Annotated in this window: 75 protein-coding genes; 39 read left to right on the top strand and 36 right to left on the bottom strand. The window is 70.8% G+C overall.

Annotation, left to right across the window (positions count from 1 at the left end):
- Both JHN45_RS06275 and JHN45_RS06270 read right to left on the bottom strand, forming a co-directional pair.
- On the bottom strand, positions 1-1,040 hold a 1,040-nt coding region (locus JHN45_RS06275), incomplete at its 3' end, for a serine/threonine-protein kinase (RefSeq protein ID WP_307783044.1).
- A gap of 95 nt (positions 1,041-1,135) precedes the next feature.
- Positions 1,136-2,440, bottom strand: a complete 1,305-nt coding sequence (locus JHN45_RS06270) for an aldolase/citrate lyase family protein (RefSeq protein WP_201048335.1) — start codon at positions 2,438-2,440, stop codon at positions 1,136-1,138.
- A 184-nt stretch (positions 2,441-2,624) separates the two neighbouring features.
- Between JHN45_RS06270 and JHN45_RS06265 the strand changes: the two genes are divergently transcribed.
- A complete protein-coding gene (locus JHN45_RS06265) occupies positions 2,625-3,518 on the top strand; it encodes an endonuclease/exonuclease/phosphatase family protein (protein WP_201048334.1) in 894 nt (297 codons plus the stop codon).
- A 68-nt stretch (positions 3,519-3,586) separates the two neighbouring features.
- Here the strand turns inward: JHN45_RS06265 and JHN45_RS06260 are convergent, their stop codons facing one another.
- The 5 genes from JHN45_RS06260 to JHN45_RS06245 all read right to left on the bottom strand — a co-directional run bounded on the left by JHN45_RS06260 (position 3,587) and on the right by JHN45_RS06245 (position 6,782).
- Complete coding sequence (locus JHN45_RS06260; protein WP_200711509.1) at positions 3,587-4,549, bottom strand: electron transfer flavoprotein subunit alpha/FixB family protein; 963 nt, start codon at positions 4,547-4,549, stop codon at positions 3,587-3,589.
- 68 nt (positions 4,550-4,617) lie between these two features.
- A complete protein-coding gene (locus JHN45_RS06255) occupies positions 4,618-5,406 on the bottom strand; it encodes an electron transfer flavoprotein subunit beta/FixA family protein (protein WP_201048333.1) in 789 nt (262 codons plus the stop codon).
- Between the two features lie 244 nt (positions 5,407-5,650).
- Entirely contained in the window at positions 5,651-6,160 is a 510-nt protein-coding gene (locus JHN45_RS06250; RefSeq protein WP_201048332.1) for a flavin reductase family protein, read from the bottom strand.
- 44 nt (positions 6,161-6,204) lie between these two features.
- Complete coding sequence (locus tag JHN45_RS54645; protein WP_374195593.1) at positions 6,205-6,285, bottom strand: putative leader peptide; 81 nt, start codon at positions 6,283-6,285, stop codon at positions 6,205-6,207.
- Positions 6,286-6,368: 83 nt separating this feature from the next.
- Positions 6,369-6,782 (bottom strand): thioredoxin family protein, encoded by a 414-nt coding sequence (locus tag JHN45_RS06245; RefSeq protein ID WP_201048331.1) that lies wholly within the window; start codon positions 6,780-6,782, stop codon positions 6,369-6,371.
- A 75-nt stretch (positions 6,783-6,857) separates the two neighbouring features.
- Here JHN45_RS06245 and JHN45_RS06240 point away from each other — a divergent pair, with 75 nt between their 5' ends.
- Positions 6,858-7,274, top strand: a complete 417-nt coding sequence (locus JHN45_RS06240) for a DUF4395 domain-containing protein (RefSeq protein ID WP_200711505.1) — start codon at positions 6,858-6,860, stop codon at positions 7,272-7,274.
- 185 nt (positions 7,275-7,459) lie between these two features.
- Entirely contained in the window at positions 7,460-8,188 is a 729-nt protein-coding gene (locus JHN45_RS06235; protein ID WP_201048330.1) for a 1-acyl-sn-glycerol-3-phosphate acyltransferase, read from the top strand.
- A gap of 4 nt (positions 8,189-8,192) precedes the next feature.
- Here the strand turns inward: JHN45_RS06235 and JHN45_RS06230 are convergent, their stop codons facing one another.
- The 5 genes from JHN45_RS06230 to JHN45_RS06210 form a co-directional block, all read right to left on the bottom strand.
- Positions 8,193-8,885, bottom strand: coding sequence for a B3/4 domain-containing protein (locus JHN45_RS06230; RefSeq protein ID WP_201048329.1), 693 nt, complete (start codon positions 8,883-8,885; stop codon positions 8,193-8,195).
- A gap of 8 nt (positions 8,886-8,893) precedes the next feature.
- Positions 8,894-9,466 (bottom strand): transglutaminase domain-containing protein, encoded by a 573-nt coding sequence (locus JHN45_RS06225; RefSeq protein WP_200711502.1) that lies wholly within the window; start codon positions 9,464-9,466, stop codon positions 8,894-8,896.
- A gap of 86 nt (positions 9,467-9,552) precedes the next feature.
- On the bottom strand, positions 9,553-10,623 hold the full coding sequence (locus JHN45_RS06220) for a low specificity L-threonine aldolase (RefSeq protein ID WP_200711501.1): 1,071 nt from the start codon (positions 10,621-10,623) through the stop codon (positions 9,553-9,555).
- Entirely contained in the window at positions 10,620-11,366 is a 747-nt protein-coding gene (locus tag JHN45_RS06215) for an SDR family NAD(P)-dependent oxidoreductase (RefSeq protein WP_200711513.1), read from the bottom strand. The genes JHN45_RS06220 and JHN45_RS06215 overlap by 4 nt, the downstream gene beginning before the upstream one ends.
- Before the next feature lie 38 nt (positions 11,367-11,404).
- A complete protein-coding gene (locus tag JHN45_RS06210; protein ID WP_200711500.1) occupies positions 11,405-12,802 on the bottom strand; it encodes a DUF6421 family protein in 1,398 nt (465 codons plus the stop codon).
- Positions 12,803-13,205: 403 nt separating this feature from the next.
- Between JHN45_RS06210 and JHN45_RS06205 the strand changes: the two genes are divergently transcribed.
- Positions 13,206-13,889: a glycerophosphodiester phosphodiesterase family protein gene (locus JHN45_RS06205; protein ID WP_201048328.1), complete on the top strand. Its 684-nt coding sequence runs from the start codon at positions 13,206-13,208 to the stop codon at positions 13,887-13,889.
- A 3-nt stretch (positions 13,890-13,892) separates the two neighbouring features.
- Here JHN45_RS06205 and JHN45_RS06200 read toward each other — a convergent pair whose 3' ends face one another.
- Positions 13,893-14,432 (bottom strand): GNAT family N-acetyltransferase, encoded by a 540-nt coding sequence (locus JHN45_RS06200; RefSeq protein WP_200711498.1) that lies wholly within the window; start codon positions 14,430-14,432, stop codon positions 13,893-13,895.
- Positions 14,433-14,650: 218 nt separating this feature from the next.
- On the opposite strand from JHN45_RS06200, the gene JHN45_RS06195 reads away from it, so the two are divergent.
- Entirely contained in the window at positions 14,651-15,043 is a 393-nt protein-coding gene (locus tag JHN45_RS06195; RefSeq protein ID WP_201048327.1) for a VOC family protein, read from the top strand.
- Between the two features lie 96 nt (positions 15,044-15,139).
- Positions 15,140-15,904: a VOC family protein gene (locus tag JHN45_RS06190; RefSeq protein ID WP_200711496.1), complete on the top strand. Its 765-nt coding sequence runs from the start codon at positions 15,140-15,142 to the stop codon at positions 15,902-15,904.
- A gap of 20 nt (positions 15,905-15,924) precedes the next feature.
- Here JHN45_RS06190 and JHN45_RS06185 read toward each other — a convergent pair whose 3' ends face one another.
- The 3 genes from JHN45_RS06185 to JHN45_RS06175 form a co-directional block, all read right to left on the bottom strand.
- Entirely contained in the window at positions 15,925-18,501 is a 2,577-nt protein-coding gene (locus JHN45_RS06185; RefSeq protein WP_201048326.1) for a cellulosome protein, read from the bottom strand.
- Positions 18,502-18,619: 118 nt separating this feature from the next.
- Positions 18,620-19,207, bottom strand: a complete 588-nt coding sequence (locus tag JHN45_RS06180; RefSeq protein ID WP_201048325.1) for a MarR family winged helix-turn-helix transcriptional regulator — start codon at positions 19,205-19,207, stop codon at positions 18,620-18,622.
- Positions 19,204-20,892, bottom strand: coding sequence for an FUSC family protein (locus tag JHN45_RS06175; protein ID WP_201048324.1), 1,689 nt, complete (start codon positions 20,890-20,892; stop codon positions 19,204-19,206). Before JHN45_RS06175 ends, JHN45_RS06180 begins: the two co-directional genes overlap by 4 nt.
- Before the next feature lie 184 nt (positions 20,893-21,076).
- Between JHN45_RS06175 and JHN45_RS06170 the strand changes: the two genes are divergently transcribed.
- The 4 genes from JHN45_RS06170 to JHN45_RS06155 all read left to right on the top strand — a co-directional run bounded on the left by JHN45_RS06170 (position 21,077) and on the right by JHN45_RS06155 (position 24,086).
- The gene (locus tag JHN45_RS06170; RefSeq protein WP_201048323.1) at positions 21,077-21,628 is read left to right on the top strand and encodes a DUF5134 domain-containing protein; all 552 of its coding nucleotides are present in this window, start codon (positions 21,077-21,079) and stop codon (positions 21,626-21,628) included.
- Positions 21,629-21,735: 107 nt separating this feature from the next.
- On the top strand, positions 21,736-22,671 hold the full coding sequence (locus JHN45_RS06165) for a M56 family metallopeptidase (RefSeq protein WP_200711491.1): 936 nt from the start codon (positions 21,736-21,738) through the stop codon (positions 22,669-22,671).
- 49 nt (positions 22,672-22,720) lie between these two features.
- The gene (locus tag JHN45_RS06160) at positions 22,721-23,377 is read left to right on the top strand and encodes a phosphatase PAP2 family protein (protein WP_200711490.1); all 657 of its coding nucleotides are present in this window, start codon (positions 22,721-22,723) and stop codon (positions 23,375-23,377) included.
- Positions 23,378-23,390: 13 nt separating this feature from the next.
- Positions 23,391-24,086 (top strand): HAD family hydrolase, encoded by a 696-nt coding sequence (locus JHN45_RS06155; protein WP_201048322.1) that lies wholly within the window; start codon positions 23,391-23,393, stop codon positions 24,084-24,086.
- A gap of 46 nt (positions 24,087-24,132) precedes the next feature.
- On the opposite strand, the gene JHN45_RS06150 is transcribed toward JHN45_RS06155, so the two are convergent.
- Positions 24,133-24,381, bottom strand: a complete 249-nt coding sequence (locus JHN45_RS06150; RefSeq protein ID WP_093630547.1) for a DUF2630 family protein — start codon at positions 24,379-24,381, stop codon at positions 24,133-24,135.
- 261 nt (positions 24,382-24,642) lie between these two features.
- Between JHN45_RS06150 and JHN45_RS06145 the strand changes: the two genes are divergently transcribed.
- Complete coding sequence (locus tag JHN45_RS06145; protein WP_200711488.1) at positions 24,643-25,338, top strand: TetR/AcrR family transcriptional regulator; 696 nt, start codon at positions 24,643-24,645, stop codon at positions 25,336-25,338.
- A gap of 26 nt (positions 25,339-25,364) precedes the next feature.
- Here the strand turns inward: JHN45_RS06145 and JHN45_RS06140 are convergent, their stop codons facing one another.
- The gene (locus tag JHN45_RS06140) at positions 25,365-25,841 is read right to left on the bottom strand and encodes a DUF6214 family protein (protein ID WP_200711487.1); all 477 of its coding nucleotides are present in this window, start codon (positions 25,839-25,841) and stop codon (positions 25,365-25,367) included.
- Between the two features lie 227 nt (positions 25,842-26,068).
- Here JHN45_RS06140 and JHN45_RS06135 point away from each other — a divergent pair, with 227 nt between their 5' ends.
- The gene (locus JHN45_RS06135; RefSeq protein ID WP_201048321.1) at positions 26,069-27,415 is read left to right on the top strand and encodes an FAD-dependent oxidoreductase; all 1,347 of its coding nucleotides are present in this window, start codon (positions 26,069-26,071) and stop codon (positions 27,413-27,415) included.
- 127 nt (positions 27,416-27,542) lie between these two features.
- A complete protein-coding gene (locus tag JHN45_RS06130) occupies positions 27,543-28,892 on the top strand; it encodes a nucleobase:cation symporter-2 family protein (protein ID WP_201048320.1) in 1,350 nt (449 codons plus the stop codon).
- Here the strand turns inward: JHN45_RS06130 and JHN45_RS06125 are convergent.
- Both JHN45_RS06125 and JHN45_RS06120 read right to left on the bottom strand, forming a co-directional pair.
- Positions 28,889-30,160, bottom strand: a complete 1,272-nt coding sequence (locus tag JHN45_RS06125; protein ID WP_201048319.1) for an SGNH/GDSL hydrolase family protein — start codon at positions 30,158-30,160, stop codon at positions 28,889-28,891. The two genes, JHN45_RS06130 and JHN45_RS06125, sit on opposite strands and share 4 nt — an antisense overlap.
- Before the next feature lie 53 nt (positions 30,161-30,213).
- Entirely contained in the window at positions 30,214-31,542 is a 1,329-nt protein-coding gene (locus JHN45_RS06120; RefSeq protein WP_201048318.1) for a PHB depolymerase family esterase, read from the bottom strand.
- Positions 31,543-31,789: 247 nt separating this feature from the next.
- On the opposite strand from JHN45_RS06120, the gene JHN45_RS06115 reads away from it, so the two are divergent.
- Entirely contained in the window at positions 31,790-32,740 is a 951-nt protein-coding gene (locus tag JHN45_RS06115; RefSeq protein WP_200711482.1) for a polysaccharide lyase family 1 protein, read from the top strand.
- Positions 32,741-32,772: 32 nt separating this feature from the next.
- Positions 32,773-33,567, top strand: coding sequence for a pectate lyase (locus JHN45_RS06110; protein WP_201048317.1), 795 nt, complete (start codon positions 32,773-32,775; stop codon positions 33,565-33,567).
- 39 nt (positions 33,568-33,606) lie between these two features.
- Here the strand turns inward: JHN45_RS06110 and JHN45_RS06105 are convergent, their stop codons facing one another.
- Positions 33,607-34,362: a PaaX family transcriptional regulator C-terminal domain-containing protein gene (locus JHN45_RS06105; RefSeq protein ID WP_200711480.1), complete on the bottom strand. Its 756-nt coding sequence runs from the start codon at positions 34,360-34,362 to the stop codon at positions 33,607-33,609.
- A gap of 74 nt (positions 34,363-34,436) precedes the next feature.
- On the opposite strand from JHN45_RS06105, the gene JHN45_RS06100 reads away from it, so the two are divergent.
- Together JHN45_RS06100 and JHN45_RS06095 are read left to right on the top strand one after the other, a co-directional pair.
- Entirely contained in the window at positions 34,437-36,104 is a 1,668-nt protein-coding gene (locus JHN45_RS06100) for an acyl-CoA dehydrogenase family protein (protein ID WP_201048316.1), read from the top strand.
- Between the two features lie 86 nt (positions 36,105-36,190).
- On the top strand, positions 36,191-38,200 hold the full coding sequence (locus tag JHN45_RS06095) for a HEAT repeat domain-containing protein (RefSeq protein WP_201048315.1): 2,010 nt from the start codon (positions 36,191-36,193) through the stop codon (positions 38,198-38,200).
- Between the two features lie 77 nt (positions 38,201-38,277).
- On the opposite strand, the gene JHN45_RS06090 is transcribed toward JHN45_RS06095, so the two are convergent.
- On the bottom strand, positions 38,278-38,862 hold the full coding sequence (locus JHN45_RS06090) for a hypothetical protein (RefSeq protein WP_200711150.1): 585 nt from the start codon (positions 38,860-38,862) through the stop codon (positions 38,278-38,280).
- A 215-nt stretch (positions 38,863-39,077) separates the two neighbouring features.
- On the opposite strand from JHN45_RS06090, the gene JHN45_RS06085 reads away from it, so the two are divergent.
- The 4 genes from JHN45_RS06085 (at position 39,078) to JHN45_RS06070 (ending at position 43,399) form a co-directional block, all read left to right on the top strand.
- Complete coding sequence (locus tag JHN45_RS06085) at positions 39,078-40,229, top strand: sialidase family protein (RefSeq protein ID WP_200711151.1); 1,152 nt, start codon at positions 39,078-39,080, stop codon at positions 40,227-40,229.
- A gap of 172 nt (positions 40,230-40,401) precedes the next feature.
- Positions 40,402-41,079, top strand: a complete 678-nt coding sequence (locus JHN45_RS06080; RefSeq protein WP_200711152.1) for a uracil-DNA glycosylase — start codon at positions 40,402-40,404, stop codon at positions 41,077-41,079.
- Between the two features lie 338 nt (positions 41,080-41,417).
- Positions 41,418-42,380, top strand: a complete 963-nt coding sequence (locus tag JHN45_RS06075) for an N-acetylglucosamine kinase (protein ID WP_201048314.1) — start codon at positions 41,418-41,420, stop codon at positions 42,378-42,380.
- Positions 42,381-42,475: 95 nt separating this feature from the next.
- Complete coding sequence (locus JHN45_RS06070; RefSeq protein WP_200711154.1) at positions 42,476-43,399, top strand: sirohydrochlorin chelatase; 924 nt, start codon at positions 42,476-42,478, stop codon at positions 43,397-43,399.
- 118 nt (positions 43,400-43,517) lie between these two features.
- Here the strand turns inward: JHN45_RS06070 and JHN45_RS06065 are convergent, their stop codons facing one another.
- Positions 43,518-44,555, bottom strand: coding sequence for a lactonase family protein (locus JHN45_RS06065; RefSeq protein ID WP_201048313.1), 1,038 nt, complete (start codon positions 44,553-44,555; stop codon positions 43,518-43,520).
- A gap of 332 nt (positions 44,556-44,887) precedes the next feature.
- Positions 44,888-46,381: an FUSC family protein gene (locus JHN45_RS06060; protein ID WP_201048312.1), complete on the bottom strand. Its 1,494-nt coding sequence runs from the start codon at positions 46,379-46,381 to the stop codon at positions 44,888-44,890.
- Between the two features lie 170 nt (positions 46,382-46,551).
- Between JHN45_RS06060 and JHN45_RS06055 the strand changes: the two genes are divergently transcribed.
- The 5 genes from JHN45_RS06055 (at position 46,552) to JHN45_RS06035 (ending at position 52,716) form a co-directional block, all read left to right on the top strand.
- Positions 46,552-47,028, top strand: coding sequence for an Lrp/AsnC family transcriptional regulator (locus JHN45_RS06055; protein ID WP_201048311.1), 477 nt, complete (start codon positions 46,552-46,554; stop codon positions 47,026-47,028).
- Between the two features lie 30 nt (positions 47,029-47,058).
- Entirely contained in the window at positions 47,059-47,739 is a 681-nt protein-coding gene (locus JHN45_RS06050) for an HAD family phosphatase (RefSeq protein WP_201048310.1), read from the top strand.
- Between the two features lie 59 nt (positions 47,740-47,798).
- Positions 47,799-49,973: a TerD family protein gene (locus JHN45_RS06045; protein WP_201048309.1), complete on the top strand. Its 2,175-nt coding sequence runs from the start codon at positions 47,799-47,801 to the stop codon at positions 49,971-49,973.
- 196 nt (positions 49,974-50,169) lie between these two features.
- On the top strand, positions 50,170-50,850 hold the full coding sequence (locus JHN45_RS06040; RefSeq protein WP_200711160.1) for a class I SAM-dependent methyltransferase: 681 nt from the start codon (positions 50,170-50,172) through the stop codon (positions 50,848-50,850).
- A gap of 225 nt (positions 50,851-51,075) precedes the next feature.
- Positions 51,076-52,716, top strand: a complete 1,641-nt coding sequence (locus JHN45_RS06035; protein WP_236583418.1) for an ATP-binding SpoIIE family protein phosphatase — start codon at positions 51,076-51,078, stop codon at positions 52,714-52,716.
- 31 nt (positions 52,717-52,747) lie between these two features.
- Here JHN45_RS06035 and JHN45_RS06030 read toward each other — a convergent pair whose 3' ends face one another.
- The gene (locus JHN45_RS06030; protein ID WP_201048339.1) at positions 52,748-54,229 is read right to left on the bottom strand and encodes an MFS transporter; all 1,482 of its coding nucleotides are present in this window, start codon (positions 54,227-54,229) and stop codon (positions 52,748-52,750) included.
- 279 nt (positions 54,230-54,508) lie between these two features.
- On the opposite strand from JHN45_RS06030, the gene JHN45_RS06025 reads away from it, so the two are divergent.
- Entirely contained in the window at positions 54,509-55,408 is a 900-nt protein-coding gene (locus JHN45_RS06025) for an amidohydrolase family protein (RefSeq protein WP_201048307.1), read from the top strand.
- Positions 55,409-55,429: 21 nt separating this feature from the next.
- On the opposite strand, the gene JHN45_RS06020 is transcribed toward JHN45_RS06025, so the two are convergent.
- Positions 55,430-58,846 (bottom strand): BTAD domain-containing putative transcriptional regulator, encoded by a 3,417-nt coding sequence (locus tag JHN45_RS06020; RefSeq protein ID WP_307783043.1) that lies wholly within the window; start codon positions 58,844-58,846, stop codon positions 55,430-55,432.
- Positions 58,847-59,001: 155 nt separating this feature from the next.
- Between JHN45_RS06020 and JHN45_RS06015 the strand changes: the two genes are divergently transcribed.
- Both JHN45_RS06015 and JHN45_RS06010 read left to right on the top strand, forming a co-directional pair.
- Positions 59,002-59,700 (top strand): hemerythrin domain-containing protein, encoded by a 699-nt coding sequence (locus JHN45_RS06015; RefSeq protein WP_200711163.1) that lies wholly within the window; start codon positions 59,002-59,004, stop codon positions 59,698-59,700.
- Entirely contained in the window at positions 59,697-60,614 is a 918-nt protein-coding gene (locus tag JHN45_RS06010) for a pyridoxamine 5'-phosphate oxidase family protein (protein ID WP_200711164.1), read from the top strand. The genes JHN45_RS06015 and JHN45_RS06010 overlap by 4 nt, the downstream gene beginning before the upstream one ends.
- A 7-nt stretch (positions 60,615-60,621) precedes the next feature.
- On the opposite strand, the gene JHN45_RS06005 is transcribed toward JHN45_RS06010, so the two are convergent.
- A complete protein-coding gene (locus tag JHN45_RS06005; protein ID WP_200711165.1) occupies positions 60,622-62,082 on the bottom strand; it encodes a glycoside hydrolase family 76 protein in 1,461 nt (486 codons plus the stop codon).
- 33 nt (positions 62,083-62,115) lie between these two features.
- Positions 62,116-63,729 (bottom strand): ricin-type beta-trefoil lectin domain protein, encoded by a 1,614-nt coding sequence (locus JHN45_RS06000; RefSeq protein ID WP_200711166.1) that lies wholly within the window; start codon positions 63,727-63,729, stop codon positions 62,116-62,118.
- A gap of 204 nt (positions 63,730-63,933) precedes the next feature.
- On the opposite strand from JHN45_RS06000, the gene JHN45_RS05995 reads away from it, so the two are divergent.
- On the top strand, positions 63,934-65,103 hold the full coding sequence (locus tag JHN45_RS05995) for a glycoside hydrolase family 76 protein (RefSeq protein WP_200711167.1): 1,170 nt from the start codon (positions 63,934-63,936) through the stop codon (positions 65,101-65,103).
- 2 nt (positions 65,104-65,105) lie between these two features.
- Here JHN45_RS05995 and JHN45_RS05990 read toward each other — a convergent pair whose 3' ends face one another.
- From JHN45_RS05990 to JHN45_RS05975, 4 genes are all read right to left on the bottom strand, one after another.
- Positions 65,106-66,095: a LacI family DNA-binding transcriptional regulator gene (locus JHN45_RS05990; RefSeq protein ID WP_201048306.1), complete on the bottom strand. Its 990-nt coding sequence runs from the start codon at positions 66,093-66,095 to the stop codon at positions 65,106-65,108.
- A 136-nt stretch (positions 66,096-66,231) separates the two neighbouring features.
- A complete protein-coding gene (locus JHN45_RS05985) occupies positions 66,232-67,530 on the bottom strand; it encodes an ABC transporter substrate-binding protein (protein ID WP_234468129.1) in 1,299 nt (432 codons plus the stop codon).
- 35 nt (positions 67,531-67,565) lie between these two features.
- Entirely contained in the window at positions 67,566-68,477 is a 912-nt protein-coding gene (locus JHN45_RS54325; RefSeq protein ID WP_200711169.1) for a carbohydrate ABC transporter permease, read from the bottom strand.
- Complete coding sequence (locus JHN45_RS05975; protein WP_307783042.1) at positions 68,461-69,423, bottom strand: sugar ABC transporter permease; 963 nt, start codon at positions 69,421-69,423, stop codon at positions 68,461-68,463. Before JHN45_RS05975 ends, JHN45_RS54325 begins: the two co-directional genes overlap by 17 nt.
- Before the next feature lie 229 nt (positions 69,424-69,652).
- Between JHN45_RS05975 and JHN45_RS05970 the strand changes: the two genes are divergently transcribed.
- Positions 69,653-70,996, top strand: coding sequence for a glycoside hydrolase family 125 protein (locus tag JHN45_RS05970; RefSeq protein WP_200711170.1), 1,344 nt, complete (start codon positions 69,653-69,655; stop codon positions 70,994-70,996).
- 408 nt (positions 70,997-71,404) lie between these two features.
- Positions 71,405-71,971 (top strand): dihydrofolate reductase family protein, encoded by a 567-nt coding sequence (locus JHN45_RS05965; protein WP_200711171.1) that lies wholly within the window; start codon positions 71,405-71,407, stop codon positions 71,969-71,971.
- Positions 71,972-71,983: 12 nt separating this feature from the next.
- Here JHN45_RS05965 and JHN45_RS05960 read toward each other — a convergent pair whose 3' ends face one another.
- Entirely contained in the window at positions 71,984-73,624 is a 1,641-nt protein-coding gene (locus tag JHN45_RS05960) for a glycosyl hydrolase family 28 protein (protein ID WP_200711172.1), read from the bottom strand.
- 246 nt (positions 73,625-73,870) lie between these two features.
- Here JHN45_RS05960 and JHN45_RS05955 point away from each other — a divergent pair, with 246 nt between their 5' ends.
- The 6 genes from JHN45_RS05955 (at position 73,871) to JHN45_RS05930 (ending at position 84,390) form a co-directional block, all read left to right on the top strand.
- Complete coding sequence (locus tag JHN45_RS05955) at positions 73,871-75,406, top strand: acyl-CoA carboxylase subunit beta (RefSeq protein WP_200711178.1); 1,536 nt, start codon at positions 73,871-73,873, stop codon at positions 75,404-75,406.
- Between the two features lie 69 nt (positions 75,407-75,475).
- Positions 75,476-77,236: a fatty acyl-AMP ligase gene (locus JHN45_RS05950; protein ID WP_201048305.1), complete on the top strand. Its 1,761-nt coding sequence runs from the start codon at positions 75,476-75,478 to the stop codon at positions 77,234-77,236.
- Entirely contained in the window at positions 77,233-81,237 is a 4,005-nt protein-coding gene (locus JHN45_RS05945) for a type I polyketide synthase (protein ID WP_236583413.1), read from the top strand. The genes JHN45_RS05950 and JHN45_RS05945 overlap by 4 nt, the downstream gene beginning before the upstream one ends.
- A gap of 116 nt (positions 81,238-81,353) precedes the next feature.
- A complete protein-coding gene (locus JHN45_RS05940) occupies positions 81,354-82,277 on the top strand; it encodes an alpha/beta hydrolase family protein (RefSeq protein WP_201048304.1) in 924 nt (307 codons plus the stop codon).
- A 122-nt stretch (positions 82,278-82,399) separates the two neighbouring features.
- A complete protein-coding gene (locus tag JHN45_RS05935) occupies positions 82,400-83,653 on the top strand; it encodes a CdaR family transcriptional regulator (RefSeq protein ID WP_201048303.1) in 1,254 nt (417 codons plus the stop codon).
- Between the two features lie 95 nt (positions 83,654-83,748).
- Complete coding sequence (locus JHN45_RS05930; protein WP_201048302.1) at positions 83,749-84,390, top strand: cutinase family protein; 642 nt, start codon at positions 83,749-83,751, stop codon at positions 84,388-84,390.
- Between the two features lie 58 nt (positions 84,391-84,448).
- Here JHN45_RS05930 and JHN45_RS05925 read toward each other — a convergent pair whose 3' ends face one another.
- Positions 84,449-86,182: a hypothetical protein gene (locus tag JHN45_RS05925; RefSeq protein WP_236583411.1), complete on the bottom strand. Its 1,734-nt coding sequence runs from the start codon at positions 86,180-86,182 to the stop codon at positions 84,449-84,451.
- Positions 86,183-86,295: 113 nt separating this feature from the next.
- Positions 86,296-86,730, bottom strand: coding sequence for an OsmC family protein (locus JHN45_RS05920; protein WP_201048301.1), 435 nt, complete (start codon positions 86,728-86,730; stop codon positions 86,296-86,298).
- 301 nt (positions 86,731-87,031) lie between these two features.
- On the opposite strand from JHN45_RS05920, the gene JHN45_RS05915 reads away from it, so the two are divergent.
- Positions 87,032-91,303, top strand: coding sequence for a discoidin domain-containing protein (locus JHN45_RS05915; RefSeq protein WP_201048300.1), 4,272 nt, complete (start codon positions 87,032-87,034; stop codon positions 91,301-91,303).
- Between the two features lie 73 nt (positions 91,304-91,376).
- Here JHN45_RS05915 and JHN45_RS05910 read toward each other — a convergent pair whose 3' ends face one another.
- Entirely contained in the window at positions 91,377-92,717 is a 1,341-nt protein-coding gene (locus JHN45_RS05910; protein ID WP_201048299.1) for a beta-1,3-glucanase family protein, read from the bottom strand.
- Positions 92,718-92,735 lie beyond the last annotated feature (18 nt).

Here is a 92,735-nt window from a genome sequence, read left to right as displayed (position 1 = left end):
GAGGTGGGATCGGGTGTGGGAGCAGGTGTGTGAGCAGGCGCGGAAACGGGCGTGGGATCCGGCGGGAGGGAATCCGCTCCAGTCGGCCGCACCGAAGAACCGGGGACCTGCTCTCCCGCCCCCGACACCGCGGCAGCCCCTCCCCCGGCCCCTCGCAACAGAGTTGTCGGCGAGTCCGTCTCCGGCGCCTGCGCGACCGCTTCCAGCAGTCTGCGTGCCTGGTCGGCGTCGGGGCGGGACTCGGGGCGTTTGTCGAGGAGTTGGCGCAGGACGGGGGTGAGCGGTCCGGCGCGGTGGGGTTCCGGCAGGGGCTCGTCGACGATCGCCGTGAGCGTGGAGTACGTCGAGGTGCGGCGGAACGGTGAGGCGCCCTCGACGGCCGCGTACAGCGTGGCGCCCAGGGCCCAGACGTCGGAGGCCGGGCCGGGGTCGGCGCCCTGCGCGCGTTCGGGGGCCAAGTAGTCCAGGGAGCCGATGAGTTCGCCGCTGCGCGTGAGGTGCGTGGCGGAACCGTCTCCCGGGTCGTCCATGGTCGCTATGCCGAAGTCCGTGAGGACGACCCGGCCCGAGCGCTCCAGCAGGATGTTCCCGGGCTTCACATCGCGGTGCAGCACACCGGCGGCGTGGGCGGCCGCCAGCGCCTCCATCACCTTCGCGCCGATCCCCGCCGCCTCGCGCGGGTCGACGGGGCCGCGCTCCCCCAGCACGTCGTCCAGGGAGGGACCGTCGATCAGCTCCATGACGATCAGCGGGCGGCCGTCGACCTCCGCGATGTCGTGCACGGCGACGACACCGGGATGGCGGACCCGCGCCGCCGCCCGCGCCTCGCGCTGCATCCGCAGCCGCAGATCGGCGAGTTCGGGCGCGTAGTCGTCGGTGAAGGAGCGCAGTTCCTTGACCGCGACCTCACGGCCGAGAACCTCGTCGACGGCGCGCCAGACCACGCCCATGCCGCCGCGCCCGAGCCGGGCCACGACGCGATAGCGCCCGGCCAGCAGTCGGCCGACTCCGTCCACGCGTCCGCTCTCCCCCGAAGACACTGCCGCTCCGTTTCTGTGGCACAACCATGAACGCCGTACAGCCTACGGGGCGGCAGTGACAACAGGAGGGGGCGGCGACAGCTGTGACAGGTCCGCTACTTCGCGGACGCCGTCAGGTCACCCCGGCGGGGCGCGGCGAAGCCCTCCAGGTCCGTCCGGGTCAGCCCGGTCGCACCGGCCACCTCGGCGATGTCGAGCGCGCCGCAGTCCAGGCCGCGCAGCAGATAGCCGCTGAGGGCCTTGGCGGTCGCGGGTTCGTCCATGACGTCGCCGCCGGCCCGGTTGGCGTAGCGGGCGAGACGGGCGGCGGCCTGTTCGAAGCCCTCGCGGTAGAAGGCGAAGACGGCGGCGTAGCGGGTGGGAATGTGGCCGGGGTGCATGTCCCAGCCCTGGTAGTACGCGCGGGCCAGCGCCCGCCGGGTGAGGCCGTAGTGCAGCCGCCAGGCGTCGTGGACCCGGTCCGTCGGACCGACCGGGAGCACATTGGTGGAGCCGTCCGAGACGCGTACGCCCGTCCCGGCCGCCGCGACCTGCATGACGGCCTTCGCGTGGTCGGCGGCGGGGTGGTCGCTGGCCTGGTAGGCGGCGGAGACTCCGAGGCAGGCGCTGTAGTCGAAGGTGCCGTAGTGCAGGCCGGTGGCGCGGCCCTCGGCGGCCTGGATCATGCGGGCGACCGTGGCGGTCCCGTCGGTGGCCAGGATGGACTGGCTGGTCTCGATCTGTATCTCGAAGCCGATCCGGCCGGCGGCGAGCCCGTGTGCCTTCTCGAAGGCCTCCAGGAGTCGCACCATCGCGGTGACCTGCTCGGCGTAGGTCACCTTGGGCAGGGTCAGGACCAGCCCCTCGGGCAGTCCGCCGGCCGCCATCAGTCCCGTGAGGAAGATGTCGAGGGTGCGGATGCCCCGGTCGCGCACCGGCGCCTCCATGCACTTCATCCGGATGCCCATGTACGGCGCCGCCGTGCCCTTCTGGTACGCCTCTGCGATCAGGCGGGCCGCGCGGGCGGCGGCCTCGTCCTCCTCGGCGTCGGGGCGGGGGCCGTAGCCGTCCTCGAAATCGACCCGCAGGTCCTCGATGGGCTCGCGTTCCAATTTGGCCCGCACGCGCGCGTGGACGGGTTCGGCGAGTTCGTCGGAGAGGCCGAGGACGGCGGCGAAGGACGCGGCGTCGGGGGCGTGCTCGTCGAGGGCGGCGAGGGCGCGGTCGCCCCAGGTGCGAATCGTGTCGGCGGCGAAGGCGTCACCGGGGACGTAGACCGTGTGGACGGGCTGGCGGGTGCCGGGGTCGCCGGGGTAGCGGCGCTCCAGTTCGGCGTCGACCGATGCCAGGGAGGCGCTGATCTCCTCGCCGACCGCGCCCGCGAGGCTCGTCGCCACCTTCTCCTGCTCGCCCTGACCCATCCCACAGCCTCCAGGTTTCCGCTCTACGGAATCAACAATCCGTAGAGCGAAGTTATCCGTGGATCTTCCCGCCGGTCAACACCCTGTCCACGGGGTGAACCCACACCGTTCACTCCTGCCCCGAGGCCCTCTTCCGCCCGGCCCTCCGCCCCTTCATCCTGACTCCCAAGGGGAGGGGATGCACATGGCGACTGTCAGGACGGTGACGCGGCGCGCCGGGCTCACCACACTGGTGGCGGCCGCCGTCGCCCTGCCACTCATCGGAACCGCACGCTCCGGAACCGCCCGGAAGGAGACCCGTCTGCTGGACGTCATGACCTTCAACCTGCGCTACGCGAGCAGCGAGGAACCCAACAGCTGGAAGGTCCGCCGCCCGGTGATGCGCGACCTGCTGCTCCGCGCGGCCCCCGACATCATCGGCACCCAGGAGGGCCTCTACGCGCAGCTGCAGAACATCAAGCAGGATCTCGCACCGCACTACGACTGGATCGGCGGCGGCCGCAAGGGCGGCAGCTTCGACGAGGAGACGGCGATCTTCTACGACACCCGCCGGCTCGCCCCCGTCGAGTACGACCAGTTCTGGCTCTCCGACACGCCCTCGGTGATCGGCTCGAACACCTGGGGCGGCGACCACCCGCGCATCGCCACCTGGATCCGCTTCCGCGACCTCGGGGACGGCGGACGGCAGTTCTACGTCCTCAACACCCATCTGGACAACGCGAGTCAGTACGCGCGCGAGCGTGCCGCCACGCTCATCGCCGAGCGCCTCGCCCGTCTCGACCGCTCCCTGCCGCTCGTGGTGACCGGCGACTTCAACACCGCCGCGTACACCACCTCGGTCTACGAGACGATGCTGGGCGCCGGCCTCAAGGACACCTGGGACGCGGCGGCCGGGCGCGGGCCGCTGTACGGCACCTTCCACGGCTATCGCGCGCTGATCCCGAGCGGGAACCGCATCGACTGGATCCTGGTCAGCGAGGGGGTCACCGTGCGCCGTACGGCCATCGATACGTTCTCCGAGAACAGCCAGTTCCCCAGCGACCATCTGCCCGTGCAGTCCACGATCAGCCTGGGATGAGCGGCCCGGGACACGCCAAGGCCCCCACGACCACGCGGGTCGCAGGGGCCTGACGGCGCTTGTGGAGATCAGCCCTTGCGGGTGTTGATCTCCTCCGTGAGCTGCGGGACGACGTCGAAGAGGTCGCCGACCACGCCGTAGTCGACGAGGTCGAAGATCGGGGCCTCGGCGTCCTTGTTGACGGCCACGATCGTCTTCGAGGTCTGCATGCCCGCGCGGTGCTGGATCGCGCCGGAGATGCCGTTGGCGATGTAGAGCTGCGGGGAGACGCTCTTGCCGGTCTGGCCGACCTGGTTGGAGTGCGGGTACCAGCCGGCGTCGACGGCGGCGCGCGAGGCGCCGACGGCCGCGCCGAGGGAGTCGGCGAGGGCCTCGATGATCGAGAAGTTCTCCGAGCCGTTGACGCCACGGCCGCCGGAGACGACGATCGCGGCCTCGGTCAGCTCCGGGCGGCCGGTCGACTCGCGCGGGGTGCGCGCGGTGACCTTGGTGCCGGTGGCCTTGTCCGAGAAGGTGACCGCGAGGGCCTCGACCGTACCGGCGGCCGGGGCGGCCTCCACGGCGGCCGAGTTGGGCTTCACGGTGATGACCGGGGTGCCCTTGGAGACCCGGGTCTTGGTGGTGAAGGAGGCGGCGAACACCGACTGCGTGGCGACCGGGCCCTCGTCACCGGCCTCCAGGTCGGTGGCGTCGGTGATGATGCCGGAGCCGATGCGCACGGCCAGACGGGCGGCGATCTCCTTGCCCTCGGCGGAGGACGGCACCAGGACTGCGGCCGGGGAGACGGCGTCGTAGGCGGCCTGGAGGGCGTCCACCTTCGGTACGACGAGGTAGTCGGCGTACTCGGCGGCGTCGTGCGTGAGCACCTTCACCGCGCCGTGCTCGGCGAGCGCGGCGGCGGTGTTCTCGGCACCGGAGCCGAGGGCGACCGCGACGGGCTCGCCGATACGGCGGGCCAGCGTCAGCAGCTCCAGGGTGGGCTTGCGGACGGCGCCGTCCACGTGGTCGACGTAGACGAGAACTTCAGCCATGGGAATGGTCTCCTGCGTGCTTGCGAAGTCTGAGGGGCGATAAGCGAGTTGGGCCGTGGCCTTTGGGGCTAGATGAACTTCTGGCCCGCGAGGAACTCGGCGAGCTGCTTGCCGCCCTCGCCCTCGTCCTTGACGATCGTGCCGGCGGTGCGCGCGGGGCGCTGGGCCGCGGAGTCGACGGCGGTCCAGGCGCCCTCGAGGCCGACCTCGTCGGTGTCGATCTCCAGGTCGGAGAGGTCCCAGGCCTGAACCGGCTTCTTCTTGGCGGCCATGATGCCCTTGAAGGACGGGTAACGCGCCTCGCCCGACTGGTCGGTGACGGACACGACGGCCGGCAGGGAGGCCTCGAGCTGCTCGGAGGCGCTGTCGCCGTCCCGGCGGCCCTTGACGACGCCGTCCTCGATGGAGACCTCGGAGAGCAGCGTGACCTGGGGGACGCCCAGGCGCTCGGCCAGCAGGGCGGGGATCACACCGGCGGTGCCGTCGGTGGAGGCCATGCCGGAGACGACCAGGTCGAAGCCGGCCTTCTCGATCGCCTTGGCCAGCACCAGGGAGGTGCCGATGACGTCGGTGCCGTGCAGATCGTCGTCCTCGACGTGGATCGCCTTGTCGGCGCCCATGGACAGCGCCTTGCGCAGGGCGTCCTTGGCGTCCTCCGGGCCCACCGTCAGGACGGTGATCTCCACGTCGTCGTCCGAGTTCTCGGAGATCTGCAGCGCCTGCTCGACCGCGTACTCGTCGAGCTCGGAGAGCAGACCGTCCACGTCGTCCCGGTCGACGGTCAGGTCATCGGCGAAGTGCCGGTCGCCAGTGGCGTCGGGCACGTACTTCACAGTGACAACGATCCTCAAGCTCACGCCGGCTCTCCTACTGCATCGTCATTTTTCGGCTGCCTACTTCCAGGCAGCATAGGCGCCTTGAACGGCCGTTCCCGGTGCGGGCGGCCGGTGCTCCGAGCGAAATATTACTCGCCAGTACGCAGCACTACGCTCCCTCAGCAGATGCCCGCTAAGCAAGCGCTTTGAACTGTGACCTGTGCAACGCAGCGTAATCGGAACTCGACGCTTCCGCAGGGTGGCCCGTCACCCACCGGGAGTGGCCTCAGTCACGCAGGCCGTTGAAGCGCCCCTGGTGGTAGAGGAGCGGGCGGCCGGAGCCCGCGTGGTCACCGAGGACGACCTCGGCGATGACGATGCGATGGTCCCCTGCTGGCACGCGCGCGACGACCCTGCACACCAGCCAGGCGAGCACGCCGTCGAGGACCGGCACGCCCTCGGGCCCCTCGTGCCAGACGGTGGGCGCCCCGAACCGGTCGGCGCCGCTGCGGGCGAAGGTGGCGGCCAACTGCTCCTGGTGCTCGCCGAGTATGTGCACGCCGACATGGTCGGCCCCGGATATCGCGGGCCAGCTGGACGCGCCTGTGCTGATCCCGAAGGACAGCATCGGGGGCTGGGCCGAGACGGAGCTGAGGGAGGTGGCGGTGAAGCCGACCGGACCGGTCTCACCGTGCGCGGTGATCACCGCCACACCGGCGGCGTGCTGCCGGAAGACGGAGCGCAGCAGATCGGGAGAGGCGAGCTGAGAGGTGCCGAGATCGGGCGTGGCCGTCATGGGGCTGTCCTTCTTGGGGAGGCGACGAGCGGGACCGTGGCTGCTCAACAGCCCGGACAGCACGCGCTCGCGGTGCGTGCGAGGTCGACGTGCACCCGCCCGAAAAGAAGGAGTTCCGAAGGCATACAGTCAGGCTGACGATAGGTGGTGTGCACAGTCAAGTACGTTCCGGCATATGGGAGATGACTCACCGCTTCCGCCCGGATCGTCAAACCGCCTCCCCCAGGGCCGCGATGACATCCGCCTTGCGGGGGAGGCCGGTGGCGCGCCGCACGACCCGTCCGTCCGCGTCGAGCACCAGCACGGTGGGGGTCTTCAGGATGTCGAGTTCCCGCACGAGGTCCAGATGGTCCTCGGCGTCGATCTCGATGTGACGCACTCCGGGGACCATGCCGGCCACCTCGCCCAGCACCCGGCGCGTGGCCCGGCAGGGCGCGCAGAAGGCGCTGGAGAACTGCACCAGGGTGGCCCTCTCACCGAGGGCGCCGCCCAACTCCGTGGCGCCGAGCCGTTTTCCGCCGTCGCGCCCGCGCACCCGCACTCTCCCGCTCCGCCGCCGATGCAGCACTCCGTAGGCGCTCGCCACCGCGAGCACCGCCACGCACACCACGAGTCCGGTCATCCCCTGCTCCAGCGTTCACGAGACTGCAAAGATTCCCAGCACTACGAATCGTTTCCGCTGCGGAATCCTAGGTTCATGGACATCGATGTGAGAGGGCCGCGCTTCGGGGCGGCCCTGACGACCGCGGTACTGGCGGTCGTGCTGGTCACCGGCAGCTTCTGGCTGCTGGCCTGGCAGACCCTGGCGTTCGCGCTGGGCGCGGCGGGCGGCGTGGGCCGCTCACCGTACGGCTGGCTGTTCCGGAAGGCCGTACGGCCGCGGATCGGGCCGCCGACCGAGTTCGAGTCGCCGGAGCCGCCGCGGTTCGCGCAGGCGGTCGGGCTGGTCTTCGCCGGGGTGGGTCTGGTCGGTTTCGGCCTGGGACCGACCTGGCTGGGGCTCGCGGCGACCGGTGCCGCGCTCGCCGCCGCGTTCCTCAATGCCGCGTTCGGGTACTGCTTGGGGTGCGAGATGTACCTGCTCGTACGCCGGGTGACGGTTCGCGCAGAGTAAAGGAAATTTAAAAGTCCGAGGTGGATCAAGTGATGGACGTGACGAGGATCTCGCCGTTCTCCGGCACGAGGACTGGCCAGTCGTTCGTTCTTCGGGCACGATCTGCGCAATGCCGTAAACCTACGGCTGCGTAACTTTCCCGCCCGGAGAACCCCTTCAGGCAGAGAGAAGGGTCCACCCCGTCCATGGCTGAGCTTGTCTACCGCCCCGTCGTCGGTCTCGCCCAAACGTTGTTCAAGGTCTGGGACCTCAAGATCGACCTCAAGGGATCGGAGAACATTCCGCGCTCGGGCGGCGCTGTGCTGGTCAGCAACCACATCAGCTACCTGGACTTCATCTTCGACGGCCTGGCCGCCCTGCCGCAGAAGCGCCTGGTGCGCTTCATGGCGAAGGAGTCGGTGTTCCGGCACAAGATCTCCGGTCCGCTGATGCGCGGCATGAAGCACATCCCGGTGGACCGCAAGCAGGGCGAGACCGCCTACCAGCACGCGCTGGAGTCGCTGCGGTCCGGTGAGATCGTCGGCGTCTTCCCCGAGGCGACGATCTCGCAGTCCTTCACGCTGAAGAGCTTCAAGTCCGGTGCCGCGCGCATGGCCCAGGAGGCCGGCGTCCCGCTGATCCCGATGGCCCTGTGGGGCACGCAGCGGCTGTGGACCAAGGGCCACCCGAAGAACTTCAAGCGCAGCCACACCCCGATCACCATCCGGGTCGGCGAGCCGCTGGAGGCCCCGCAGGACCAGTACGCGGGCGCGATCACCCGTCGGGTGCGCGAGCGCGTCCAGGAGCTCCTCGAGGCCGCCCAGCGCGCCTATCCGGTGCGCCCCAAGGGTCCGGACGACACCTGGTGGATGCCGGCCCATCTCGGCGGCACCGCACCCACCGCCGAAGAGGTCAAGGCGGCCGAGGCTCGCTGAATCGTCACGCCGGGGCGTGGACGGTGATCCGCGCCCCGGGGCTGAACTTCTGCAGCAGTTCGGCGAGTTCGGCCCCCGCCCGCTCGACCTCGGCGACGGGCATCGGCGCCAGACTCTCCAACAGGAAGACGGCGGACGTCGATTCCTCCGTGAGCCTGGTGCGCGGCCCCTGCCGCCAGTTCCAGCGGCGGCAGGTGACTCCGACCGCGTCGGTCCACACCACCTCGCCCGCGTCGGGGTGTTCGACGACCTCCTCGCCGCCCGCGACGGTCACGAACTCCTCGCCCCCGGTGGCCCGTTGGAGGGTCATGCCGCCCTGGATCCGGTCGACGTCCTCACCACCCACGGGGATCAAGTACGCGACACTGATGGCGTTGTAGAGGTCGACCAGCACATTGATCCGGGGCAGTCCCGCGTCCGTGAGTGCCCTCTTGGCCAGCGCCTCGGCCGAGTTGCGGGTGCGCGACGGCTTCGACCCGAACGCCGTGTACACCTCGCGCCAGGCCGCCATGTGCGGGTCCTCGTGCGGGGCGCGACCGTCCAGCCGTACGGCCAGCCTGCGGGCCGCGTCGTCGAGGAGCGCCGAACTCGCTTCGGTGCTGGGCCCGTTGAATAGTCCGTCCGCCTCGATCACGACATGCGTGAAGCCGGGTGCGAGGGCGCGGACTTCGTCGGTCACGGTCAGGGTGAGCGTCATGAGGTGCCTCAGAGTGCGGTCGGGAGTGTCTGCCACAGGTGCGGCCGGTCGGGGGCGGCCTTCAGGGCGCTCAGGACGACCGGGTGCGGTTCAGCGTACAGGACCGGGTAGTCCAGCTCATTGAACTCCGGATCGGGTACGAAGGCCAGCCGCTCACCGTCGAGGGAGAACTGCGCGTCCACTCCCGGCTTGTTGCCGCGGGGATCCTGCCGGTGCCAGGCCCCGTTGAACCGCACGGCGACCAGCCCGTGCACCACGTCGAACTTCTGGTAGCAGAGCGCCGTAGGGATGTCCTCGGCCCGCAGCAGCGCGGCCAGCGCGTGCGCCTTGGCGTAGCAGATCCCGGTGCCCTGCTCCAGGACGTCGGAGGCCCGCCAGGTGACGCGCGGATCGCCGACGTCCTGCGAGTGGGGAATCTCGTCCCGCACGAACTCGAAGGCCAGCCGTGCATAGCCATACGAGTCCGCCGCACCCGCGGCGAGACGCGCGGCAGTCTCCCGGACGAGAGGATGGTCGTGGTCGATGACCTCGTCAGCTGCCAAGTAGGCGGACAGGTCGGGGGTGTTCTGGATCAGCTCCATGGATGGAGAGCATAGGAAAGCGATCACCCGAGAGTCAATGACTTTTCAGGCGACCGCATACCTATGCATCAATGCGAGAGCGTCGACTACCGCGCCATCTCCTCCTTGAGCGCCGCCACGAACGCGTCCACGTCGTCCTCGGTCGTGTCGAAGCCGCACATCCAGCGGACGTCACCGGCCGCCTCGTCCCAGAAGTAGAACCGGAAGCGCTCCTGAAGGCGCGTGCTCACGTCGTGCGGGAGACGGGCGAAGACTCCGTTGGCCTGCACCGGGTAGAGGATCTCCACACCGTGCACCGCGCGGACGCCCTCGGCGAGACGCTGGGCCATCTCGTTGGCATGGCGGGCGTTGCGCAGCCAAAGATCCTTGGCGAGCAACGCCTCCAACTGCACAGAGACGAAGCGCATCTTGGAGGCCAGCTGCATGGACAGCTTGCGCAGGTGCTTCATATGACTGACGGCGTCCTGGTTGATCACCACGACCGCCTCGCCGAAGATCGCGCCGTTCTTCGTCCCGCCCAGGGAGAGGATGTCGACGCCGACCGCGTTGGTGAACGTCCGCATGGGGACGTCCAACGAGGCCGCCGCGTTGGCTATCCGGGAGCCGTCGAGGTGGACCTTCATGCCACGCGCGTGGGCGTGGTCGCAGATCGCGCGGATCTCGTCGGGCGTGTAGAGGGTGCCGAGTTCGGTGCTCTGGGTGATCGAGACGACCTGCGGCATCGCCCGGTGCTCGTCGTCCCAGCCGAACGCCTGCCGGTCGATCAGTTCGGGCGTGAGCTTGCCGTCGGGCGTGGGCACCGTGAGCAGCTTCAGTCCGCCCATGCGTTCGGGGGCGCCGCCCTCGTCGACGTTGATGTGGGCGCTCTCGGCGCAGATCACCGCGCCCCAGCGGTCGGTGACCGCCTGGAGTGCCACGACGTTGGCGCCGGTGCCGTTGAAGACCGGGAAGGCCTCGGCCGTGGCGCCGAAGTGGCTGCGGATGATGCCCTGGAGGTGGTCGGTGTAGTCGTCCTCTCCGTAGGCGACCTGGTGGCCGCCGTTGGCAAGGGCGAGGGCGGCGAGCACCTCGGGGTGGGCGCCGGCGTAGTTGTCGCTGGCGAAGCCGCGGATCTCCGGGTCGTGGTGGCGCCGTGCGTCGGTCTTCGGAGGGTTCACGGCTTCTCGGTCAGCCACAGACGGTTTCCGTTCACTTCGGCGGCGGGCTTGTCCCAGACGCCGGCGATGGCCTCGGCGAGGTCCTTGACGTCGGTGAAGCCCGCGAACTTCGCGTTGGGGCGTTCGGCGCGCATCGCGTCGTGCACCAGTGCCTTCACCACCATGATGGCGGCGGCGGAGGTGGGCCCGTCCGCGCCCCCCGCCTTGCGGTAGCCGTCGGCCATGGCGAGGGTCCAGGCCTCGGCGGCGGCCTTGGACGCGGAGTAGGCCGCGTTCCCCGCCGTGGGCTTGCTGGCGCCGGCCGCGCTGATCAGCAGGTAACGGCCGCGGTCGCTGCGCTCCAGGCCGTCGTAGAAGGCCAGGGAGGTGTGCTGCACGGTGCGGATGAGCAGCTTCTCCAGCAGGTCCCAGTCGGCGAGGTCGGTCTCGGTGAAGGTGGCGCTGCCGCGCCAGCCGCCGACGAGGTGGACGAGGCCGTCGACGCGGCCGAAGTCCTTCTCGATGTGCGCGGCCCAGTCGCGGGTGGCCTGCGGGTCGAGCAGGTCGACGGTGTCGCCGACGACGGTGGCGCCGCCGTGCGCGTAGCGGGCCGCGTCCACGGCCTCCGCCAGCCTTTCGGGATGCGCGTCCGAGCCGACGACGGTCGCGCCCGCCTCCGCCAGTCGCAGCAGTACGGCGTGGCCGGCCGGCCCGCCCGCTCCGGCCACCGCGATCACCGCGCCGTTGAGCGCCCCGTTCCCCATGGTCCTCGCCTCCTGAGCCACTTCGGTCGTACGGTCGCTCACGCGGCGATCCGCTCGGCACTCTCCGCCGTGATGCCCCGGGTCGAGGCGATCACGTTCTTGAGCTTCTTGGAGAGGGCCTCATAGAACATGCTCAGCGGAAACTCGTCCGGAAGCACGTCATCCACGAGTTTCCGCGGCGGCTGGCTCAGGTCCAGGGCGTCGGGACCCTTGGCCCACTTGGAGCCGGGGTGCGGGGCGAGGTAGGTGGCGACCAGGTCGTAGGCCTTGAACCAGTGGACGAGCTTGGGGCGGTCGATGCCCGCGCGGTAGAGATCCTCGATCTCGGCGCACAGCTGGTTGGTGACCTCGGGGGCGCGCTGCCAGTCGATGTGCAGCTTGTTGTCGGTCCAGCGGACGACGTCGTGCTTGTGGAGGTAGGCGAAGAGGAGCTGGCCGCCGAGTCCGTCGTAGTTGCGGACGCGCTCGCCCGTGACCGGGAAGCGGAACATGCGGTCGCAGAGGACCGCGTACTGCACGTCACGGGCCTGCGGGACGCCGTCGGCCTCCAGCTTCACGGCCTCCTTGAAGGCGGTGAGGTCGCAGCGCAGTTCCTCCAGGCCGTACATCCAGAACGGCTGGCGCTGCTTGATCATGAACGGGTCGAAGGGCAGGTCGCCGTGGCTGTGGGTGCGGTCGTGGACCATGTCCCACAGGACGAAGGCCTCCTCGCAGCGCTTCTGGTCGTCGACCATCGTGGCGATGTCCTCGGGCAGTCGCATGCCGAGGATCTCCACGGCGGCCTCGGTGACCCGGCGGAAGCGGGCGGCCTCGCGGTCGCAGAAGATCCCACCCCAGGAGAATCGTTCCGGCGCCTGGCGCACGGCGATGGTCTCCGGGAAGAGCACGGCCGAGTTGGTGTCGTAGCCGGTCGTGAAGTCCTCGAAGGTGATGCCGCAGAACAGCGGGTTGTCGTAGCGGGTCGCCTCCAGCTCGGCCAGCCAGTCGGGCCAGACCATGCGCAGGACGACCGCTTCGAGGTTGCGGTCCGGGTTGCCGTTCTGCGTGTACATCGGGAAGACGACCAGGTGCTGGAGTCCGTCCCGGCGGTTCGCGGCGGGCTGGAAGGCCAGCAGCGAGTCGAGGAAGTCGGGCACCTGGAAGCCGTCGGCTGCCCACTGCCCCAGGTCCCTGACCAGAGCGGCGTGATACGCGGCATCGTGCGGCAGCAGCGGGGACAGCTCCTCGACGGCACCCGTCACCCGGCGTACGGCGAACTCGACCTCCGCGCGGTCCGGGGCGCCCTCGGCCGCGAAGTCGATCGACCCGTCCTTGGTCTGCCATGGCCGGATCCGCTCCACGGCATCCTTGAGCACGGGCCATGCCGGATGCTCCACCACCCTGGTCACGGGAGGAACCTGCTCCTCCGAACCCACCTGCACAAGAATTTCCGTCATGTCACTTCCTCCACGGGAGAACCCAGCGTATGGAAACCGTATACATATGTGGTTTCTCCCAGCAAGGGGATCATCGGGAAATTATCCTGCCGACCCCTGCTCGTGACCGAACTTTTTCCTGCCGGAAACCGTGAAGGCCGCCGATGAGCCATCGCGCGGCTACCCAGGGAGCGGGGCGTCGAAACCGGCCACTGGTCAATCGCCGAGGGACTCGCCCACCCCGGAGTGACCGTCCCCGCCGGTGCCGCGCAGGTCGGCCGCGCCCGTCTCCCCGATCCTCCGTGTACGCGCGGGTCCAACGCCGGGCCCGGCCGTTAGGCTGCGGCTCTGCCGCGTGGACGCCGATGTCCGGCCGCGCCCACGCGCGCGTGCCGAGCCGCCGTCGACGGAAGCGAGTCGAACCTTGAACTTCCTCACCATCGGTCACCGCGGAGTCATGGGTCTCGAACCCGAGAACACTCTCCGTTCCTTCGTCGCCGCCGAGCAGGGCGGCCTCGATGTCATCGAACTCGATCTGCATCTGAGCAGGGACGGCGCCCTCGTCGTCATGCACGACGCCGACGTGGACCGTACGACCGACGGGACCGGTCCGATCGCCGAGCGGACCCTCGACGAGCTGCGCACCCTGGACGCGGGCCGCGGCGAGCGCGTACCCACCTTCGAGGAGGTGCTGGACGCCGTCCGGTCACCGCTCCAGGCCGAGATCAAGGATCTGGCCGCGGCGCGGGCGCTGGCCGAGGTCATGCACCGGCGGGACCTGGTCGGACGGGTCGAGGTGTCCTCGTTCCACGACGAGGCGATCACCGAGATCGCCCGCCTGGTGCCGGGCGTACGCACCGCGCTGATCGCGAGCCGCTTCGGCCCCGACGTGGTGGAGCGGGCCACCGAGGCCGGTGCCGAAACGGTCTGCCTCAACATCCGCAGGCTGACCCTGGAGGTCGTCGAGGCGGCCCGCAAGGCGGACCTGAAGATCATCGGCTGGGTGGTGAACACCCAGGACCAGCTGCGGCTCGTACGCGCCCTGGGCCTGGACGGCGCGACCACCGACTACCCGGAGATCAAACGCACGGGCCGCTTCACGGCGTGAGGACTACGCCAGTTCCTTGACCAGCAGCTCGAACTGCAGGTCGTCGCGCTGCGGAATGCCGAACCGCTCGTCGCCGTACGGGAACGGGGTCATCCGGCCCGTACGGCGATAGCCGCGACGCTCGTACCAGGCGATGAGGTCGTTCCGTACGGAGATCACGGTCATGTGCATCTCCCCCACCCCCCAGCTCTCCTTGGCGGCGCGCTCGGCCTCCGCGATGATGACCTTGCCGAGGCCGCCGCCCTGGAGCTGCGGGCTGACCGCGAACATCCCGAAGTAGGCGTGGTCGCCGCGGTGTTCGAGCTGGCAGCAGGCGACGACCTGGCCGTCGCGCTCGACCACCAGCAGCCGGCTGTCGGGCGACTTGACGACCGCGAGCACGCCTTCGGGATCGGTCCGCTGCCCTTCCAGGATGTCCGCCTCGGTGGTCCACCCGGCCCGGCTGTCGTCACCCCGGTAGGCCGACTCGATCAGCACGACGAGGGCGTCCACATCGGCGTCGGTGGCGTCGCGGAAGGTCAGTCCGGTAGCGGCGGTGTCCATGGTGCACAACTCCGATCAGGGCGCGGCTCAGGCAGAGACGAGGGTAACCCGCCCCCGACGGCTAGGGCCTGTCCGGCGGAGGAGGGCGCCGACGCGGTGGGGGCACCTCCCGGCCGAAGGCTGGGGGACGTCGGCAACCGACGACAACGCCGCAGATGGGCGTGCCAGACCCCGCGTCTCCGACATGAGCCGCCGGACAGGCCCTAGGCTCCGGCCGCATGGTGCACGTACTGAGCAGCCGTATCCTGCTGCGCCCGACCGATCCCGACCGCTCCCGCGCCTTCTACGGCGAGCAACTCGGGCTGTCCGTCTACAGGGAGTTCGGCACGGGGGTGGAGCGCGGGACCGTCTACTTCCTGGGCGGCGGATTCCTGGAGGTCTCCGGACACTCCACCACCCCACCCTCACCCGCCGTACAACTGTGGCTGCAGGTGGCGGACGCGGGGGCCGCGTACGAGGAGTTGCGGGCGAAGGGGGTCGAGATCGTACGGCCGCCGGTGAAGGAGCCCTGGGGGCTGGTGGAGATGTGGGTGGCGGACCCGGACGGGACGCGGATCGTGCTGGTGGAGGTGCCGGCGGATCATCCCCTGCGGTACCGGCCGGGGATCTAGGCGTACGGCCCCCACGGCGGCCTCCCGTGCCGGTTGGCCGGGGGCGCGGCCCGGGCTTAGCGTGCTGGAAGGGGTACTTCCTGCGGAAGGAACGCCATGAAGCTCGACAGGCCGGTGACCGGCGGACCCTGCTGGGTCGAGCTCGGGACCAGTGACCTAGAGGCGGCCAAAGGGTTCTATGCCGACGTGCTCGGCTGGCGCCCGGAGACCGATCCCCGGCAGGAGGCGGGCGGCTACACGGTCGCGCACGTCGGGGACGCGGCGGTCGCCGGTCTGACGCCCCTGTTCCAGGAGTCGCAGCCGGTGGCGTGGAATGTGTCGTTCGCGGTGGCGGACGCCGACGCGACCGCGGAGCGGGTGCGTACGGCGGGCGGGACGCTGCTGATGGAACCGGCCGACGTGTTCGACATCGGGCGCTTCGCGGTCGCCCTGGACCCGGGCGGAGCCGCGTTCCAGATGTGGCAGGCACGAACCTTCCCCGGCGCCGGGCTGTTCAACTCACCCGGCGCGCTGGGCTGGGTGGAGCTGCTGACGCGGGCGCCCGAGCGGGCCGAGACCTTCTACACGAGCGTGTTCGGCTGGACCGTCCGGCCCTCGGCGCACTACCCGCAGTGGGGCATCGACGGCGCCGACTTCGGCGGCATGATGGCGATGGACGACAAGTTCCCGCCCCAGGTGACTCCGCACTGGCTGCCGTACTTCGCGGTGACCGACGTCCACGCGACCGCCGCCGCGACGACTTCGGCGGGCGGCGCGGTTCTCATGGAGCCCCATTCCGTCGGCGACGTACGACGGATCGCGGTGCTGCGGGATCCTCAGGGGGCGGTGTTCGGGGTGCACGCGGCGAGCGGGGAGGGCTGAACCCGTTCACCCGCCCGCCGTCAGGCCAGCCGTGTCACCGTCACCTGGTCGATCACCGGCGCGTACGCGGAGCGTTGACCGTACGGGTTCCTGGACTTGCCGTCGTGGTCCGGGAGTTCGTCGGCGGTGAAGGTGAGGGTGTTGGCGCCCTCGTCGAGGGTCACGGGGACGGTCAGGTCGTGGAAGTTGTTGAAGTGGAAGGTCGTGGGGAACAGGACGCGCTGCGGGGCGGCCCCGTTGACCGCGATGTCCGCGTGGCGGCAGACCGGGTCCGGGTTGTAGTGGGTGGCGGGCGCCTGCTCGCCGTTGGAGTAGCGGATCGTGATCGCGTACCGGCCGGCCCGCTCCGCCGTCACGGTGAAGGTGAGGGCGTTCGCCGGTCCGGCGCCGATGCCGTCGACCGCCTTGCCGCCGGTGGCGAACGTGTGGGCGCCGGTGACCCGGGCACCGCCGGTCGTGATGCCCTCCTCGGCCGGGTACGTCGCGGCGGGCAGGAGGCCGCGTGACGGCGCCGTCCGCAGGCGGTCCAGGACGAGGTCGTCCGAAGTGGCGGTGACAGTGACCTTGTTGATGCCCGACACGAGGAAGAGGGAACGTGGGGATCGTTCAACAATCCCTACGTTCTCTCCGTTGATCGTCAACTCGCCCTCCCCTGGCCCGATCCGATCGACGGTCACCGTTGCCTCCCCGCCGTCCGCCGCGTGCACCCAGAAGGTGGCGGTGCCACCCCGCGGCAGTACGGCGACACCGGGGCCGGAGGCTCCTCGGATCGTGTGGTCGACGCGGGCGCCATCCCCCAGGGCGGCGAACTCGGCGTCGTACACCGCGGACCCGCTCACCTCGTCGTCGCGGAGGGCGAGGTCGAGCTTGTCGACGACCGCGTCGCCCCGCGTGACACCGAGGTCGGCGTCCTGGGCGGCAAGGGTGATGGTGTGCGCGCCGGCGGTCAGCTCGACCTGGGTGTCGGTGTGGCCCCACACCGCCCACTTGTAGCCGAGCGGAAGGCGGAGTTCGCGCGGGTCGCGGCCGTCGACGCGGAGAAAGACGTTCGTGGGTCCCTGCTCGCGCACCGCGTCGGCCAGGTTGTACGAGTTGGCGAAGACGCTCACGTCGTACGTCCCGTCCTGCGGGACCTCGACAGAGAAGGCGAGCACGCCGTCGGAGCCGGTGCGGAGTCCGCCCACGTGGTAGCCGGTGGACGTGGCGAACTTGTCGACGTCGGACGGCGATCCCTCGGGCCCGTTCAGGGACCGCCCGCCACCGAGGTAGGTCGCGTCCTCGGCCTGGTACGTCCGCCGCCAGCCGACCGAGGGCGGCAGCGCCACGGCCCCCTCGCCGCCCGGGGACAGGATCACCTGGTAAGCCGACATCTCCTCCAGGTCCGTCAGACGCAGCGTCACTTTCCCGTCCACGACGGGGAGTTGACCGTCATAGAGCCGCAACGGCTGCGCGGAGGCGCCGACTTGACCCGTCCAGGGGATCTCCAGGAGCCGCGCGTGAACGGTCGCACCGAAGACCTCGGGGTCGACGTGCTCGAACACGACGTCCGCCGGACCGCCCGCGCCGCCGAACAGCACCCGCGCCTGCCGCTTGTCCGGGTCGAGCACGGCGACGCCCTGGAGCGTGTACTGCACGTTCGGGTGGGGCGCGGTGACCCGGACGGTGTGGCCGGTGAACTGGCCGTAGGCGTTGAACAGCCACCACTGTCCGTTGCCCTTGTCGGCCTCGACCGCCGAGTCGTTGAGGTTGCCGTCGATGTTCCAGTACGCCATGTCGGCGTCGACCTTGGACTCCTCGATGGCGGCGATCCACTGGATCATCTGTCCCGGGACGGACAAGTGGTAGTTGTGGGCGTACTCGTTGATGTTGACGGGGAGCGGGCCGATGCCCAACTCCCGTTCCAGGGCACGGTACTTGGCGACGTTCGTGCGGATCTCGTCCGGCGAGGACAGCTCGTGCCAGGTGACGATGTCGGGGAGTACGCCCTCGGCCTCGGCGAACTCCAGGAAGCCCTTGACCTCGTCGTACAGCTCGCAGGTGTTGGGGCCGGCGATGCGCGCGTCGGGGTCGAGGCTCTTGATCAGGTGGTAGATGTCCCGCCAGGCGGTGAAGTAGGCGCGCGGGTCGGTGCGCCAGGAGGTCCCGTCGTAGCTCCACTCCTCCGTGCCGAACATGTTGCCCTCGGGCTCGTTGAACGGCACGTACACGACATGGGACCGGTACTCGCCGAACGCCAGCACCTGCTCGACGTGCCTGCGGACGCGTGCCGTGAAGTCGGCGAGGCGCTCGGGTCCGGTGGCGCCGGGCCATTCGTAGGGGAAGCCGCGGTAGATGTCGGTCAGGTAGACGTAGACGTCCTTGCCGCCGGCCTCGACGAAGGGGCGCAGTATCTCCAGGGCGTCGGCGCCCGGGTGCTGGGTGCCGTCCTGGGCCTTGGTGGAGACCGTGCGGACGTACATGCCCTCGACGACGTTGCGGCTAGGGACGCCGTCGCCGTAGAGGCCGTAGAGCGTGCCGCTCGCGCCTCCGTGGAAGGGGCCCGTGTCGGTGCCGAGGTCGATCGTGAGTGTCTCCGGGGTGGAGGCTTCGGCTGCCACGGCATCAATCCCTTGTTCGGCATGTCGTACGACAGTCGGCGTCCCGAACCGACCTGGTCGAACGTAGGGAGATCACGCTCCTCACGTCAACGGTCCGCCGCCACCCACCTGCGGCGACTCAGACGCGCAGGACGCCCAGCCGGCCTTCCAGCTGGACCAGCAACTCGCCGAGCAGTGTGGCGAGTTCGCCCTGTCCGGGGGTGTCGAGACCGGCGAGCACGGTGGTCTCGTAGGCGAGCTGCTCGGGCAGGATCGCGTCGACGAGTTCGCGGCCGGTGTCCGTCAGGCGGACATGCGCGACACGGCGGTCGCGGGTGTCGCCGCGGCGCTCGACCAGTCCGCGTTCGGTGAGCTGCTTGAGGCGCTTGGTGACGGCGGCCCCGGAGGAGAAGGTCTCCCTGGTCAGCTCGCTCGGCGTCAGCTCGTGTCCGGTGCGGCGGAGCGCGCCGAGCAGATCGAACTCCGGGCGGCTGAGCCCGGCCCTGCGCAGCGGCGCGTCCTCGGCCTGCTGGAGCAGGGCGGCACACCGGTTGATGCGGCCGATGATCTCCATCGGACCGGTGTCGAGATCGGGGTGCACGGCCTGCCACTGGCCGACGACGGCGGCGACGGTGTCGTGGCGGGGCGCGCTCTGTGAGGGGTCGTGCCGGGCCGTATCCGGAGAGGCACCGTTTCGGTCCGCCGGCCGTCCGTTCATTGACGTCATCCCCGTACGCCCTCCGTCTTCCTGCCCGTGCGCCGATCCGCGGTCGGCCAGGAGCGCGGCCCCCGGCGTCGTACCGTCGCGGCGAGCGTACGGTGTCCGGACTGCTCGGCGAGCACGACCCGCTCCTGGGGCAGGGCGCGCTGCCACCACTCGCCGGACGCGGCGTCGACGGTGGCACGCAGTTCGACCAGCGCGGCGGCGAGCGCGCGGTGCGCGGAATCCAGGGCTCCGGGGGCGGGAACGGGCTCGCCCAGGAGGCGCACGGCCCGCCCTCGCGCCCCTTCGACCGCCGCCAGCGCCTCCTCGATACGGTCGCTCGCGCGCCGGTTGGTGACGACGGCCGCGGCCACGAGGCCGACCAGAGCGCCGACGAGGGTGTCCACGACCCGCTCGGTGATCAGTTCCCCGGGCTGCTGGGTCCGGGCGAACTCGGTGATGAGCAGTGCCATCGGGGTCACACAGACGCTGCCGAGCCAGTAGTTGCGGCCGATCAGCGCCTCGGCACCGAAGTTGAACGCGAGGCAGCAGAGCACGAGGACCGCCGGATGGGAGTGCGCGAGCGGGGCCACCCCGGCGAAGACGAGCACACCCAGGAGGTTGCCGACGACCCGCTGTACTCCCCGGCCCCAGGTGAGGGTGATGTTGGCCTGGTAGAGGGAGGCGGCGGTGACGAGGGCCCAGTAGGGGCGGCCGACGCCGAGGGCCAGGGAGGCGTATCCGGCGAGGGCGCACCCGATCGCCGTGCGCAGCACGAGGGGGCCGAGTGGGCCGAGCCTGGTCCACAACGGGCGTGTGGGGGCGGCGAGTTCGGCGTCCACGCCGATCAGTTCGGCTACGGCATCCACCGGGTCGTCGGCCCCTGGGACCGGTCCCCTGCCGCGCAGTTCGCGGGCCCAGGTGCGCAGCGGCTCCGGGTCGGTGTCCGCAGGCGCGGCGAGGGCGACCTCGGCGCGGACGACGAGACGTTCGAGGGCGCGGCGGGGCCCGGTGCGGGCGCCGGTGGCGAGCAGGGACTGCCAGGCCGCCTGGACGGCCGCCGCCGTGGCGGCACGCGCGCGTGCGTGGCCGTCGCCGGTGCCGTGGGTGGCGGCGTACACGGCGGCGGCGTCCAGCGCCTGGGCCGTGGCACGGCGCTCGGGTCCGTACGGCCGGACCAGGCCGGGGGCCATGCCGACGAGCCACGCCCAGACGCCCGCTACGGCGGCGAGCGCGAGGTGACCGGGGATCTGGGCGAGCGTCTGCGGTGCGAAGAGCGAGGCGGAGCTGATGAAGGTGAGGACGACGTTGCCGGGCGGACCGATCCGGGTCGCGTCGCACAGGCCCTTCTGTACGGCGGCCAGGGCGGCGCCGACCGTGACCAGCACGACGGCGTTCGTGGTGAGCGAGGCGGTGACCAACGCGACCGCGAGACCGCCGATCATCCCGAGCACCACCCACACCAGGGCGCGGGCCCGGGCGGCGTAGGGCTTGTTGTGGGCGTAGAGCGCGCACAAGGAGCCGGCCATCGTGTACATCGCCAGGTCGAGGCGGCCCAGAGCGAGCAGGGTCAGGTTGGGCGGAGCGACCGAGGCGACCACGCTGAGCGCGGGCTTGAACCAGATGTCGGATGGCCTGCCGAGGCGGAGCACACCGGCGAGCGGAAGGCGTCGGACGCGCGGGGTGGGGACGGGGGTCGCACTGCTCATGGAGAACAAGTTTAGCAGGTGTTTTACTCATGAAATAGTTACGCGAACACGCCTCCGACCTGCCGCACTCCGTCGAGTGCTCCCCATGTACACCGTTGCGCTCGATTGCGCCCCGTGCGGCACGGGCAACCTGTGACCGATCGTCTACGAAGAGTGAGAACCGGGGCCGAACGGGGGGATGCGCATGCACGGACCGGCTTCGCCAGGCTGGCTGCTGGTCGCGCTCTGCGCCGCGACCGGGGCCTACTGCCTGCTGCGGATGCGCAGCCCCGTCGAGGAACAGCGACGGGCCGCCGGCGGCGAGGCCCTGATGGGCTTCGGGATGGCCGCGATGGCCGTGCCGGCCGCGGTGTTCGCGCCGCCGCCGTGGGCCTGGCCCGGCTACGCGGCGGTGTTCGGCGCGGCGGCGCTGCGCGCCCTGTGGACCGCGCGCAGGAGCCCGCACCATGTGCACCATCTGCTGGGCACCGCCGCCATGGTCTACATGGCCCTCGTGATGAGCGCCTCCCCCGGTCACCACCATGAGCACGAGGGCTCCGGAGTCCCGCTCGTGACCGGTGTGTTGCTCCTCTACTTCGTGGGATACGTGCTGCTGTCGGGCATACGACTGGTGCCTGTCACCGGCGCGGCCATCGGCGACGGCGGGAGTGTCGGGTGGGGCGACCGGCCGGAGTTGGCCCGGGCGTGCCGGCTGTCCATGGGGATCGCCATGGTCGCGATGCTGCTGACGCTCTGAGGATCCGGGCATCCAGGAATCCGGGGCACTGTACGAAATCGTGGTCTGCGTCACTTTGCCGTGACAAGCCGTACCCCTGATCACCGCGGCGCTCATAGGGTGCTCCCATGATGGTCCCCGCGGCACTGTTGCTGCTCGGCGCCTTGGCCGCCGTCGTCGCCCCACGGCTGCTCGCCCGGGCCGACTGGCCGGACCATGAGCCGGTGCTCGCGCTGTGGGTGTGGCAGTGCGTCGTGGCGGCCGTCCTCCTGTGCTGCGCCCTGTCGATGACACTGAGCGCCGCCGCCGCGTGGCAGGCGGTGCGCGGCCATGTCTTCGCCAACGCCCCGCACGCCGTTCTGGACGCCTATCCCCTTATGACGAACGGGCCTTGGGCCGCGGCGACCGCGGTGGCCCTCGCGTGCGGCGGCGCGTGGACGGTGGCGATGCTGGTCCGCGAGGTCGTACGGGCCCGGTCGCGCCGTCGGCGGCGAAGGGCCGAACTCCTGGTGCGCGCACCGCTGTTGCCCGGCGAGGAGCCGGGTGCCGAGCCGCTGGTCGTGCTGGAGGGCGAGCGGCCGGACGCGTGGTGGATGTCCGGTCCCGCGCCTCAACTGGTCATCACCACAGCCGCGTTGCGCCGGCTGAAGGGGCGGCAGCTGGACTCCCTGCTCGCCCACGAGCAGGGGCACGCGCAGGCCCGGCACGACTGGCTGCTGCACTGTTCGGCCGCGCTGGCGACCGGGTTCCCGCAGGTTCCGGTGTTCGCCGCGTTCCGGGACGAGATGCACCGCTTGGTCGAACTCGCCGCCGACGACATGGCGTCCCGCCGCTTCGGCCGCCTCACGACCGCGCTCGCGCTCGTCGAACTCAACGAGGACCGTGGGGTGTTCGGGCCCTGTCCGACCCCGCACGCCCATGTCCCGCAGCGGGTGCACCGGTTGCTCGCGCCCCAGGACCGGCTCACGCCGACCCGCCGCCTGGGACTGACCGCCACGGCGGCGCTGGTGCCGGTGATTCCGGTGCTGGTGGCGTTCGTACCGGGGCTGCGGGCGCTCGGCTGAGGTCCACGTAGATCGGCATGGAGTGGACTGGATCGGTGAGGATCGTTGCATGCACTGTCCGCCCCGCCCGAGTCGCCTGCACACCACCCTCGCCGCCCTGACCCTTTGCTCTGCGCTGCTCCTCACCCTGGTCGCGGTCGAGTGGCGTCCGCTGATCGACCTCGACGGCCGGATCGCCGTAACGACGCACCGTTGGGCGGTCGAGGACCACGCCGTGACGCGGGTGTGCCGCATCCTGACGGACTGGGTCTGGGACCCCCTCACCCTGCGCCTTGTATGTGCGGCCACCATGGTGTGGCTGGTGTGGCGGCGCTCCGCATGGTGGACGGCACTGTGGCTGGCGGCCACATGTGCGCTCGGCACACTGCTGCAGCAGGCCCTGAAGGCACTGGTCGGCCGGTCCCGCCCGGTGTGGCCGGACCCCGTCGACTCCGCGCACTACGCTGCCTTCCCCTCGGGCCACGCCATGACCGCCACGGTGGTCTGCGGCCTCCTTCTGTGGCTGCTCCACCACCACGGCGCCGGACGTGTTGTGTGGCGTACGGCCATGGCTGTCGCCGTGATCTGCGTGGTGGGCGTGGGACTGACCCGTGTGTGGCTGGGTGTGCACTGGCCGTCGGACGTGTTGGGCGGCTGGGTTCTCGGTGCGCTCGTGGTGACGGTGGCTGTCGGTGTGTACGAGCGGCAGTGGGGTGCGAAGGGCTGAGTAAGATCACCGCATGAACGCCGTGCTCTTCGACTTCTCCGGAACCCTCTTCCGCATCGAGTCCGCCGAGTCCTGGCTGCGTGCCGTACTGCGGGAGAGCGGGATCGCGCTGCCCGAGCCGGAGTTGGTCGAGGCGGCGCGGGCGCTGGAGTCGGCGGGGGCGATGCCGGGTGGGGCGCAGCCGGAGCAACTGCCCGCGGAGTTCGCCGAGATGTGGGCGATCCGGGACCGGAGTGCGGAACTGCACCGGGCCGCGTACACCGGCGTCTCCCGCCAAGTCGCGCTCCCCGAACCGGCGTTGCACGACGCGCTCTACGACCGGCACATGACGCCGGCCGCCTGGACGCCGTACCCGGACGCGGAATTCGTGCTGCGTACCCTGCGCGAGCGTGGCATCGCCGTGGGCGTGGTGAGCAACATCGGCTGGGATCTGCGGCCGGTGTTCCGCGAGCACGGCCTCGACACCTACGTGGACGCGTATGTGCTGTCGTACGAACACGGCATTCAGAAGCCGGACCCGCGGCTGTTCGCGGTCGCCTGCGAGGCGCTCGGGGTCGAGCCGAAGGACGTGCTGATGGTCGGGGACGACCGACGCGCGGACGGCGGAGCGGCGGCCCTGGGGTGCGGGGTGCACTTCGTGGACCACCGCCTGGTGACCGAACGGCCGGACGCCCTGCGCCCCGTGCTTGATCTGGTCGGTCAGCGCTGAGCCGGGGTCGGCTCCAGAAGTCCAGGAGCCGACCCCGCCCGCAGGGTCACCCCTGATACCCCTCCACCTCGGACTCCGGGCGCACCCGCGCCTCGTCCGGGTTCTCGCCGAACTCCACCTTGGCGCGGCGCTGCCTCAACAGGTCCCAGCACTGGTCGAGTTCGCGCTCCAGCTGGCCGAGGCGCTGGTGCTCCGTGGTGCTGTCGATCGCGCCGGAGGCGAGGGCCTCGCGAAGCTTGCGCTCGTCGTCGACCATCTCGTTGATCCGCGCGAAAATCTGCTGGTCCTGGTCCATGCCCGTGCGCCTCCTCGGCTCGTCACCCGTGCCCACTCTAGGGACGGATCACGTGCCGTGCGACAGATGTGCGAGAAGGCGGCGCCGGACGCCGGGCCAAAGGTCGCCCGAGGTAACCATTGGGGTGAAAAGGAGCCGCCCGCCTGAGACGATCCCCCGCGTCGCCCCAGACGGACGGCAGCATTCGACGGGCCCTCGCGACGGGGACCCGTACGTCCTGAGTATAGTTGGCTGATAGCCAGTCAACGCAGGAGTTACAGCATGTCCCCGCGAAGCGCCTCGGTCAATGAAGAGTTGCGACGGCGTTCCCGGGAGCGGCTTCTGCAGGCGGCGGTCGAGCTGGTCGGTGAGCGCGGCTTCGAGGCCACGACCTTGGGTGACATCGCGGACCGGGCCGGCTCGGCGCGCGGACTGGTGTCGTACTACTTCCCCGGAAAACGCCAGCTCGTGCAGTCCGCCGTGCATCGGCTGATGCACCGGACGCTGGAAGAAGCGCTGGAGCGCGAGCCGCGCACCACCGACGAGCGGGAGCGCATGGCGCGGGCCATCGACGCGATCCTGGGCCTCGCGCACGACCGGCCCGTGCTCATGCGCCAGCACATGGCCGGACTGCTCCAGGGCGAGGGCTTCGTGCAGTGCCCGGAGCAGCGGCGCCTGGCCGAACTGCTCGGCGAGACGATCGCGCGGTACAAGTCGGGGAACGACCCGTCCGACTACCCGATGCTGCGGGCCCTCCTCATGGGCGCGGTCTACGCGGCGCTCGTGCCCGGGGTACCGATGCCGATCCCGGTGCTGCGCACCGAGCTGTTCGAACGGTACGGGCTCGACTGGGAGTTGGGGGTCCCACCCGAAACCGGCAGCACACCGGGCGCGGCAGCGGACATGGACCTTTCACGGTTCTTCGCGACGGACGACCGGTCGACGGACCAGCATCCTGCGGAGCCCACCGGCGCATAGCCCAGCCGTCGCCCCAACTCACCGGCTCAACGCCTCGCATGACGAGGCGTCAGATAGCCCGCATCACGCGCCTGGGAGATGAGCCGGAGAGAGCGGCGCCGACTGTGTCCGGTCGCGCACATCACCGCGAGGACCGGATCGACGCCCTCCTCCTGCGCGGCGCGGTACTCCTGGGCGACCAGCCACCGCCCCTCGATGCCACGCGGCCAGGGCGGCCGGGCCCGGCGCGCCACGCCCGACTCGACCCCCTCGTCCCCTTCGTACCCAGGCCCTGACTCCAGGCCACAGGCCTCGAAGAGCGGTCCCTCGATCCAGTCGGCCAGCACCGTCAAGTCGTCGAGGGACAGGGCTGGTTGGGCCCGCACGTCCTCGACGGAGACGCTCTGGTCGGAGACCACGGCGAGCGCGTCGACCCGGGCGCCGTCGGTGAAGGCCAGCCGGACGTGGAACCACGAGGTGGCTCCGTCGTGCTCCTGCACTTCCCACGCGGGCCACACGGACACCGCGCCGTCCTCCGGGCAGCGATCGGAAAGATTAACAAAGGATGCTTCTAGCACACACGCAACGTAACCGCATGATCACATTCCATACGAACGGACACGCGCGCCCCCGTCTCGTACGGGTACGCACGGCACCCTGTCAGCGGAGCCCCGGTGGTGGGACCCTGGAGTTGCCAGCGGTCTGACGATTCAGCGATCTCCTGTGTGCCTGACGGGTGAGGAGTTCCGCAGTGCTGCGTATCGCCGTGGTCGGCTCCGGGCCGAGCGGGGTCTACACCGCCCAGAGTCTGGTCCAGCGGGAGCCCGGGGCGCTGGTCGACGTCCTGGACCGGCTCCCGTGCCCGTACGGCCTGGTGCGCTACGGCGTGGCGCCGGACCACGAGAAGATCAAGTCGCTGCAGAACAACCTGCGGACGGTACTGGAGCACGAGCGGGTGCGGTTCCTCGGCGGGGTACAGGTGGGGCCCGGTGGGCTGACGACCGCACGACTGCGGGAGCTCTACGACGCGGTCGTGTACTGCGTGGGTGCGGCCACCGACCGTCACCTGGGGATTCCCGGCGAGGAGCTGCCGGGCAGCTGGTCGGCGACCGAGTTCGTGTCCTGGTACAGCGCCCATCCGGACTCCACCGCCGACGGTTTCGTGCTCGGCGCACGCTCGGCCGTCGTCATCGGCGTGGGCAATGTCGCGGTGGACGTCACGCGGATACTGGCGCGCGGCACGGCCGAGCTGAGCGGCACCGACATACCGCAGGCGGCGCTCACCGCGCTGGCCGCGAGCGGCGTGACGGACATCCACATGGTCGGCCGGCGCGGCCCTTCACAGGCCCGCTTCACCACCAAGGAGCTGCGCGAACTCGGCGGCCTGCCGGACACCGAAGTGGTTGTGGATCCAGCCGAGTTGGCGCTCGACCCGGACTCCCTGGACCCCGCCGCCCTGCCCGCCGCGCAACGCCGCAACGTGGAGACGCTGCGCGCCTGGGCGGCCCTGCCACCCTCGGGCGCGGCACGCCGTATCCACCTCCGCTTCTTCCTCCGCCCCGTCGAACTCCTCGCGGACGCAGGGCGGGTGGGCGCGGCGCGCTTCGAACGGACCGCGCCGGACGGGCGGGGCGGAGTGCTGGGCAGGGGTCAACTGGTGGACATCGAGGCCCAGTTGGTGCTGCGTTCGGTGGGCTATCGCGGGGTTCCGTTGGACGGGCTGCCGTTCGACGCCGAACTCGGTGTCGTGCCGCACCGGGCGGGCCGCGTCCTGCGTGAGGGAGTGCCCGTACCCGGCGAGTACGTGGCCGGCTGGATCAAGCGGGGCCCGACCGGCGTCATCGGCACCAACCGCCCCGACGCCAAGGAGACGGTGACGTCCCTGCTGGAGGACGCCGCCACGCTCGTACGACATGAGGCGTCCGAAGACCCGCTCACCGCGCTGCGCGCCGAGGGGATCGAGCCGGTCGAGTGGGCCGGGTGGGAGGCCATCGAGCGGGCCGAGGCCGAGCTGGGGGCCTCGCTCGGGCGGGGCGGTGTGGTGAAACTGCCTGGCTGGGAGGCCCTTCGGGAGGCGGTGCGTGCGTCGCGCGCATAACGGATGGGCATGACACACGGCGGCAACACCTCAGAAATCAACAAACTGTTCAAGGCGCTTACGGTCTCGTGCTGTCCACATGTTCCTCCCCTCCCCCTTCTCCCCTCTCCGCCGCTCAGGAGTGCCCATGGCAACGACCACACCCGTGCATCCCGTCGACGAGGTCCCACCCGTACGGCAGTTGGCCGCCTTCGGGCTGCAGCATGTGCTCGCGATGTACGCGGGCGCGGTGGCGGTGCCGCTGATCGTCGGCGGGGCGATGAAGCTGTCGGCCGCCGATCTGGCGTATCTGATCACCGCCGACCTGCTGGTGTGCGGTATCGCGACGCTCATCCAGTGCGTCGGCTTCTGGCGGTTCGGGGTACGGCTGCCGATCATGCAGGGCTGTACGTTCGCGGCCGTGTCGCCGATGGTGCTGATCGGTACGACGGGCGGCGGACTGCCCGCGATCTATGGCTCCGTGATCGTCGCGGGGCTCGCCATCGCGCTGCTGGCACCGGTGTTCGGCAAGCTGCTGCGCTTCTTCCCGCCGCTCGTGACCGGCACGGTGATCCTGATCATCGGTCTGTCGTTGCTGCCCGCGGCGGGCAACTGGGCGGCGGGCGGCCAGGGTTCAAAAGACTTCGGCGAGCCGAAGAACCTCGCTCTCGCGGCCTTCGTCCTCGTGGTCGTCCTGGGTGTGCAGCGGTTCGCGCCCGCGTTCCTGAGCCGGATCGCGGTGCTGATCGGCATGGCCGTGGGGCTGGTGGCCGCGGTGGTGTTCGGGTTCACGGACTTCGGCGGGGTCGGGGACGCCGACTGGGTCGGCATCAGCACCCCGTTTCACTTCGGAACTCCTACCTTCCACGCCTCGGCGATCGTGTCGATGCTGGTGGTGGCGCTGGTGACGATGACCGAGACGACCGGTGACCTGATCGCGGTGGGCGAGATGACCGACCGCGGGATCGAGCCGCGCTCCCTCGCGGACGGCCTGCGCGCCGACGGCCTCTCCACCGTCCTCGGCGGCGTCTTCAACACCTTCCCGTACACGGCGTACGCCCAGAACGTCGGCCTCGTCGGCATGACCCGGGTCCGCAGCCGCTGGGTCGTCGCCGTCGCCGGTGGCATCCTCGTGGCCCTCGGTCTGCTGCCCAAGCTCGGCGCGGTCGTCGCGGCCATACCAGCACCGGTGCTCGGCGGCGCGGGCCTGGTCATGTTCGGCACGGTCGCCGCGAGCGGCATCCGCACCCTGACCCAGGTCGACTTCAAGGACAACCACAACCTCACCGTCGTCGCCGTCTCGGTGGCCGTGGGCATGCTGCCGGTCGGTGTGCCGACCGTGTACGCGCAGTTCCCGGACTGGTTCCAGACGGTGATGAACAGCGGCATCAGCGCGGGCTGCCTGACGGCGATCGTGCTGAACCTGGTCTTCAACCACCTTCCGGTGAAGGGCAGTTCAGCCGCGGCCCCCACCTCCGCGAAGGAGCCGGTCGTCTAACGCAGCAGTCCGGCGGGGACCGTCGCGGCCAGGACGCTGTACCCCGCCGGATTGAGATGCAGCCAGTCGCCCACCTGGAGGGACTCCAACAGGCGCCGCGGGTCGGCCGGATCGCGTACGGCACGGTCGAAGTCGAGCACCGCGTCGAAGTGCCCGCTCGTCCGGATCCACGTGTTGACGGTCCGGCGGGAGAGCTCGCGCTCGCCCGCCGGGTCGTCGTAGGTGTTACCGCCGAAGGGGAGCAGGGTCGCGCCGTAGACGCGGATGCCCTGCGCGTGGGCGCGGACGACGATCTGGTCGTAGGCGGCCAACAGGTCTTCTGTCAACCGGTGTTGGGCTGCGCGGGTCGCGTCCGCGGTGCCGATGTCGTTGACGCCCTCGAAGACGATGAGGCGGGTGACTCCGCTGCGGGAGAGGACGTCGCGGTCGAGGCGGGCGAGGACGTTGGGGCCGAGACCGTCGTTGAGGACCCGGTTTCCGCCCGCCGCCTGGTTCAGGATCGCTACGGCGGCGGTGGCGGGGTGGGCGCGGAGGCGGTCGTAGAGCTGGTCGGGCCAGCGGTCGTTGGCGTTGGTCGTGGAGCCGCGGCCGTCGGTGAGCGAGTCGCCCAGGATCGCCACGGCCGTGGTGGTGCGCGGGGTCAACACCTCGACGTCGCTCAGCAGATACCAGTGGTCGACCGGGGTCGCACCGGGCAGGTCCTCGTCCTGCGTGTGGTCTCCGAGTCGGAGATACGACGTCGTGCGCGAGCCCGGATGCGAGGTGAGCGCGAGTGACGGCTGGCCCGTCGCCAGGTAGGTCGTCACGGTCAGGACGGATGCGGCGGGCAGGTCCAAGTCCAGCGGATCCGAGACCAGTTGGGCACCGACCGGCACGGTCGCCGACCCGCGCCCGGCGAACGTCACCGGCCTGCCGCTGCCGGGCACGATCGCGCTCGCGCCCGCCCTGCCGTCCTTCGGGAGCGCCATCGTCACGGCGGTGAGCGGCAGCGGGGTGTCGCCGTAGGCGTTGGAGAAGCGCAGGCGCAGCGTCCGGCCTCCGGTAGTGACGCGGAGCGTCTGTCGGAGCGTGGTGTCGACCAGGACCGATCCGGTCCCGGTGAACGGCGCGGGCGGCAGGTTGCCGGGCTCGGTGAGCTGGGGCATCGCCGTCCAGGTGTTCACCCAGTGCGAGCCGGTGCGTGTCGAACTCCCCTTGACACGCACCGAGTTGGGGGCGGACAGCGCCGAGGTCGCGGCGCCGATCACGGTCCGTCTCGTGAGGTGCACGGAATCCGCCTTCCTCGGGCAGGAGTTGGGGGCGAAGGGCGCCGGAGTACGGGTCAACCGACCGTGCAGGCGGTCCCGTTGAGGGTGTAGGCGGTGGGCGCGGCGCTGTTGCCGGTGTGGTTCGCCTGGTAGCCGATGGTCACGCTCGCGTTCGGGGCGATCGTGCCGTCGTACGACGCGTTGGTGGCCGTCACCGTGCCGGAGGCCGGGGCATAGGTCGCGCCCCAGCCGTTGGTGATGGTCTGGCCGGTGGGCAGGGTGAAGCCGAGCTGCCAGCCGTTCACCGTGCTGGTACCGGTGTTGGTGAGCGTCACGGAGGCGGTGAGGCCGGTGTTCCAGGCGCTGGTCGTGACCGTCACCCTGCAGGGGCCGGTCGAGGGCGGGGGCGTGGTGCCGCCGCCGGAGAGGCCGAAGAAGGTGAGGACGCGGGCGCCCATGCCATAGGTGTAGAGGTTGTGGGTGACGCCCTGGAGGCTGATCGCCTCGACGGGGGCCTGGTCACCGGTGGCGCCGTAGCGGGTGCGGGTCCAGCCGGTGGCCGGGGAGTCGGTGGCGGCCGGGGTCTGGCCGACGCCCAGCACGTTGGTCCACTGTTTGATCTCCTCGCCGAAGTTGGGGTAGCGCAGGGTGTCGTCGGCGGTGCCGTGCCAGAGCTGCATCCGGGGGCGGGGGCCGGTGTAGCCGGGGTCGGCGCCGCGCACCAAGTCGCCCCACTGCTGCGGGGTTTGGACGACGGTGCCGTTGGCGCAGGCAGTGTTCCACTCGGAGCCGTCGGTGGTGGCGAAGCAGCCGAACGGCACACCCGCGAAGGCGGCGCCGGCCGCGAAGACGTCGGGGTAGTCGCCGAGCAGGACGTTCGTCATCATCGCGCCGGAGGAGATGCCGAGGGCGTAGACGCGGCTCGGGTCGGCGGAGTAGGTGGTCTTCACCCAGTCGACCATGGACTTGATGCCGACCGGGTCGCTGCCGCCGTCGCGGTGCAGCGCCTGGGGTGAGGAGACGTCGAAGCACTTGCTGGCGCGGGTGACCGACGGGTAGACGACGATGAACCCCAACTGGTCGGCCAGCGAGGCGTATTCGGTGCCGGAGTACATCGCGGGGCCCGATCCCCCGCAGTAGTGTACGGCCACGACGACCGCCGGGTGGGCGGTGACGGCGGCCGGGACGTACACGTACATCTGCAGGTTGCTGGGGTTGGTGCCGAAGCCGGTGACCTCGGTGAGGGTCGCGGTGGGGACGGCCTCGGTGCGGGCGGCGGCCGGGGGTGCCAGCAGGGTCAGTGCCGCGAGCAACGGCACCAGCGCTCCGAAGAGAGCGACGAGTACCGAACGCGGCTTCTTCCGGGCGGACTTGAGAGTGTTGTCGGCGGCTGTGGGGCGCACGTCATCGTCCCTTCCTGATCGCGGCTCGTGCGGCTCGTGCGGCGTCGTTCGAGGGAAACCATCGGCATCGTGACATGGACATGAGCCCCATGGAAGCGCTCCCACGCTCCGAATAGTTTCGCGCGGAGCGTTGACTAGAAAGCGCTTGCACCCTACGTTCCGTTCAGAAGTGTGACCGCGCGGTCCTTCATGGCGTACATCGTTCACGTATCCGATCACCCATGCCCTCCCGAAGGGACGCACCCGCATGCGTACTCGAAGATCAGCTCTGGCGGCGGTCGCTCTCGCCGCGACGGCCGCGCTCTCGCTCCCCCACTCCGCCGCCGCGGCCGACACCTCGCCGGTCGGCTTCGGCGCCGGCACGACCGGCGGCGGCAGCGCCACGGCGGTCACGGTGTCGACGCTGGACGCCTTCAAGTCGGCGGTCACCGGGAGCACTTCGAAGGTGGTGAAGGTCAACGGCCTGATCTCGCTGAGCGGTCAGGTGGACATCGGGTCCAACACGACGGTCCTGGGCGTGGGTTCGGCGTCCGGGTTCACCGGTGGCGGGCTGCGCCTGAAGAAGGTGACGAACGTCGTCGTACGCAACCTGAACATCAGCAAGCCGGTCGCGCCCGCCGACGGCATCACCGTGCAGGCCTCGACGAAGGTGTGGATCGACCACAACGCCTTCTCGTCCGACCTCGACCACGGCAAGGACTACTACGACGGCCTGCTCGACATCACGCACGCTTCCGACTACGTCACCGTCTCCTGGAACACCTTCAAGAACCACTACAAGGGCTCGCTCGTGGGCCACAGCGACAACAACGCGAGCGAGGACACCGGGCATCTGCGGGTGACGTACCACCACAACTGGTTCGACCAGGTCAACTCCCGTATCCCCAGCCTGCGTTTCGGCACCGGGCACTTCTACGACAACTACGTCGTCGGCGCCGAGACGGCCGTGCACTCGCGCATGGGCGCCCAGATGTTCGTCCAGAACAACGTCTTCCGCGACACGGAGGTCGCCGTCACGACGAACCGGGACAGCGACGTGGACGGCTACGCCAACCTGAGCGGCAACGACCTCGGCGGAGCCGCCACCGAGATCTCGCAGGTCGGCACGTTCACCAGCCCGCCGTACAGCTACACCGCCGAGCCCGCCTCGACCGTCGTCGCCTCGGTGACGTCCGGCGCGGGCACCGGAAAACTCTGACCACTCCCCCACCTCGGAGAAGGAATCGGGACATGACTTCTTCCCTACGGCCACGCGTGCTGACCGGCGCGGTAACGGCCTTCGGCCTCTCGATTGGCATGATCATGGCATCCGGTGCGCTCTCGCCGGCCAGTGCCGCCACCTGGCCCACCGCGAGCGGCAGCCAGGCCGTCACCTCGACCATCTCGGTCTCGGGCACCAAGGACTACGGGATGCTGCGCCTGTACGGCAGCGGCGACCTGGGCACGGGCAGCCAGGACGAGGACCAGGGGCCCATCCTGGAACTGGCCCCGGGCGCCGTCGTCAAGAACGTCATCATCGGCTCCCCCGCCGCCGACGGCATCCACTGCCTGGGCGCCTGCACGCTGCAGAACGTGTGGTGGGAGGACGTCGGCGAGGACGCGGCGACCTTCCTGGGCTCCTCGTCGTCCAACGTGTACACCGTGAACGGCGGCGGCGCGAAGGAGGCCAGCGACAAGGTGTTCCAGTTCAACGGCGCCGGCACGCTGAACGTCTCCAACTTCGCGGCGCAGACCTTCGGTACGTTCGTGCGCTCCTGCGGCAACTGCAAGACCCAGTACAAGCGCACGATCAACCTCAACACCATCGAGGCGACGTACAAGGGCAGCCGGATCGTCGGCATCAACACCAACTACGGCGACAGCGCGACCCTGAAGGCCATCACGATCGTCGGGGACACCAGCAAGAAGATGATCCCCTGTCAGAAGTACATCGGGAACAACACGGGCGCGGAGCCGACCACCAACGGCACGGGCACGGACGGCACTTACTGCAAGTACGCGGCCTCGGACATCACGTACAAGTGAGCCCACCGCGGTGAAGGCGGCCGTGCCGGGCTCCTCGGGTCATCCCGGGTTTCCGAGCACGGCCGCGATCAACTCCCGCCGGTGGCCGGTGTATTCGGCGCGCAGGGTGGGGCCCGGCCAGTCGGCGGGCAGGAGTTCGGGAGGCAGGACCGGGTCGGCGAGCAAGTGGCGTACGACGGCGGCGAGTACGGTGAAACGGTCGGCCGGACGGTCGGCGGTGGCGGTGATCCGAGTGAGCAGCGCCTCGGCCGTCTTCGCCCAGGCCTCAAGTGGCCACAGGTTCGCGGCGAGTTCGCGGGCGGGCTCCTCGGGGCGGGTGGTGAAGTGCCGGGCCACCGCGCCGAGTTCGTCCGGTCGGGGTCGTAGCAGATTGGCCGGGCGGAGCCAGACGCCCTCGCGGAGTTCCGCGAGCCGCAGTGCGGTCAACTCCCCGCGCAGTTCGGCGCGTTCGGCGGGGCCGCGGCCGGTCGCGGTGACGACGGTCATCTCCCAGTCGCCGTCCCAGGGGCGGGTCTCGGGGTGTACGGCGATGTCCTGGCGGCGCTGGCGTTCCAGCAGACGGTCGCTGAGCCGGTAGACGGCGTCCGTGCTCCGCAGATCTCCGGCCGCGACCATCCGACTGAGCGCGGCCCGCAAGGTGGATCCGGCGACACCGAGCGGCTCGACGGCGCGCAGCAGATCCCGTACAGGCAGCTCGGGCGGATGCGTGCCCAGCAGCAGGCTGAGGACGACCGACCGCGCGGACAACGGGCGCAGATCCACCTCGCCGGGCCCTTCTGTCACGTTCATCCGCATGGCCTCGTACTCTACGGGGCGATCCTCGTGTTACATCATTGATGCGACCGCAGAGATAGTGCAACACTTCCCGTATGGCCCAGACACTCGCGCACACGCCGCCGCAGCCCCGGAACGCCACGCACGACGTCACCAACCAGCCCCCGCCCCTCACCCCGTACGACGCCTCCGAGGACACGGCCCTCCTTGAGGGGCTCCGCCGGGAAGGCGCCGGCTGGGCCGAGGAGGACGTACGGCGGCTCGGCCGGGCGGCGGGCAGTGCAGAAGCACAGGAGTGGGGTGAGCAGGCGAACCGGCACGAGCCGGAACTGCGCACGCACGACCGGTACGGCAACCGGATCGACGAGGTCGAGTTCCACCCGAGCTGGCACCGGCTGATGGGCGTCGCCGTCGCCGAGGGGTTGGCGGGCGCGCCCTGGGCTGACGAGCGCCCCGGTGCCCATGTGGCCCGTACGGCAGGCGGGTTGGTGTGGGGACACACCGAGGCGGGCCATGGATGCCCGACGTCGATGACGTACGCCGCCGTTCCCGCGCTGCGCGCCCAGCCCGAACTGGCCGCGGTCTACGAGCCGTTGCTCACCAGCCGGGTGTACGAACCGGGCCTGCGCGTCCCGACCGAGAAGCGCGGGCTGCTGGCCGGGATGGGGATGACGGAGAAGCAGGGCGGCTCGGACGTCCGCACGAACACCACGACGGCCACCCCGACCGCCGAACCCGGCGTGTACACCCTGCGTGGCCACAAGTGGTTCACGTCGGCGCCGATGTGCGACGTGTTCCTGGTGCTGGCGCAGGCTCCGAGCGGGCTGTCGTGCTTCCTGGTGCCGCGTGTTTTGCCCGACGGCAGCCGCAACGTGTTCCGTATCCAGCGGCTGAAGGACAAGCTGGGCAACCGGTCCAACGCGTCCTCGGAGCCGGAGTTCGACGGAACCGTGGCCTGGCTGGTCGGGCCCGAGGGCCGCGGCGTCAAGACCATCATCGAGATGGTCAACTGCACCCGTCTGGACTGCGTGATGATGTCGGCGACACTGATGCGCAAGACGCTCGTCGAGGCGGGCCACCATGTGCGCCACCGCGGTGCGTTCGGCGCGCGACTGCTCGAACAGCCGCTGATGCGCAATGTGTTGGCCGATCTGGCGCTGGAGTCGGAGGCCGCGACGACCCTCACGCTGCGGCTGGCGGGCGCGGCGGACCGTGCGGTGCGCGGGGACGACGCCGAGTCCGCGTTCCGCCGGATCGCCACCGCCGTGGGCAAGTACTGGGTCACCAAGCGCGGTCCGGCCTTCACGGCGGAGGCCCTGGAGTGCCTCGGCGGCAACGGCTATGTCGAGGACTCGGGCATGCCCCGGCACTATCGCGAGGCTCCTCTCCTCTCCATCTGGGAGGGCTCAGGGAACGTCAACGCCCTGGACGTACTAAGGGCGTTGAGCCGAGACCCCGGCCCGGCGGAGGCCCTGTTCTCCGAACTCGCCCTGGCGCGGGGCGCGGACGCCCGCCTGGACGCGGCGGTGAGCCGGTTGCGGAGCGCGTTGAACGAGGCGACCGAGACCGGCGCACGGCGCCTCGTCGAGCAGATGGCGCTCACCCTCCAGGCGTCCCTCCTCGTACGACACGCCCCGGCCGCGGTCGCCGACGCCTTCTGCGCGACCCGGCTGGGCGGCGACTGGGGACACTCCTTCGGCACACTCCCCGGCTCCGCCGACCTCGGCGCGATCCTCTCCCGCGCCCTGCCCGACGGAGACTGACCCTCGGTCACCTCTCGATTCCGTTTCGTTGTCAGTGGCGTGGTGCAGACTCGCGATCAGTTGGCACTTCGTCTGGGGAGGGCAACGTGTTCACGGGGATCGACGAGGTCGACTGGGCCTCGCTGCGCCATGCGTACGGCAGTGCCGAGGACGTGCCCGAACTGCTCAGGGGACTGGCTTCCACGGACCCCGCCGAGCGGGCGAGCGCGCTCGACGGGATGTACGGCGCGGTGCACCACGAGGGGTCGGTGTACGACTCGACACTCGCCTGCGTTCCGTTTCTGTTCGCGCTCGCCACTGACGAGGAGGTCGCGGAGCGGGGCGAGTTGGTGGAACTCCTGGTCAGCATCGGGCGGGGTCACGGATCGGCCGAGGCTGTCCTCGTGGCGGGGGCCGAGGCCTTCGTCGCGCTAGCCGACGACCGGGATTCCTGCGTACGCCGGGCCGCCGCCGAGGGGCTGGTCCGGTTCCTCGATCAACCCACGCGCGTGCTGGGCCTGTTACGGCAGCGGATCACCGCCGAGCGGGACGACCGGGTGCTGCTCGCCCTCGTCGAGAGCCTCGGTCTGTTCGTACGGCGGTATCCGGCCCACGCCGCCGAGGCGCTGGACACTCTGCTGGCACTCGGCGTTCCGCCGTACGACCCGGGGCTACGGCTCGCCGCACTCGGCCAACTCGCGTGCTGCGCACCGGATCTGCTCCCCGCCGACCTGGTCCCGACGGTCGTGGACCTGCTCGGGGAGCGGTCCGAGCAGCGTCGGTCGGGCCTCCGTGCGCAGGACTACATCGACGGCCCGGACACCCTCGCCGGGCGGTTACGGCGGCTTCGCCCCTCGGACGAGGAGGGCGCCCAGCTCGTGCGCACGCTGCACACCGCGCTCGGCGGGCGGGTGGCCGACCGGATCGCCCTGCTGGAAGGGCAGTTGACCGCTCCGGACCCCACCGACCGGTGCAACGGGGTGTGGATGTCGGCCGGGCTGTTCCGCGAGTGGCGGGGCGACCACTCGGCACTCGTCGCGCTGGTCGGTGAGCAACTGGGCACGGAGGCCTACCGGTTGCGCGATGCCGCGTCGTCGGTGCTGGGAGAACTCTTCCACCTGGCCGCGTCGGCCGCCGATCACCTGCACGCGCTCGTGATCGCGCGCCCCGAACTGTGGACGCAGCGCTGGGAGCGTGGGGCGCCGGCCCTGGGCTGCGCGCTCAAATCCCTTGCCCGCAGCGGCGATCCGCGGGCGACACCGGTACTCGCCGAGGTGCTCGCGGGACCGGTCGTACCCGACGACCTGGGACGGGTGATCGTCCACCTGGGCCGCTCGGCCGCACCGCTGGCCCCGGCGTTGCGGTACCGGCTCGGCCGTGTGCCTCTCGACTCCCCGGAGACGTCCGCCCGTGCCCTGCCACTGCTGTCCGCGCTGACCGCGCTCGCCGACCGGGAGGCCGTACCGGAGGTGCTGCGCCTGGTGCGCGGGATGCCGGACGGGGTGCGGTCCAGGCAGCGGGTCGTGGGGTCGGCGGTCCGGGCGCTCGACGCGTTCGGGGTCGTGGCGGAGGGTGTCGTACCGGTGCTGCGCGGGCTGTTGGAGTCCGAGTGTGCGGGTGTCGCGGCGGGCGCGTTGTGGTCGGTGGAGGGGGATGTGTCGGCCGTACTGCCGTCCCTGTTGCGGGAGTTGGCGGGTTCGGACGGGCAGCGGCGCCGGGTGGCCGCGGAGGTACTGGCGCGGGTCGGGGTGTCCGCCCGGGTCGCGTCGGACGGGCTGGCGCGGATGGTCGAGGCGGATTGCGCGGAGGAGCGGGTCACGGGGGCCCAGGCGCTGTGGCGGGTGACCGGGGATACGGAGAGGGTGCTTCCGGTGCTGCGGTCGGCTTGGACCGGGCATCCGCGTGTGCGGGGCGCTGTCGCCGCGTGCCTGGTCGGGATGGGGGCTGCCGGGGCGCCCCTGCGCGACCTTGCGGAGGCGGAACTCGCCGCTCCGCGACGGCATTTGGCGCGGGCGGGCGGGCACGGGAGCCAGGACGTTCTGGCGGACGAACGGCTGTTGGGGATGTGCCGGGAGGTGGTTGCGGGCGGTTGTGCCGAGGACGGCAGGGAGGGGTGACCGGCATGACGAGGGCCCCTGCGTCGATCCGTGTGCCAGGGGCGCTCATGTCATGCCGGGCGGGCAGCCCGTCTCGCTCAGCCCGTCTTACGGCTCCACAGCGGGCCGAAGCGTGCCCACTCCTCGTCCCACTGGTCCATGCGTCGGCGTTCCAGCCGGATCCGGAGGGCGCGTGCTCCGATGAAGGGGACGGCTGCCGCGCCCATTCCCAGCAGGGTGCCGATCAGTGCGGCCCGCAGCTGGGCCTGGGACACGGAGGCGGGCTTGGTGACCAGATGGCCCTGCGGGTCGGTCCAGATGGTCACCGGAGTGCCGATGCCGCTGCCGGAGGGAACACGGATCTGGCCGGTGTGCGAGGAGCCGTCCACGGCCGTCCAGCGGACCTTCGCCCAGACCAGCTCGCTGTTCGTTCTCCCGGAGTTCGCCGGGGAGGGGCCGGGCGCGTCCTGGGTCACCAGTGCCACCACCGGTTTCCACTCGACGCGCTCCTGGGCCAGTTCATGTTCGACGGACCGGGTGGCCGTCAGACCGACCAGCACGCCTGCCAGAACGGTGATCAACCAGGCACCGAGCACGATCCACGACTCCACCGCATCGGCGCGGCGCTTGAGCGGATTGCGCCGCCACCGCCACAGCCACACCTTCGGACCTCGGAACGCCATCGAAGGCATCCTCCTCATGAACGCACTGATACGCCGAACCGCCCTCCCATACGGGAGACGTCTCCTCGATGCTCACGACGAATACCCCGACTCGACGGTCCCATGGTTGACGAGGTGCGCGCGGGGTTTTCGCGAGAGGTGTTCCCGGGATCTGTCCTTCGGGCTGGGAACAGGGTCCTGACCTGCGGTGACGTCGGTTCCGGGGGTGACTGTCAGTGGTGGGGTGCAGACTGGCTGGTGAGGGGGGCGAAGTGGCCAAAAACGCGGTGGAGGTGATCGTCATGACCGAGGTGCTGCTCGCGGTGGGCACGCGAAAAGGCCTGTTCATCGGGCGCAGGCGGGGTGGAGTCTGGGAGTTCGACGAGAGTCCGTACTTCAACGCGCAGGCGCTGTATTCGGTCGCTGTCGACACGAGGGGCCACATGCCGAGACTGCTGGCCGGTGGTGACAGTGCTCACTGGGGTCCCTCGGTGTTCCACTCCGACGACCTGGGGCGTACCTGGGTCGAGCCGGAGCGACCGGCCGTCAAGTTCCCGAAGGACACGGGGGCTTCACTGGAGCGGGTGTGGCAGCTGCACCCGGCCGCGGCTGAACCCGAGGTGGTGTACGCGGGCACGGAACCGGCCGCGTTGTACCGCTCCGAGGACCGCGGCGAGAGCTTCGACCTCGTCCGTCCCCTCTGGGAGCACCCCACCCGCTCGCGCTGGGTGCCGGGCGGCGGTGGGGAGGGGCTGCACACCGTCCTCACCGACGAGCGCGACCCGAAGGCCGTGACGGTCGCCGTCTCGACCGCCGGAGTCTTCCGCACACGTGACGGGGGCGCGAGCTGGGAGCCGTCCAACTCCGGTGTCTCCGCGGTGTTCCTGCCGGATCCCAACCCGGAGTTCGGGCAGTGCGTGCACAAGATCGCGCAGGACGCGGCGACCCCGGACCGGCTGTATCTGCAGAACCACTGGGGGGTGTACCGGAGCGACGACGCGGGCGCGCACTGGACGGACATCGGCGAGGGGCTGCCGTCCACGTTCGGCTTCGCGGCGGTGGCCCATCCCCATCGCGGCGACACCGCCTATGTGTTCCCGATCAACGCGGACGCGGACCGGGTGCCCGCCGGACACCGCTGCCGGGTCTTCCGTACGGCCGACGCGGGCGGAAGCTGGGAGCCGCTGTCGGCGGGACTGCCGGCCGAGGACCACTACGGCACGGTGTTGCGCGACGCGATGTGCACGGACGGCGCGGACCCGGCGGGCGTGTACTTCGGCAACCGCAACGGCGAGGTGTACGCGTCGGACGACGACGGGGACAGCTGGCGGCAGTTGGCGTCCCATCTCCCCGATGTGCTGTGCGTGCGCGCCGCGGTGATCGCATGAGGACGACAACTCCCCCGCGCACGACGCCGGCGAACTCCGGGACCGGGGCTGCCTTTTGGGCAACTGCCTTATGGGGAGGCTTCGTTCACGCGGGCGCACAGTCCGGTCGTTCTCGGTCGGGCTCGGACGACCGGTTGATCGTCGAGCCGTGTACGGCAGTAGGGTGACGCCCGTGGCACCACGACCGTTGCATGAGATTGTCGAACCGGGCTGGGCGAAAGCCCTGGAACCCGTGGCCGGACGCGTCGCCGAAATGGGGGACTTCCTGCGCGCGGAGATCGCCGCCGGGCGCACCTATCTACCGGCCGGGCCGAATGTCCTGCGGGCCTTCCAGCAGCCCTTCGACGAGGTCCGCGTCCTGATCGTCGGACAGGATCCGTACCCGACCCCGGGGCACGCCGTGGGGCTGTCGTTCTCGGTGGCCCCCGAGGTACGTCCGCTGCCGCCGAGCCTGCTCAACATCTACCGGGAGCTGAACACGGACCTGGGGCTGCCCCAGCCGTCCAACGGTGATCTGACGCCGTGGAGTCAGCAGGGGGTGCTGCTGCTCAACAGGGCGCTGACCACGGCCCCGCGCAGTCCGGCCGCGCATCGCGGCAAGGGCTGGGAGGAGGTCACCGAGCAGGCGATACGGGCGCTGGCCGGGCGCGGCAAGCCGCTGGTGTCGATCCTGTGGGGCCGCGACGCCCGCAATCTGCGCCCCCTCCTCGGCGACCTGCCCGCGGTGGAGTCCTCCCACCCGTCCCCGATGTCGGCCGACCGCGGCTTCTTCGGTTCCCGCCCCTTCAGCCGCGCCAACGACCTGCTGGTCCGGCAGGGAGGACAACCGGTGGACTGGCGCCTGCCGTGACGGGTCCGGGGGACGACGGTTCGGACGGGGCGGCGGCTGCGCCGGGGGCTTCGAGCGGGCCGGACTCCCTTGGCGGGACCGTCGAGGCCAGAGGCAGCAGCGAAGGGACTTCGGGTGGACCGGTGTCCTCCGGAGAATCCGCAGGGGCCAGACCTGGCGCTGAGGCGACCTCGGACGGGCCCTTGCCCTTGGTCAGGGCTGGCGCTCCGGACGCGCCGGTGTCCTCCGGTGGCACCGCGAGGGCTGGCGCCGCGGCCGGGAGTTCGTCAGCTGGACTTCGAGGGCCGGTTCCCTCTGCGACGCCCTCCGCACCGGATGCCGGCGTCGGGTTTCTCGCCGTGGACTCCGGAGGCTCCGGGCTGCGGGTCGTCGTAGGGAAAGTCGGGCGGCCGGTGTCCGTGGCGGTCGCGTCCGGGGAGCCGGTGCGGACCGGTGCGCGGGGTATCGACGCCGGGCATTTCATGGAGCAACTGGTGCCCATGGTGCGGGAGTTGGCCGGTGATGCCGGGCGCGCCGAGTGGGGTACGGCCGTCATCGGGGCCGCCGGGCTCGCCACCCTCGGGGACGGATTGCGGGAGGAGTTGCCGGGGGCGCTGGCGCGGGAGTTCGGGGTGCGGACGCTCGCGCTCGTCGCCGATGCCGTCACCGCCTATGTCGGTGCCCTCGGGGCGCGGCCCGGTGCCGTGGTCGCGGCCGGGACGGGACTCATCGCGGTCGGCACCGACCTCACCGGCTGGCGGCGGGCCGACGGTTGGGGGCATCTGCTGGGCGACTGCGGTGGCGGGGCGTGGATCGGGCGGACCGGGCTGGAGGCGGCGCTGCGGGCGTACGACGGGCGGGACGGCGGTTCCGAGCCTCTGCTGGCCTGCGCCGAGGAGCAGTTCGGGCTGGTGCCGGGACTGCCCGGCAAGCTCTATCCACGGCCGGATCGGCCCGCCGTACTGGCCTCCTTCGCGCCCCGTGTCGCCCAGTGCGCGCCGGACGATCCGGTGGCGGCGGGCATTCTGCGTGCCGCGGCCCGGCACATGGCCGAGTCGGCCGCCGCGGTCTGCCCGACGACCGGCGAGCCTCAGGTCGCCCTCACCGGTGGCCTGTTCCGGTTGGGCGACCCGCTCCTCGTACCGGTGCGCGAGGAGTTGGCGAAACGGCTGCCGCACGCCCGACCGGTCGCGGCGGCGGGCGATCCGCTCGACGGTGCCGTGCGGATCGCGCGCGACCTCGCGGCGGGTGCGCTCACTCTGCCGACCGACGGCGTGATGGTGCACGTGGTGGGCGTGGCGGGGCGAGGTGATCACTTCTGATCCGTGCGTAACTCATCAGACAAAACAGGACGGATACCGCTCACCTGCACCCTCCCCGAACAGGGGAGCCCAAGAAGCCAGTAACATGCCTCGCCATGAGCTCCCCCACTGGGCCCGCGTCCGGCCTGCCAGTACGAATGCCGCGACCTCGCCAGCCCGGGCGGCACCGCCGACCCGAGCCGCTGGCGGCTCCCGAGGGCGCGCCCGCGCTGGTGCTCGCCGTGCCGGGCACGCCCAGCGCCGCCACGCGCAGCCTCGCCGAGGAGGTCGTGAGCATCGCGCGCTCCGAGCTGCCCGGTCTCGACGGGCGCATCGGTTATCTCGACGGGGACGACGCCGAGTTCCCCACGCTGACGGCCGTGCTCGCGCACGCGGCCGAGGAGCGCACCGCCCGCTTCGAGCAGGCCAGGGCCGCCGGTGCCGACGTCAAGGAGCCGGACGGTCCCGTGGCCGTCGTCGTGCCGCTGCTCGCCGGTCCGGACAGCGCGCTGCTGCGCCAGGTCCGCCAGGCCGTCATGGACAGCCGGGTCGCGGCCGATCTGACCGATTCGCTCGGCCCGCACCCGCTGCTCGCCGAAGCGCTGCACGTACGGCTCTCCGAGGCGGGTCTTGCCCGTGCCGACCGGGCCAGGCTGTTCACCGTGGCGACCGCCGCGGACGGCATCATCCTCGCGTCCGTGGGCGGCGAGGAGGCCGTGCAGGCGGCCGGTATCACCGGCATGCTGCTCGCCGCGCGTCTCGCCGTGCCGGTGATGGCGGCGGCGCTGGACCAGGAAGGTTCGATCGCGGCCATCGCGGAGCAGCTGCGCGGGTCCGGATCGCAGCAGCTCGCGCTGGCGCCCTACCTGATCGGCCCCGAGATCGACCCGGGTCTGCTCCAGGCGGCGGCTGCCGAGGCCGGCTGCTCGGCCGCCGAGGCGCTCGGCCCGTACCCGGCGATCGGCAAGCTCGCGCTCTCCAAGTACACGACTGCGCTGGGTATCGCCCCGCCGCAGCAGCAGGGCGCCCCGGTCCGCTGACCCGATCCGGTCCGCACCGGCCTGTCCTGGCCTGGCACGTGTAACGCCGTAGCGCCGAAAGGGCCCCTCCTCACGCGGGAGCGGGCCCTTCGGCATGCCGTGGACACGGCCTGTGGGGTCAGTCGAACACCACGCAGGACGCGGCGGTCACGTCGATCGAGCCGGCGGGGCGCGGGATGCCGGTGGCGGGGTCGACGGCGAACCAGGTCACGTCGCCCGACCGCTCGTTCGCCACGTACAGGTAGCCGCCGGACTCGGTGAGCGCGCGCGGCCAGTGGCCCCCGCAGGGCACCGTCCCGACCAGGCGCAGCCCCTCCCCCTCGACGGCGAGCACGGACAGCACGTCCTCGCCGCGGGTCGCCGTCCAGACGAAGCGGCCGTCCGGCGAGGTCATGATGCCGGAGGGGTAGGCGGCGTCGCCCGCCGGTGCGCCCGGGAGCACCGGGGTCTCGGCCAGCGGCTTCAGTGCGCCGCTCTCGGCGTCCCAGCGGCAGGCGGTGACGGTCGGGGTGAGTTCGTTGAGGACGTAGGCGCGGTCGCCGTCGGGGTGGAAGGCGAGGTGGCGGGGGCCCGAGCCCGGCCTGAGGGCGATCTCACGGTGCAGTACGGGGCGTCCGTCGTCCAGTGTGCACACCAGCACGGAGTCGGTGCCGAGGTCGATACCGACGGCCCAACGGCCGCTGGGGTCGGGCTGGATCTGGTGGGCGTGCGGCCCCTGTTGGCGTCGTTCGTGCGGGCCCGAGCCGGTGTGCCGGAGCTGTCCGGAGGGCCGGTCCGCCAGTGTGCCGTCCGGGCGGACCGGGACGGCGGTGACGCTGCCGGAGCCGTAGTCGGCGGTCAGGACGTGCCCCGCGTACAGGCTGAGGTGGGTCGGTCCCGCGCTGCCGAGGCGCACCGGCGGGCCGAGCGGTTCGGGCTTGTCGCCGTTGACGCGGTACGCGGCCACCGCGCCCTCGTCCGTCTCGCTGACCGCGTAGAGGGTGTTCCCCTCGGGCGCCAGGGCCAGATACGAGGGGTCGGGGACGCCGTCGACACTGCTCAGAACGGTCAGCGCGCCGCTGTGCGCGTCCACGGACGCCGCGACGACACCAGGGCCGCCCGCCGCCGTGAACGACCCGATGAAGGCCCGCCGTTGCCGCCTGCCGCCGTCTGTCACCGCTGTCCCCTCTCGGTTCAGTGCTGTCCGGGGTGACGGTAGCAGTCGATCATGAGCGGTCTAGACCAAAGTGCCGAGTCCGTTCCGACGGGGCACGCCGGAGCGTCCGCGCAAGGGCTCGGCGAGTTCCGCGCGGGGCCGTGCCAGCCGCTACAGATGGGCCTACGCGGGTTGGCCGGACGGACGGGTCGCGCCTCGGCCGCCACCCCCGCCCGGTCGACGTGGCGACGAGCGGCGACATCACACCGCCGGCGAGGGCCTCGACCGCGCTCCCGACGCGGTGACCGGGCAGGCCCGGCGCGCGAGGCCCCCCTCACCGGGCCGAACCCACTTCAGGCCCCCACTAGCCCCGAACCCGACCGCACCCGCAGCGGACCCGCAAGTTCCGCGAGTGCTCGCTCCAGCCCGTGGAGGTGAGCCAGCGCGGGTTCCGCCGGCGGCCCGGCCGCGGTCGTCGTGAGCGGTGACGCCTCGCCGTCGGTGAGCGCCTCGACCGCGGTCTCGACGCGGTGGCAGGCGGCGGCGAGGCGGGTGTCGTGGGAGGCCTGCGGGTCGGCGGCCACCGTGGCCAGGCCGCGGATCTCGTGGGCGCAGTCGTCGAGCAGGGCCAGCACCCGGCGGGCGCGGCGCTTGCGGCCGAGCATCGGGTTCAGCGGGTGGACGAGGGGTGCGACGGAGAGCCGTACCCGGCCGAGGAGTTGTTCGAGTTCGGCGATGCGTGCGGCGGGATCGGCCCGGCCGGAGCCGGCGAGGCGGGCGGCGGCCTCGGCGGTGCAGGTGTGGACGCAGCGCAGGGCGCGTTGGATCCAGGCGTCCGTGGTGGTGTGGGTGGTCACCGGGAGCACCAGCAGGACGGCCAGTACGGCGCCGAGCGCGCCGACGCCGGTCTCCGCGAACCGCAGCGCCAGCAGGCCGGGGGTCAGGACACCGAGGAGGCCGTAGAGCAGCTCTGCCATCAAGGTCACCGAGAGCATCATCCACGTGTAGGAGACGGCTGCCGAGTAGAAGATCCCGAAGACGCAGGCGGCGACCAGGATCGCGGTGGGGACGGGGGCGCCGTGCACCGGTACGGCGATCAGCAGGCCCAGCGCGATGCCCAGGACCGTGCCGAGGACGCGGCGGAAGCCTCGGACCACGGTCTCGCCGCGCGAGGCGGTGTTGACGAAGATCCACCAGGTGGCGCCCACGGCCCAGTACCAGCGCTGGCCTGACACCAACTGGCCCACTACGAGGGCGAATCCGGCGCCCGCCGTCGCCTGGACGGCCTGTCGGGTGGTCACCCGGGCCAGGCCGCGACCGGTCGGCGGGGCGGGTACGGCGGGTGTGGGCAGTCGGCGTTCGTAGCACCAGAGGCCGAAGCGGACCGTCGCCGCGGTGAGCACGGAGAGGGCCACGGAGGCGTAGAGCGCGGGCAGTTGGGCGGTGGTCGCGTGCAGGAACTGGGCCACGAAGAAGGTCATGAACGCGAACACACCGAGGCTGTGGCCGCGCGGTCCCCAGCGGCGGGCGTAGACGCCGGCGCCGACGACGGCGAGGAAGGTGAGGTCGCGGGCGACGGGGTGAGTGTGCAGTTCGGCCGCTGCGGCGAGCACCGGGAGGCCCACGCAGGGCAGGAGCGCGGTGGTGACGGCCTGCCCGCGCACTGTGGCGTCCGTGACCGTGAACAGGGCGAGCAGCGCGGCGAGGCCGCCGGTCACGGCACCCGCGAGAGACTGTCCGGTCAGCCCGCAGACGACCACGGCAAGGCCGATACCGAGCACGGCCCGCGCGGCGAAACGCAACCGCGTCCGCCCCGGATCCGGAGCCACGAACACCCGCTTCAGCACTGCTTCCCCGCCCCTTGCGCACACCCACACGAAAAAGGCGCCGCGGAGGTCCGCAGCGCCATCGACGCACCCATCACAACATCACCCGGCAGGCCGGCTCAAGCGACCTCCGATTCACTGGACCATTGGCACAGCAAATTGCAATTGAGCCATTGGTACAGTCATGTGCCATGAGCGTGGACGAACTCGACACCCGCATCCTGCGACTGCTCCTGGAGCAGCCGCGCACCAGCGTGCGCGAGTACGCCCGTCTCCTCGGCGTCGCCCGGGGAACCCTCCAGGCCCGGCTGGACCGGATGGAGCGGGACGGCGTGATCACCGGTACGGGTCCCTTCCTGTCCCCCGCCGCCCTCGGCCACCCGGTGCTCGCGTTCGTGCACATCGAGGTCACCCAGGGGCGCCTCGACGAGGTGGGGGACGCGCTGGCCGCCGTACCGGAGATCGTGGAGGCGTTCTCGATCACGGGTGGCGGGGATCTGCTCACCCGGGTCGTGGCGCGGGACAACGGTCATCTCGAGGATGTGATCCAGCGGCTGATCAGCCTGCCGGGGGTGGTGCGCACGCGTACCGAGATGGTGTTGCGCGAGCGGGTACCGCACCGCCTGCTGCCGCTGGTGGAGTCGGTCGGCCGCGCGGCCGGCAAGTGACCCCTCGGCATCCCTTGGCATGCTGGTCGCATGAGCAACCTCGGCGGCCTCTCGGTCATCTTCGATCTCGACGGAACACTCGTGGACAGCGAGCCGAACTACTACGAAGCCACCCGGCAGACCCTCGCCGAGCACGGCGTCCCGGACTTCACCTGGGCGCAGCACGAGCGCTTCGTCGGCATCAGCACACAGGAGACCCTCGCCCTCCTCAAAGAGCGCCACGGCCTGAAGACGCCGGTGGGCGAGCTGCTCACGGAGACGAACAGCCGCTATCTGGCGCTGGCCCGGGCCGCCACGCACGCGTATCCGGAGATGCGGAAGTTCGTGGAGCTGCTGGCCGCCGAGGGAGTGCCGATGGCCGTGGCCTCGGGTTCGTCGCCGGAGGCGATCGAGGCGATCCTGTCGGGGACCGGGCTCGACACGGTGCTGCGGACGGTGGTGTCGGCGGACGAGGTCGCCCAGGGCAAGCCCGCGCCGGACGTCTTCCTGGAGGCCGCCCGCAGGCTCGGGGCGGCTCCGGCCGACTGTGTGGTCCTGGAGGACGCGGCTCCGGGCGCGGCGGCGGCGCACGCGGCCGGCATGCGCTGCATCGCGATCCCGTACGTGACCGCGCAGGCCGACGCCCCCGAGTTCGCCACGGCGGGGCTGCTGCTGCGGGGCGGCCAGGCGGAGTTCAGCGCGCGGGCGGCGTACGACTGGCTGGTCGGCTGACCCCCTGAAGACGTAAAACCCGAATGCGCCCGCTTGTTCGGTTCTGGGAGCATGCTGGAATGATCGACCGACTCGAACCGCTGGTCATCCGGCACACGCTCCGCGTCCCCACGCCCACGGGTCCCGTGGGTGAAGGCGCCACCGTCGCGCGGCAGTTCGACGCCGTGCTGCTGTCCGTGGGCTTCAAGCTCTCCCCGGAGCTGCTGGAACGACTGTCGGGGCTGTCCGGGGAGACGGTCGCCCGGATCGCCGGCCGCACCCTGCGGACCGTCCGCCAGATGGTCGGCGACCACGTACAGCACAACACGTACTTCATCAACTTCCCGGCCGACGTGCCCGACACCGTGGACTTCTGGATGGCGTGCGTCGCCGACGCGCTCTACGACGAGGAGACCTCGTCCGCGACGCTCAAGCAGTTGCGGTCCGGAGTGGTGAACCTGCTCGACCTGCCGACCTACGGCCGGTATCAGCACACGTACGCCGAAATGCTGGCCGCCCAGGACCAGTTGATCGCGGCGGCCGGCGACCGGATCACGGTGCTGCACCCGGGCGGCGACCTGGACGGTGAACTCACCGCCCTGTACCTGGCGTTGGCGGGCAGTGTCACACCGCTGAGCGAGGAGCACCTGCACGATCTGCGGGCGCTGGCCGAGCGGTGCGCCGACGGGCCGCAGCCCGAGGCGATCCCGGTCCGGGAGAACCGCGCGGTCGTCAACCAGGCCCGCCTCAAGGTCGGTTCGGGCCTGCTGCTGGACACCGTCACCGATGTGCTGCGGCTGGCCTGCGCGCTCTCGGACGGCGATGTGGCGCTGGCGGAGCCGACCCGCTTCCGGTCGCTGTCCCGGCCGGTGCGACGGGCGCTGCTCGCGGGGCTCGACTCGGTCGTCGCCGCGTCGCCCGCCAAGCTCGCCGACGTGGCCGCGCACCGCGAGGAGTGGAAGCGGCTCGGTGAGCGGCTGCACCCGCACGAGTACCCGCGGTGGCCGCACGCGGCCGACGTGTTCGCGGTCGCGCGGGGTGAGCTGAAGGCGCGGTCGTTCGACGGCCGGGTCGAGGAACTCCTCGCGGAGAACGATGTGTTGGGGGCGGTGAAGCTGCTGAAGTCCGCGCCCGGCAAGCTCTACCGCGCGCTGGACCGGCTGCTGCGCACCGCGCTCACGCAGGAGGAGCGGGACGCCGTGGTGGCCGCCGCCGAGGAGGTCGCGCCCGAGGTGTCCGGCCGGGTGGTGCTGTCGGTGCGCGAGCATCTGCACAACAGGGCCCGGGAGACCGGGGAGTTGCGGGTCTTCGTGAACCGGCGCGGCCGCGCCTGGGTGACCGACGACGAGCGGACGGTCGTGGGGCCGGAGGAGCGGGCGCGGCTGATCGCTGTGCTGGACGACGAGACGCGGCGTCGACTGCCTTCTCCGGAGCGGCTGTTGATCGATCCGGACGTGCTCGACGTGGCGCTGCCGCTGAGCGGGAAGGCGACGGCGGCCGGGCTCGGGGTGCTGCCGCGCGGGTCCGTGTCGCAGGTGGAGGGCGAGTTGCTGCGCTTCTTCGTGTACTGGAAGGAGTCCGAGGAGCGCACCGACTTCGATCTGTCGGCGCTGATGCTCAACGCGGACTACTCGACGAACACCTGGTTGTCGTACACCTCGCTCACCGACGTCGAGGGTGAGCACTCCGGTGACATCACCGAAGCGCCGGACGGGGCCTCGGAGTTCATCAATCTGCGGCTGGGTGCCGTGCGCGGGGCGTTCGTCGTGCCGCAGGTCAACATCTTCGCGGGCGAGGGCTTCGAGGAGGTCGAGGAGTCGTTCTTCGGGTTCATGCTGCGCGAGGGCGAGCAGCAGGGGCGGCCGTTCGAGCCGCGTACCGTGCGGATGAAGTCGGAGCTGCGCGGGACGGGGCGGGTCGCGCTGCCGCTGGTGTTCCTGCGCGGGGAGAACGGCCGTTGGCGGGCGAAGTGGCTGCACCTGTACCTCAAGGGCAGCCCGTCCGCGAACCGGGTGGAGGAGAACCGGTTGACGGTGGCGAACCTGCTGCGCGGCATCGTCGAGCGTGAGCAGCTCACGGTGTGGCATCTCGTCGAGCTGATGACCGGGGAGGCGACCGAGGTGACGCTGTGGGACGGCGGGACGGTGCCGGACGACGGTCCGGTGACCTACATCGGTCTGCGGCGCCCGGACGGGCTACCCGAGGGCTCGCGGATCGTGACCCTGGAAAATCTGCGCGACCTGATCCCCGCCTGACTGGTAGCGTCAGCCGTGGCGAGGCCATGAACGGACTTCCTTCTCATCTTCCTAATGAATTTAGTCCGCTCGCTTTCCTCGCCCTCGACGTCGCGTGAGGGGTGCCCCAGGGCACCCCTCACGGCGTTCTCCCACTTGAAACGCGCTTTCCCCACGTGTGGGACAATCCTCTATGCGCGGATGAAAGGCCACTTCAGTGAGCAGAGCGAACGACGGGGCCGAATACGGCAGCCTGCGGCTCGACCGCTCGGGTCAGGCCGAGGCCTTCGACGCCATCGGGGACCGCTACGACGAGGCCTTCCCGCACAAGGAGGGCCAGATCGCCGCGGGTGACTGGCTGGTCGCGTCCCTGCGTCCGGGCTCCCGGGTGCTGGACCTCGGCAGCGGCACCGGTGTGCCGACCGCCCGGCAGCTGACGGACGCGGGCTTCGAGCTGGTGGGCGTGGACCTGTCCCGGCGGATGGTGGAGCTGGCCCGGAAGTACGTCCCGGCCGGTACGTTCCACCAGCTGGACCTGGCCGACCTGCGTCCGGGCGGCCCGACCGACCTGGGCCGTTTCGACGGCGTCGCCGCGTTCTTCTCCCTGCTGATGCTGCCGCGCGCGGAGATCCCCCTCGCCCTGCGCTCGATCCACCACCTGCTGACCCCGGGCGGGCTGTTCGCCCTGTCGATGGTGGAGGCTCATGTGGACGACTTCGCGATCCCGTTCCTCGGCAACACGATCAGGGTCTCCGGCTATCTCCTCGACGACCTGCACAAGATCCTGGACGACGCGGGCTTCGAGATCGTGAAGGAGACCTCCTACACCTACGCCCCGGCGGTGGCCGACGTCCCGCCCGAGGAACAGGTCTTCCTCTGCTGCCGACGGCGCGACTGAGGCCGTAGCACCGACCCGGCGGCCCAGTGGCCGCACCAGTGGACGGGACGAAGCGTGACGGAGCCACACAGCCCCCGCGAAGGCCCCGCCGGAACCGCCCGGCGAGGCGGTTCGGCGAGCGGCCCGGCGCCGGTTCCGGACTGGGACCGGGCGCCCCTCGCGCCCGCACCGCAGACCGACCGCCTCCAGTACCTCGATGTGGCGACCCGGCGGATCGCCCGGGGCATGGACCTGGACGAGACGCTGCGGGAGCTGCGGTGGGCGGCGGTGCCCGCCTTCGCGGACGCGATCGTCATCCACCTGCACGATCCGCTGCCCGTCGGGGACGAGAAGTCGTCCGCACCCGTCGTCCTGCAGCTGCACAGCATCGACCGGGCACCGGAGTCCAGGAGCGCGCTGCTGATGCCGCACGCCGAGTACGCGGACGTGACCGACCGGGTGCAGCCGGTGCTCGACGGACGGCTCGCGAAGCTGCTGCTGGCCGGGCAGCCGGCCTTCGGCGACGCGGACGACATCGGGCCCGCGGTGGCCGAGCTGCTGGGGCCCGCGGCGAGCGCGCCGGGGACGCTGCCGCAGGGCCGGAGGCTGATCATCGCCCCGCTGCACGGCCGCCACCACGTCATGGGCACCGTCGTGCTGCTGCGCCGCCCCGACCGTTCCGTGTTCACCGGCGACGACCTCCTCGTCGCCTCCCAGCTGGCCACGCACACCGCGATCGGCGTCCAGAAGGCGGTGATGTACGGCCACGAGGCCTCCGTCGCGGACACGCTCCAGCACACGATGCTCCCCTCCTCGCTGCCCGAGCCGACCGGTGTCCAGCTGGCCAGCCGCTATCTGCCCGCGTCGAAGACCGCGCAGGTCGGCGGCGACTGGTACGACGCGATACCGCTGCCCGGCAACCGGGTCGCGCTGATCGTCGGCGACGTCATGGGCCACTCCATGACCTCGGCCGCGATCATGGGCCAGCTGCGCACCATCGTGCAGACCCTCGCCGGTCTCGACCTGCCCCCGCACGAGGTGCTGCACCACCTCGACGAACAGGCCCAGCGGCTCGGCAGCGACCACATCGCGACCTGCCTGTACGCGATCTACGACCCGATCTCGCACCGCCTCCTCATGGCCAACGCCGGCCACCCGCCCGCGGTGCTGCTGCGCCCGAACGGCCACGCCGAAGTCCTGCGGGTCCCGCCCGGCGCCCCGATCGGCGTCGGCGGAGTCGTCTTCGAGTCGGTGGAGATGCCCGCGCCCACCGGTACCACCCTGGTGCTCTACACCGACGGCCTGGTCGAGTCCCGGGCCGTGGACGTGGGGACGGGCGTCGAGGCCCTGCGCACCCACCTCCAGTCCACCCGGCACGGACACCGCCTGTCCTCGCTGGAGCGACTGTGCGACCGCATCCTGGCCGCGCTGGCGCCGGGCCCCCGCGACGACGACATCGCGCTGCTCACCGCCCGCTTCGAGGGCTTCCCGCCGGACAGCGTCGGCTACTGGCACCTCGACCCGCACCCGCTCACCGCGGGCCAGGCCCGCCGGCTGACCCGCCGGGTGCTGCGCCGCTGGGGCCTGGACGCCCTGCTGGACACCACGGAACTCATGGTCAGCGAGGTCGTCACGAACGCCGTGCGGTACGCCTCACGACCGATCTCCCTACGGCTGCTGCGGACCGACGTGCTGCGCTGCGAGGTGACCGACGACTCGCCGCAGGTGCCCCGGATGCGGGAGGCGGGGCCGGGCGACGAGGGCGGTCGGGGACTGTTCCTCGTGGACCGGCTCGCACAGCGCTGGGGGGCGACGCGGCTGAGCACGGGCAAGGTGGTGTGGTTCGAGCAGCGGATCCCGAAAGAGCCGCCGTATCACGGGAGTTGACGAACAGCCGGACGGAGTAGGGGTTTTGCTCTCAGACCGGCCCGACTCCCGTGCCGCCCTTGAGGCGTTCCAGGTCGGAGGGGCGGACCTGGATGACGACGACGGCGATCAGCGCGGCGACGACGGTGAAGATCGCGGCCATGACGAACGCGGCCGCGGCTCCGGCGGTCAGCACGTGATCGCCCCAGATGCCCGGGAGTTGGCCGGTGTGCTGGAAGCGGACGCGCTCGGCCGGGGTCGCCTGGGAGAGGAACGCGGGGATCTGGTCCTTCGCCTCGTTCCTGCTGGCCGTGCCGAACATCGTGACCAGGATGGACAGTCCGAGTGAACCGCCCACCTGCTGCATGGCGTTGAGGAGTCCGGAGGCCGCGCCGGTCTCCTGGACGGGAACGTCGGAGAGCGCCATCAGGGTCAGCGACACGAACTCCATGCCCATGCCGAGGCTGAACACCAGCATCGGGCCGAGCACACTGCCCGCGTAGGTGGAGTGGACGTCCGTCAGCGTCAGCCAGGACAGGCCGCCGGCGGCGAGGATCGCGCCCACCACCATGAACGGCTTGGGCCCGTAGGTCGGCAGGAACCGCGAGGCCAGGCCCGCGCCGACCGCGATCACGGCACTGACCGGCAGGAAGGCGAAGCCGGCCATGAGCGGGCTGAAGCCCAGCACGTCCTGCACGAAGAGGGTGAGGAAGAAGAACATGCCGAAGATCGCCGCGGAGAGGCAGAGCATGATGCCGTACGTCCCGGCCCGGTTGCGGTCGCGGAACATGTGCAGCGGGGTGATCGGCTGCCGGGAGCGCCGCTCGACCAGGACGAACCCGGCGAGGACGACGACGGCCGCGCCGAACGAGGCCAGGGTGAGCCAGTCCCCCCAGCCCTCCTGCGCGGCCCGGATGAAGCCGTAGACCAGCAGCACCATGCCCACGGTGGAGGTCAGCGCGCCGGTGATGTCGAAGTGGCCCGGGTGGCGTTCGGACTCGCGGATCCAGCGCGGGGTGGCGAGGACGATGAGCAGCCCGATGGGCACGTTGACGAAGAGCACCCAGCGCCAGTTCAGCCACTCGACGAGGATCCCGCCCATCAGCAGTCCGATCGCGCCGCCGCCCGCCGAGACACCGGCGAAGACCCCGAACGCCCGGTTGCGCTCCGGTCCTTCGCGGAACGTCGTGCTGATGAGGGCGAGGGAGGTCGGGGAGGCGATGGCGCCGCCGACGCCTTGGAGGGCACGGGCGGCGAGGAGTTCGCCGGAGTTCTGGGACAACCCGCCGAGGAGGGAGGCGACCACGAAGAGCAGCACGCCGAACACGAACACCCGCCGCCGGCCGAGGATGTCACCGGCCCTGCCGCCGAGCAGCAGCAGACCGCCGAAGGTGAGGGTGTAGGCGTTGACGACCCAGGCCAGGCTGGTGGTGGAGAACCCCAGCGCGCTCTGGATGTGCGGGAGCGCGATGTTCACGATGGTGATGTCGAGGACCACCATCAGTTGACAGGAGGCGATCACCAGCAGCGCCATGGTGTTTCCGCCACCGCCCGTGTCCCGGGTGGTGGCGGTCTGCGCTGGGGAGACTTGCCGGGGGCCGCTGCTCATGGTGCTTCGCACTCGCGAGGGGACGGTGGGCGGTCACGCCCACCGGATGCTCACCGTTCGACGGTACGCCCGGCCCCCGCTCCCCACCACTCGATCATCGGCGGCCCAGGGGCTAGGTTCACACATGACAGGACATGGGGAGAGACCAGTCGTGACCGTGGTCGTCGTCGACGGCACACTCAACGCCTTGGCGGGAGAAGCGACATGACCAACGTCGACGTGCACCAGCATCTGTGGACCCCCTCGCTGGTGACGGCTCTGCGTGCCCGCCGCGAACCGCCGTATCTGGACGGCTGGACCCTGTTCCTGGACGGTGAACCGCCCTTCGGGATATCGCCCGGAGACCATGACATCGCCCGGCGCGCGGAACTCGCCGCCGCCGACGGTCTCGACCGGGTGCTCGTCTCGCTGTCGGCCCCGATCGGCGTGGAGTGGCTGCCCGCCGCCGAGGCACGACCGCTGCTCGACGCCTACCACGACGGCGCGGCGGCGCTGCCCGAGCCGTTCGGGGCCTGGGCCGCGGCCTGTGTACGGGACATCGACGCGACGGCGACCGCCAAGGATCTCGACCGCGGCTTCGCCGGTCTCCAGCTCCCCGCCAACTCCCTTGCGGACGCGGCCGGTTACGACCGCTGCGCCCCGCTCCTCGACCTGCTCGAAGAACGCGACCTCCCGCTCCTCGTCCACCCGGGGCCCGCGGTGGGCTCCTCGGCGAACCCCGGCTGGTGGCCCGCGATGGTGCCGTACGTCCAGCAGATGCACGCCGCCTGGTACGCCTTCCACGCCTTCGGCCGGCCGCGCCACCCGCGCCTGCGGGTGTGCTTCGCCCTGCTGGCCGGACTCGCCCCGCTGCACGGGGAGCGGCTGGCCGCCCGGGGCGGCGGACCCGCACGGGCCGACCTCGGGGTGTTCGTCGAGACGTCGTCCTACGGCCCGACCGCCGTCGAGGCGACCGTCCGCGCGCTCGGTGTGAACGCCGTGGTCCAGGGCTCGGACCGGCCGTACGCCGAGCCTCCCCGGCATCCGGGTCATGGGCTGGGCGGAGCGGCGGCGTACGCCTTCCGCATCGCCAATCCGCGCAGGCTGCTGACCGGACAGGGATGACGGGTCGACTCCTCGCCCTTCCTACGTCGCGAACGTCCGGCGCCGCGCGTGCGCGGTCGCCAACGTTGCCATCGCCTCGCGGGCCCGGTCGGCCAGGTGGGTCGAGCCCCAGGCGAGGGCGGTGCGCTCGGCCAGGGTGTAGTTGTCGGCGGCCGGACCGTCCTCGCCCAGGAGTCGGTACAGGTCGGCGAGGGCGTGGGCGAGGGGGCGGGTCGCGTAGGCGGCTCCGGCCGCGCCGGCGAGCTGGTCCCGGACCGGCAGCAGCTGCGGGACCAGTGCCGACGCCAGGTCCAAGTCGCCGTGCAGCACGGCCAGTTGGGCGCGGAAGTCGAGTTCCAGGCCGTACAGGTGGTCCGTCACGGGCTCCGGCGGGCAGCGCACCGCGAGTGACTCGTCGAGTCTGCCGAGGCGGGCCAGGATGAGGGCGAGGGCCACTCCGCAGGGGGCGCCGACGGTCTCGTAGACCCTCCGCATCACCGGTTCGATCTCGGCCACCCGGTCCTGGGCGAGCCGGACGGTGGTCAGTCCCAGGGTGTGCAGGCCGCGGGCGTGGTGCGAGCCGACGCGGCGCAGCAGGACGTCGGCCTCGGCGTATCCGGCCTCCGCCGCGCCGAAGCGGCCGGCGACCGTCGCCAGCATGGCCGAGGTCGCGACGCCCAGGCCCTGCGCCCACACCATGCGGTAGCGGTGGGCGAGTTCGAGTCCCCGCTCGGTGTGCCGGCGTACCGCGGCGGGGTCGTTGAGCGTGCCGGCGGTCATGCCGTCGAGGTGTTCGGGGACCCAACGGTAGGCGGGCAGGTCGTGCGCGTGGGCGAGTCGGCGGAGTTCGGCGACCAGCGGGGTCCGCTCGGCGGCCTGGGTCTCCAGTGGCAGGAGCCTGGCCGAGGTCATCAACGCGGCGGCGAGCAGGCGTGGTTCGCCGTTGGCGCGGGCCAGCGCGAGTTGGGTGCGGGCCGCTTCCAGGGCGCGGGGCGCGTTCTCGACGGCCACCGCCTCGACGTAGACCTGCAACACCCGTGCGCGGGTGGGGTCGTCGAGTCCGGGATCGGCCGCGAGTCGTTCCAGGCGCTCCAGGGTGGTCCGGTCGCCGAAGCCCTCCAGTCTGCTGCGCCAGGGCGCTGGTTCGGTCCAGGCGCCGTAGACCGCTGCCACCAGGTCGCCCCGGTCGGCCTGTTCGGCGAGTTCGACGGCGCGCTGCCGGGTCCGGCGGGCCGCTTCGGTGGAACCGGCCCTGACCTGCGCGCCGAGCAGCCGCACCAACAGGCCTACGGTGTCGTCCAGTTGAGCCGGGCCTTTGGCCGCCGTGTGAGTCTCGATCGCCTGCTGGATGAGGTCCACGGCGACGTCGTGGGCGTAGCGCCGTTCGGCCGCCTCGGCGGCGCGGAGCGCGTAGTCGACGGCGAGGGGTGCGTGCGCGGTGTTGCCGGAGTGGGCGAAGTGGTGGGCCAGGGCGGCGAGTTCGTGCGGCCGGTGGCGGCGGAGCGCCTGCGCGATGCGGGCGTGCAGCCGGGCCCGGCGTACGCCGGACAGGTCGGTGTACACGGTGTCGCGGACCAGCGCGTGCACGAACCGGACCCGTCCGGGCCCGGATTCGGTCAGCAGGTCCGCGGCGAGGGCCGCGTCGAGGCCCTCCAGCACCGTGTCCTCGTCGGTGTCGGCCGCGTCGACGAGGACGGTCGCGTCGCCCTCCAGACCCACGACGGCCGTGAGCCGCAGGGCCTCACGGGCGGTGGCGGGCAGCAGGGCGAGCCGTCTGCGCAGGACGTCGCGTACGCCCTGCGGGACCTCGGAGACGGCGACGAGGGCGCCCTCGCTGGCCAGCAGGCGTGCGCTCTCCAGGACGTAGAAGGGGTTGCCGCCGGTCCGTTCGGCGAGGGCCGTGACCGTCCAGGGGTCCACCGGTTCACCGCACACGGCGTCGACGACGGTGGCGACGTCGTGCGGGCCGAGACCGCTCAGCGCGATGCGGCGCGGTGCGACGGGGGCGAGGTGGGCGAGGGTCTTGCCCAGCCGCTCCCCCGCCTCGGCGGGCCGGTAGCTGGCGACGGTGAGCAGGGGTACGCCGGTGACGCCGGCCGCGGCTTCGAGCAGGGCGAGGGTCTCGCCGTCGGCCCGGTGCAGATCCTCCAGGAGGACGGCGAGGGGGAACTCACCGGCCGCCGCGCGGAGCCAGGCGGCGAAGGCGCGATGCATGCGGAAGCGGCCGGCGGTCGCCTCGTCCCGGGTCGTGACGGCCGCGCTGTCCTGCTCGCGCAGCAGTACGGCGAGTTCGGCGGGGCGGGTGGGCGGCAGTTCGCGGGCGAGCGCGCCGAGCGCCTCCGCCCAGGCCCAGGCGGGCGGCGCGCCCTCGTACTGCGGGCAGCGCCCGACGACCACCGTCCATCCGGCCGACCGCAGTCGTCCTTCGACCCGCCCGAGCAGCGCGGACTTGCCGACCCCGGCCTCACCGGTGACGAGTACGACACCGCCCCGCCGCCGGGCGGCCCGCGCGGCGGTGTCCACCGCGTGGAGTTCACTGTCACGGCCGACGAAGAGGGCGGCTCCGGCGCGTGGTTCACCGCTGTGGCTCGGCACGAGGCCGGTTTCGCCGTCGAACTCGCTGGTCCTGGCCCGGTGTTCGCCGTGCCGGACGGCCAACGCTCGTTGCTCGGCACGCGGTTCACCACGGTGCGGCACCTGCGCTCGCAGCACGTCGAGCCGTCCGCTCAGTACCGCCTGTTCCAGTTCGGCCAGTGCCGGGCCGGGGTCGCAGCCGAGTTCCTCGCGCAGCACCCGGGTCGCGCCCCGTAGCGCGGCGAGGGCGTCGGCCTGTCGTCCGCAGGCCCACTGGGCGAGGGCGAGCAGCCGCCATCCCTCCTCCCGCAACGGGCTTTCCCGTACGAGGAGTTCGGCGGCCGGTACCGCCTCGGCGGGGCGGCCGGTGCGCAGGTCGGCGGCGACGGCGAGTTCGCGGGCCTCGGCGCGCAGTGCGGTCAGGCGGGTCACCTCCGGCTCGGCCCAGGCCTCGTCCGCGTGTTCCGCGAAGGCCGGGCCCTGCCACCAGGCGAGCGCCTCGGCGAGCAGCGCGCGGGCCTCCTCGGGCGGGGCGTGCCGGGCGCGGGCCACCCAGGTCTCGAAGCGCCAGGCGTCCACCGCGTCCTCGGGCAGCCGCAGGGCGTAGCCGGGCGGCGCGGTGACCAGCACGGTCGCCGGGGTGCGCGGCGGCCGACCCGGTTCGAGGGCGCGGCGCAGGTGGGACACATAGGTGTGCAGGGAGACCGTGGCACGGTTCGGCGGTGCCCCGCGCCACAGCGCGTCCGTGATCCGGTCGACGGGCACGACGGTGCCGCGGGCCGCGATCAGCAGCGCCAGCACGGCCCGTTGACGTGGAGCACCGAGCCCTACCGGTCGCCCCTCGTCATCGGCGCCCAACGAACCCAGGACTCGAATACGCAGCACGGCGCGGGAATCTACCCGAGCCCTGTCGCAGCCCGGTCAACGGACGATAAACGCCCTTCCCGCAAGCCTGCGGCCAAGGGCCCCAAGTGAACGCCAAGAAGGCCGCACCACCCTGGGAGGCTGTTGCCGATATCCGATCGTTGGAGCAAGCAAGCGTGTCACCCAGCAGCACGACGGACGAACTTCCCACGGCCGAGCGTCCGTACACGCACGAGATGATCGTGGTCCACCGGGTCTTCCGCCGCGAGTCGGCGTATCTGCCCCGCCTGGTACGAGCCGTCCCCGACGGCGACACCGCCCGCGCGACGAAGGTCGCGGAGCATCTGCGCGAGTACGTGGCGGGACTGCACAGCCACCACTCCGTCGAGGACGACCTCATCTGGCCGCACCTCCAAGACCGGGCCCCGGACGCCCAGTTGGTGGCACGCATGGAGGAGCAGCACCAGCGCATCGACGTGAGTCTGACGGTCGCGACGGAGTGGACGGCCGCGTGGGAGCGGGCCGCGGACACCGTCGCAGGCGAGGAGTTGGCGCTCGCGCTGGAGCAGCACTCGGCCGTGCTGCTCGAACACCTCGACGACGAGGAGCAGTTGGTGCTGCCCCTGGTCTCGGAACACCTGTCGGTCGAGGAATGGGACCTGGTCGGGCGCCGTGGTCTTGAACGGATCCCCAGGAACAGGCTGTTGATCGCGCTCGGCGCGATCCTGGAGGACGCCACTCCCGAGGAGCGGGCGTACTTCCTCGACAGGACCCCACTGGTCGGCCGAGTGCTGTGGAAGGCCGTCGGCCGCCGCCAGTACGCTGCCGCCTGCCGGGCGATACGCGGCCCGCTGGACGGGGAGCAGAACCGATGACCCTTCTCGACTCCGCACCGCTCGACGTCCTGGACGCCTACCGGACCTGCGAGTTCGTCACCCTCGGCCGCGACGGCACACCGCTGGTCTGGCCGACCGCCGTACGGCGGCAGAAGGACGGCACGCTTCTGCTGAGCACGTCGCTGGCCTTCGCGCAGAAGGCGCTGAACATCCGCCGGGACGGCCGCGTCGCCCTCCTCTTCTCCGACCCCACCGGCAGCGGTCTCGACCACGCCCCGCAGATCTTCGTCGGCGGCCGTGCCGAGTGCCCCGACGAGATCATGACGGGCCCTCAGGGAGCCGAGGACTACTGGCGGATGCTCTTCGAACGGCAGCCGCACAGCAGGGCGTATGTCTCCGCTCCCATGCGGCCGTTGACGACCTGGTACTACCTCCGGCTCCTGATCACCGTCACCCCGGACCAGATCGTCGTACGACCGCCGCTCCCCGTGTCGGCCCAACAGGCCCCGGAAGGGGAGCACTTGCTGCCGGGCGCGGCCCAACTCGCCCGTTTCTCCTCGGCGGTGCTCGCCGCGCGCGACGCGTCCGGGGCACCGGTGCTCGCCCGGACGCGGCCCGTACCGGCCGGGGACGGCTTCGCGGTGGAGGTGCCCGCCGACTGCGCGGCGACCGAGGGGCCGGCCTCGCTCCTGGTGCACCGGCACGACGAGCAGCTGAACAATATGCACAACGCCCTGGTCCGGGGCACCCTGAAGGCCGTGGGCGACGGCTGGCTGCTGGTCCCCGCCAAGGTGGTGGAACCCATGGGCACGGGCCGCCCGACCGACGCGATCCGCGTCCTGCGCGACACCCGCCGCGCCACCGCCCGCTATCTGGAGCGACGCGGCCTGACCCGTCCCCGGGTCCGGTGGGACGAGTTCAAGGCCTTGGCCGCATCCGCGAAGCGCAAGTGACGGACCATCAGTTCGCCGCGTTCATCAGGTCGAGCGCGCTCTGTTGCCGGGCCGCGTCGGTGGAGTCCAGCGGCCCGGCCCAGTGCAGCCCGTACGCGTCGAGGGCGTTGCGGTCGTTCGCGTAGGCGGCGGTGGCCTGCCGCGCGATGTACGAGGTGTAAGGGCGGTCGGACAGCCGGGAGTTGAAGGCACTCAGCCCCCGGACGTACGCCCCCTTGAACGACGGCCCGTCACCACCGCAGCCGTTCGCCTCGCACGGTTCCCGCAGAATCCCACCGGAGTTGAGGGCCGTCGACGTGGTCGAGGCGTCGCCGATCTGCCGGCCGGTGGTGAGGAGGGCCGAGTCACCGGTCGCCCGGTACAGCTCCGAGAGACCACCGAGCAGGACGCCCTGGTTGTACGACCATGTCGTGTCGCCGTTGTTGCCGCAGGTCGCCAGGTTGATGCCGTCGTTGACCAGGTGGGAGCCGTTGATCACGCCGGTGCCCTTGAACCACGACCACTCGGCGTTGGCGCGCCCCAGGTACGTCGTGTCGCCCGCGACGCGGTTGTGCAGGGCCGCGTTCAGCTCCAGGTAGAGGGAGTTGGCGATCGCGTTCTTGTAGGTCTTCGCCGTGCTCCACCACACGCCGCCGCCACAGGTCGAGTCCCAGTAGCGGGCCATGTAATCGGCGTCCGCGCGGGCGGTGTTGAGGTAGCGGGAGTCGCCGGTGAGGTCGTACGCGTCGACCCAGGCCAGTCCCCACCAGCCGGTGTCGTCGATGTAGTCGTTGGTGAAGTTGCCGCCCTGGGCGGAGAGGTTGCGGTCGTAGGTGTTGGCGATGGCGTACTTGTAGCTGCCCATGCCGGTGACGCGGATGTTGTCGATGACGGCTGTCAGTGCGTTGGCGGAGTTCCACCAGCCGGTGGTGTCGAAGAGGCCGGTGCCCAGGTTGTAGGACTGCATCAGCGCGGTGGCGGCGGCGGTCGCGCGGCTGCCCGCGTTCCAGGTCGTCCGGGCCCACTGTGTGCAGGCGATCTCGGCCCGGTCACCGGCCTTGCCGCAGGCGCGCAGGGCGCCGACGCCGAGGGCGTTCCAGTCGTCGACGTTGTACATCAGCGTGCGCCAACCACCTTGACCCGCAGGGATGGTGGTGTCGCCGAGCTTGCTGCCCGAGCTCCAGGTACGGCCGCCGTCGAAGGAGCGGTCGAGCCAGACCTCGTCACCGGGGCTGCCGTTGGTGATCGAGGCCCAGCCCATCGCGTCGGTGTCGTCGAAGTGCAGGGTGAGGGTGCGGGAGTAGATGGTGGCCGACACGGGCTGCCGGTCTCCCGGGGACAGGGCGGGGTCGCGGGCGTCGCAGTAGTTGTTGCAGATCGTCGCCTCGGGGGCGGCGGTCGCGACGCCGGTGGAGACCGGCACGAACAGGGCCAGGGCGGCGATCAGACCGGTCCCGACTCGCCTGATCCGTCTAGCAGTTGAATTCATGCCGGCTCCATCGAGGTGGGGGAATGGGAGCGGTCAGCCCAGGCGCCACTGCTGGTTGGCGCCACCGTTGCAGGACCAGAGTTCCAGCGCGATGCCGTTGACGTTGCCCGCGGGCTGGTCGCCGCCGGTGACGTCGAGGCACAGGCCCGACTGGGTGCCGGTGACGGTGCCGTTGGGGTTGAGGCTCCACCTCTGGTTGGCGCCGCCGTTGCAGGTGTAGAGCTGCACCTTGGTGCCGTTGCCGGTCTGGTTGTTGTAGGCGTCAAGGCACTGGGTGCCGCCGTAGAGCCGGAGTTCACCGGCGGCGGTGATGGTCACGGCCTGGTTGGTACCGCCGCCGCAGTCCCAGATCTCGATCTTGGTGCCGGGGGTGGTCTCGCCGTTGTAGGCGTCGAGGCAGCGGTTGGAGGAGGCGCCGATCAGGGGGTGGGTGGTGCCGACGCTGGTGCCGCTGCCCGCGGAGACCCGGTACATGACCGAGCCGTGGCCGGGGACGCTCGCCGAGATGGTGCCGGCGGTGGAGCTGATCACGTGCGACCAGAGGTTGTTGAGCTTGTACGAGGACGCCGAGGGGAGGCCGGCCGCCGTGGCGGAGGTGGTGATGGTGGCGGCGGAGGAGTTCTCGTTGAAGAGGACGACCGAGACGTCGCCGTTGGCGAGGGGCTTGGAAAGGACGTGCAGGCCACCGGAGTTGGAGATCTCGGTGCCCTGCTTGCCCAGGGAGTCCTGGTCGACGGCGATGACGTCCTTGTTGCCGTAGAGGGAGAGCGTGGCGGCGGTGGCCTTGCGCAGGTCGGTGCCGGCGATCAGGGGCGCGGCCATCTCCGACCAGAGGCTGAAGTGGGTGCGGTCCTCGGTGAACGACATGCCGTTGCCGACCTCGAGCATGTCGGGGTCGTTCCAGGCGCCCGGCTTGGCGTACGCGGCGAGTTTGACGTTGGCCTTGTAAATGGACACCACGGTCGAGAAGTTGACGTTGATGTCGTCGGTGGTGCGCCAGCTGTTGCCGACGCCCGCGCCCCAGGTCCACACGTCGGCGAGGCCCCAGTTGCAGAGGCTGTAGACGATCGGGCGGCCGGTCGCCGCGAGGGCGTCGCGCATCGCGGTGTAGCGCTGCTGGTCGGGCACGTTCTGGTGGTTGCAGTTGTCGTACTTGAGGTAGTCCACGCCCCAGGCCGCGAAGCTGTTGGCGTCCGTCTGCTCGTGGCCGAGGCTGCCGGGATAGCCGGCGCAGGTGGCGGTGCCGGCGCTCTCGTAGATGCCGAGCTTGAGGCCCTTGCTGTGGACGTAGGCGGCGGTGCCGCTGATGCCGTCGGGGAACTTGACGGGATCGGGGACGAGTTGACCCGCCGCGTTGCGGGCCGAGGTCATCCAGCAGTCGTCGATGTTGACGTACTGGTACCCGGCGTCCTTCAGCCCGGAGGAGACGAGATAGTCGGCGGTCTGCTCGACGAGCTGCTCCGTGACGTTGCAGCCGAAGGCGTTCCAGTCGTTCCAGCCCATCGGGGGCGTCCGGGCGAGGCCGTTGTCGAGGGCGTGTGCGGGCGGTGCGGCGCGCAGTACCAGCAGGGCCGGGACGAGGGCCAGCAGCAGCGCCATGGTGAGGGCGGCGCTCAGGCGTCTCCTGAAGGGTGCCGGAACGGTCATGTCGAGGTCTCCTGCTTCGCCGTGGGGGGCTGCACGAACTCACCGTTGGAAACGTAACCATCGCGAGGGTTCCACCCGCCGGGTTCGGCCGTCAATGGTCCGGACCAGAATGAACCGGGAGTGAACTGCCCGTGCTGTCAGAGGCGTTGACGGCCTCCTGAGTCGATGGCAACGTTTCCATCACCCGCACCCTTGGAGGCCACCATGTCCCTGCGCCCCTCCCGGCGAGTGATGATCGGCTCCGGTCTGGCCGCACTGACGGCAACGGCCGTCACACCGGCGGACGCGGCCGAACGGCCCAGCTCCGCAAAGGCGTTGTTCCGCGCGAGAGACGCGTACTCCGCGCTGAGAAGACACTTCGACACGACCGACGGCTCCGGGCTCGTCCGCGAGCAGTTCCCGGCGGCGGCCGGCGACAACCCGTACTCGTACGAATGGCCCTTCTCGCAGGCGCACATCGCCGCTCTCGATCTCACCGCCGTGGACGGGGAGTTGGAGCCGGAACTGGCCCGACGGGCGGCGGCGCAGGAGCACTACTGGAAGCCAGGCGGAGGCACCACCGGCCTTCCCGGTTACGCCTCCTACCCCGTCGCGCCGTACGGCTCGGGCGGGGACATGTTCTACGACGACAACGAATGGGTCGGCCTGGCGAAGGTCCAGCGGTATCTGCAGACCGGGGACACCGCCGCGCTGGCCCGCGCGAAGGAGATCTTCGCCCTGGTCAGGTCCGGCTGGGACACCGACAGCGGTCATGCCGCGCCGGGCGGGGTCTTCTGGACGCAGGCCGACTGGAGCCACGACCGCAACACCGTCTCCAACATGCCGGGCGCCCAACTAGCCCTGCGGCTGCACCAGATCACCGGCGAGGCGGACTACCTGGACTGGGCGAAGCGCTTCCACGACTGGACGAACACACATCTCCAGAGCCCAAGTGGCCTGTACTGGGACCATCTTGACCTCCAGGGGACCGTGGAGAAAACCTTCTGGTCCTACAACCAGGGCGTGCCGGTCGGTGTCGCGGTGCTGCTGTACCAGGTGACCCGTGACCGTACCCATCTGCGCGAGGCGGAGCGGGTTGCCGCCGCCGCGTACGCCTACTACGTCACGCAGGGACGGCTGTTCACGCAGCCCGTGTTCTTCAACTCGATCTTCTTCAAGAACCTGCTGCTCCTGGAATCGGTGACCGGGAAGAACACCTATCACCGGGCGATGGCCGACTACGCCGACCAGGTGTGGGACACGATGCGGGACCCCGCCACCGGGCTCGTGCACTTCGACACGGCCGGTGGCACCCAGGCGATCCAGCAGGCGGCCCTGGCGCAGCTCTACGCCGTGCTCGCCTGGCCGCGTGCCAAGTGGCGGACGCTGTACTGACGTTACGGGTGCCCGATCTCCCCCGTGCCGCGCGCGATCAACTCGACCGGGAGGACCGTGCGTCGGGAGGGGGAGTCGTCGCCGTCGATGCGGTCCAGCAGGATATGGGCGGCCCTGCGGCCGAGTTCCTCGGTGTCGGAGGTGACGACGGTGACCGGGGTGGGGAGCATGTCGGCGAGCTTGAAGTCGTCGAACCCCACTACCGCCACCGAGACTTGGAGCTCACGACAGGCGCGCAGCACGCCCTCGGTGAGGAAGCCCGTGGTGGAGAAGACCGCGGTGGGAGGGTGCGCGGAGGTGAGCAGGGTGCGGGTGGCGGACTCGGCCTCCTCCGTGGTGCCGGCGCGCAGGGTGACGACCAGGTCGTTGTCGGGCTCGATGCCGCTGCGGCGCAGCGCCTTGCGGTAGCCGCGCAGCCGTCGGCCGGTGCTGTAGTAGGAGGGCGCGACGAGGATCGCGATCCGGCGGTGGCCCTGGTCGACGAGGTGCTGGGTGGCCTTGCGTCCGCCCTCCTCGTTGTCGACGAGGACGACATCGGCCTCGGCGCCGGTGGCAGGCCGGTCGACGAAGACGATGGGCACGTGGTCGTGGCCGTTGATCTCGTTGAGGAAGGCGTGATCGCCCTGGTCCGGGACGATGATGAGCCCGGCGACCCGGCGTCCGATCAGCTCGCCCACGGCCCGGCGCTCCACCTCCGGGTCCTCGTCGGCGGTGCTCAACAGCACTGCGTAGCCCGCCTCGTTGGCGACCTCGACGGCGGCCTTGGCGAGGGAGGCGTAGAACGGGTTGGTGAGGTCGCCGAGCAGCAGGCCGATGGTCATCGAGTTCTGGCCGGGGCGCAGGGAGCGCGCGATCTCGTTGCGCTGGTAGCCGATGGCGGTGATCGCCGCGTTCACGCGCTCGGCCGTCTCCTCGCGGACCGTGCCGATGCCGTTGACGACGCGGGAGACGGTGACTACGGCGACTCCGGCGCGCTCCGCGACGTCGCGCATCGTGGGCCTGGTGTTCTGGCTGTGCGGGGGACGACTTCTCACGTGAGTTGAAGACCAACCTTCCATCGCGTACCGGGGGGCCGGGACCGCTCCCAGGATACGTTTCGGGTCCCGGCCCGCCGCTCGGCCTGCGGCCCTAACCGTTGCTCTTGATCACATCGTTGATCTTGCCGGTCATCGTCTGGAGGTCGGAGAGCGGCTTCTTGCCGTTGAGGATGTCCGGCCAGTAGGCGGTGATCAAGTCGTTCGACTGACTGGCCCACTGGGTGGTGAAGCGGACGCCGATGGTGGTCGGGGTGTTGAGGCCCGCCTTGACGGTGGACTCGACGGTCGTGAGGCCGGCCTTGTCCAGCGCGCCGTAGTAGGCGCTCTGCGCCGAGAGATAGGCCGGGGCCGCGACCGGGGAGTCGGGCAGCACCTTCGTCCACACGGTGGAGTCGAGGTACTTCAGGACCTTGAAGGTGGCGTCCGCGTTCTGCGTGTACGACGGGGTGCAGATGCCCACCGCGTCGTACAGGGTGGCCGGCTTCGTCTGCTGGGGAAGCGGGGCGAACCCGTACTTGATCTTCGGCTTGTCGGTGAGGAAGCCGGCCGCGAGCCACTGGCCGCTCCACAGCATCGGGATCTGTCCGGCGGCGAACAGCGCCTGCTGGTTGCTGATGTCGTAGCCGGGCGGTGCCATGGCCCCGCTCTTGATCGCCGCCACGACCTTGCCGACGCCTTCGGTGTACGTCGTGTCGATGGTCGTCTTCGTGGGGTGGTGGACGTCGTCGGCGAACGGCGCGCCGCCCGCCGACAGTGAGTACGTGCTGAGCGAGAACGGGCCGTCCGTGGACGTCAACGCATCAGCTACGAGGCCGTACTTGGCGCCCTTCGCATGCAGTTTCGCGGCGTCGGCGAACATCTGGTCCCAGGTCCAGCCGGCCGCGGGGACGGTGAGACCGGCGGCCTTGAAGGCGTCGACGTCGTACCAGATGCCGTAGGTGTTGAGCAGGGACGGGACGCCGCCGATCTTGCCGTCGGCGGTCTTCCAGTTCTTCATGGTGGAGGAGACGAAGCTGCTCGCGCCGAAGTCGGTGGAGCCGGAGAGCCGGGAGGCCCAGTCGGTGAGGAGGCCCTGGCTGGTGTACTGCTGCTCGGTGTCGTTGCCGCACCAGAACAGGTCGGGCAGCTTCTTGGCCTGGGTGAGGGCGGCGAGCTTGTCGCTGTAGTTGCCGTTGGGGGTGTCGACGCGCTTGACCGTGATGTTCGGGTCGTGGAAGCCGGTCAGGGCCTGGTCGATGGCCTTGTTGGTGGTGGCGGACTCCCAGGTCATGAGGGTCACCGTCACCTTGCCGTCCGACTGCTTCCCGGACGAGCCGCCGCAGGCCGCCGTGGCGAGCAGTCCCCCCGCCGTCAGCAGCGCTCCGGCGAGACGGGTCCATCGTTTCATCATGGCCTCCTGGTAACTGGGTCGGAACTGGGCGCGGTTCAGCGCTGGTTGACGGTGCCCAGGGCGCTCAGGCCCTGGATGAAGTAGCGCTGGGCGACGAAGAACACGGCCAGTGGGGGGAGCATGTAGAGCAGGTTGGTGGCCATGTAGAGGTTCCAGTCCGGGGTCTGGCCTGCGAACTGGGTGACGAAGGAGGCCATGCCGACGCTCAGCGGCCACTTCTGGGACGAGTACAGGTAGATCAATGGGTTGAGGTAGTCGTTCCAGGACATCTGGAAGGCCAGGATTGACATCGTTATCCAGGCAGGCTTCGTGATCGGCAGCATCACGCTGAAGAAGATCCGGACGTGCCCCGCGCCGTCGACCTTGGCCGCCTCGTCGATGGAGTGCGGGATCGACAGGAAGTACTGCCGGGCCAGGAAGATGAAGAGCGGATTGCCGCCGAGGAAGGCCGGGACGATCAGCGGCAGCCAGGTGTCGTACCAGCCGATGTCCTTGAAGAGCTGAAACAGCGGGATGATGCCGATCACCGGGGGCAGCAGCATGCTGCCGACGAAGACGTAGAACCACACCTTGCGGCCGGGGAAGCGCAGCCGGGCCAGGGCGTAGCCCGCCATCATCGAGGTCATCACGCCGCCGATCACCGAAAGGCCGGTGATGACAAGGGAGTTGAGCAACAGGCGCGGGAAGTGGATGACCTTCGGCCCGTCGACGAAGTTCCTGAAGTGGAACTCGTGGGGCAGGAGCCGGGGCGGGACCTCGAAGACCGCCGAGGGGCCCTTGAGCGCGACGGTGAGCATCCAGAGGATGGGCACGATCATCACCGAGGCGATCAGCAGCGCGACGGCGTACCAGGACGCCGTGCGTACGGCCCGACCACGCGGCCTGGCCGGGGCGGCCGGCTTCGGCGCCGTCGCCGGCGCCCTCGTGACGTCAGGAGACGTGGTCACTGTAGGTCCAAATCGACGAGAAGCGGGCGGTCGCGGCGATCACGACGACGATGACGAGAAAGAGCACCCACACCTGGGCGGAGGCGTAGCCGAACTGGGAGACCTGACCGAGCTTGGGGAAGCCGTTGTTGTAGATCGACAGCATCAGCGTCCTGGTGCTGAACCCGGGTCCGCCCTGGTTGTCCGGCGAGAGGATCTTCGGCTGGTTGAACGCCTGGAGGGCCGTCACCATCTGCATGACCACCTGGAGCAGCATGATCGGGCTGATCAGCGGCAGGGTGATGCGGAAGAACACTGTGCGGGGCCCTGCGCCGTCGAGTCTGGCCGCCTCGTACAGCTCGGTGGGGACCGCCTGGAGCGCGGCGAGGAAGATGATCATCGTGGAGCCGACGCTCCACAGCATGACGATCACGATCGACGGCATCGCCGAGTTGTCCCCGGACAGCCACTCGCTGGTGGGCAGGTGGAGCCAGTTCAACACCTGGTTGGCCAGGCCGACTTGGGGGTTGAACACGAACTTCCAGAGCGTGATCGTGGCGACCACGGGCAGGACGACCGGCAGGTAGCACAGGGTGCGCAGCAGGCTGACGCCCCGCATCCGCTGGTTGCAGAACACCGCCAGGGCCAGTCCGATGGCCAGCGACAGCGGCACGTACAGGACGACGAGCAGCAGGGTGGCGCGCACCGAGGGCCAGAAGGACGGGTCGGTGGTGAACATCCGGCGGAAGTTGTCGAGGCCGATGAACTTCGGGTCCGACAGGCCGTTGTAGCTGGTCAGCGCGAAGTAGGCGGACCGGAACAGCGGGTAGACGACGAACGCTGTGAAGCCGATGAGCGCCGGGGCCAGGAACACGTACGCGGCCAGGGTGTCCGAGGACCGCCTGCGCCGCCGTCGCCAGGGGCGTCCGAAGCGCCCCGGGCTCCCCCGGTCGGGCGGTCGGTCCACGGGTGGTGCGGTGGTTCTCGTCTCTTGGTGCGGAGCGGCTGTCACACGCGCTCACCTTCTTCCTCCGAGGAGTTGACGAAGACCCGGACCGGGGCCGACCCGACCGTCTGGTGGTCGTCGACCGCCGCAAGGTAACGTTTCCATTCCCTGGCGATCACACCGTGGCGCACGCCACATGAGGGAGTCAAGAGGCGCGATGGTAACGTTTCCCGGGTCAACATCCGGAACAGTGTGGGCAGTTCCGGAGTCGCTGAGCACGCTCGGGCGGCGACTGGCCGACGGGCTGCGGGGCGGTGCGGCGGCGGACATCGTCGAGCGGTGTCTGACCAACACGTGGACGACGTCGATGAGTTGGGGCACTGCGTCGGCGTACGGCCCCGAGGTGTTCGTCAAGACCGGTGACATCCCGGCGATGTGGCTGCGCGACAGCACGGCACAGGTCCGCCCTTACCTCGCGGTGGCCACGGACCCGGCGGTCGGTGACGTCCTGGCCGCCGTCTCGCGCCGGCAGATCCGCTGCGTACTGCTGGACCCGTACGCCAACGCCTTCAACGACGGCCCGACCGGCGCGCACGGCGAACCCTCCGACCAGCCCGCTCCGGGCGACTGGATCTGGGAGCGCAAGTACGAACTCGACTCGCTCTGCGCGCCGTTGCAGCTGGCGTACGCGATCCGGCGGGCGACCGGCCGGGAGGATCACCTCGACGAGGCGTTCCACCGCGCGGCCTGGACGATCGTAAGACTGTGGCGGGCGGAGCAGTCCCACGGACGGGACTCGCCCTACGGGTTCGTCCGCCCGTCCGGCCCGTTCGCCGGTGACAGTCTGCCGCTCAACGGCCGTGGCGCGCCGGTGGGTTGGACCGGTATGACGTGGTCGGGCTTCCGGCCGAGCGACGACGCGTGCGTCCACGGCTATCTGGTGCCTGCCAACGCGCTGGCGTCGGCCAGCCTGCACGGGCTGGCGGAGCTGGCCGCTGCGGTTCTCGACGACACCGAACTGGCCCATGAATCATGGCGGTTGGCGGACGAGATCGACGCCGGGATCCTGGCGCACGCGGTGACCGAGGTCGACAGGTCCGCCGTCCTCGCGTACGAGGTGGACGGCCTCGGGGCGGCACTGCTCTGCGACGACGCGAACCTGCCGAGTCTGCTGAGCCTTCCGCTGAGCGGCTGGTGCGCGCCGGAGGACCCGCTGTACCGGGCGACTCGGAGCTTCGCGCTCTCCGAGGCCAACCCCTCGTACTTCAGCGGCAGTTACGCGTCCGGAATCGGCAGCACGCACACACCCGACCGGCATGTCTGGCCGCTGGCGATCGCCACGGCCGGCCTTACCGGGGACGAGGGCGAGGCGGGTCGGGCCCTGGAGATCCTGGCGGCCACCACCGCCGGTACCGGCTTGATGCACGAGAGCTTCCATGTCGACGCCCCCGGCCGCTTCACCCGGGAGTGGTTCGGCTGGGCCAACGCGATGTTCTGCGAGCTCGCGCTTGAGGTGTGCGGGGAGGGGGTGCGGCAGCTGTTTCCGGTGCATCCACGGGCGCTGCCGGGGGCTCGGGGGCTCCTCTCTCCCTAGAACTGCGAAGGCATCGAGCCCGACCGACGCCTACTCGTCCCCAGCACGGTCGCGTCGCACCAAGTCGGTGACCCGGCCCAGCCACCCTCGGTGACGCGGCCGGTCCTGGACACGACGACCGGTCCCTCCGGCCCTTCGGGGGCCGCGAGCAGTCAGCACGCCGCCGTCCGGTGAGTACGCCGCTGTGTACTCAGCCCCGCTTGTCGTGCCGCCACCGAAATGAACTGCATCTTGGTCGAGGCGGCGTGTCGATCCGCGGATCCCCCGTTCGACGTATGGGTGAAGGCGCGACCCGCGAGGGAATCCGGAGGGGCCGCGGCTCCGTGATCAGCAAGTACTGTCCATTCGTCGACGAGAGGTTCGGGTTGCCGACCGTATGGCCGGCGCCGGACGCCCCGAGGAGAGATCATGCAGATCCACGCCCGTTTGGGCATGAGTGCCGATGGCTATGTGACCACGCCGAACGGGTGGCCCGCCCAGAGCGCCGACCCCGCGTTCGTCTCCGGTCAGAGCCACGGGATCCGGGAGTTCCTCGAAGGCTGCGAGGCGGCGTTGATGGGCCGCACCACCTTCGAGCCCGCGCTCGCCAACAACCGCTGGCCGTGGCCGGACCTCGACGTGTTCGTCCTCGGCTCGCACCGTCCGGACGGCACCCCTGACCATGTCGTCACCGACAGTGACCCGGTGCGGCTGCTGGCGAAGCTCCGCTCGGCGAACCGGGGTGGCGATGTCCACCTCATCGGGGGCCCGCGAACGATCGGGACGTTCCACGCCCTCGGCGCACTCGACACCCTCCAACTGGTCGTGCTGCCGATGCTGTTCGGCGGTGGGATGCAACTGACGCCCATGCTCAGTCCCGACACCGGGCTGGTCTTCGAACGCCAGCGTGCGCTCCCTGGTGGTTCGGTGGAGATCGTCTACTCGTGCAAGGGCAGTCGCGCCGAACTGCCCAGCAAGCCCGCCAGCCAGCGCTGATCCCGGTCGGCCTCACGGCGTGATCGTCAGGCCGTCGTAGTCCGACAGGTCGGTGAGGTTCAGTTGGGCCGGGGTCGTGGCCCCGGTCGTCGTACCCGGCATCACTATGTGGCTCAGGGTGATGCCTGAAATGGGCGCGCCCGGAAGGCCGTTGATGCGGGCCGCGGTCGTACCGGCGTTGCGCACACGGACGTTGGAGATCGTGACGCCGGTGACCGGGCCGATGCCCGCCGTGTTGCCGGTCATCAGCGCGAGCCAGGTGCGGTTGCCGTCGTTGCTGAAGCTGAGCCGTTCGATGTCGATGTCGTCGAACTTGAGGTTCGTCGCGGCCGCCGTGCCGTACTTGTGGTGGACGCCGATGCCGACGGCCGCGTCGTAGACGACGACGTGCTGGAAGGTGACCTTGTTCTGCGGCTCATAGACGCCCTGGCCGACCTTGACGCCGTAGCAATAGGTCCAGGAGACAAGGTCGTTGAAGGTGACGTTGTCGAGGGGGCGGGCGGTGCCGGGGACCGTCTTGTAGATGTCGGCGACGTCGGGCCAGGTCTTGGTGCTGAACGGGTCGTCGAGGCCGATGCCGATGGTGTGGTCGACGGTGACGTTCGTGGACTCCATGACGTCGATGCCGTCGTTCTCGCCCATGTCGAACCTGTTGAACAGCTTGATGTTCCGGAAGGCCAGGTCCGAGGAGCGCAGCGGGATGACCGCCCAACTGCTGGACTCCCGGAAGGTGATGCCGTCGACGGTGAAGCCACTCGTGTAGATCGGGGCGAGGAGGTTCACGCCGAGGTCTGCGGGCGCGAGCGCGGCCTGGCCGTTGCCGTCGATGATGCCGCGGCCGTAGATCTTGATGTTCGTCGAGGAGTACCGGGTGGAGATGAACCAAGTCAGGTCCCGGCCCTGGGAGTTCTTGTGTCCGGTCACCACATAGTGGGCGGCCTCGCCCGTGTAGCGGAGGACCGCGCCGGGTGCGAGGTAGAGCGCGAGGTTGCTGCGCAGGTAGAGGTTGCCGAGGGTGTAGACGCCGGCCGGGACGTACACGATGCCCTGGGTGCCGTTCGTGGAGCCATACGCGGCTGCGTCGTCGAGGGCGGTCTGGAAGGCCGTCGTGGTGTAGGTGCCGGTGTTCGGCTGGGCCGAGTAGGGCGCGCTCTGCACATTGAAGATGCCGGTGCCGCCGGTCGCCGGGCGGTTCCTCTCGGCCGGGTCGGCGGCGATGACCAGGTTGGGGCGGCCGTCCAGCTTGACGATCAGGTACTCGTCGTTCTGGACGGTGAAGGTGAGGGTCGGCCCGCTGACGGTCCCGGTGATGCCGAGCTTCTGCGGGCTGATGCTGTACGCGCCGACGGCCGTGTTGTTGAGCTTGGTGACCGAGATGGTGGCGGTGCCGGTCCCCAGGGCGAGTTGGGCGATGTCGTAGCCCGTGTACTTGGTGACGGGTACGGACGTGCCGTTGACGGTCAACTTGTAGTCGGTGGACGCCGGGTAGACGGACGGGACCGGGTACGCCGACACCGATCCCGCCGCGGCCTGGGCGGGGTGTGGGGTTCCCAGTAGTGCCGCCACGCCTAGCAGGAGTGCGGTGAGTGCGAGGGCGACTCGGCGGTGGAGGGGGCTCTCGGCTCCGGCGATCGGCGTCAGTGGTGATCTCATCCGGTGTCCTCCCGAAGGGCAACGTTTCCATCGCCATGACAACACAATGGTCTGGACCACGGAACCCCCCAGCCCCTGCCGCCCCCTCGCCGATCCGTTGTCACCTCAGGACGAACCTCCGTCGCCCAGGACTCAACTCCCGCAAACAGAACGGCGATCCTCCGGTCCCTCGCCGAATCGCTGCCATATTCGAGAACCACTTCGGAGGTGGCTGTGACGCTAGAGGCGACGACATCCCTGACGGCAGTGACACCCGCGCCGGACCGCACCGCCGGACGGATCGCCGACCTGGAAGAGCGACGGGCGCGGGCCGTGGTCACGGGCGCGCCGAGAAGACACGGGGCGCTCGGTGCGCGGCAGCGGGTCGAACGGCTGCTGGACGCGGGCTCGTTCGCGGAGACCGGTGTGTTCGTACGGGCGAGAGCGGTGGGGGACGGTGCCCAACGGCCGTACGGAGACGGTGTCGTCACCGGGTACGGCACGGTCGACGGACGGCCGGTCTGTGTGTTCGCGCAGGACTCCACGGTCTTCGGCGGCAGCATGGGCGAGGCCTTCGGCGAGAAGACCGTGGCGCTCATGGACCTCGCCCTGAAGACCGGGTGTCCGGTCGTGGGGCTCAACGACTCCGGGGGCGCCCGCATCCAGGAGGGCGTCAACTCCCTCGCGCTGTATGCCGAGTTGGTGCGGCGGAACGTCAAGGCGTCCGGGGTGATTCCGCAGATCTCCGTCGTCCTGGGCCCTTGCGCGGGCGGCGCCGCCTACTCCCCCGCGATCACCGACTTCACCGTGATGGTGGACGGCGCCTCGCACATGTTCGTCACCGGTCCCGACGTCATCGAGGCGGTGACCGGCGAACGCACCACCGCCGAGGAGCTGGGCGGCGCCCGCACCAGCAACTCCGTGAACGGCAACGCCCACTTCCTCGCCGCCGACGAGGGGGACGCGCTCGACACCGTACGCGACCTGCTGTCGTACCTTCCCGCCAACAACCTGGAGCGGCCCCCGGAGTACGCACCCGGAGCCGTCGCCGCCGGGGACCCGCTCGACGAGGTCGTGCCCGACCGGCTCGGTCACGCCTACGACATGCGGGACATCCTGCGCGCGGTCGTCGACGACGGTGAACTCCTTTATGTCCAGGAGCTGTTCGCGCCGAACATCATCTGTGCGCTGGCCCGCGTCGAGGGGGCGAGTGTCGGGGTCGTCGCCAACCAGCCGCTGCACTCTGCGGGGGTCCTCGACATCGACGCCTCCGAGAAGGCGGCGCGGTTCGTGCGGTTCTGCGACGCGTTCGGCATCCCGCTGCTGACCTTCGCCGACGTCCCCGGCTATCTCTCCGGTGTCCACCAGGAGCGGGGCGGCATCATCCGACGTGGCGCCAAACTCCTGTACGCGTACGCCGAGGCGACCGTCCCCAAGGTCACCGTGGTGGTGCGCAAGGCGTACGGCGGCGGGTACGCGGTGATGGGCTCCAAGCATCTCGGCGCCGACCTCAACCTCGCGTGGCCGACCGCGCGGATCGCCGTCATGGGCGCGGAGGGCGCCGTGGGCGTGCTGCACCGGCGTGAACTCGCCGCGGCCGACGACCCGGAGGCGCTGCGGGCCGACCTGGTCGCCACCTACGAGGCCACGCACGGGACTCCGTACCTCGCCGCCGAGCGAGGGTACGTCGACGACGTCATCGCGCCGCGCGACACCCGCGCCCATGTCGGCCGGGCGCTGCGCGCGTTGCGGGGCAAGCGCGCCCCGATGCCGGAGCGGCGGCACGGCAACATCCCGCTCTGACCGCCGAGTTCGCCCCGTGCACGCCCACTCCACCGCCGCTCTCCCTGCTGTTCGTGAGGAGCCCGTCCGATGGACAGTCGCCGCCCGCCGCTCGCGCCCGCGTACCGGACCCTGCCCGAGTACGTACGGCACTGGGTCGAACTCACCCCGCACCGCCGGGCGTTCACCTTCGTCGACCATCCCACCCCCAACTCCCGTGGCGTACACCGCACGTTGACCTGGCAGCGGCTCGATCTGCGCGTACGGGCGCTGGCCGCCCGGCTCGCCGAGCAGGCCGAACCCGGGGCGCGGGTCGCCCTGTTGTGCCCGCAGGGGACGGAGTACATCACCGGGTTCCTGGCGGCGCTGGCCGCCGGGATGGTCGCCGTACCGCTGTATCCGCCCGGTCTGCCGGGGCAGGGCGACCGGCTCGTCGGGGTGTTGGGGAACGCGCGCCCGGCCGTCGTGGTGACCACCGGCCGGGTCCTGGCCGAGGTGACGGACTTCTGCGAGCGCGCGGAGGTGCAAGTCCTCGCGGCGGACCGGGTGCCGGACACCGCCGCCCTCGACTGGCGGGCGCCGGAGCCGGATTCGGACGCGACCGCCTATCTCCAGTACACCTCCGGGTCGACCCGGGCCCCGGCGGGCGTGGAGATCACCCACGCCAACGTCGTCGCCAACGCCCGCCAGGCGCTTGCCGCTTACGGCGCCGACGCGCATCCGGTGACCTGCGTGGGCTGGCTGCCGCTCTACCACGACATGGGGCTGGTGCTCAGCGTCGCGGCCCCCGTCGTGCGCGGGGTGCCGTCGGTCCTCATGGACCCGGCCGCGTTCCTGCACGAACCGGCGCGCTGGCTGAGGCTGTTGGCCGCGCATCCGCGCGCGCTGAGTGCCGCGCCGAACTTCGCCTACGACTACTGCGCCTCCACCGTCACCGAGGCGCAGAAGGAGGGGCTGCGGCTGGACGGGGTCGCCGCGCTGATCAACGGCAGCGAACCCGTCCGGCCCGGCACCGCCGACCGTTTCCACGCCGCGTTCGCCGCCCAGGGGTTGGCGGCGGAGGCGCACTGTCCGTCGTACGGGCTCGCCGAGGCCACCGTGTTCGTCAGCGCCGCCCGGCCCGGCCGGCCGCTCGGCCGGTTCGCCCTCGACCGGGACGCCCTCGCCGCCGGGAAGGCGCTGCCCGCGCGGCCCGAGGATCCACGCGCCGTGCTCCTCGCGGGGTGCGGAACTCCGGTGGGGCAGCGGGTGCGCATCGTCGATCCGGTCGCCCACGCCCTGGTGGCCGAGGGCGAGGTCGGTGAGATCTGGGTGCAGGGCGCCAATGTGGGGCGCGGCTACTGGAACAACTCGGCGGGGACCCGGCGGGTGTTCGGCGCCTCGCTCGGCGCCGACGCGCCGGGCGGTTGGCTGCGCACGGGTGACCTCGGGACCGTCCTGGACGGGCAGTTGATCGTCACCGGCCGGCTCAAGGACCTCATCGTCGTCGACGGCCGCAACCACTATCCGCAGGACGTCGAGGCCACCGCGCAGGACGCGCATCAGGCCGTACGACGGGACCGGCTCGCCGCGTTCGGGGTGCCGGGCGGAACGGGTGGGGTGGGCGGCGCGGGCGAGCGGGTGGTGGTCGTCGCCGAACACACGCGCACCACCAGCCTCGCCGACCTCGACGTACCGGCCCTGACGCGTGCCGTGCGCGCGGCCGTCTCCGCGCGGCACGGGCTGCGGCTCGCCGACGTCGTCCTGGTCGCCCCCGGCACCGTGCCCCGCACCTCCAGCGGCAAGGTGTCACGGGCCCTGACCCGCGCCCGGTATCTGGAGGGCGACTACGCGACGGAGAGCGCGGGATGACGGCCGTCGACGGGAGCGGGACGGGGGAACGGATGACGGCCGCCGCCGAGAACGCGCTGCGGTCCCGGATCGTGGAGCGGGTGGCCGAGTGGTGCGGCACGCCGACGCATGACGTGGCGACGGACCGGCCGCTGGCCGAACTCGGCATGTCCTCGCGTGACGCGGTCGTGCTGGCGGGCGAGTTGTCGCTGCTGACGGGGCACGACCTGCCGGCGACGCTGCTGTGGGAGGCGCCGACCGTGGACGCGTTGGTTGCGCGGGTGTGCGGTACGGACTCCCGCCCTTCCCCGCTGGGCGTTCCCGCACCTGCCGTGCGGGCGGCGCCGGGCGAGCCCGTCGCGGTGATCGGGGTCGGCTGTCGGCTGCCCGGCGGAGTCCACGGACCGGACGGCTACTGGCAGTTGCTGATCGACGGCGTCGACGCGATCAGGCGCGTGCCCGAGGACAGATGGGGCGACTTCACGCCGTTCCCGCCCGCCGAAACCCCCTTGTACGGCGGCTACTTGGACGACATCGCCGGGTTCGACGCCGACTTCTTCCGGATCACCCCGCGTGAGGCCGTGGTCATGGACCCCCAGCAGCGGATCCTCCTGGAGGTCGTCCGCGAGACGCTCGACCACGCCGCCGTCCCGGCCACGGCCCTCGCGGGCACGGCCACCGGGATCTACGTCGGCGTCTCGGCCCCGGAGTACGGCCGTCTCACCGGCGCCGACGCGCACGCCGTCGACCCCTGGGCCCCGGCGGGCGCGGCACTCAGTGTGACGGCGGGCCGACTGGCGTACGTCCTGGACACCCACGGTCCCAACATGGCGGTGGACACGGCCTGTTCGTCCTCTCTGGTCGCCCTGCACCAGGCCTGTGTGAGCCTGCGCGACGGCGAGATCGACACGGCGATCGCCGCCGGGGTCAACGTCCTGCTCTCGCCCGCCGTCGGTGTCGCCTTCGCCCGGGCGGGGGCGCTCGCGCCGGACGGTCGCTGCAAGCCGTTCGCCACGACGGCCGACGGCATCGGGCGCGGTGAGGGTTGTGCGGCGGTGCTGCTGAAACGGCTGTCCGACGCGGAGCGCGACGGTGACCGTGTCCTCGCGGTGATCCGGGCCACCGCGGTCAACTCCGACGGCCGTTCGGGCGGTCTGCTGGCCCCCAACCCGGCCGCGCAGCAAGCCCTGTTGGCCACGGCGTACGGACGGGCCGGACTCGCCCCGGCCCACGTGGACTACGTGGAGGCGCACGGCACCGGTACCCCGCTGGGCGACCCGATCGAGGCGGGCGCGCTCGGCGCGGTGCTGGGCGCGGGCCGTGACCGTGAACAGCCCCTGCTGCTCGGCTCGGTGAAGGGCAACCTCGGCCATCTGGAGTGCGCGGCCGGTCTCGCCGGCCTGGTGAAGACGGTCCTCGCCCTCCACCACGACCTCGTACCGCCGTCGCTGCACGGCACCTCACTCCCCGACGCACGGCTGCGCCTGGTCACCGAGCCCGAACCCTGGCCGCGCTACGGCGGTACGGCCACCGCAGGCGTCTCGGGTTTCGGCTTCGGGGGCACCAACGCCCATGCGGTACTGGAGGAATGGCGGCCGACCGTGCCTCCGGCTCACGGGGCCGGGGAGCCGGCTGCCCGCCTCCATCTCCTCTCCGACCTCGACACCGAGCGGGTCCGCGACAACGCCGCCCGGCTCGCCGCGTGGCTGCGCACGCCCGTGGGAAGCGCGGCCCGCCCCTCCGACGTGGCCCGCACACTCGCGGGACGCACCGGACGCGGGCCGATACGCGCCGCTGTCGTCGCCCGCGACGGACGCGAACTGGCGGACGTACTTGACGCGTTGGCGCAGGGGACCCCGGACCCTCGGGTGGTCACCGACGACCGCGACCGGGTGGGGCGCGGCGGTCCGGTGTGGGTGTTCTCCGGATACGGCACCCAGTGGGCCGGTATGGGACGCCAACTCCTCGCGGAGGAACCGGCCTTCGCCGCCGCCGTGGAGAAACTCGACGCCCAACTCGCCGACGTCTTCGGCTTCTCCCTCCGCGCACACCTGGCCTCCGCCGGTCCGCTCGACCGGCTCAACGTGTCCCAACCAGTCCTGTTCGGAACCCAGTTGGCACTCGCCGAACTGTGGCGGTCCTACGGCGTCGAACCCGCGGCCGTGATCGGCCACTCCCTGGGCGAGGTGGCCGCCGCCGTGTGCGCGGACGCGCTCGACGTGGTGGACGCGGCACGGGTCGTCGCCGTACGGGCCCGGTTGCTCGGTGGGCTGCGCGGGGGCGCGATGGCCGTCGTGGACCTGGAGGACGGTGAACTGCCCGACCTGGAGCAGGAGTTCCCTGGTGTCCACGTCGCCGTGCACTCCTCGCCCCGGCAGAAGGTCGTCACGGGTGACGAGGTGGCGGTCGCCCGGCTGGTGCGGCGACTGGAGGAGCGGGGGCGTGCCGCCCGGGCCATGCGGGTCGTCGGCGCCGGACACTCGCCCCAGGTGGACCCGCTGTTGCCGGAGCTGGTCGAGGCCCTCGCGGACCTCCGGGGACGGTCGCCGCGCATCCCTGTCTATTCCACCGTCCTCGACGACCCGCGCGGCGCCTGCGAGTTCGGCGCCGAGCACTGGGCCGCCAACCTGCGCCGGCCGGTGCGGCTCGACCGGGCTCTCGCGGCTGCTGCGGTGGACGGTCGTACCGCCTTCGTGGAGATCTCGCCGCATCCGGTCCTGGCCAGGGCCATCACCGACACCGTGCCCGACGCGCTCACCGTGGGCACACTGCGCCGCGACGCGGCCGGATCCGCCGCGTTTCTCGGGGAGTTGGGCGCCTTGTACGCGGCGGGGCTGTCGCTGCCGGTACCGGCCGGTCGGGTCGTCGACCTTCCGCTGCCGCGCTGGCGGCACGTCCGATACTGGTGGACGGACGGGCGGGGACGTGCAACAGCTGATCGGTCGCCGGGACCCGCCCCTGTCGTGGAGTCCCCACCCGCTTCAGTGGTGGCCCGAGTCGGTCACCACATCGCCGCCGTCACCGGTCATCCCACGGCCCGCATCACCCCCACGACCGCGTTGGCCGACCTCGGCCTGGACTCCCTGCTGGCCGTCCGGATCCGTACCGCCCTGGACCGTGAGTTCAGGATCGAGCTGCAGCTGCGCGACCTGTTCGACGCCACGACGATCAACGAAGTGGCGGACCGTGTACGGCAGTTGATGGACGAACCGTCCCCGCTCCGCACGCTGCACAGTGGCGGCACGGACACCCCGCTCTTCCTCTTCCACGCCGCCGGCGGCACCACCGACGTCTATCGCGCACTCGCCCAACTCCTGGGCGACGAACGGCCGGTGCACGGTCTCGACCGGATCGAGGACGCCCGTACCGTGTCGGAGAAGGCGCGGCGCTATGCCGACGCGATCAGCGCCGTCCACCCCAACGGACCGTGTGTGCTGGGTGGTTGGTCCTTCGGCGGGTTCCTCGCCCAGGAGACGGCACGCCTCCTCGTCGCCGCCGGGCGGGACGTCGAACTCGTCGCGCTCATCGATTCCGTACGCCCCCTCCACCGGCCCGGCCGTGTCCGCGCCCATCTCACCGGTTTCGCCCGGCACGTCGCCGACACGTATGGCGTCCACCTGTCCTTGCCGTACGACGAGTTGGTGGCCATGGACGACGACAGTGCGCGCATCGACGCCGTGCTGCGCACCCTGCGCGGGGCCGTGCGGGTGTCGCCCGCAGCGCTGGAGCACCAGCGTGCCTCCTACCTGGATCTGCGGATCGGCGAGGCGCACCGCCCGGGCCGGTACGAGGGCCCGGTGGTGCTGTACCGGGCCACGGAACCGGCGCCGCACACCGTGCGCGACCCGGCGTACGAGCGGGACGACGACGCGCTCGGCTGGGACGAGGTGTGCCCGCGCCTGACAGTCGTACCGGTGTCGGGGCATCACCTGTCGCTGCTCGACCCGCCGCACGTCGACGAGATCGCCGCCCATCTGCGGCGGGTGCTGGCCGCGCCGGGCGGAACCGCCGCACCGGCCTGAGGACCCGCCGACCCGACCGAGGAGCCGCCATGCCGCACCACCGCCCCGCCGCCACACCACAGCACCCCTCCGGGATCTCCCCGCGCGCTACCCTCCCGCAGCACCCTCCCAGTGGGATGTCCCGGCGAGCCGCCACGCGGGTCGCCGCGGCCACCGGGCTCGCCGTCCTGTTCGGCGCCACGGCCGGTGTGGGCCGGGCGCGGGCCGCGACGCAGGTCTCGGCGCGGACCTTCGACGTGTCCGTGTCCTCACCCGCGCTGGGCCGCAGCGCGCCGGTGCGGCTGATCCTGCCGTCGGACTTCGCCGCGCAGCCCGCTCGGACGTATCCCGTGCTGTATCTGCTGCACGGGGCGCACGACGACTACACGTCCTGGACCCGGGAGACGGACATAGAGGCCTTCACCGAGGGGCGCGACCTGATTGTGGCGATGCCGGACGCGGGGCCCACCGGTATCCCCAGCGTCTGGCGCGAGGGGCCGGACTACGAGACCTTCCAACTCCTGGAGGTTCCGGCGCTGTTGGCCCGCGACTACCGGGCGTCCGGTGTGCGGGCGGTGGCCGGGGTGTCCACCGGCGGCTACGGCGCGATGGCGCACGCGGCCCGGCACCCGGGCGCGTTCACCGCCGCCGCGTCGTACAGCGGGATCCTCGACACCACGGCGCCCGGAGTGCCCTCCCTGGTGGACGCCATCTTGGCCCGGGAGAGCCTGGCGCCTCGCACGCTGTGGGGCAACCCCCTGTTGAACGGGCTGACTTGGCGGGCCTTCAATCCGCGCGCCCAGGCCGGCGGGCTGCGTGGCACTCCGTTGTACGTGTCCAACGGCAGTGGTGTGGTCGGGGGTTCGGGCGACTGGCTGCCCGAGGCGCTGGAGAGTCTGCTGTGGCCGTCCGCGCACAGTTTCACCGGTGTCCTCGCGCTGCTCGGCATTCCGGTCACCACCCACTTCTATCCGGGGGGAGGGCACAGCTGGGCCTACTGGAAAGGGGAGTTCACCGCCTCGTGGCCGATGCTCGCCGCCGCGCTGGGGCTGCCGGAGTGATGTCGGTGCAGCCGGGGCACGGAACGGAGCGCAGGGGACGACCGTCCAACACGGGACGTCCCCCTCGTCCCACGGGCAACGGTCCGTGGGTGAGCCGCCTCCGGGGGAAAGGAGTGTCCGTCGTGGCCGTCCCCACCCCGCGCGGAGTTCCCGCCGATCCCGCCGCCGCTCCGGTCCCACCCGAGCTGGCCGAGCTGCTGCGCGCCCAACTGCCGCGCGTGGCCGACGAGGTGGAGGAGGAGGTCCGCAGACAGGTGCCCGAGTACGGGCTGCCGTCCGGCGCCGTCTACCGCGAGAATCTGCGGGCCGGTGTGGTGCAGGCGCTCACTCTGTTCATCGACCACATCGCGGACCCGCGCGACCAGCGGTCCGCGATGGCCACGACGTACTACGAGATCGGGCGTGGGGTTGCGCTGGACGGCCGCAGTCTGGACGCGGTGCAGTCCGCGTTACGGGTCGGCGGGCTGCACGCCTGGCGGCTGATGGGGCGGACGGCTGAGGAACTCGGCCTGGACTCGCAAGTCGTGGCCGCGCTGGGCGAGTTGGCGTTCCGTACCGTGCACGAGGTCGCCGAGGCGGCGGCCGCCGGTTACGCGGACGCGCGGTCCGGCAGCGCGGACGAGCTGGAGCGGCGGCGCCGACGGCTGCTCGATCTGCTGCTGGGCGACGGGCCGGTGTCCCCGGAGGAGGTGCACGACCTGGCGCACGGCGCGCGGTGGCGGGTGCCCTCGCGGGTCGCCGTCATCGCGCTGGCGGGGCCCGCGGATCCGCGGGCGGAGGACCGGCCGCCGGCGATGCCCGGCGCGCTGGCCGACATGGAGTCACGGCCGCCGCGCGTGCTGGTACCGGACCCGGAGGGCTACGGCCGGTTCGGCGGGCGGTCGTTCGTGCTCGGCCTGGGCGGCCGTCCGGCGGCGATCGGTCCCACGGTCCCGGTGGCCGAGGCCGCGCGGTCCTTGCGCTGGGCCACGCGGGCGCTGGGGCTGATGGGGCGCGGGGTGCTGCCACGGCAGGGCGTGGTGCTGTGCGCCGACCATCTGTCGACGCTGCTGCTGCACAACGACGAACCGCTGCTCGCCCAGTTGGAGGCCAGGGTCCTGGCACCGCTCGACGCGGCGTCCGAGGGCCAACGCGCCCGGCTGGCCGAGACGTTGCTCGCCTGGCTGCTCAGCGGCAGCAACGTCCCAGACGTCGCCGCGCGGCTCCACATCCACCCGCAGACGGTCCGCTACCGCCTGCGCCAGCTGGAGAAGCTCTTCGGCGAGTCCCTGCACGACCCGGGTACCCGCCTTGACCTGATTCTCGCGTTGCGTTCGGCGGCGTCGCGGGAGAACGAGCGCGACTCACGCGCCGACAAAAACAGGGACGGTTTCTGAATTCCCGTCCATAACACCCGGTGAAACAACGCGAATACCTTCGAGGTGTCCTTTCCACAGGCGCGTCGCACGCGCCCCACCCTCAAAGGATTCTCATGCGTATTCGCTTGTGCCTGGCCGCGCTCTCGCTGCTCGGCGGAGCCGGTCTCGCCACCCTCACCACGCCCACGGCGTCGGCCGCCACCTGCGCGGACCTCGACGTCGTGGCGGCTCGCGGCACCTTCGAGCCGGGGACTCTCGGTCTGATCGTCGGCGACCCGGTGTTCTCCGCGCTCCAGCAGAAAATCACCGGAAAGACCCTCTCCAGCTATGCGGTGAACTATCCCGCCGACCTTTCCCTGACGTCAGCGGCGACGGGAAATCTCGATGTGGTGAACCACGTCAACGCGCAGGTCGCGGCCTGTCCGAATCAGCGTTTCATTCTCGTCGGCTATTCGCAGGGGGCGAATGTCGTCGACAACTCCATAGGAATCAGCAGCGACGGCGCGGTGGTCGGCAGCCCGATCGTGGCGACGATCCCGGCGGCCGTCGAGCCGAGAGTCGCCGCGGTGCTGCTGTTCGGCAACCCGATCCGCGCCCTCGGCAAGAGCGTCACCGGCACCTACCAGAGCCGCACCATCGACTTCTGCGCCACGGGTGACCCCATCTGCCAGAACGGCGGGACGGACGTACTGGCCCACCTCGGCTACACATCCGACGCCGGTGCGGCGGCGACGTTCGCTGCGGGCAAGATCTGAGCCACAACAGCACTGCGGGGCTCGGGAGTTGATCCTCCCGGGCCCCTGTCGCCGTCGGCTACTTGGGTGCCGCGGCGAATCCGGCGAGGCTGCTGGAGACGACCTCGGGTCGGCCGTTGTTCTGCACGGGCGCCGCCGTCAGGACGTCCAAGTGCTGGTATCCGGGGGCGACCACCGGATGCAGGTCTGCTGGGATGCGGCCCGCGAGGAGACCGTCGCCCGCGAGCACGGTGAGTGTCGGGTTGGCCGTCAACCCGCCCGGGTGCACGACGAGTTGCTTCACCTGCGGGGAAGTCGCCAGCTCGATGTCGGTGACCAGCTTGGTCGGGAAGTACTGCTCGGTGAAGTCCAGTGGCTGCTCCCCCATGCTGCGGGCCAGCTCGTGGATGTCGGTGACCTCCTTTGAGGCGTTGGTGAAGGAGGTGCCGTCGGCCGAGCGGTACCCGGGGTCGTCGGCGGCGCCGACCCGGTCGTAGTTCCGCCAGGTGTAGAGCGGGCCGTGCGGCTGCGCCGGAATCGCCTTGTACTCGACGCCGAACAGCTGCGACTGCCCCGAACTCCCGTTGGCGGCGGGGAAGTTCTTGTCGGTGAGCGGTCCGCCGTCGAAGAGGCCCACGCTGCTCTGCAGGAACGCCAGCGGTTCGGAGTTGTCGTCCATGAGCGCGCCGAGCACGGCGTCGTTGGTGAGCCGGAAGTCCTTCACGGCGGGTGATCCGGTGAGGAAGGTTGCGGTGTCCTTGGAGAACAGGAACCGGTTCGTGGCCTCGATGTTGACGTTGGAGGGGAGGTTGGCGGGCAGGTCCGACTCGCCGTCCGGGTCGCGTGCGGCTCCCAGGCCGGCGATGGCGAGCAGGGTCATGGTCTCGGGGTTGAGCAGCACCGGCGCCGACAGGGAACGCGACAGCACCCCGCTGTCGAGCCCCGCCTGCACGACGGCGTAACCGAGCCCGATGTCGGGCAGGTTGGTGTCGTCGGGGATGCTGCCGCTCAGGTCACCGAGCGAGGTGGAGATCGTGGTGTCGAGGGCGAAGTAGCCGGCGCACTGGTTCTGTCCGGCGTCGGCCAGGGTGGCGGGGTTCCCGTCGAAGTCGGCCGCCGCGAAGTACCCGGTGATCACCCCGCCGAGCGAGTGCCCGCCGCACAGCACCTTCCTCTTGCGCGTGCCCTGATCGGGCAACTCGGCGACGAGCAGCTCGTATTCGTCCCGCACGGTCTGCTCGATGCCGAGCTTCGCCATCCAGCCGAGCCGGTCGTTGCCGACGAACCCGGCGAAGGTCCGGCCGCCGACGGCCCTGCCGCGGTAGTAGTAGTCGACGGCCGTGTGCTGGTCGCCGGAGGCGATACCGGTGGGATCCTCAAGGCAGTTGGAGCGCCGGTCCAGGGCCCAGAACTCGAAGTGCCGTCCCTGGGCGGCGGCTTGGGCGACCGTGTCGCGGGCGACGCTGTCGAAGGCTCCGGCTCCTTCCAGGATGCCGGGCTGGGCCACGAGGATCCGGTCGGCGTCGGCCGAGGCGCGCGGCCCGTCGGCGGAGCGGTAGCGCAGATACGACAGCCAGTCGCACGCCGCCGGGCGGGCGCCGAACGACTGCGGTAACGGCACTTTCACCCGCACCACCGACTCGATCACGCCGTCGGCGGGATGCGTCGACGCGACCGTGGTCTCGGTGCGCGCGCTCTCGCCCTGTGCCTGCGGGGCGGCGGCGGTGAGCGTGCCCGCGGTCACCAGTACCGCGAGCGCGGCACCGCGCCATGTCCTCGCCCTTGTCCGTCCTGTGCTGCGACTCGTGTTCATGGCCGGACCGTAGGGCGCTCGTGCCCCGGGGATCAGGCAGTGCTCACAAGAACGCAGCGCACGGCGAAGCGCTTGTCACCGGCCCGCAGAGAACAGGGGGCCTTCCGTGTCCGTCAGACGTCCTTGATCGTCGCGGTGACGGGCGTGCCGGTCTCCACCGTGCGGCTGACCGTGCACAGCCGGTCGTGGGAGACGGTGACCGCCCGGGGCAGGATGGCGCGGGCCCGGTCCCCGGCCTCGCCCTCCGGGAAGGTCACGGAGAAGGTGACCGCGAGGTCGGTCATCCGGTTGCCGAGGTCGTCGCTGACCTTGTTGCCGGTCACCGTGACGGTGAAGCCGTCGGGCTCCGCGTGCCGGGTGGTGGCCACGTCGACGTCGGCCGCGGTGCAGCCCCCGATCGCGGCGAGCAGCAGTTCGACGGGGGTGAACTCGGTGCCGCCGCCGTTCGCGGTGCCGAACTCGACGGTGCCGCCACGGGCGTTGGTGGCGATGAACCGGCCGGGGCCGGTGCGGTCGACGGTGACGAGGCGCTGTGGGTTGTCGCTCATGGTGGCGATCCTCCCAGAGAAGCGGATCACCCGGCGGAGGGCGTGGGGCCGTACGGGACGCGTACGACGGACACAGAACAGAACAACGCAAGATTCCGGTGTTCGACCTGTAGACCGACTCACTCGACTCTGCAATATTTCGATGAAACAACGCAAAATCCTGCCCCACGGTCCTCGCGCACAGCAGCGAGCAGCAGAGCACCGCACCGATCGTCCCGCACCTTTCTGCACCACTCCGTCAGGAATGAGCCGCCCTCGCCGCCCCACCGGCGCGCGAGCCTCCGCAGGAAGCGACCCCCGCATGACTCGACACAAGCAGAGATGCTCCGGGCGGCGCGCAGCGACCGCCGCCCTCGCCGCCACCGTCATGGTCCTGGGCCTGCCCGCCGTCGCCGCGCACGCGGCCGGTGGCCCCAACGCCGCAGCGGACGCCCGGACTTCGGCGGGCAGCACGCGCGGAAAGCACACCGCCGCGAACATCACCGACGGCGACCTCGACACCTACTGGCAGGCCGGGAAGAAGTCGGCCCAGTGGGTGCAGACCGACCTCGGGAAGAGCAAGCGCGTCCGCCAGGTCGTGCTGCGGCTGCCGGAGGGCTGGCAGTCCCGCAAGCAGACGTTCGCGCTCCAGGGCAGCGACGACGGCAAGAGCTTCGCCACCCTCAAGTCGTCGGCGCAGTACGTCTTCGGCCCCGCCAATGACAACACGGTGAAGGTCTCCATCCCCGCGACGCTCGCCCGGTACGTGCGCGCCGACTTCAGCGCCAACTCGGTCGCAGGCACTGCCCAGTTGGGCGAGATGCAGGTCCTCACGACCGCCGCCTCGACCCCCAACCTCGCCCAGGGCAAGCCCTTCAGCGAGAGCGGGCACGCGGACGTCTACGGCGCGGCCAACGCCGGTGACGGCAACCGCGACACCTACTGGGAGAGCACGAACAACGCCTTCCCGCAGTGGCTCCAGGTCGACCTGGGCTCGTCGGTGAAGATCAACCAGGTGACGCTGCGGCTGCCCAGCGGCTGGCCGAGCCGGAGCCAGACCTTCAAGATCCAGGGCTCGACCGACAACTCGAACTTCACCGACCTGACGGCCTCGAAGGCGTACACCTTCGACAGTTCCAACGACCAGTCGACGACGATCAGTTTCGACGCGACCACCACCCGGTACGTGCGTGCGCTGTTCACCGCCAACACGGGCTGGCCCGCCGGGCAGGCGTCCGAGCTGGAGGTCTACGGACCCGTCACCGGCGACACCCAGGCGCCCACCGCCCCGACGAACCTGGCCTACGCCGAACCCGCCACCGGGCAGATCAAGTTGACGTGGAGCGCGGCGACCGACGACACCGCCGTGACGGGCTACGACGTCTACGCCAACGGGCAGTTGAGGGCGAGCGTCGCCGGGAACGTCCTGACCTACACCGACACCCAGCCCGCCGCGAGCGACGTCACGTACTTCGTCCGGGCCAAGGACGCGGCGGGCAACGTCTCCGCGAACAGCAACAGCGTGACCCGCAAGGGGACGGGCGGCGACACCCAGGCCCCGACCGCGCCGGGCAACCTCGCCTACACGCAGTCGGGCAGCGACGTGAAGCTCACCTGGCAGGCGTCGAGCGACAACGTCCAGGTGACCGGCTATGACGTGTACGCCAACGACCAGCTGCTCAAGTCCGTTGCGGGTGACGTGACTTCGTACACCGACACCCCCTCCGCGACAGCCACGGTCACCTACTACGTGAAGGCCAAGGACGCGGCCGGGAACGTGTCGGTGGCGAGCAACAGCGTCACCCGGGCGGGCAACGGGGCGGGTTCCGACCTCGCACAGGGCAAGCCGATCGAGGCCTCCTCGTACGTCTTCACCTACGTGGCCGCGAACGCCAACGACGGTCAGATCGCGACCTATTGGGAGAGCGGGGGCGGCGCCTATCCGGCCACCCTCACCACCAAGCTGGGTGCCAACGCCGATCTGAGTCAGGTCGTCGTCAAGCTCAACCCGGACGCCGCGTGGTCGACGCGTACGCAGAACATCCAGGTGCTCAGCCGTGACCAGGACGCGACCGCGTTCACGAGTCTCGTCGCGGCGAAGGACTACACGTTCAACCCGGCCACCGGCAACACGGTGACCATCCCGGTCTCCGGCGCGGCGGCCGACATCCAGCTCAAGTTCGCCTCCAACACGGGCGCCCCGGGCGGGCAGGTCGCCGAGTTCCAGGTGATCGGCACCCCGGCCGCCAACCCGGACCTGAAGGTCACCGGCATCACCAACTCGCCTGCGGCGCCTGTCGAGTCGGACGCGATCACGCTCTCCGCGACCGTCACCAACAGCGGCAGCAAGGCGTCGAAGGCGACCGACCTGAACTTCACGCTGGGCGGCACGAAGGTCGCCACGGCCGATGTCCCGGTCCTGGCGGCCGGCGCGGCCACGACGGTCACCGCGAGCATCGGCGCCCAGGACGCGGGCAGTTACCCGGTCGGCGCCGAGGTGGACCCGTCGAACAAGGTCATCGAGCAGAACGAGGGCAACAACGCCTTCACCCGCTCCGACGCCCTCGTCGTCAAGCCGGTCTCCAGCTCCGACCTGGTCGCCGCACCGGTGGCCTGGACCCCGTCCAGCCCCTCGGCGGGCGACAACGTCGCGTTCAGCGTGGCGATCAAGAACCAGGGCACGACGGACTCGGCCTCCGGCACGCACGGCGTCACGCTGACGGTCCAGGACGCGAACGGCGCCACCGTCAAGACACTCACCGGCTCCTACAACGGCACCATCGCCTCCGGCCAGACCACCGCACCGATCAGCCTCGGCTCGTGGACGGCCGTCAACGGTAAGTACACCGTCAAGACGGTCATCGCCGACGACGCCAACGAGGTGCCGGTCAAGCGGACCAACAACACCACCACACAACCCCTGTTCGTCGGCCGCGGCGCCGACATGCCGTACGACATGTACGAGGCCGAGGACGGCACGGTCGGCGGTGGCGCCACGGTCGTCGGCCCCAACCGGACCATCGGTGACGTCGCGGGCGAGGCGAGCGGCCGCAAGGCGGTGACCCTCAACTCGACGGGCCAGTACGTCGAGTGGACCACCCGCGCGGCGACCAACACGCTGGTCACCCGCTTCTCGATCCCGGACGGCACCGACTCCACCCTCGACGTCTATGTGGACGGCCAGTTCCTGAAGGCGATCGACCTCACCTCCAAGTACGCCTGGCTGTACGGCAACGAGACCGCGCCCGGCAACTCGCCGAGCGCCGGAACGCAACGCCACATCTACGACGAGGCGAACCTGCTGCTCGGCAAGACCGTCCCGGCAGGCTCGAAGATCCGTCTCCAGAAGGACGCGGCCAACTCCTCCACCTACGCGATCGACTTCATCAACCTCGAACAGGCGACGGCGATCCCGAACCCGGACCCGGCCGCCTACACGGTCCCGGCCGGCTTCTCCCAGCAGGACGTGCAGAACGCGCTCGACAAGGTCCGCATGGACACCACGGGCAAGCTCGTCGGCGTCTATCTGCCCGCCGGCGACTACGAGACCTCCAGCAAGCTCCAGGTCTACGGCAAGGCGGTCAAGGTCGTCGGAGCGGGCCCGTGGTTCACCCGCTTCCGCGCCCCCTCCTCGCAGGAGAACACCGACATCGGCTTCCGCGCCGAGTCCACGGCCAACGGCTCGACGTTCTCCGGCTTCGCCTACTTCGGCAACTACACGTCCCGAATCGACGGCCCCGGCAAGGTGTTCGACTTCTCCAACGTCTCCAACATCACCATCGACAACATCTGGGCCGAACACATGGTGTGCCTCTACTGGGGCGCCAACACCGACAACATGACCATCTCGAACTCCCGCATCCGGGACACCTTCGCCGACGGCATCAACATGACGAACGGCTCCACGGACAACCACGTCGTCAACAACGACGCCCGCGCCACGGGCGACGACAGCTTCGCCCTCTTCTCGGCGATCGACGCGGGCGGCGCCGACGAGAAGAACAACCTCTACGAGAACCTGACGTCGACCCTCACCTGGCGTGCGGCCGGTATCGCCGTCTACGGCGGCTACAACAACACCTTCCGCAACATCCGGGTCGCCGACACCCTGGTCTACTCCGGCATCACGATCTCCTCGCTGGACTTCGGCTACCCGATGAACGGCTTCGGGACCGATCCGACGACGATCGAGAACGTCTCCCTGGACAGAACGGGCGGCCACTTCTGGGGCTCCCAGGTCTTCCCCGCCATCTGGGCGTTCTCGGCCTCGAAGGTCTTCCAGGGCATCCGGGTCAACGACGTCGACATCGACAACTCCACCTACGGAGGGGTCATGTTCCAGACCAACTACGTAGGCGGACAACCGCAGTTCCCGGTGAAGGACACCATCTTCACCGACATCTCCATCACCAACTCCAAGAAGAGCGGAGACGCGTTCGACGCCAAGTCCGGGTGGGGCATCTGGGCCAACGAACTCCCCGAACCCGGTCAGGGACCGGCCGTCGGTTCGGCCACCTTCGTCAACCTGCGGATGAGCGGCAACGCCCAGGACATCCGCAACACCACGTCCACCTTCACGATCAACGTCCAGTAGCTCAGGACATCACCCCATGACGCGGGGCCGCCCTTCCTGACAAGGGCGGCCCCGTTTCACGCTGTTGACGTGCCTACCAGCCGACGGCGACCAGCAGCCACTGCGGACTGGCGTGCGAGATGAAGGAGGACTGGCCCGCGACGTCGTCGTAAGGGAAGCCGTAGGCAAGCTGGTTGATGGCGTTGTCGTGCCAGAACTTGGCGTAGTAGTTGGCGGGTGCCGCCTTGTAGAACTGCGCCGGGTCGGACTGCTGCGACGCCGGCAGGGTCGCCACATGGCGGTTGAGGGCGGCGCACATGTTGGGGTCGGCCGCCAGTGAGGCCGCGCAGCCGAAGATGTCGGAGGTGGCCGCGTTCACGCCGACCGACTGGGCGTACGACGTGAAGTAGCTGGCGTTGGCGCCGCCCGTGCGGAAGCTCGGGTCGCTGCCGGGCGCGATGATCCGGTACGGCGCCTGGGTCTGGGCCAGCACCTTGAACTGGGTCGGCACCGCGTCGGTGAAGCGTTGGAAGGTGGTCGCGCGGTCCTCGGCGAAGGTGGCCCGGTTCTCGCCGACCTCGGTGTCGTAACCGTCCTTGCTGTGCAGGCGCATGGCGAGTTTGAGGCCGAAGGCGTCGACGCGGGTGGTGTTGCCGTTGAAGACGTTGCTGCCGACCGTGAACTCGATGAAGTCGTAGTACGAGCTGGTGGGTGAGCCGAGGTAGAAGTACATGCGGCCCGCGGAGTTGGCGGGCATGTCGAGGTAGGGCTGTTCGGCGATGGAGTGCGTCTGCCCGTTGAAGCTCCAGTACACCTGGCTGTCGGGGTACTTGCCGTTGGTGCGGTTGAGGATCTTCACCTCCACGGCGTTGTTGGCCGCGGGGATGTCGCTGGTGCTGCCCCAGAAGTCGTCGGGCGGGGTGGTGCTTCCGGGGCCGTAGACCTGGAACTCCCAGAGGGAGTAGCCCCATTGGGTGGCCCGGGCGGTGCCGTAGACGCGGACGTAGCGTCCGCTGCCGGTGAGGGTGATGTTCTGGGTGCCGCCGGTCGAGGTGGTGGTGGAGTAGACGGTGGTCCAGGTGGTGGCGTCGGTCGAGGTCTGGATCTGGTAGCCGGTGGCGTAGGCGGTCTCCCAGTTCAGCGAGACGCGGGTGAGCTGCTGGACGGTGCCGAGGTCCACCTGTATCCACTGCGGATCGGCGAAGGCGGAGGACCAGCGGGTCCCGGTGTTCCCGTCGACGGCGGCGCTCGCGGGGAAGGACGCGCTCTCGGTCGAGGACGCGACGGCGGGCCGTCCCTGGGACAGGAGTTGGTCGGCGGCGCGGGCGGGCGAGGGGGTCAGGGCGGCGAAACAGGCGACGATCAGGACGACGACCAGACCGAGAGCGGTGCGGGAACGTAGGGCGGCGGGTGAAGGTCTGCCGGTGGTCTGCATGGGGGGTCCTACCTTTCT

The organism is Streptomyces sp. MBT53 (assembly GCF_016654115.1).
GTDB lineage: Bacteria > Actinomycetota > Actinomycetes > Streptomycetales > Streptomycetaceae > Streptomyces.
This window is presented reverse-complemented; position numbering and strand designations above follow the sequence as displayed.

Bases quoted from the DNA above. Each gene is read 5' to 3' on its own strand.
- JHN45_RS06270 (WP_201048335.1), bottom strand. From the start codon at position 2,440: ATGGGTCAGGGCGAGCAGGAGAAGGTGGCGACGAGCCTCGCGGGCGCG.
- JHN45_RS06265 (WP_201048334.1), top strand. From the start codon at position 2,625: ATGGCGACTGTCAGGACGGTGACGCGGCGCGCCGGGCTCACCACACTG.
- JHN45_RS06260 (WP_200711509.1), bottom strand. From the start codon at position 4,549: ATGGCTGAAGTTCTCGTCTACGTCGACCACGTGGACGGCGCCGTCCGC.
- JHN45_RS06250 (WP_201048332.1), bottom strand. From the start codon at position 6,160: ATGACGGCCACGCCCGATCTCGGCACCTCTCAGCTCGCCTCTCCCGAT.
- JHN45_RS54645 (WP_374195593.1), bottom strand. From the start codon at position 6,285: ATGCCTTCGGAACTCCTTCTTTTCGGGCGGGTGCACGTCGACCTCGCA.
- JHN45_RS06245 (WP_201048331.1), bottom strand. From the start codon at position 6,782: ATGACCGGACTCGTGGTGTGCGTGGCGGTGCTCGCGGTGGCGAGCGCC.
- JHN45_RS06240 (WP_200711505.1), top strand. From the start codon at position 6,858: ATGGACATCGATGTGAGAGGGCCGCGCTTCGGGGCGGCCCTGACGACC.
- JHN45_RS06235 (WP_201048330.1), top strand. From the start codon at position 7,460: ATGGCTGAGCTTGTCTACCGCCCCGTCGTCGGTCTCGCCCAAACGTTG.
- JHN45_RS06230 (WP_201048329.1), bottom strand. From the start codon at position 8,885: ATGACGCTCACCCTGACCGTGACCGACGAAGTCCGCGCCCTCGCACCC.
- JHN45_RS06225 (WP_200711502.1), bottom strand. From the start codon at position 9,466: ATGGAGCTGATCCAGAACACCCCCGACCTGTCCGCCTACTTGGCAGCT.
- JHN45_RS06215 (WP_200711513.1), bottom strand. From the start codon at position 11,366: ATGGGGAACGGGGCGCTCAACGGCGCGGTGATCGCGGTGGCCGGAGCG.
- JHN45_RS06210 (WP_200711500.1), bottom strand. From the start codon at position 12,802: ATGACGGAAATTCTTGTGCAGGTGGGTTCGGAGGAGCAGGTTCCTCCC.
- JHN45_RS06200 (WP_200711498.1), bottom strand. From the start codon at position 14,432: ATGGACACCGCCGCTACCGGACTGACCTTCCGCGACGCCACCGACGCC.
- JHN45_RS06195 (WP_201048327.1), top strand. From the start codon at position 14,651: ATGGTGCACGTACTGAGCAGCCGTATCCTGCTGCGCCCGACCGATCCC.
- JHN45_RS06190 (WP_200711496.1), top strand. From the start codon at position 15,140: ATGAAGCTCGACAGGCCGGTGACCGGCGGACCCTGCTGGGTCGAGCTC.
- JHN45_RS06180 (WP_201048325.1), bottom strand. From the start codon at position 19,207: ATGACGTCAATGAACGGACGGCCGGCGGACCGAAACGGTGCCTCTCCG.
- JHN45_RS06175 (WP_201048324.1), bottom strand. From the start codon at position 20,892: ATGAGCAGTGCGACCCCCGTCCCCACCCCGCGCGTCCGACGCCTTCCG.
- JHN45_RS06170 (WP_201048323.1), top strand. From the start codon at position 21,077: ATGCACGGACCGGCTTCGCCAGGCTGGCTGCTGGTCGCGCTCTGCGCC.
- JHN45_RS06165 (WP_200711491.1), top strand. From the start codon at position 21,736: ATGATGGTCCCCGCGGCACTGTTGCTGCTCGGCGCCTTGGCCGCCGTC.
- JHN45_RS06160 (WP_200711490.1), top strand. From the start codon at position 22,721: ATGCACTGTCCGCCCCGCCCGAGTCGCCTGCACACCACCCTCGCCGCC.
- JHN45_RS06155 (WP_201048322.1), top strand. From the start codon at position 23,391: ATGAACGCCGTGCTCTTCGACTTCTCCGGAACCCTCTTCCGCATCGAG.
- JHN45_RS06150 (WP_093630547.1), bottom strand. From the start codon at position 24,381: ATGGACCAGGACCAGCAGATTTTCGCGCGGATCAACGAGATGGTCGAC.
- JHN45_RS06145 (WP_200711488.1), top strand. From the start codon at position 24,643: ATGTCCCCGCGAAGCGCCTCGGTCAATGAAGAGTTGCGACGGCGTTCC.
- JHN45_RS06130 (WP_201048320.1), top strand. From the start codon at position 27,543: ATGGCAACGACCACACCCGTGCATCCCGTCGACGAGGTCCCACCCGTA.
- JHN45_RS06115 (WP_200711482.1), top strand. From the start codon at position 31,790: ATGCGTACTCGAAGATCAGCTCTGGCGGCGGTCGCTCTCGCCGCGACG.
- JHN45_RS06110 (WP_201048317.1), top strand. From the start codon at position 32,773: ATGACTTCTTCCCTACGGCCACGCGTGCTGACCGGCGCGGTAACGGCC.
- JHN45_RS06105 (WP_200711480.1), bottom strand. From the start codon at position 34,362: ATGCGGATGAACGTGACAGAAGGGCCCGGCGAGGTGGATCTGCGCCCG.
- JHN45_RS06100 (WP_201048316.1), top strand. From the start codon at position 34,437: ATGGCCCAGACACTCGCGCACACGCCGCCGCAGCCCCGGAACGCCACG.
- JHN45_RS06090 (WP_200711150.1), bottom strand. From the start codon at position 38,862: ATGGCGTTCCGAGGTCCGAAGGTGTGGCTGTGGCGGTGGCGGCGCAAT.
- JHN45_RS06070 (WP_200711154.1), top strand. From the start codon at position 42,476: ATGAGCTCCCCCACTGGGCCCGCGTCCGGCCTGCCAGTACGAATGCCG.
- JHN45_RS06055 (WP_201048311.1), top strand. From the start codon at position 46,552: ATGAGCGTGGACGAACTCGACACCCGCATCCTGCGACTGCTCCTGGAG.
- JHN45_RS06050 (WP_201048310.1), top strand. From the start codon at position 47,059: ATGAGCAACCTCGGCGGCCTCTCGGTCATCTTCGATCTCGACGGAACA.
- JHN45_RS06045 (WP_201048309.1), top strand. From the start codon at position 47,799: ATGATCGACCGACTCGAACCGCTGGTCATCCGGCACACGCTCCGCGTC.
- JHN45_RS06035 (WP_236583418.1), top strand. From the start codon at position 51,076: ATGGACCTGGACGAGACGCTGCGGGAGCTGCGGTGGGCGGCGGTGCCC.
- JHN45_RS06030 (WP_201048339.1), bottom strand. From the start codon at position 54,229: ATGGCGCTGCTGGTGATCGCCTCCTGTCAACTGATGGTGGTCCTCGAC.
- JHN45_RS06025 (WP_201048307.1), top strand. From the start codon at position 54,509: ATGACCAACGTCGACGTGCACCAGCATCTGTGGACCCCCTCGCTGGTG.
- JHN45_RS06010 (WP_200711164.1), top strand. From the start codon at position 59,697: ATGACCCTTCTCGACTCCGCACCGCTCGACGTCCTGGACGCCTACCGG.
- JHN45_RS06005 (WP_200711165.1), bottom strand. From the start codon at position 62,082: ATGAATTCAACTGCTAGACGGATCAGGCGAGTCGGGACCGGTCTGATC.
- JHN45_RS06000 (WP_200711166.1), bottom strand. From the start codon at position 63,729: ATGACCGTTCCGGCACCCTTCAGGAGACGCCTGAGCGCCGCCCTCACC.
- JHN45_RS05995 (WP_200711167.1), top strand. From the start codon at position 63,934: ATGTCCCTGCGCCCCTCCCGGCGAGTGATGATCGGCTCCGGTCTGGCC.
- JHN45_RS05990 (WP_201048306.1), bottom strand. From the start codon at position 66,095: ATGCGCGACGTCGCGGAGCGCGCCGGAGTCGCCGTAGTCACCGTCTCC.
- JHN45_RS05985 (WP_234468129.1), bottom strand. From the start codon at position 67,530: ATGATGAAACGATGGACCCGTCTCGCCGGAGCGCTGCTGACGGCGGGG.
- JHN45_RS05965 (WP_200711171.1), top strand. From the start codon at position 71,405: ATGCAGATCCACGCCCGTTTGGGCATGAGTGCCGATGGCTATGTGACC.
- JHN45_RS05960 (WP_200711172.1), bottom strand. From the start codon at position 73,624: ATGAGATCACCACTGACGCCGATCGCCGGAGCCGAGAGCCCCCTCCAC.
- JHN45_RS05950 (WP_201048305.1), top strand. From the start codon at position 75,476: ATGGACAGTCGCCGCCCGCCGCTCGCGCCCGCGTACCGGACCCTGCCC.
- JHN45_RS05945 (WP_236583413.1), top strand. From the start codon at position 77,233: ATGACGGCCGTCGACGGGAGCGGGACGGGGGAACGGATGACGGCCGCC.
- JHN45_RS05940 (WP_201048304.1), top strand. From the start codon at position 81,354: ATGTCCCGGCGAGCCGCCACGCGGGTCGCCGCGGCCACCGGGCTCGCC.
- JHN45_RS05930 (WP_201048302.1), top strand. From the start codon at position 83,749: ATGCGTATTCGCTTGTGCCTGGCCGCGCTCTCGCTGCTCGGCGGAGCC.
- JHN45_RS05925 (WP_236583411.1), bottom strand. From the start codon at position 86,182: ATGAACACGAGTCGCAGCACAGGACGGACAAGGGCGAGGACATGGCGC.
- JHN45_RS05920 (WP_201048301.1), bottom strand. From the start codon at position 86,730: ATGAGCGACAACCCACAGCGCCTCGTCACCGTCGACCGCACCGGCCCC.
- JHN45_RS05915 (WP_201048300.1), top strand. From the start codon at position 87,032: ATGACTCGACACAAGCAGAGATGCTCCGGGCGGCGCGCAGCGACCGCC.
- JHN45_RS05910 (WP_201048299.1), bottom strand. From the start codon at position 92,717: ATGCAGACCACCGGCAGACCTTCACCCGCCGCCCTACGTTCCCGCACC.